Genomic DNA, 110,088 nt, shown 5'->3' on the forward strand with positions numbered 1-110,088 from the left:
TCGGTGGGAGCCGCAGCATCGAGCAAGAGGCGGATCGCTTCGCTTCCTACCTCCTCATGCCGCTGGACGACTTCCGGACGCAGGTGCGTGGCCAGACTATGGATGCCGACCTCCTCCGCCACTGCGGTGATCGTTACGAGGTCTCCCTCACCGCCGCCGCCCTCAAGTGGCTGGAGGCGACGGACGAGTGCGCCGCCTTGGTCGTGGCGACCAACGGCTTCATCAAGTGGTTCAAGCGCAGCGCCGCCGCCGAGAAGGCGAGGCTGTTCTTCCCGCCGGGCACCGAGCTGCACCCGAGCTCAGTCGCGGCGAGCGGCGATCAGGCCAGCGCCTCGACGGGCGTCAACCTGCCAGCGGGGGTCTGGGCCGACCGCGCCGTCCGCGAGGTGGCCATCTTCGCGGACAAGTACGAGATGACAATCTCGCTACTCGTCTTTGAGAAGAGGGACTTCTCTCCGAGCGGCTGGGACGCCGACGACGAGGGCGACGTCCTCGACCGGTTCCGCTCCCGGGGATAGCTCAAGCCTTAGCCGTCGGGTTCTGACCGGTCGGCGGCTAATCTATGTGGATGGCCCGCCACCCCCTCAGCGCTGAACGCAAGGCCGCCTTCGTGGCCGAGTTGGCCCGCCACGGCATCGCCATGCGCGCGGCACGCTCGGCTTCACCGCACTCGACCTCCGGCGCCCTGTCGACCTTTCAGGATGAGCGCCAGCGCGATCCCGACTTTGCAGCAGCGTGGGACGACGCCGTCGAGGCCGCCCGCGCCGACGTCGAACATGAGATCTACAGGCGTTCGACTGAGGGTTATGAGGAGCCGGTCTACGGCGGAAAATACCGTGAGACGGTCGTCGGGACCGTCCGCAAATACAGCGACCGCCTCCTAGAGCTCCGGGCGCGAGCCCTACTGCCGGCTTACCGGGACGCTGCCGCCCTCAACGTAAACAAGCGCGTCACCCACGATGTCGAGCCTGGTCTGCTGGGGAACGCCGTCGCCTCGGTGGCGACCCGGCTGGCACAGTCGTTCCGGCCCGAGCCACTCAGAGTGATCGAGGGGAGGGTCTCGGATGACGCCTGACGCCGCCCTCGACCGCGTCGCCTTCCTCGTCGGGCTCCGCCTCATGGGTCCCGATGCGCGCCGTCGCCTCCGCCTCGCTCTGGTCCGGAGTCCTGACTTCGTCGGGCAGCCCGGCTTCGATGTTGCAGCACTCGACCGGCTGGATGCCCTCATCGACGGCCGCCGTCCGCCGGAGACGAGTCAGGATCATGTTGATCTGGCTCGTGCAGAACAAGAGCGACTGAAGGCTCCCTTCGACGAGGCCTTCTGGTTGGGCCGTGTCTCGGACCTGATCGGCGCGGGCTTCGGTGCTCAGGAGGCCGCCCAACTCGTCCAGACGGTGCGGGCGCAAGTGGACGTCAGGCCCGAACCCATCAGTCAGGAATACCACCATGCTTATCAGCCTTAAGCGCAAGCGCATCATGTCCGAGCGGCGCGAGGCCGTCGGCCAGCGTCACGCTGCCGCCCGCGATCTCGTCGCCGCCCTGAGGGAAGCGGAGGCCGCAGTCGAGGCGCTGAAATCGGCAAACGACCGCTTCTATCGATCCGACGTTCAGGCGGAACAAGCGGGTCTCAGCAGTCTCCGCCGGTCGCGCGAACGGATGTTCGCTTTTCTCACCGCCGGTGAGCTCATCGCCGAGGCCCCCATCCTGAGCCGCATTCTCGGTCTGCGCGTCAGCGTGGCGCGGCCCATGCCCCTTATCGAATGGGTCGACCACACATCAAATCTTGATCTCGGCGACGCCGGGGGAGGAGCCCAAGCATGAACCCAATGAAGCGTCACCGCGTCAGAAACCTCTCGCTGTCTGAGATCAGCAGCGTGGACCTACCCGCCCAACTCGGCGCCCGCGCCGTCCTCATCAAGTCAGCAGGAGAAGCCCCCATGACCGACACCGAAATCCGCAAGAACGCCGCAGCCGTGGCCTCGGGTGCCCAGCCCACCTACTCGGCCAGCACCTTCGAGGACTCCATGCTGCGCCGCGCTGACGAGCTCGCCCTCCGACAGAACGTCACGCCGGAGCAGGCCTTGGCGAAGAACCTGTCCAGTGACCGCGAACTCATGGACCTGGCCCACGCCGCCGAGGTCGCCCGTTGCGCCGCCTACGGAGTCGAGGTCCGCAAGCGTCAGAGCGAGCGAGCCTGATGGGGCAGGGCGCGCTCACGGCCGATGACATCGTCGAGGGCTATGAGGCCCTCTTCGATCCGCTTATGCGGGCGGCCCACAGGGCCTGCTTCGAGCGCGCCAACCTGACACGACCCGAGCGTTGGCCCACGGTGTCTGACTGTCTGGCCTTCGCAAAACTGTATGGAGTCGATGCCGCCGAGCTCGCCGCCTTCTTTGGGCATCTGTGCTGGCGAGAACGTGGTCGGACAGTCTGGGTGGACGCTCTTAGAGGCGACGTGCCGACGTGGTTAGCGCGCCAGCGTTCGACGCGGGGGCAAGCAATCGCCTTCGGCTTCCAGCGTGCGTTCGCCGAGACCGTCCGCTCAGAAAGGCGGCTCCACTGATGCCTAGGGGTGCCTGGTATGGCGGAGACCGACAGTTCAATGACCCGGACGGGCTACCTCGCCCGGTGAAGCGGCGTCCGTGCCTCTGCTGCGCGAAGCAGTTTGATTCCGAGGGCCCGGGCAATCGGCTCTGCGCGCCCTGTCGGATCAAAGTGTCGGACGTGAGCCCATTCGCAATCTGATTTTCGGCAGTTACCCGCTAGATTACCCGGGGCCGGAAAGTAGAAAGGCCGCTCCCGAAGGAGCGGCCTTTTTATTCCATCAGTTCATCTCGTTAGATGGTGCCGCCGGGGGGAATCGAACCCACGACCTCAGCCTTACCAAGGATGCGCTCTACCACTGAGCTACGGCGGCCCCGACTGAGGAAGCGGCCGTATAGCCAAACCCTTCCGGGGAGGGAAGCGGCTTTTTGACGATCTGAAAGAAAGTTTGGACATGGCCCGTGATCACGGCATCATCGCGCCATGACTCGCACGCCGCATGACGCCGATACGCCCTCCGCCGCCGCGCAGGCGACGCCGATCGTCGAATCGGGCCCCGAATTTGAAAAGGCGCGGGCGAAGGCGGAAAAGGCCATGCGGCTGGCCTCGGCGCTCCGGGCCAATCTGCGCCGGCGCAAGGCGCCGGCGCGCACGCCGGCCGCGCCACGCGACAGCAACTGAAAGTCATCGGCTCGCGATCACGCAGCCCTTTGGCAAGCGCCCGCCGGCTTGCTAGAGAACCTTCCCCCCGAGGCGTTGGCATCGGGCGCGCTTAAGGACGTCATGGACAGCATCGCCATTCAGGGCGGCGCCCAGCTTTTCGGGGACATTCCCGTCAGCGGCGCCAAGAACTCCGCCATCAAGCTGATGGCCGCCTCGATCCTGACGGATCAGCCCTTGCTGCTGACCAATATGCCGCGCCTGGCCGACACCCGGTTCCTGGGTCAGTTGCTGCGCCAGTTCGGCATCGAAGTGACCGAGCGGGACGGGGCGGACGGGCAGGAGAGCCTGTTCCATGCCAAGGACCTCACCTCGACCTTCGCCCCCTATGATCTGGTGCGCCAGATGCGGGCCTCGTTCAATGTGCTGGGGCCTTTGCTGGCGCGCACCGGCGAGGCCAAGGTCTCCCTGCCGGGCGGCTGCACCATCGGCGCGCGTCCGGTCGATCTGCACCTGCAGGCGCTGACGGCGCTGGGCGCCGAGATCGAGCTGGACGAAGGCTATGTCACCGCCCGCGCGCCCAAGGGCCTGAAGGGCGCCGAGATCGAGTTCCCCTTCGTTTCAGTCGGCGCCACCGAACACGCGCTTCTGGCCGCCGTGCTGGCTGAGGGCACGACCGTCCTGCGTCGTGCGGCGCGCGAACCCGAGATCGGCGATCTGGCCCACTGTCTGACGGCCATGGGCGCCAGGATCGAGGGAATCGACACCGACGTCCTGACCATCACAGGCGTCTCGTCACTGAACGGGACGACCTGGTCGGTGATTCCCGACCGAATCGAGATGGGCTCCTATGCCGTCGCCGCCGCCATGGCGGGCGGCGAAGTGCGCCTGACCAAGGCGCGGGCCGAATTGATTGGTTCGCTGACCGACAAGATGGTCGAGGCGGGCGTCGAGGTCTCGCCGACCGCCGACGGCGTGCTTATCAAGCGCGACCCGAAGCAGCGACTGAAGGCCGTGGATGTCGAGACGGCCATCTATCCGGGCTTCGCCACCGATCTTCAGGCCCAGTTCATGGCGCTGATGACGACGGCGGAGGGCGTCAGCACGGTTCGCGAGACGATCTTCGAAAACCGCTTCATGCATGTGCCGGAGTTGGCGCGACTGGGCGCCGACATTTCGGTTCATGCCGGCGAGGCGCACGTCACCGGCGTCGAGGTTCTGCACGGCGCCCAGGTAATGGCGACGGATCTCCGGGCCTCGATGTGCCTGGTCATCGCGGGCCTCGTCGCCGAGGGCGAAACGACGGTCGGACGCGTCTATCATCTGGATCGCGGTTTTGAGCGTTTGGAAGAAAAGCTCGGCGCGTGCGGAGCCGACATCCGCCGCATAAAGGGAACAGGTGATGAGCACTGAGATCGACGGCGTCATCCCCGAAGCCAAGGCGCCGGTCGAACCGCTGCGTCTGCTGGCCGAGGACGCCGACGATCTTCAGATCATCTCCGCCGCGCTTCAGGACGCGATCCTGCGCCCCGTCGACATCGTCTGGGAAAAGGCGGCCCGAACCCTGACCATCGCCTTCAGCCGTTTCTGCTGGGAGTGCGGCGGGACGCGGGTGATGTGCGCCATGCAGTTCGGCGACGTGTTGGCGGTCAAGAGCCGCCGCCTGTCGCGCAGCCCGGACGCTTCTCTCGAACTGCTCGCGCTCGACTTCATTCCAACCGAGGACCTGAGCGGGCGCGTCATCCTGATGTTCGCCGGCGGCGGTGATCTGCGAATCGACGTGGAATGTCTGGACGCCGTGGTCACGGACATTTCCGACCGCTGGCCCGCACGGATCGCGCCGACCCATCTGGACACGCCCGAACTGGACGAAGGGACTGCGGCATGAGAGCCGATCATAAGCTGGCCTCGGTCGAACTGGACGCCGCGACCCTGCCGGCGGCGACGGCTGAGATCGAGCACGAGCGCCGCGTCGCCATCTTTGATCTGGTCGAGAAGAACAGCTTCGAGCCCGTCGGCGCCGAGGGCGGACCCTACAGGCTGAAGCTGTCGCTTCAGGACAATCGTCTGGTGTTCGACATCGACGGCGAAAACTTCACGCGCACCTACGCCATCAGCCTGACGCCGCTGAAGGGTGTGATTAAAGACTATCTGATGATCTGCGACAGCTACTACGAGGCTCTGCGCGGATCCTCGGCCAGCCAGATCGAATCGGTCGACATGGGTCGGCGCGGCCTTCACAACGAAGGCGCCGAACAGCTGAAGACGCGACTGGACGGCAAGATCGTTGTCGATCACGAGACGTCGCGGCGCCTGTTTACATTGCTCTGCGCCCTCTACCGTCGCGGCTGACCTCGACTATCTCTGTGTTTTCGGGCATTAGGCCCGTCCATTCCGCCCCTCGCGCCCGCCCGGCGTGGGGTCGAACGCATATTCAACGGGCGTGAGAGGCCGCATGGCTAAGGAAGAACTGCTCGAGTTTCCCGGCACCGTCAGCGAACTGCTGCCGAACGCCACCTTCCGCGTGACGCTCGAGAACGACCACGAGATCATCGCTCACACCGCCGGCAAGATGCGCAAGAACCGCATCCGCGTCCTGGCCGGCGACAAGGTGCTGGTCGAAATGACCCCCTACGACCTGACCAAGGGTCGCATCACCTATCGCTTCAAGTAAGTGGCTGCGGGTCGCCCCGAACTGGTGCTGGCTTCGGCCAGCCCGCGCCGCATCGAACTGCTGGCGCAGGTCGGGATCACGCCCGACCATATCGATCCCGCCGACATCGACGAGACGCCTCTGAAGGGCGAGACCCCGCCGCGTCTGGCCGAACGGCTCGCCACCTCGAAGGCGCAGGTCGTCGCAGAGCGCCGCCCCGACGCGGTCGTCATCGCCGCCGATACGGTTGTCGCTGTCGGACGTCGTTTTCTGGAGAAGGCGGCGGACGAGGCCGAGGCGGCACGCTTTCTGAAACTGCTGTCCGGCCGCAATCACCGCGTCTTCACCGGCGTGGCCGTGTGGCGCGACGGAAAACTATCGTCGCGCGTCAACGAAACCCGCGTGACCTTCAAACCCTTGTCGGACCACGAGATCGCCGCCTACGTCGCCACGGGCGACTGGCGCGGCAAGGCCGGGGGTTATGGCATCCAGGGCCCGGCGGCCGCCTTCATCCAGCGAATCGTCGGCAGCCATCCGTCCGTGATGGGCCTGCCCGTCTATGAGGCCGTCCAGCTCTTGCACGGCGTCGGCTGGCGTTCATGAGCGGCGCAGTCGAGGTCTTCCTCGACGAGACGCCTGGCGAGACGCGTGGCGCGATCATGCGTGACGGTCGCTGTACTCATCTTCTGATCCACCGCGAGGATGATGCGGCGCAGACCCGGCTCGGCGCCCGCTCGGTGGGGCGTGTCATCGAGGTGAACCCCTGCTTGCGCGGAGCCTTCGTCGATATCGCCGCACCGGCCGCCGCCTTTCTGCCCTTCCCGAAAAACGATCTGCTCACGCAAGGCCAGCGGCTGGAAGTCGTCGTCATCGCCGAACCTCGTGCCGGGAAAGGGGCGGTGGTTCGTCGTCTGGGGGTGGGGGAGGGGACGCCTCGCCTGATTCAGCCCGCACCCAGCATCGCCGAACAGTTGCGCGATCTCGCGCCCGGCGCGGAATCAGTCACCGGCATCGCCGCCATCGACGCCGTGGTCGAGGCGGAGGAAGAGGCTCTGGCTCAATCGATCGTTTTCGCCTCGCACGGAATCGATCTCGCCATCGAACGCACCCGCGCCCTGGTGGCTGTGGACATCGACTTCGCCTCCGCGCCCGGTCGTGATCCGAACCAGGCAAGGGCGGCTGCGAATCGCGAGGGGTTGAAGCAGGCGGCGCGGCTGATCGGCCTGCGGAACTGGGGTGGTTTAGTCGTCATCGACCTGGTCGGGGACGGTCAGGACGCCGAGGCGCAGTCCAAGGTCGCGCGGGCCGCGTTCACCCAAGAACCTCAGGCCGTCTTCGGACCCGTCAGTCGATTCGGCCTGTTGCAGATGTCGCTTCCCTGGCGTCGCACGCCGATCGAGGAGATTCTGCTCGACGCCGGAGGGCGCCCCTCGGTTCAGACGCGGGCCATATCTGTCGTGCGCGCTTTGCGACGGCAGCTGCTGGCGGATACCTTGTCGCCACGCATCATCGCGCGCTGCGCGCCGGACGAAGCCCTGATCGCTCATCCGCTGGCGGCTCGTCTGGGACCGCGAGCATTGATCCAGGCCGATGCCGCGATCCCGCCAGGGCGCGGACGAATAGAAGAGGGTTGAGCCGTGGCTTCCTGTCCCATCTGCCGCAAGGCCGACGCCGATCCCAAGTACAAGCCCTTCTGCTCACGCCGCTGTTCCGACGTCGATCTTCAGCGCTGGTTCACCGGCGCCTATGCCATTCCGGTCGCCCTGGACGAGGGTGCGCAAGATGATGACGAAAAGGACGGATTGGGCGCTGGACAGGCGGAAAAGCCTCCCCTATAGACCCGCCTCTCGCGACGCCGCGTCGGCGCCTGGATAGCTCAGCTGGTAGAGCAGCGGATTGAAAATCCGCGTGTCGGTGGTTCGAACCCGCCTCCAGGCACCATCTTTTCCCACACCGTGAAAACCGATTGTTTTGAGCGCATGATCCTGCGCTGCGGCCTTTGCGCCGCCCTTGGGTTTAAGCCGGCTTGCAGCGATCAGCCCTACAATTTGCCATATAGGGAAATGATCGCGCTCAGGATGGCCGTTTTGAACAAACTTGCTTCATCTGACGTCTGATCATCATCAAAATGTCGCGTGGCTGCACTCTAATGCGTCGGTTGATGGAACTTTTCTCCATGTCTCTCGACGGGTTAAAAGCCCCTCTCGTCCCTTGACGCTCCGGTAAGGGTTCGTCAAAGGGTTGAGGCGCCTTCGCAAGAAGACGTTAATGCGGATCGCCGGAGACGTGTCTCCGAAGGTTCGACCAGCGGAGACGAGGCGGGCGACCGGTTCGATCTCCACCGAAGATTTCAGCGGGCTCTGATCCTCGAAAGGACGGGCGCGTTGAAGGAAACATTTCAGGTTGGGGGGCGGTCGCTGACTATGGCCGCACCTTTGGTTCCACGAGTCAGACCAAGCAGGAACTGGCGAATTATGCTGAACAGCAAAAAGACGAATATCCTTCTCGCCATGGCCGGCGCCGCCGCGCTGATGGCGAGCTCGCCGGTCCTGGCCCAGGCCCCGGCCGAGCCCACCCCGGCCGCCTCGACTGCGGCTCCCGCAGCCGCCGCTCCGGCTGCCGGCGAAGCTGATCCCGCAACGGTGAACGACGCCGTCGGCGGCGGTCACGGCGACATCACCCCGATCTCCATGTTCATGGAAGCCACGGTCGTCGTTAAGGTCGTCATGGCCGGCCTGCTGCTGGCCTCGATCCTGTCGTGGACCCTGCTGCTCATCAAGCTGTTCGAGTTCGGCGCTCTGAACCGCAAGACCGACAACTTCCTCGAGAACTTCCGCGGCGCCCGCACCATCGCTGACATGCGCGCTGTCTCGACTCAGGAAGAGTTCGACGGCAACCCGCTGGCCGACATGGCCGCCGCCGCCACCGAGGAAATCGAACTGTCGCGTCAATCGGGTCTGTCGGTCACCGGCGATCACCTGGACTCGGCCCTGGGTCGCGCGCAATCGGCTGTCGCCGCCGTGCAATCCGGTCTGGCCCTGCGCCTGTCGGGCGGCCAGCAGTTTCTGGCGTCGGTCGGCTCGATCGGTCCGTTCGTCGGTCTGTTCGGCACCGTCTACGGCATCATGAACTCCTTCATCGGTATCGCCCAGTCGAACACGACCAACCTGGCCGTCGTGGCTCCCGGTATCGCTGAGGCTCTGCTGGCCACCGGTATCGGTCTGTTCGCCGCTATCCCGGCCGTTGTGTTCTACAACTACTTCAACACCCGCATCGCTGCTTACGGCACGCGCGCCGACGGCTTCGCCGCTGAGCTGCTGAACGGCATCTCGCGTCAGCTCGACAAGGGGGCGTAAGACGGATGGCCGCCAAGATTAAATCGGGCGGCGCTGGCAACCTGCCTCAGGCCAACAGTGATATCAACGTTACGCCGTTCGTTGATATCATGCTGGTTCTGCTCATCATCTTCATGGTGGCGGCTCCGCTAGCCTCCGTGTCGGTTCCTGTTGAGTTGCCAATCGCCGTCGCCAAGGCGGCCCCGAACCCGCCCAAGCCGGTCTATATTTCGATCCAGAATGACGGCGACGTCTATGTGGGCGATTTCCGGACCGACGTCGGAGCCCTGGGTGAAGATCTGAAAAAACAGATCGGATCCCGGAACCCGGCTGATGAGCGGATCTTCATTCGGGGCGACCAGAACACCCGTTACGGCGACTTTATGCAGGTCATGAATGCGCTGCAGGATAACGGCTTCTATAGCGTTGCGCTGGTCGGCGAAGACCAGGCGACGAGTTAGGATGCGGAGATAGTATGACAGACGTCGAATATCATCGCAGTCGCTACGACGTACCCAAGAAGAAGGGTTTCATGGGGGTGTCCTACCCCGTGCTGATCGTCTGCCTGATGGTGGTCAGCATCTTGTTTGCGTTGCTGATCTTCTTTGTTCAGCAGTCCAAGTTCAAGCTGAAGGAGTTCAACTACGTCGACGAGTCCGTCGAGGTCGAGTTGGTCGAGCCGGTTCCGCCGCCTCCGCCGCCTCCGCCCCCGCCGCCTCCGCCGACGGATACGCCTCCGCCGCCGAAGCTTCAGGTGCGCGTGCCGGCTCCGGTCCCGAACATCGTTCCCCCTCCGCCGGTCAACATCACGCCGACGAAGAAGGAAGATCGGGTTGAATACACGGGTCCGCCCGTCAATATTCCTGGACCGCCGCCTCCGCCCGCACCCCCGGCTCCGGCTCGCCCGTCGACCATCACAAACGTCTCGTGGTCACGGCAACCTCGTCCCGAGTTCCCGGCTCGCGCCCAAGAGCGTGGTATCGAGGAGGGAACGGTCGTGTTGCTCTGCTCGGTTCAGGCCAATGGTTCGGCGACGAACTGCAGCGTAGTTTCCGAGACGCCTTCGGGTGCCGGGTTCGGCCGCGAAGCCCTTTCCTCCATGCGTTCCGCGCGCTTTGCGCCTGGCACGGTGGATGGAGTCGCTCAGGGTGGACAAGCGCGTTTTACGGTGCGCTTCCGCCTTCAGTAGGGCCTACTTTGCACTAAGCAGAACGCCCCGGCATCCACCGGGGCGTTTTTGTTTGCCCAGGTCGAACTCTACGCTTGATTGGTTGGTTGGCCCTCGGTAGAGAACGCGCCTCGCGATGCGCGGGCCGCCTTAGCTCAGTTGGTTAGAGCGCCGGTTTGTGGAACCGGAGGTCCTCAGTTCAAGCCTGAGAGGCGGTACCATCGCAAAGCGCGGCCGGGCTTGCAGCCCGCCGTCGCCGCGACCATCTCCTGATCGTCGGCCGTCCTATCTGTTTTTAGGCCGATCCCCACATCGACAGGAGAAGGCCCCCATGAAGACGCGCAAGCTGGGTGCGAACGGCACCGAGGTTTCGGCCATTGGCCTGGGCTGCATGGGCATGAGCGCCTTCTACGGCGGCGCCGACGAGGCCCAGTCCATTTCCGTCATTCATCGCGCGCTCGATCTGGGCATCACCCTGTTCGACACCGCAGAGATGTACGGTCCTCACACCAACGAGGTGCTGGTCGGCAAGGCGCTGAAGGACCGGCGCGACCAGGCGTTCATCGCCACCAAATTCGGCATCAACTACAATGCCGACCGCACCAGGCTGATGACCGACGGCAGCCCGGCCAATGTGCGGCGCGCCATCGAGGGCAGCCTGCAACGCTTGGGCGTCGATCACGTCGATCTCTACTATCTGCACCGCGTCGATCCGGACACGCCGATCGAGGACACGGTCGGTGCGATGGCGGAACTGGTCAAGGAGGGCAAGGTCCGCTTCCTGGGTCTGTCCGAGGCCGCGCCCGACACCCTGCGCAAGGCGCATGCGACCCATCCGATCACGGCGCTGCAGACGGAATACTCGCTGTGGAGCCGCGAGCCGGAGGACGAACTGTTCGCAGTCGTGCGCGAACTGGGCATCGGCTTCGTGCCCTACAGCCCGCTGGGCCGCGGCTTCCTGTCGGGCGACATCACCTCGATCGATGACCTGGACGCAGACGACTTCCGCCGCACCAATCCGCGCTTCATGGGCGAGAACTTCCAGAAGAACCTGGATCTGGTTGAGGCCGTGAAGGCCATTGCGTCGGATAAGGGCATAACCGCCGCTCAACTGGCGCTGGCCTGGGTGCTGGCGCAAGGCGAGGATCTGATCCCGATCCCCGGCACACGTCGGATCGCGACTCTTGAGCAGAATGTGGCGGCCGTGGACGTCGTTCTGACGCCTGACGACCTCGCCCAGATCGAGGCCGTCTTCCCCAAGGGCGCAGCGACAGGGCATCGCTACGCCGAGGCGGCGCGGGCGGCGCTGAACCGTTAATCTAAGGCAGACATGGAAAAAGGCCCGGTCGGATCGCTCCGACCGGGCCTTTCGTATGTGGGGCGTCCCTGATCCTACTGGATGCGGGTCCAGGTCTGGGTTTTGCAGAGCGGAGTCACGATGCAGCCGCGCAGACGCAGGCTGTTGTCGTTCGTCATGATAATGGTGCCGCGATAGGTGCCGCCGTCGGCCGGGTTATAGACCGAGCCGTTGCGCCATTCCGTCGGACCGCCGGTGAAGCCCGTCAGCATCGGCAGATTGCGCAGGGTGCGGTTCCGCAGCGAGGCGTCGCGATTGTTGGCGTCGCGCGCATTGGCGTCGCGGCGAATGTGGTCCGAGGTCACCAACGTGCCGCACAGCGCTTGGCCGCAGCGCGCGATCCGCACCTGACCGCCATTGGTCGGCGTCTGCCACAGGCCGGTCGGGTCGCCCGCCAGGGCGGGAGAGGCGAGGGCGCCCGCCAGGGTCGCCGCGGCCAGCATGATCTTGATCTTCATAGTCGTTCCCTTTCGTCGGGTCGGTCGCACCGCCCGTTGAAGCGGACGTTGATCGCGGTTTCGGTTGAAAACAAGGCCAAAACCCCGGCGATCACCAACGAAAACCGACCCTTAGGTCAACTTCAACCGCCGATCAGCGCCAGCCATTCGTCCTCGGTCAGCACTTGGACGCTATGCTTCTCGGCGTCCTTGAGCTTAGAGCCGGCGCCGGGGCCGGCGACGAGGTAGTCGGTCTTTTTCGACACCGAACCCGACACCTTGGCGCCCAGGCTTTCAGCGCGGGCCTTGGCCTCGTCGCGGGTGAAGCGCTCCAGGGCGCCGGTGAAGACGACGGTCTTGCCCGCGACCGCCGTGTCGGACTTGGGGCGTTCGGCGTCGAGGATCTGGGTCAGTTCGGCTTCCAAAGCTTCTACGACGTTTAGATTGTGCGGCTCGTGGAAGAAGTGGGCCAGGGCCTCCGCCGCGACGGGGCCGACGCCGGTGACGCCGGCGATCTGATTCATGATTTCGGACGGGCCGTCCTCGCGCGCGACTCGGGCCAGTTCGACCAGGCCGGACCAGTCGTGAACCATCGTCGCCAACGACCGGCGGGCGGGGGTGGCCATACCCGGAAAGGCCTGGCTGATCTTCATGTCCATCGTCGCCTCGGGCCAGGGATCGGCGGCGGGGGGCGCGGCCTCGGCCATCAGGGTCAGGACGCGGGGCGATATGGCGTGGGCGGCGGCCAGGGCGGTCCAGGCGTCGGACGGCACACCCGAAGCGGCTTGGAGGCAGGCGGCCTTCAGTGCGGGCCAGGTCTCGAAGGCGCGGGCCAGGACAATGGACGTCTGCTCGCCGATGTCGCGGATTCCCAGACCGAACAGAAACCGGTCCAGCGAAATGACGCGACGGGCGTCGATGCCGGCGACCAGGTTGCGGATGCTGGTCTCGCCATAACCGTCGTCTCGCTCCAGTTCCTTCAGCCGCGCCTCGTCGCGCGCCAGGCGGAAGATGTCGGCGGGCTCCTTGATCCAGCCCCGCGCATGGAAGGCGACCAGCTGCTTTTCGCCCAATCCCTCGATGTCAAAGGCGCGACGGCCGACGAAATGCTTCAGCCGTTCGACGATCTGGGCGTCGCAGATCAGGCCGCCGGTGCAGCGGCGCTTGACCTCGTCGCCCTCGCGCACGGCTTCCGAGCCGCAGACGGGGCAGTGTTCAGGGAAGATATAAGGCACGGCGTCGGCGGGACGTAACTCCGGGACCACGCCCAGGATCTGGGGGATGACGTCGCCGGCGCGTTGCAGGCGGACGGTGTCGCCGATACGGACATTCAGACGCTCGATCTCGTCTTCATTGTGCAGGGTGGCGTTGCGCACCACCACGCCACCGACGGTGACGGGATGCAGCCGGGCGACGGGGGTCAGGGAGCCGGTTCGGCCGACCTGGATGTCGATGCCCTCCAGCACAGTGGTGGCCTGCTGGGCCGGAAATTTGTGAGCGATGGCCCACCGGGGGCTGCGGGCGACGAAGCCCAGCCGGCGTTGCCAGTCGATGCGATCCACCTTGTAGACCACGCCGTCGATGTCGTAGCCCAGGGTCGCGCGGTCGCGTTCCAGTTCGCGATAGGCGGCGATCAGGCCCTCGGCCCCCTCGACCCGGCGCGAGCGGGCGTTGACGGGAAACCCCCAGGCCTTGAGCTTTTGCAGAGCGTCCCACTGGGTCTCGGCGAAGTCGCTGGAGTGTTCGCCCCAGGCGTAGGCGAAGAAGTTCAGCGGACGTTTGGCGGTGATCCGGGCGTCCTTCTGGCGCAGGGAGCCGGCGGCGAAGTTGCGAGGGTTGGCGTAGGTGCGGCGGCCTTCGGCCTCGGCGGCCGCGTTAAAGGCGGCGAAGGCGTCGTTTGGCGCATAGACTTCGCCACGCACCTCGATCCGGTCGGGCCAGTCGTCGCCGGCCAAAGTCTGTTGCACATCGGCGATGGTGTTCAGATTGGCGGTGACGTCCTCGCCCGCGCGGCCATCACCCCGCGTGGCGCCGATCATCAGCTTGCCGTCGACATACAGGAGATTGGCGGACAGGCCGTCGATCTTGGGCTCTGCGACAAAGGCGATCGGTTCGTCGGCGGGCAGTTTCAGGAAGCGGGCGATCCGGGCGACGAAGTCGCGCACCTCGCCCTCGTCGAAGGCGTTGTCCAGCGACAGCATGGGCACGCCGTGGCGCACCTCGGCGAACTGGGTTGAGGCGGCGGCTCCAACCTTGTTCGACGGCGAGTCGGGGCGGACCAGATCAGGGAAGGCGGTTTCGATCGCCAGGTTGCGCGCACGCAAGGCGTCGTATTCGGCGTCGGAAATCTCGGGCGTCGCCTCGTTGTACAGCGCGTCGTGACGGGCCATTTCAGCGGCCAGCCAAGCCAGGGCCTCGGCGGCCGTCTCGGCGGTGAGATCTTCGACGGGGACTTCGAGAGGAATCGCGTTGGCCATGGCCGTCGTCATATCATCTGACGCGCCGCTCGTGCATCGCGCAAAGCCGATGATGACAGAACCGTAGGCTGACGCGCCGTCCGCTCTTCGCTAGGTTCGCGCGTCCTTATCGGAGCCTGTATGACTCGTTCGACCCTCTGCCTCTTCGTCGCTGGCGCCGCCCTGATCGTCAGCGGTTGCACCGCCGTTCCCCCGGCAGCGCCGAATGCGCCGAGCGCCGTCGCGCCGGTTTCCAGCCAACTGCTGGAGGACGTTCGCATCCTGTCCGCCGACGACATGCAGGGCCGCGACACCGGCTCGGAAGGCGGCGAGCGGGCGCGCGCCTACATCGTCTCGCGATTGGAAGCTTTGGGCGTTCTGCCGCCGCCGTTCGGGCGTTTGCAGCGGTTCCAGACGCCGGGCCGTACGCGCGAGGGCGTGAAGACCTTCAGCGGCGTCAACATCGTCGGCCTGATCCCCGGAACGCGCGTCGCCGACCGCTATATCGTGGTGACGGCCCACTACGACCATGTCGGCGTCAATGACGGTCAGATCTTCCATGGCGCCGACGACAACGCCTCGGGCGTAGCGACGATGCTGGAACTGGCGGCGCGGCTCAAGGCCCAACCGCCGGAACACAGCGTGCTGATCGTTGCGCTGGACGGCGAGGAGCGGGGGCTGTTGGGCGCTCGCGAGTTCGTCAAGGCGCCTCCGGTGCCCCTGTCGTCACTGAGCCTCAACCTGAACTTCGACATGACGGCGCGGGCGGAAACGGACGGCCATCTGTGGGTCACCGGGACCTACCAGCACCCCAATCTGCGCCCCGTGCTGGAAGCCGTGGCGCCGAACGGGGCCGTGTCCTTCGCCTTCGGCAAGGACACCCCGCAGGATACGGGTGAGAACAACTGGGTCGACGCTTCCGATCATGGCGCCTTCCACGAGGCGGGCGTGCCCTTCCTGTACATGGGCGTCGACTATCACCCCGACTATCATCGACCGAGCGACACCTTCGACCGGATCACGCCGTCGATCTTCACCAGCGCGACCGAGATCGCCATCGCCGGGTTCCGCGCCTTGGACCGGGCGCTTGATCGATGAAGTCTTCATGGGGGGTCGTTGCGGTCGCGGGCTTGTTGAGCCTGGCGGCATGCGAGCGGCGCGACGCTGCGACACCGACGTCGACGCCTGAAGCGACGTTCCAGCATCGTCTGAGCAATGATATCTCGGGCGACTATCGCCCGACAGGTGACGAATCCATTCAGCCCGTCGCATCGCTGTTCATCGGGCAGGATGAGGCCTTCGCCGCCTGGGAAGGTGGCTCTCGCGCTTCGCCGCCGCTGATCCTGTCGCTGACCGGGCCGCAGGGCGAGGCAAGGGTTCTGCCGGACGTCTATGTCGTCACCGACGATCGGATCCAAATGCGCGGCTCCGCGCCCGGCATGGGCCCGGTGGAGTTGTCGGCGCGGATTGATCAGGGCGCATTGGCGACAGCGCGGCGCAATCTCGGAGATCAGACGCCTGTCGTCACCGGGACGGTTTCGGTCAACGGTCGTCGCACGCCGTTCACACTAAGCTGGTGGGGCGGCGACTGATCTGAGCAATCTGTGCTGACGACGCGCCAACATTGCCAATCTCGCAATCCCAGGTCATGGTGACGCTTGGGGGCGCTGAATGTCGACATCGGAATTGGCCGGCTGCGATGTGACGTCGACACGCGGCGTCGGTGCGTCTCGGCGCCGTGTTCGTCTCGACTCGACCCGCGCCATGGATGTCGTCTTCGCCCTGACAGGTCTGCTGCTGACCTGGCCGCTCTTCGTTGTCATCGCTCTGGGCGTCAGGGCGCAGGACGGCGGTTTCGCGATCTTTCGTCAGCAGCGGATCGGGCGCGACGGCCGACTATTCGACTGTCTCAAGTTTCGCTCCATGAGGATGGAGGCTGAGCAAGCCTTGCCGTCAACCTCTGATCCGGAATGGCAGGCGATGCGAAAGCTGACACACGATCCGCGCGTCACGTCGTTGGGCCGCCTGTTGCGACGGTTCAGCCTGGATGAACTGCCGCAGCTGATCAATGTGTTGAGAGGCGAGATGTCGTTGGTCGGCCCCCGACCGATCGTGATCGACGAGGCGACGCGATACGGGCGGCGACTGGCCGACTACTGCGCGGTCCGCCCGGGCCTGACGGGGCTGTGGCAGGTCTCGGGGCGCAACGCTGTGCCCTATCCACGCCGGGTTGCGATGGATGTCTGGCTGGTCAGAAACCGGAGCATCGGCGTCTATCTGGCGATCCTGGCGCGCACGGTTCCTGCGGTGCTGAGCCGCCGGGGCGTGTCCTAGGGAAGACGCTCCTCAAAGCCGTCGTCCGTGCCGATGATGGCGAGGTCCGCCAGGTCCAGGAACAGCCCGTGCTCCACCACGCCGGTGATCAGTTTCAGATCGTCGGCCAAGCGCACCGGATCGTGGATCGCCTTGCAGCCCGCGTCATAGATCAGATTGCCGCCGTCGGTGCGGACCAGGCCGCGATCCGCCTGGCGCACGCGCGCCGGCTGGTTGATGTCGTGGTCGATCAGGACATCGGCGATGCGGTTGGCCGTCGTCTTGTGACCAAAGGCGACGACCTCGATCGGTAGGGGGAAGGTTCCCAGCACAGGCACCACCTTGGCCGCGTCGGCGATGACGATGCAGCGGGCCGAGGCCTCCCACACCAGCTTCTCGCGCAGCAGGGCCGCGCCGCCGCCCTTGATCAGCGCCAGGCCCGGCCCGATCTCGTCGGCGCCGTCCACGGTCAGGTCAATGCGCGGCGTGTCCTCCAGCGTCGACAACGTCAGCCCAAGTTCACGCGCGAGATCTGCAGTCTTCTCCGAGGTCGGCACGCAGCGCAGGTCGGGCAGGTTGCGCGCCGCCAGCGCCTTGACGAACCAGGCGGCCGTCGAGCCCGTGCCCAGGCCGACGATCATGCCCGCCTCGACGTGGGCGGCGGCGGCCTGGCCGGCGTTCTTCTTCTGGAGGTCGCTCATTTGGATTTCGCAGCCTTCTTCGCCTTGGCTTCGACACGGAAAGCCGCGGCCGCTTCGGGTTTGACAGTCTGGCGCGCGCGGCCGAAAGCCATGGCCTCGGCGGGCACGTCCTCGGTGATGACAGAGCCTGAAGCGATCAGGGCGCCGTCGCCGATGACGACAGGCGCCACCAGGCTGGAGTTCGATCCGACGAAGGCGCCGGCGCCGACCTGGGTCTGCGCCTTGTTGAAGCCGTCGTAGTTGCAGAAGATGGTCCCTGCGCCGACGTTGGCGCCCGCGCCGACCGACCCGTCGCCCAGATAGGCCAGGTGATTGGCCTTGGCGCCTTCCGCCATCTTCACGTTCTTGACCTCGACGAAGTTGCCGACCTTGACCCCGGTCGCCAGGTCCGCGCCGGAACGCAGGCGCGCGTAAGGACCGACTTCGGCCCCGGCCGCGACCCGCGCCCCCTCGACATGGCTGAAGCTGCGAATGCGCGCGCCGCCCTCGATGACCGCACCAGGGCCGAAGACGACGAAGGGTTCGACGACAGTCCCGCCGCCGATCCGGGTGTCCCAGGCGAAATGAACGGTGTCGGGCGCCGCCATCGTCACGCCGGCCGCCAGGAAGGTGTCGCGCTGCACGCTCTGGAACAGGGCTTCGGCCTGAGCCAGTTCGGCCTGGGAGTTGACGCCCATCACCGCGTCCTCTGCGGCGAACACGGCGCGGGTCGGGTGGCCGCCCTTCCGCGCCAGAGCGACGACATCCGTCAGATAGTATTCGCCCTTGGCGTTTTCGTTCTTCACCTCGGCCAGGAGCGAGAAGAGCAGGGCCGCAGGCGCGGCCATGACGCCGGAGTTGCAGGCGGTGATGGCGAGAACGTCTGGCGACGCCTCCTTGGCCTCGGTGATGGCGGTCAGGGTGTCGCCTTCGACGATCAGACGGCCATAGGCGCCCGGATCGCGCGCCTCGAACCCGATGACGGTCACGCCGTCGGCATTGAACACAGGCTCGATGTCGGCGGCTTTCAGCAGGGGCACGTCGCCATAGGTGACGACCACCTCGCCGTCGAAGCCGGCCAGCGCCTGTTCGGCGGCGCGCACCGCGTGGCCGGTGCCGAGCGGCGGGTCCTGGACCGCAATGGCGGCCTCGCCCAGCCGTTTGACCACATGGGCCCGGACCTCCGGCGAGTGATTTCCGACCACGACGACGATGCGCTGGCAGCCCAGGCCTTCCGCCGCATCGATGGCGTGGTCCAGCATGGCGCGGTGGGCGACGGGGTGCAGCACCTTGGGCAGCGGCGACTTCATCCGCGTACCCTGGCCGGCGGCGAGAATGATGGCGGCGCGGGCGCGCGTCTGGCTGGTCATGAATCGTCTCGCAGTCTAGTCGTCCTGCGATCTAGCCCATCATGCGGGCCAGCGGGAGATGTGGATGAGCGATCGCGACCTGGAAGGCTGGACCATCGCCTTCGACCTGGATGGCACGCTGGTCGATTCCGCCCCGGACCTGATCGGCACGCTGAACCGGATGCTGGTCGAGGAGGGGTTGCCGCCCGTGCCGATGGAGTCCGCCTCGACCCTGATCGGATCGGGCGCGCGGGCGCTGCTGGTGCACGGCTTCGAAGCCGCCGGCGCGCCGGTCGAGCGGGCCAAGTCCGACGAATTGTTCGAGCGGTTCCTGGTCGATTACGCCGCCCACATCGCCGACGGCTCGCAGCCCTTCGAGGGCGTGGTCGAGACGCTGGAGCGGCTCAGCCAGCGGGGCGCAATCCTGGTCGTGGCCACCAACAAGCGTTCGGACCTGTCGGAGCTGCTGTTGGGCAAGCTGGACCTGACCCGATATTTCGCCGCGATCGTCGGCCCGGATCGGGTCAGCGCGCGCAAGCCCTCGGGCGCCCATCTGAAGGAGGCCGTCGCCATCGCGGGCGGCGATCCCGAACGGGCCATCATGGTGGGGGACGCCGCGCCGGACGCGGATGCCGCCAGAGACGCCGGCATGCCCTGCATTCTGACGACCTTCGGCTTTACCCCGACGCCCGTCGAAGACCAGGGCGGGGATGTGCTGATCGATGCCTTCGAGGACGTCGAAGAGGCGATCGACGGCATCCTTTCTGACTTCTACGTGCGGCGGGCGCTGAAATTCTGAAGCCGGCCGACAGGAAATCTGTCGGCTGAATGATCGCTGCTGCGGTTGCGGATCGGCATGGCGATGGACAGATTGGCGCACCCCTGTTGAAAGTGCCGTCATGCTCGCTCGCTTTTTCAAGATCCCGCTGTGGCAGCGGACCGCCGCCGGCTTCATCCTCGGCATCATCGCCGGGCTGATCCTGCGCGAGCGGGCCGAGACCTGGCTTCAGCCGATCGGCGACGTCTATCTGAACCTGATCCGCATGGTGGTGGCGCCGCTGGTGCTGTTCACCATCGCCAGTTCCATCGCCAAGCTGGGGGAAGGGGCGGGGGCCGTGCGGCTGGGGGTGCGGACCATCCTTTGGTTCGCCATCACGTCGCTGCTTGCTGTGCTGGTCGGTTTCGCCTTCGGTCACATCATCAATCCGGGCGTCGGCCTGTCCAACCTGCCGCTGGGCGAGGTTAAAGAGCGCGTAATCCCGACGCCGTTGGAAGTCTTGATCGGCGTCGTGCCGACCAATCCGTTCGCCGCCCTGGCCGAAGGCAAGGTGTTGCAGATCATCTTCTTCTCGGCCCTGGTCGGCATGGCCCTGGTGGCGCTGGGCGACCGGGCGCAGGGCGTTCGGCGTCTGGTGGATGAGGGTGCGGCCATCATCTTCCGCATCACCCGCTGGGTGATCCAACTGACGCCTATCGGCGTGTTCGGCCTGATCGGATCGGTCGTCGGCGGTTACGGCTGGGAGGCGCTGCTGCCTCTGGTGAAGTTCATCCTGGCCATCTACGCCGCCTGCCTGTTCCACATCCTGATCGTCTATTCGGGCCTGCTGAAGGTGCATGGCCTGAAGGTGACCAGCTTCTTCCGCGGCGCCTTCGCGGCCCAGCAGACCGCATTTGCGACCTCATCCTCGCTGGGGACGTTGCCGATCACTCTTCGCCAGACGGTCGAACGGCTGGGCGTGCCCCAGGCCTACGCCGCCTTCGCCGTGCCCCTGGGGGCCAATGTGAAGATGGACGGGTGCGGGGCCATCTATCCGGCCATCGCCTCGATCTTCATCGCCCAGTATTTCAAGATCGATCTGACGCTGACCCAGTACATTCTGATCGGCCTGACGGCGGTGCTCGGCTCTCTGGGGACGGCCGGCGTGCCGGGGACCAGCATCGTCATGCTGACCCTGACCCTGTCGACCGCCGGCCTGCCGCTGGAAGGCATCGGCTATATCGTCGCCATCGACCGGATCATCGACATGATGCGCACCGCGACCAACGTCACCGGACAGATGCTGGTGCCGGTGCTGGTGGCCAAGGAAGAGGGCATCCTCAACCAGGACATCTACAACGGTCACGTCGCCTGGCTGCCGGGCGACCCGGAAGCCGATACGCCCGAAGGCGTTCGCGCCGCCGGAATCTGAAACAGGCGCTTGCGCGGGGACGGCGACCGGGCTATGTCGCCGCCTCCGCAAGGCAAGGACGCGTAGCTCAGCGGGAGAGCACCTCGTTCACACCGAGGGGGTCACAGGTTCAATCCCTGTCGCGTCCACCATCTCCACTTCAATCTAATCCCGGCCTTGCGTGCCCCAGTCCTTTGGCCACGCGCCCGTGACGGAACGGTAGGCGAGGGCCAATGCGCCGATCAGGCCGGCGGACACGCCCGCGCTCGGCGCCGCGATGTAGGTCTTCATATCCAGACCCCGCAGGCTGGCGTCGTAGCCGCCGAGCTGTCGCACCAGAGCCTGTCTGACCAGATCGTACATGTGCGGCTGCATCACGCCGCCGCCGATGATGATTCGCTCTGGCCGCAGCGTGTAGGTCAGGTTGGTGCACAGACCGGCGATATACTCCGCCGCCATCGGCCAGGCCGTATGATCGTCAGAAAACGTCTCGGCGGCCGCGCCCCAGCGCGCCTTCAGCGCCGGCCCGCTCGCCAGGCCTTCCAGGCAGTCACCATGGAAGGGACAGACGCCCGAGAACGTCTCGTCGCCCTTGGCGCGGGGCAGCCGGATATGACCGGCTTCGGGATGGTTCGCCCCGCCATGCGGCGCGCCGTCGATCATCACCCCGACCCCCACGCCCGTGCCGACCGTGACGTAGCAGAAGCTCTCCAGCCCTTGGCCGCTGCCGAACAGGCGTTCGCCGACGGCCGCGCCGTTCACATCGGTGTCCAGCGTCATTGGCACATCGAGGCGGCGGCGCAGACGGGCCAACAGGTTGACGTCGCTCCAGCCGGGCTTGGGCGTTGTGGTGATGGCGCCGAAATCCGGCGCGTCGGGCTTCAACGACAGGGGGCCGAAACTGACGATCGCCAGAGCAGAAAGCTGGCCGTGCCTCGACTGAGCGTCGACGAAGAAGGCCGTGACCGCATCCAGCGTCTCGTCGGGCGAGGTCGTCGGGATACGGATCTGGTCGATGATCACGCCGTCGGCGGCGGCGACGCCGCAAACAAACTTGGTGCCGCCGGCTTCGACACCGCCGAGGAGGATGGATTCGGTCGACATGGGCGCCTGCCTTTCGGGTGCGACGAAGGTTCGCGGGACTGAACATCGAATAGGGCCGAGCGTTTAGAGCCCATGACCCTTCTAGCCCGCCTGTTCATCGCCTTCGACGCCGCCGCCAAGATTTTGACGCGCAAGGAAAGACTACTGTGAGCCGCTATTGCAGGGTTGCTGGATTTGGCGATTGCGTCCGGCTCCCTGCATCGCCACCTTCACCGCCAGAACACGAGATGAGACGAGGACGCCGATGGCTCGCAAACCCAACTATAGCTTCGAGCGCCAGGAACGCGAGCGCGCCGCAGCGCTGAAGGCGGCCGAAAAGGCGGCGGCGAAGGCTGAACGCAAGGCTGAAGCTGCGGCGGAAAAGTCGCCTTCTTCGGAAGACTGACATTTCGCGGCAAAATCCGCCTGGCTTTTCGTTGTTTGAATAGGCGCGAAGTCCTATTCTTGCGCGATGACACGCTGGACCCCCGAAAGCTGGAGAACCAAGACCGCCCTGCATATGCCGGCGGACTATCCGGATCCAACCGCCCTCGCGCGGGTGGAAGACGAGCTGCGCGCCTTGCCGCCGCTGGTCTTCGCCGGCGAAGCGCGGCGCCTGACGTCGAAGCTGGCGCAGGTTGAGCGGGGTGACGCCTTCCTGCTTCAGGGCGGCGACTGCGCCGAGAGCTTCAAGGAGTTCTCGACCGACAATATCCGCGACACCTTCCGCCTGATCCTTCAGATGGCGGTCGTCCTGACCTTCGCCGGACGTAAGCCGGTGGTGAAGGTGGGGCGGATCGCGGGACAGTTCGCCAAGCCTCGCTCGTCGCCGCTGGAGGAGATCGACGGCGTCGAACTGCCCAGCTATCGCGGCGACATCATCAACGGCATGGGCTTCACGCCGGAGGAGCGTGCGCCCGATCCGCAGCGTCTGATCCGCGCCTATAACCAGTCGGCCTCGACGCTGAACCTGCTGCGCGCCTTCGCCGGCGGCGGCTATGCCGACCTGTACAACATCCATCGCTGGACCCTGGGGTTCGCGGGCGACAACGCCGCCGGCGCCCAGTACCGCGAGCTGGCCGACAAGATCACCGAGGCCCTGGCCTTCATGGAGGCGGTCGGCGTTACGCCAGAGACCCACCCTGATCTGAGCCGGGTCGAGGTCTTCACCAGCCACGAGGCCCTGCTGCTGAACGTCGAAAGCGCCCTGACGCGTCTGGATGGCGGTTCGGGCGAATGGTTCGACACCTCGGCCCACATGCTGTGGATCGGCGAGCGTACCCGTCAGCTGGACGGCGCCCACGTCGAGTTCATGAAGGGGATTAAGAACCCCATCGGCGTGAAGTGCGGGCCGACCATGACCGCCGACGACCTGCTGCCGCTGATCGACGCCTTGAACCCGGACAATGTCTCGGGTCGTCTGACGCTGATCGGACGCTTCGGTCACGATAAGGTGGGCGAGCGCCTGCCCAAGCTGATGCGCGAAGTGAAGGCCTCGGGCCGCAAGGTCATCTGGTCCATCGACCCGATGCACGGCAATACGCTGAAGGCCGGCAACGGCTACAAGACCCGGCCGTTCGACCGTATCCTGGGCGAAGTCCGGACCTTCATCGATGTGGCCGAGGCGGAAGGCGTCCACCCCGGCGGCGTCCATCTGGAAATGACCGGCCAGAACGTCACCGAATGCATCGGCGGCGCCCAGGCAGTGACGGAGGACGATCTGTCCAACCGCTATCACACCCACTGCGACCCGCGCCTGAACGCCGACCAGGCGCTGGAACTGGCCTTCCTGGTCGCGGAGCGGCTGAAGGCCGGACGGGTGGCGCAGTCGGCGGCGGCCTAGCCGTCGTCAGCGCCCCAAATGCGGGCCGATCCGGTCATGGTGACGCCACCGAGGCAGCGCCAGATCGATCTGAGACCGAGGGAGTGATCGATGCAAGTAGCGGCTCCAACTGAGGAAAAGCCCGGCCGGGTCGCCTATCAGGGCGCGCCCGGATCGTTCAGCCATGAGGCTTGTCTGGCCCTGCGTCCGTGGGACGAGGCTGTGGCGTTCGAAACCTTCGCCCAGGCCCTGGATGCGCTGCGCGCCGGCGACTGCGGTTGCGCCCTGATCCCTGTCGAGAACTCGACCATCGGCGTGGTCGAGCCGGCGGCGACGCTGGTCGGTGCGCTTAGCGTGGAGCCGGTCGCTCAGGTCTGGCGGCCGATCCGTCATGCGCTGATGGCGATCGACGGCGCGCGTCTGTCCGATATCCGAACGGTGGAAAGCCACCCGATCGCCTTGGCTCAGTGCAAGGACACGCTGGCTGGTTTGAATGTCGAGGTTGTCGAGCATTTCGATACCGCAGGCGCGGCGCGCGACGTCGCTGAAGCGGGTGATCCGACACGGGCGGCCATCGCCCCGGTCGGCGCCGCCGAGGTGTACGGCCTGTCGATCCTGCGCAACGACTTGCAGGATTCCGGCGATAATCAGACGCGTTTTGTCCTGTTGAGCTTCCCTGAGGGTTGACGGCGCACGGTCTTTGCGTCCTTAAGACATCCACGGGTCGCAACACGATCCGCATAACCCGGAACCGGACCATGTCCCGCCTGCGCGCTCTTTCTGTTTCTTTCGGCCGTTCGCGCGCGGTTTCCGGCCTCTATTTCGGCTACGGCTTTTACGGCTTTCGATACGCCGGCTGAGGCGTCGGGCGCACTCCGTCCCTGACCGTCTCACCGGCGACCGCTCTGGATCAGAGCGGCTGTTCGCTCCTGCACATATCGAATCTCAGAATGCCGAAAGCCCTTTTCCATGCCCCATTCCAATCTTCAGCAAGTCTGGCCTGACATGGCCGACCTGACCCCCGAACAGCAGGCGCTGGCCGCCCTGCGCGCCGAAATCGACGGCATCGACGACCAGATCCTGGCGCTGTTCGAGCAACGCCTGGCCATCGCCGCCACCGTCGGCCGGGCCAAGGACGCGCCCACCGGCCCGCACACCAAGCTGCGTCCCGATCGCGAGCAGACCGTCCTCTCGCGCATGCTTAAGCAGGCCAAGCCCGAGAACGCCGAGGCGGTCGAACATCTGTGGCGCGAGATCGTCGGATGGGGCCTGGCGCGCCAGGGCCGGCTTCAGGTCCAGGTCTGGGCCCCGATCGAACCGACCCGCGCCTATGACGGCGCGCGCCTGCGTTTCGGGGCCGCCGCCGACATCAAGATGGTGCGCGATCCGCAGAAGGCTCTGGCCTTCGCCGCCGAAGGCCACGGGATCGCCGTGCTGGCGATCAACACAGAAGACGCCTGGTGGATGGGCCTGCGGCGCGAGTGGTCGATGCTGAGCGTCTTCGACGGTTACGGCGGCGAGACCCCGACATCGCTGGCTGTCGGCAAGATCGATCCGCCGGCTCTGCCCAAGGGCCGACGCGTGGTGGTCACCGCGGGCGGCGATGCGGGCGACGGCGGCGGCGCGCGGCGCTGGGGCCTGAACACCCATCACGGCTGGACCATCGCCCTGACCGACGCCGATCTGGCGCCGGGCGACGCAGAAGGTTGTGTCGGCGCGATCGGTTAGCCCCGTCCGCGTTTGAGGCAAACCCGAGTTCTTGACTGGCGGCTGCTATGCAATCGCCGCCAGCCATGCATTTCGTCTGAGCGAAATCGCATCTTTTCAACGGCTTGATGGACGGTATCGGCTTCTTCCTGAGCCCGACGTCAAACGCGGTTATGATGCCGGCTCGGTCTTTGACAGCGCCATCCCTCGACGACACTCCGGCTCGTTCGACTGTTTTCCCGAGTCCAGCTTTCAGGCCCGAACTGCACTTCGTTGCACTGTGCAATTCGGGCTCTGCTGTTTTCCTCAACGAAAACAACGATGCGCCGCGTCATATTGCACGCCATTGCACCACTTTTCACACGTGCAATTCGCCGGCCTATGCCCAGAAACGGATGCGGCCCTTCTTTTCAGACCGCCATATTGTCGATCAGTCGCGTCTTGCCCAGCCAGGCGGCGGCCAGGATGCGGGCGGGGGCGTCGACAATGTCGTTGCGGAACGGCGTCAGGTCCTCGGCGTGGCGAATGGCGACGTAATCGACCCGATCAAACCCGGCTTTCAGCAGGGCGGCATAGGCTTCACGCTCGACGCCGGGCAGGGGGCGGCCGCTCGAGGCATGGACGCCGGCCTCCGCCAGAATGCCGTTCAACCGGCGGGCGGTCTCAACCTCAGCCTCCGACAGATAGGCGTTGCGTGACGACAGGGCCAGGCCCCAGCCGTCCCGCTCCGTCGGCGCGCCGACGATCTCGACCGGCAGGTCCAGATCGCGCACGAACCGACGTACGACCATCAGCTGTTGATAGTCCTTCTCGCCAAAGACCGCGACATCAGGCTGCACCTGGTTGAACAGCTTGGTGACGACCAGGGCGACCCCGCCGAACATCTGAGGCCGGAAATCACCCTCGAGACCCAACGCCGGGCCGGCGACGGCGACACTGGTCGCAAAGCCTTCGGGATACATCGCGTCGGCTGAGGGCGCGAACATCAGGTGGCAGCCGGCGCCGGCCAGCAGACGGGCGTCTTCTTCCTGCTGGCGAGGGTATTTGCCCAGATCCTCATGCGCCGCGAACTGGGTCGGATTGACGAAGTTGGAGGCGACGACGCGGTCGGCGCGGCGCGCGGCCTCGCGCACCAGGGTCAGGTGGCCCTCATGCAGGGCGCCCATGGTCGGAACCATGCCGACGCTCAGGCCTTGACGTTTCCAGTCCCGGACGATCGCCCGCAGGTCGGCGACGGCGCGGACGACGGCCAAAGAAGGGAACGGGGGGGCGGCGTCTATCATGATGAAGCGATTAACCTTTCCGCTTAAGCCTGTTGATGCACCAGACCGCAAATTCTGGGCTCTAGGGTCGTGTTTATGACGCCCGCAGAAGCGACCCGTCCAGTTCTGATCGCCCTGGCCTTCGCCAGCAGCCTCGCCGTCGCCGGCTGCGGCGCGGTGGACAGCGATCCCCATCGATTCAGCGCGATGGCCGAGAACGTCGCGGCGATCGACATTCCGCTCTCGGCGCGCGATCGCGAAACCCGGCATGCCGTTGCTGAAAAGGCCGGACTGCGGCCCGTGCGCTTCACGCCGGTCAAGGTGGCGGTCATGGATCCCCACGCCATGTGGGACGCCCGAGACGTCCAGGCAGGCCGTCGCCCCGTCGGTGAAGATGCAGGCCTGCGGGACGCAATCGTACGGGCTGCCTCGCCCGCCGTTGTCAAAGCCGTGGCGGATGAGGCGATCTCGCGGGTGCAGGCCCCCGTCTTGCGTCCCGCCAGTCTCACGGCGGCGCCGGTAACCGGGCGAACGATCCAACTGGGCGCCTATTCCAGTGCGGCCGGCGCGCGTCAGGCCTGGGATCGGATGAAGGCCACGTCAGACCTGTCGGGATTGTCGCCGATCTATCAAGAGGTCGAGGTGGGCGGCCGTCGGCTGACGCGGCTGAAGGTCGGGCCGGTATCCACCGAAACCGCCGCTGCGGTCTGCCGCTCCGCCGCTGTCGGCGACGCCTGGTGCGCGCGTAACAGCTGACCGACCCCGGTTCGCCGTCCACAGGTCTGCGTTAAGGTTCCGTTGACGTTTGGCGCTTTGAGGCCGAGTCTCGGTGGACCTAGGACCGCGCAGTCTGAGTCGCGCGGTCGGCACAGAGGATTCCCTCGAATGACGCAGCCGCATGTGATCGTCCTCGGCAACGAAAAGGGCGGGGCGGGTAAGTCCACCCTGGCCATCCACATCGTCACCGGCCTGCTGCACGCCGGGCGCTCGGTGGCGATCATCGATCTGGACCTGCGCCAGCGCTCGATGCAGCGCTTCTTCCAGAACCGCGCCGCCTGGCTGGCCGCGAACGGTCATGAGCTTCCCCAACCCTTCGTGCCCGACATGGGCGACGGCAAGGCCCTGGCCAAGGCGGATGTCGCCGATCAGATCGCCACCTTCGAGCGCGCCTTCGACGAGGCGGCGGCGCGGGGCGTCGATTGCATCCTGATCGACACGCCCGGGGGGGACACGGCCGTTTCGAGCGCCGCCCACGCCCGCGCTGATCAGATCGTGACGCCGATGAACGACAGCTTCGTCGATTTCGACCTGCTGGGCGACGTCGATCCGGTCACCCTGGAGCTGCTGAAACCCTCGATCTATTCCGAGAGCGTCTGGGAGGCGCGCAAGCAGCGCGCCATCGCCCAGGGCCGTCACGCGACGATCGACTGGCTGGTGGTCACCAACCGCCTCGCCGTCGCGGAGGCCCGCAACCGCAAGCGTCTGGAAGAACGGATGACCAAGCTGGCCAAACGCGTCGGCTTCCGCGTCGGTCCCGGCCTGCGCGACCGGGTCATCTATCGCGAGCTGTTTCCGTTCGGCCTGACGGTGGCGGACCTGTCGAACGACATTCGGCCGGTCGCGGTGTCCCTGGCCCACGTCGCTGCGCGTCAGGAAATGCGCAATCTGATGATGGCCATGGGTCTGGAGCAGGTTCTCAGCCCTTTGGACGTGGCGGCCTGATCGCCTGATGGGTTTGATCTGGCTGGCCCTGGCGGCGATCGCCGTTTGGGCGCTGGTGCGGCTGGGCCGACAGACCGAGCGACGCGGGCGCGCTCACTGGCGCGTGACGGCGACCCTGCTGGGTGCGGTTCTGTTGGCCGGCGGCGCGCTGGCGGCGTTTCGTGGGTCGTGGCTGACGGCGACGGCGCTGGCCGGGGCAGGGCTCTATCTGGCCTGGTCGTCCCGGCAGCGACCGATCATCCGATCCGAACCCATCAGCGAAGCGGACGCCCGCGCCGTGCTGGGCGTCGGGCCAGCCGCGACCGAGGCCGAAATCCGCGCAGCCTGGAAACGCGCCATGGCCCGCGCCCATCCCGATCAGGGCGGCACGGAGGGGCTGGCGACGCGCGTCAACGCCGCGCGCGATCGACTGCTCGCAAAATACCGGCGCCGCTAAGCGCTCTCAGGGCAGCATCACTGCGGTCGTGGAGTTGGTCCGACACACAAGCACCCACCACCTCCGCTTGCCCTCGGGTAAGTCTGGGCTTACGGGTCCGCGCTCTTGATCAATGATTCAGGGAGCGGTCGATGACCCTCGCACTTCTGTTTCCGGGACAGGGCAGCCAGGCCGTCGGCATGGGCGCACAACTGGCCGACGCCTTCCAATCCGCCCGCGACGTCTTCGCCGAGGTGGACGAGGCGCTGGGCCAGAAGCTGTCGGTGCTGATGCGCGAAGGCCCCGAGGACCAGCTGACCCTGACCGAGAACGCCCAGCCCGCCCTGATGGCGGTGTCCGTGGCGGCGATCCGGGCGTTGAAGGCCGAGTTCGGCTTTGACGCGGCGAACGCGGCCTATGTCGCCGGTCACTCGCTGGGCGAATATTCGGCGCTGGCGGCGGCGGGCGCGATCTCGCTGTCGGATACGGCGCGGCTGCTGAAGCTGCGCGGCCAGGCCATGCAGCGCGCCGTGCCGGTGGGGCAGGGGGCGATGGCCTCGCTGATCGGACCCAAGACGGATCTCGCGCTGGCGGAAGCGGCCGCAGCGGCCGGGTCGGAGGTCGGCGTCTGTGTGGTCGCCAATGACAACAACAACGGCAATATCGTCATCTCGGGCGAGAAGGCCGCTGTGGACCGGGCCATCGAGAAGGCCAAGGAACTGGGCGCGCGGGCGATCCCGCTGAACGTCTCGGCGCCCTTCCACTGTCCGCTTATGCAGCCGGCGGCGGACGAGATGGCGGCGGCCCTGGCCGAGGCGAAGATCGTCGCGCCGGTGGTTCCGGTGGTCGCCAACGTCCTGGCGCGGCCCGAGAGCGATCCGGAAGTCATCCGCCGCCTGCTGGTCGAGCAAGTTACCGGCCGGGTGCGCTGGCGTGAGAGCATGGAGTGGATGGCGACCGAAGGCGGCGTGACCCGCTTCGTCGAGATCGGCTCGGGCAAGGTGCTGACCGGCATGGCCAAGCGAATCGCGCCAGACGCGGAGGCCCTGCCTCTGAACACGCCGGAAGAGCTGGAAGCGTTCGCCAAGGGGTGACGCGGGGCGCGTGGCGACGGCTTCGTCACGGCTTTGCTTTTCCTAGCCACTCGACACTAATCACTCGCCACTTCGGAGAGACATAAATGTTCAATCTTGCAGGCAAGACCGCGCTGGTGACCGGCGCGACGGGCGGGATCGGCGGGGCGGTGGCGCGGGCGCTGCACGCCCAGGGCGCGACCGTGGTGCTGTCAGGCACGCGCGAGGCGGTGCTGGCGGATCTGGCCAAGGAACTGGGAGAGCGGGCGCATTTCGCCACGGCGAACCTGTCGGACCCCGAGTCGGTCGATAATCTGGTGAACGCGGCCGAGACGGCGGCGGGCTCGGCCCTCGACATCCTGGTCGCCAACGCCGGTATCACCAAGGACGGCCTGCTGATGCGGATGAAGGACGAGGACTTTCAGTCCGTCCTGACCGTCAATCTGGAAAGCTATTTCCGCCTGACCCGCGCGGCGGTGAAGGGCATGATGAAGCGCCGGTCGGGGCGAATCATCGGCGTCACCTCGGTCGTCGGCGTGACCGGCAATCCGGGCCAGACCAACTATTCGGCGTCCAAGGCCGGGATGATCGGCTTTTCCAAATCGCTGGCGCAGGAGGTCGGGTCGCGCGGCATCACCGTCAACTGCATCGCGCCGGGCTTCATCGCCTCGCCCATGACCGACGTGCTGAACGATCAGCAGCGCGAGACCATTCTGACCAGGATTCCGGCGGGCCGGCTGGGTTCGGGCGACGAGATCGCCGCCGCCGCCGTCTATCTGTCGTCCGATGAAGCCGCCTATGTGACGGGCCAGACCCTGCACGTGAACGGCGGCATGGCGATGATCTGATCGTCGTCACGTCACGCAACAGACTATTTCCTGCCCGAAAGGCTGTGCTAAAGGGCAGGGATGCGTTGTCGATCACAGCCTTCGGGCTTGCGTCGCCAACGCTGCCGTGAGACGGCGATTTCTGAGCTACCCCCGCCTCTACGGCGATTTCAAACAGGCAGAGAGACACTCATGTCCGACACCCTCGAGCGCGTTCGCAAGATCGTCATCGACCATCTGGACGCCGATCCGGACAAGGTCACCGAAAAGGCCAGCTTCATCGACGACCTGGGCGCCGACTCGCTCGACAACGTCGAGCTGGTGATGGCCTTCGAAGAAGAATTCGACATCGAGATCCCGGATGACGCCGCCGAGCACATCCAGACGGTCGGCGATGCGGTCAAGTTCATCGACGAAAAGTCGGCCGGCTGATCTCAGTCGCCGATATCGGCCGAACAGGCTGACGGTTCACAGGGCCGCCCGGCGCTCCTAGCGGAGACGCCCGGCGGCCTTTACTGTTTCTGACCCACGCGAATCCGCGATGATTCCGAGGGTCGGGCTGGAGATAAGGGAGCACGCACCATGCGCCGCGTCGTCGTTACGGGCATCGGTCTGCTGACCCCCCTGGGTTGGGGCGTCGAGAAGAGCTGGAAGGGCATCGTCGAGGGACGCTCGGGCATCGGCCCGATCACGTCGTTCGACACCACGGGCTATGGCTGCACCATCGCCGGCGAAGTGCCGAGCGTGGATGGACGCGGCGGCGGCGGCGAAGGCGATTTCGATCCCGAGAAGATCATGTCCGCCAAGGACAGGAAGCGCGTCGACGACTTCATCCTGTACGCCATCGCGGCGGCGGATGAGGCGCTGGCCGACGCCAACTGGAAGCCCGAAACGGACGAGGACAAGGAGCGCACCGGCGTGATGGTCGGCTCCGGCATCGGCGGCCTGGGCCCCATCGCCGAGACGGCGATCGTCCTGAAGGAACAGGGCGTGCGTCGCGTCAGCCCCTTCTTCATCCCCAGCGCCCTGATCAACCTCGCCGGAGGGCAGATTTCGATCCGCCACGGCCTGAAGGGGCCGAACCATGCGGTCGTGACCGCCTGCGCCACCGGCGCACACGCCATCGGCGACGCGGCGCGGATGATCGCGCTGGACGACGCGGACGTGATGGTGGCGGGCGGGGCGGAGAGCTCGGTCGTGCCGATCGGCATCGCGGGCTTCCTGGCCTGCAAGGCGCTGTGCACGGCCTATAATGACACGCCTGAAAAGGCGTCGCGTCCCTATGATCGTGGTCATGCGGGCTTCGTCATGGGCGAGGGCGCCGGCATTCTGGTGCTGGAAGAATACGAACACGCCAAGGCGCGCGGGGCCAAGATCTATGCGGAGGTCGTGGGCTACGGCATGAGCGGCGACGCCTATCACATCACCGCCCCGTCCGAGGACGGCGAAGGCGGCGTGCGAGCCATGAAGGCGGCGCTGAAGCGGGCCGGTCTGCAGCCGTCGGACCTGGACTACGTCAACGCCCACGGCACCTCGACCATGGCCGACTGGATCGAGTTGAAGGGGATCGAGGGGTTGGTCGGCGATCATGCGCAGAACCTGACCGTCTCTTCGACCAAGTCGATGACCGGACACCTGCTGGGCGCGGCCGGCGCCATCGAGGCGGCCTTCTGCGTGCTGGCGATCCGCGATCAGATCGCGCCGCCGACGATCAATCTGGACGACCCGGAGATGGAGACGCCCATCGACCTGGTCCCGAACAAGGCCAAGCCGATGAAGATCGATGTCGCCATGTCCAACAGCTTCGGCTTCGGGGGCACCAACGCCTCGGTGATCTTCAAGAAGGTCGACTGAGATGTTCGGGCGGGGACGGGTCGAGAAATCCAGCGGGCGGTCGGGGTTTACGGTCTCGCTGTTGACCGCGTCCGCGACCTTCGGCCTGTTCCTGCTGGTGGCGCTGATCGCCGTCTGGGCGGTCTATTATGCGCCGGGACCGTCCGCGCGGCAGGGTCAGACGACGGTCGTCACCCTGCCCAGCGGGTCCGGCGTCTCGGCCATTGCGGCGCGGATGAGGGCGGCGGGGGTGATCCGTTCGACCGATCTGTTTCGTGCGGCGGCGACCCTCACGGGCGCGGATCGGCGGTTGAGGGCCGGCGAGTACGAGGTGCCGTCGGGCACGTCCCTGGCCGGGGTGCTGAACCTGCTGGTCGAGGGGCGGGTGGTACGCCATTTCGTGACCCTGCCGGAGGGCTGGTCGTCGTTGCAGGCGGTGGACATCCTGAACAAGGAGGCCGTTCTGACCGGGACGGTCACCGAAACGCCTGAGGAAGGCAGCCTGTGGCCTGATACCTATGAGGTTTCGCGCGGGGACACGCGCCAGTCGGTGATCGACCGGATGCAGCGCGCGGCGACCGAGAATCTGCGTCTGCTGTGGAGCCAGAGGTCGCCCGCGACCGTGGCGCGCACGCCGGAGGAGGCGGTGATCCTGGCCTCCATCGTGGAGAAGGAGACCGCGCTGGCGGCGGAGCGGCCGCGTGTGGCGGCGGTGTTCTCCAATCGTCTGCGGGCGGGGATGCGGCTGGAGAGCGATCCGACCATCGTCTACGGCGTGACCAAGGGACGGCCGCTGGGACGCGGCATCCGGCGCTCCGAACTGCTGGCGCCCACGCCGTGGAATACCTATCAGATCAACGGGCTGCCGCCGACGCCGATCGCCAATCCGGGCAAGGAGGCGGTCAAGGCGGTGTTGAACCCGCCGGCCGATCCGGCCCTGTTCTTCGTGGCCGATGGGTCCGGCGGACACGCCTTCGCCCTGACCTATGACGAGCATCTGCAAAACGTCGCGCGGTGGCGTCAGATCGAGCGCCAGAAGGCGGGCTTGCCGCCGGAAGCGACGCCGCCCGTTACGCCGGGAACCAGTGCGGCGCCGATGACGAGCGAGCCGGCCGCCGCGTCGGTCGAGAACGGTCAGGCGACGATCACCCTTCCGGCCGGCGCGACGCAGGGGCCCCGATGAGCACCCTATCTGGCATGACCGGTTTCGGCCGGGCCGACGGGGCCGGCGAAGGCTGGACCTGGTCGGTCGAGGCGCGTTCGGTCAACGGGCGCAATCTGGAGGTCCGGTTTCGGGGACCAAACGGTTTCGATGGGCTGGAGCGCGCGGCCAAGGCGGCGGGCCAGGCGCGGTTCGCGCGGGGGCAGGTCACCATCGGCGTTCAGGCCAAGCGAGCCGAAGCCGGCGAGGCGGCGGTCACGATTAACGCCGCCGTGCTGGCGCGCTATCTGACGCTGGCGAACGAACTGGCCGAAGACGGCGCAACGCCGCCGTCCGCCGACGGCCTTCTGGCCCTGCGCGGCGTGATCGAGGCGCCCGAAGAGGCGGACGATCCCGAGGCGCGGGCGGCGGTCGAGGCGGCGATGACCCGCACGGTCGAAGAGGCGCTGGATGCGCTGAAGGCGTCACGTCAGAACGAGGGTGCGCAACTGAGGCCGGTGCTGGACGAATTCATCGCTCGGATCGAGGCGCTGGTCGGCCAGGCTGAAGGCGAGGCGGCTGCGCAGGTCGAGGCTATTCGTGATCGCTTCACCCGCCGAATCTCCGAACTGGCGCCCGATGCGCCGGGGCTTGAGGACCGAATCTTCCTGGAAGCGGCCGCTCTGACGACCAAGGCCGACGTGCGCGAGGAACTGGATCGGTTGACCGCCCATGTCGCCTCGGCGCGTCAGCTTGTGGCCTCGGCGCCCGCCGGGCGGAAACTCGACTTTCTGATGCAAGAATTCATGCGTGAGGCCAACACGCTGTGCTCGAAATCCGCTACGACCGCGCTCACCGGAATCGGCCTGGAGCTCAAGGCCGTCATCGAACAGTTGCGTGAGCAGGTCCAGAATGTCGAATGAACGCAGTCCCCGCCGGGGCGTCCTCCTGATCGTCGCCAGTCCCTCGGGCGCCGGCAAGACCTCGCTGTGCCGGCGGTTGATGGCCGATCATGGCGGGCTGGAGCTGTCCGTCTCCATGACCACGCGCGGCATCCGGCCGGGCGAGGTGGATGGGCGCGACTACAACTTCGTCGGCCATGACGAGTTTCAGCGCCTGATCGACGAGGACGCCTTCCTGGAATGGGCGGACGTTCACGGCAATCGCTACGGCAGCCCGCGCGGGCCGGTGGACAAGGCGCTGGCCGAGGGACGAGACGTGCTGTTCGACATCGACTGGCAGGGCGCGCGCGATGTCGCTGAGAAATGCCCGGAGGACGCCGTGCGCGTCTTCATCCTGCCGCCCAGCCTGGAAGAGCTGCGGCGTCGTCTCGTCACTCGCTCACAGGACGCCGACGACGTGATCGAGCGCCGCGTGGCCAACGCCAAGGGCGAGATCGAACACTGCGACGCCTTCGACTATGTGCTGGTGAACGAGGACTTCGATCGGTCCTACGCCGAACTGGCCCACATCTATCACGCCGAGCGTTCGCGTCGGTTCAGGAACCTTTGGGTCGGCGACTACAAGGCCGCCCTGCTGAACGAAGCCGTCTGAAAAAACAGCGCCACAGGCCGTGGGGACCTGCGGCGCTGTGGGTACTCAACGCTACGCTACTGACGCTGTTTTGCCGCCCAGATGATTTCGGACGGTAAACGCGGCCATAGGGAATGTTCCGTAGCGGCTCGATATCGCAGGTTTACGACCTGTTCGCCCTCTTGACCTAACGTCAGGCGGTGAACGGGGGTATCATGGGCTTTCTTCATTCGATCGCGCCTCTTCTGGCCAGCAGCGCCAGAGAAAGGGTCAAGCAGGTCCCCGTCAGGCTTTTGCTGGCCGCCTTGGTCGGCTGGGCGATGACCGAAGCCGGGATGATGCGATGGGTCCCGCTGTGGCTGGCGGTCGCGATTCTGGTTCAGGCGTTCGAACTGTGGGCTATGGCGCCGTTCAGGCGCGCCGAGCCGTCACAAAGCCCGCTGTCCGTGTTCGTCGCCCTGGCGTCCACCACCTTGATGGCGACGACCTATGCCGTCATCGCCTTGGTGATCTGGTCCACCAATCACCCGGCGCTTGTCACGCTCGCCGCCCTGACGATGGCGGGCGGTCTGTTGACCAACGTCGCATCCGGCATCGCTTCACGAACGATTTTCTTCATCGGCGGCAGTCCCTATCTGGCGGCGCTGGCCCTGATGCCGGCGATCAAGGTGATCCAGGGCGATACCCGTGGGGTCGTGGTCATGACCCTGTCCGCCATCCTGTTCGTCGGCATGGTGCTGAACATCTACTGGCGGGTGCACGGATCGCGCGAAGCCGAGGTAAAATCGCGGGCGGAGGCGGAAACACGGTTGGAACAGGCGCAGGCGGCCATGGCCGACCGCGCGGCGATGGCGGCGATCGTCAGCCACGAACTACGCACGCCCGTCAGCGCCATCCTGGCCGGTGCCCATGTCATCCGAGATGGAAAGTCGCCGGAGCACCGCCAGGAGACGGCCGACCTGATCATCGACGCCGGGCAGTTGATGACCGGCATGCTGAACGACCTGCTGGACCATTCGAAGATGGAAGCGGGCGCGATGACGATGGAAGGTCGCGACTTCGAGCTGGGCGATCTGATGCGCGATACGGCGCGATTCTGGGCGGCGCCGGCGGCGGACAAAGGACTGACGCTGGACATGTCGGGCGTGGACGATGAGGCGGTGTGGCTGCGCGGAGACCCCTATCGTCTGCGCCAGATCATCAACAACCTTGTATCCAACGCGATCAAGTTCACGCCGACGGGCGCGATCCGGCTCGAAGCCTCGGCGCCGCGTGGCGATGGAAAACATTGTCTGACCCTCACCGTCACTGACCAGGGGGCCGGCATCGCGCCGGAGGCGATGAGTCGGCTGTTCACCCCCTTCGCCCAGGGGTCCGCCGAGGTGGCGCGCACCTATGGCGGGACAGGCCTGGGCCTGACCGTCAGTCGGGAACTGGCGCGGTTGATGGGTGGCGATCTGACAGTCGAGAGCACGCCGGGGCAGGGCGCCGCCTTTACCCTTTGCGTCGATCTGCCAGCGGGTCAGCCGACGCAAGCCTTGGACGGACACGAGTCGGAGGCGCCCGTGCTGGCCCGGCGGCTTCGCGTCCTGGCCGTGGACGATCATGAGATCAATCGCCGCACGATCTCGCTTGTGCTTCAGCCGCTGGATGTCGATCTAACCACGGCCTCGGACGGCCATCTGGCGCTGGCGCTGTTGTCGGAAAAGGCGTTCGACGTGGTGCTGATGGATGTGAACATGCCCGGCATCGACGGCAATGAGACGACACGCCGCTTGCGCGCATCGGACGGGCCCAATGCGGACGCTCCTGTGATCGGGTTCAGCGCGGGCACGGAAGCCGAACAGGTGCAGGCCTGCTATGCGGCCGGCATGACGGACTGGCTGGCCAAGCCGCTGGAGCCGAAGAAGCTCTACGACGCCTTGCACCGCGTGACATCGACGGCGGCGCAGGTGAAGGCCGCTTAAGCCAGGGCTGCGAACCACGGACGCAGGCGGCTCAAGGCGTCTTCGATCTCGGGGGTCGAGACGGCGAAGCTGAAACGGATGAAATGGCAGCCTTCGACAGGGTCGAAGTCGACGCCGGGCGCGGTGGCGACGCCGGTGTCGCGCAACAACTGCTCGCAGAAGGCCACGCTGTCGTTCGTCAGATGGCCTATGTCGGCCCAGATGTAGAAGGCGCCGTCCGGGGGCGCGATCTTGCGCAGACCGAGCGCGGGCAGGGCCTCCAGCATCAGCTTGCGGTTGCGGGCATAGGTCTGGATATGGCCTTCCAGCTCATCGATCGCGTCCATGGCGACCAGACCGGCATGCTGGCTGAGGCTGGGCGGGGTCAGGAACATGTTGCCGATATAGGCGCGGGCGGCGTCAATCCGGTCCTCCGGGACCAGCAGCCAGCCGAGGCGCCAGCCCGCCATGCTCCAGTATTTGGAGAAGCTGTTGATGACCACGGCGTCGGGCGCAAACTGCAGCATCGAGGGCGTCGGGCCGACGTAGCTGAGGCCGTGGTAGATTTCGTCCGACACGATGGCGATGTCGCGTGCGCGGCAGACCTCGGTGATGGCGGCCAGCTCGGCGTCCGGGATGATGGTGCCGGTCGGATTGGCCGGGCTGGCGATGATGACGCCGGCAGGGGCAGGATCCAGCACCTGAAGCTGGACGGCGGTGAGCTGGAACCGGGTCTCGGGACCGCAGGCGATCTCCACCGGCTCAAGATGCAGGGCGCGCAGGGTGTTGCGATAGGCGACATAGCCGGGCCGGGCCAGGGCGATCCGGTCGCCGGGCTTGAACAGGGTGCTGAGCGCCAGTACCAGGGCCGGCGAGGCGCCGCAGGTCAGCAGGATGCGGTTGGGATCGACGGCGACGCCGTACCGCTCGTCGTACAGGCGCGCGATGCGGGCGCGCAGATCGGGACTTTCCCAGTAGCCCATGGCGTCGGCGTCCAGCACCTGATGCGCTCGCGCGATGGCGGCGGCGGGCGCGCCGGTCGAGGGTTGGCCGAACTCCATATGGATGATCGAACGACCCTCGCTCTTGAGCTGATGCGCCAGGCGGCTGACGGAGATGGCGCGGAACGGTTCGACGGTCATTGAAGGGCATCCGCCAGTCGCAGGAAGCCGGCGACATCGATGGTTTCGGCTCGGGCGTCGGGCTCAATGCCGGCGGCCTCGCACAGGGCGGCGCCGCCCAGCTGTTTCAGACTAGACCGCAGCATCTTTCGGCGCTGGCCGAAGGCGGCGGCGGTGACGCGTTCCAGCTTCTTCAGGCGTTCCGGCGACGGCCGCTCATTCAGCGGAACCAGATGGACGACAGCCGAGGCCACCTTGGGCGGCGGGGTGAAGGCGGCGGCGGGCAGATGCATGACGATGCGGGCGGTGCAGACGGCCTGGGCGATGACGGCCAGACGGCCGTAGGCGTCCTCGCCTGGCCCTGCGGCGACGCGCTCGGCGACCTCCTTCTGGAACATCAGGGTCAGGCTGTGGGGCAGCCACGGACCCGTCAGCCATTTGATCAGCAGGGCGGTGCCGACGTTATAGGGCAGGTTGGACACCAGATGGGTCGGGCCGGAGACCAGATCGGCCTCCTTCACCTTCAGCGCATCGGCTTGGACGATAGTTGGGCGGCCGGAGCCGTCGTCCAGTTCGGTCAGCAAGGGAATGAAGCGCGGATCCTTCTCCACCAGGACCACGGGGCCGGCGTCGGATTCCAGCAGGGCGCGCGTCAGGCCGCCAGGACCGGGGCCGACCTCGATCACCGCGCGGCCCTCGAACGGACCGGCCAGACGCACGATCTTGCGGGTGACGTTCAGGTCCAGCAGGAAATGCTGGCCAAAGCTCTTCTTGGCCGAAAGGCCGTGGGCGTCGAGGGTTTCGCGGAGAGAGGGAAGGTCGGTCACACGCCCTGTTAGCGCGCGGCGCGGGCCGCCGCCATCTCCGATGCCAGGCGAATGGCGGCGATCAGGCTGTCGGGACGTGCGACGCCCTTGCCGGCGATGTCGAAGCCGGTGCCGTGATCGGGCGAGGTGCGTATGATCGGCAGGCCGAGGGAGACGTTGACCCCGCCCCAGAAGTCCAGCGTCTTTACCGGGATCAGGGCCTGGTCGTGATACATGCAGATGGCGGCGTCGTAGGTCGCGCGCGCCTCGTCATGGAACATCGTATCGGCGGGTCTGGGATCGGTGATGTCGATCCCCTCGGCGCGAAGCTGTTCGGCGACCGGGATCAGGATGTCGCGTTCCTGCAGACCCAGAGCGCCGCCTTCGCCCGCGTGGGGGTTCAGGGCCGCCATGGCCAGGCGCGGTCGGGCGATGGCGAAGTCGCGTTTCAGGCTTTCGTGGACGACGCGGGCGGTGCGGGCGACGCGCTCGGCCGTGACCAGTTCCGGCACTTGGTCCAGGGCGACGTGAATGGTGACGAGGCAGGCGCGCAGGTCTTGGGCCGTCAGCATCATCACCGGCCCGCGCGTGCCGGCATAGGGCGCATCGGCAGTCAGTTCGGCGATGAATTCGGTATGGCCGGGAAAGCGAAAGCCCGAGGCATACATCGGCGCCTTGGCGATCGGGGCGGTGACGACGCCGGACGCCTCGCCGGACAGGGCGAAGCTGACCGCCTCTTCGATGCCGTCCGCGACGGCCGAGGCATTGGCCGGATCGGGCGATCCGACCAGGACCGGCGCGGGCAGGGGGCGATGAAGGACGGAAAGGGCGGAGCCGAACAGGTCGCCGGCGTCGCCGGGAACCCCGACCTCGGCCACGGGAACACCCTGCGCACGAATCAGCGCCGCGTCGCCGATGACCGCGAAGGGCGTCTGCTCGGCGCGCAACGCTTTCCAGGCGGCGGCCACGATCTCCGGCCCGACGCCGGCGGGTTCGCCCAGCGTCAGAACCAAAGGCGCGACCGCTGGGGTCATTTGAACTCGATCAGGGCGTCGCTGCGCAGATCGCGCAGATACCGGCGCTCCAGCACGGCCAGGTTCTGGGCGCGCAGACGGTTTTCGACCTGCTGACGGTTCGGCGCTTCCGGCCCGCCGACGCGACGCCCGCAGACGGCGACCAGGTGCAGACCCAGCGGGGTGCGGATCGGCGTCGAGACCGAACCGATTTCACCGGTGCGGGCGAACTGCTGGAACTGGGGCGCCAGGTTGGCGACATCCGATTCGCCAAGGTCGGCGCCCAGGACGCCCTGCGTCGCGCGGGCCTGGGAGATGATGTTGTCGCACGTCAGGCCGTTGCGCAGGCCTTCCAGCTTGGCGGTCGCGGCGGCCACGTCAGCTTCCGACGCCGTCTCAGGCAGTTCGACCATGACCTGCTTCAGCGAAACCAGGCTGGTGGAGGCGCCGTCACGCTTGTCGCGCAGGTAGAGGATATAGACGCCGCCATCGACGACGATGGGGTTGGACAGCTGTCCCGGCTGGAGCTGTTCCAGGACCGATTGCACCGCCGGCTGAAGCGAATCCTTGACCACCCAGCCCGCATCGCCCGGCACGCGGGCGCTAGCCGAGGGGGCGGCTGAGAACTGCTGGGCGACGGCCTGGAACGGCGCGCCCTGGATGATTTGCTGCACCAACTGACGGGCGCCGTTCAGGGCCGCCTGCGCGCCGCCGACGCGAGCGGCGTCGATGTAGATTTCGCCGAGCAGGAACTGGGGCTTGGAGGCCGCCTCGTTCAGACGGCGGACTTCCTGATCGACCTGAAGAGTGCTGGCGCGGGCGCGGCTGTTGAAGCGGCCCGGGATCAGCTGGCTCCAGCCGATCTGGGTGCGCAGGTTGTCGCGGAAGGCGGCGGGCTGGATGCCGCCCTGCTGCAGGAACTGCATATAGGCCTGCGGCGTCGTGCCGGCAGCGCGGGCCATTTCGGCGATCTCGCCGTCGACTTCCTCGTCCGTGACCTTCAGGCTTTCGAACTTGGCCATCTCCTGATCCTTGAGGCGATCCTCGATCAGGGCGTTCAGGGCGGCTTGCTGAATGGCGGGCAGGTTCTGCTCGGTCGGCTGAACCTGAGACGAGGCGATCAGCATCAGCATACGCTGACGCAGATCAAAGCCGGTGATGATCTTGTCATTGACCGTGGCGACGATGCCGTCGGCCATTTCGAACTGAGGCTCGGCGCGCGCCGTCGTCGGCGCCTCTTCAGCCGCAGGATTCGGCGCGCCGGCCGCAGGACCTTGCGCGGGCGTGGGGGTCTGTGCCGGAGCGGGCGCCGTCTGGGCATAGGCCGAACCGGCGAGGAGGACTGCCGCGAGCGCAGCCCCCGTCGAATAACGCATCAAACCCATTGGTCGTCCTGATTCCTCACAGCGGTCCGCCAGCCAGGCCGGCAGGCGGTCGCGCCCCGTAAAGCGTCATGCTCAACGCATATCGCCCTGTCCATAACCTGAACCTCCGAAAGTGGCGAGGTTTAGGCGCACATAGATGCCTTCCGAAGGGCCGCCGGGCCGGGCGCGGGTGTTGTCGCGCCGATAACCCAGTTCGAACCGCAGGCAGTCGTCGTCGAACAGCACGCCGACTTCGGATCGCGTGATCTCGTTCTGGTCCAGATCGGCGATGCCGGCGACGGTGAAACCCCAGTTCTGGAAGACGAACTGCTGACCCGCCAGCTGGACGAACTCGTAGTTGCGGTTCAGCGGCCCGTCGATGGGGTTCGACTGATCCAGAATGTAGCTGAGGGTCGCGAGGTTGCGGCGACCCCAGCGACCGTCCAGCGCCGCTTCGGCGCGGCGCACTTCGCCCGAACCGTCCACCGTGGCGTGGAACCAGCTGCGGATGCGATCCGATGGCGAGAAGTCGCCCTGGACCACCCAGTCGGAGGTCTCTGAGGCCAGGCCCGTAGGGTCATAGAGACGCGCGGGATCATCGGGAATCGACGTCTTGAAGTCGTCCTGCTGGTCGAAGCGATAGCTGCGTCCCACGAACAGGCTGGCCTTGCGACCTTCAGCCCAGCGGATCGTGGCGCGACCGCCCGCCGTCACGCGCGCTCCGCCTTCCAGCAGATCGTAGCCGGAGAAGCGATCCATGCGGAACAAGGACGACTCGTCCAGTTCCAGGACCTGGGAGTCCTCGATGGGGATGCGGCGGTCCAGGCTGACCTTGTTGGAGACCGAGACCTGACCCACCGGCTCCAGGATGATGTCGGCGTCTGCGATACGCTTGATCAACGGATAGGTGACGTCCACGCCCGCGCTGAACCTGGACCGACTGACCGTCTCGTCGGTGTCGACGCCCATCATCGGCGGCAGGTCGGACATGGAATAGAGATCGACGCGCGTATCGACGAACGGCTCCACCCGCATGCCGACAGGAAGGATGATCGCCGGTCGCCATTCCACCTGGCCCGTAATGCGGCGGCTGTCGACGCCGGCTAGACCTGTCGTGACGGGCGGGACGATCTCCGGGTTCAGGATCGGCGCGCCGACGAAAGCGTCGCGGTAGAGAGACACGGCCGAACCCTTCAACCGCAGCCGGCCGCCGAAGACCAATTCTCGCGGCTCCCAGCGGGCGTCGATCAGCGGAGCGACCAAGGGCAGGGTGTCGTCGTCCTCGAACACCTTGAAGCCGTTGGCGTCGCGGAAGTCCGTCGCGGCGAAGGCCGGGTTCAGGCGCAGGCTCTGGATCGAGAAGGCTGCGACCGAAACATAGGACCGATCGGTCTGATGTTCGGCGTAGATCTGGCTGATCAGACGACGACGGTCGCCGTAGTAGAGGCCGTTGTCCTGATAAGGAGAGCGCACGTCATAGCGGTCGAACAGCGTCTTGTCCGAGGTGCGCTCGGCCGTGAAGCCGAACCGCCATGGGCCATCCGGATCGAACTCGCCGTGCGACAACAGATAGCTGCGATGTTCGCGATCGCCGAACTTGACGTTGTTGTCGAAGTCGCCGTCGCCGTTCAGGTCGAAGTCGCCGAACTCGCGCTCGTAGGTATAGCCGCCGCGCGCCACGATCATGCCGTTTGCGAACCGTCGCCTCCATTGCAGGTTCAGCAGCGGCGCGACCCTGGTGTTGATCTGCGGGCTGATCAGCCAGTCCTCGGACGGCGACACGACGTGCAGATAGGGAACCTCGACGGAGACGCCGCGACCCTCGTCATAGTTGACGATCGGCACCAGGAAGCCCGAGGCCCGCTCCACCGAGGGATCGGGGTGGGCGAAGAAGGGCGTGTAGAAGACGGGCACCGGCCCGATGTAGAAGACGGCGTTGCGATACAGGATCGCGCGCAACTGCTCGTCCTGCGTCACCTTTTCCGCCTGGATGGAGATGGTCGGCGTCTTGGGACCGCCATCGTCGCAGATCGGGCATGGGGTGAAGCGGGCGTAGTTCAGTTCGCTGACGTTCTCGCTGCGACGCACAGCCGTTGCGGCCATCAGACTGGCGCCGTTGGCCAGACGCGTGGCGAAATCCACGGCGACGCCGGTCTCCAGGTTTTTGTCCAGCTCAAGACGGCTGGCGTAGACCACCGTGCCGTCGGGCGCGATGGCCTCGACGCGGCCTTCGGCCGTCGCCGAACCGGCGTTCAGATCATAGGACAGGTTCTCGCCGCGCAGCACATGGCCGCGCGTGCGGACATAGGCGCGGTTCTCGGGCGTGCCGCTGACGATGATGTTGTCGCCTTCGCGACGCGCATTGTCGGCGTCGACATAGACCGCTTCGGGCGGCAGGCCGTCGGAAGGCGCGGCTGCGGCTGGCGGGGTGGTTTGCGCCCATGCGGGCGTCGCCAAGGGCGCGCAGGCGACCAGGGCCGCACCGGCGAGAAGCCTTGCTTTGAAAGCGTCGAAGCGCCGATCACCCTGCATAGGCCATCCGTAGTCTGAGAAGCGAGCGCCCGATTAGCCGTCTTCGGTATAGAACAGCAAGGTCAAGGCTGCGAGCGCCGTAAGAACAGGCGGCAGCCAGGCGGCGACGAACGGCGCCACGACCTCGGCCGATCCCATCGCCGACGAAAACTGGTTCAGGAAGAAGAAGGCGAAGCCCAGCACCACGGCCGCCACGCTCATGCGCGCCAGATCGCCCAAACGCATCAGCCGCAACGAGAAGGCGGCGGCCAGGATGGACATGGCGGCGAACACGAGCGGCGTGGCCAGAAGTTGCTGGAAGCGCAGGCGATAGGCGGTCGAGGTGAAGCCGGCGTTCTCGATTCGGCTGATCTGGTTGGGCAGCGACCAGAAGGGCGTGGCCTGCGGTCGGGCGAAACGATCGAAGGCCTCGTCGTCCGCCAGGCTGGAGACCAGGGTCAGGCTGGAATAGGTGACGGCGCGCTGGCCGATCTGGGCGCCGACGGCGTCCGTCAGGCGCCAGCTGCCGGCGTTCAGAGAGGCCGACTTGGCGTCGATCCGCTCGGAGAAGGTGCGACCACCGCCGGGGGCGGTCGTGTAGATGAAGAAGCTGACGTTCAGCAGTCGGGCGTTGGCGCGGTCCTGCTGGCCGGCGCGGATGATCATCTGGCGCTGATCGTCGCCCTCTCGCAGCCAGATCGCCTCCTTGGGGTCGCCGCCGGGCGCCGTGCCGGAAATCCGCGCGCGCTCGCGTTGCCACAGACCGTCGCCGGCCGAGGCCATCGGACCCAAGACCGTGACGGTCAGAACGCCCAGCACGAAGGCCATGCCGGCCGCCGGCAGGACGAAACGCCAGGCGGAGACGCCCGCCGCGCGCATGGCGATCAGTTCGCTGCGGCGGTTCAGGCTGATGAAGGCCGACAGGGTGCCGAACAGGAAAACGAACGGCATCAACTGCACGATGACCGACGGCGACTTCAGCAGCACCAGGCCGAAGATGCGGACAGCCGACAGATCTTGGGCCGAGCCGACGCCCCGCGAGACCTCGACAAAGTCGATCAGCATGACGAGGGCCGAGATTACGGCCAGGGCCACGCCCAGCGACTTCAGCTGCTGGACCAGCACATAGCGTTCGATCCCACCCAGACGGGGGATATGCGGCGAACGACGGGCGGAGGCGGCGACGGCGGTCATGCGAACTTGGCCTTCAGATCGCGCAGGGCGGCGGTGGTCCGGCTGCGACGCGGCTTCAGCGCGCGGAACAGAACCCGCAGGGCGACGACAATGGCCACGATCGGCACGACGTACTGGAGCACGTTCATCCAGCCGTTCCAGGCGCTGGCGGCGACAAGGCCATAGCCGATGACGCGGAGGACCAGGAACAGGCCCGCCGCCTTGGCGATGCGCAAGGTATAGCCGGTGCGGCTGAAGGCGCCGCCCAGGATGGCCGAAAGCGCCAGGGCCATGGCGACCATGGCGTAGAGGGGCGAGGCCAGCCGCGAATGCGCCTCGGCCAGCAGCTCGCCGCGCGAGCCGGCGACCTCAAGCACCTTGGCCGTCGGGTTCAGCAGCTGGCGCAGATAGAGGTCGGTCGGCTTGTAGCGAATGGTGTCGGTCACCCCGACGAAGGGCGCGAGAGAGAAATCGTACCGACCGAACGACAGCGTCTCGAGCACGCCGCCCGACGAATAGCGTTGGGCCGAGCCGTCGATCATGGTCAGGATCGGAATGCCGCCGGCGTCGCGGCTGAAGCGCGCCTCGGACGCGTTCCAGGTCGTGACCTTGTCCTTGTCGTCCAGATACACGAACAGGTTCTTCAACAGACCGTTCTGCTCGATCTGCTGCACATATACGGTCAGGCCGTCAGGCCCCTGAACGAACTGGCCTTCCTCGACCAGCAGGGCGGCGAGGTCGGTACGGATGTCGAACGCCTGACGCCGCGCCTCCTGCTGCGCCCAAGGCAGAATGAAGACATTGACCAGCAGCGTGACCAGGGCGACCAGCACGGCGATACGGGCGGCCGGCGATATGACCTGCCACCGGGTCATGCCGCCCGCGAAGGCCGCCGTCAGCTCCTGCTCGCGTTGCAGACGCGTCAGGGCGATCAGGGCGCCGACGAAAAGACCGATCGGCAGAATCACCGAAAGCAGTTGCGGCAGGGCGAGCAGGGTCAGCTTGACCATGATCCACACGCTCTGGCCCCGCTCCACGATGACCTGGAGTTGGTCGAGGCTCTGGCTTAGAATCCCGATTCCCGCCAGCGCTGCGCACGCGGCGATCACAGGGAACAGGATCTGGCGAAAAAGGTATCTTTGAATCAGGGTCATGGGCGGATGGACTTCGCCCGGTTGCAGGCGGCGACATTGAGGCGCATCTAGTAGCACATCAGGGCGCGTCCGCGACAAGCAGACGCGCCGTTGTCATTTTGCTGTTTGCAGACGCCGGGTGGGGCCTGGCTGGAGTTGATTGAATGAAGATCGAATTCGTCGCCGCCGTGGACGCCGCTGAAATCCTGGCCGTTCCGGTTTTTGAAGATCGCACCTTCACCGCCGCCGGGACCGCGCTGGACGGCAAGGCCAACGGCGCCCTGACCAAGGCGGCGGGCAAGGGTCGTTTCACCGGCAAGGCCGGGCAGAGCCTGAGCATCGCCGCGCCAGCGGGCATCGAGGCAGACGCCGTGCTGCTGGTCGGCGCAGGCGCCAAGGACAAGCTGGACGATCTGGCGGTCGAGGCCCTCGGCGGCAACGCCTATGCGGCGGTCAAGCTGTCGGGCGCCGAGGTGCTGACGATCGACGCCTCGGATCTGTCGCCTGAGCAGGCCGCCCGCGTCGGTTTCGCCGCGCGTCTGGCCGCCTATCGCTTCGACAAGTATCGCACGACGCAAAAGGCCGACAAGATTCCGTCGATCACCACCATCCGCGTGGTCACGACCGACCTGCGGGGCGCCGAAGCCGCGCTGGAGCCGCTGTCGGCGGTGGCCGACGGCGTGATCTTTGCGCGCGATCTGGTGTCCGAGCCTGCCAACGTCCTGTATCCGGCCGAGTTCGCCAAGCGGGTGAAGGCGCTGGAGAGCCTGGGCCTTGAAGTCGAAATCCTCGGCGAGGCCGAGATGGAGAAGCTGGGCATGCGCACCCTGTTGGGCGTGGGCCAGGGCAGCCGTCGCGAAAGCCAGCTGGCGATCATGAAGTGGAACGGCGGCGAAGCCGGCGCTCAGCCCCTGGCCTTCGTCGGCAAGGGCGTCTGCTTCGACACCGGCGGCATCTCGATCAAGCCGGCGGACGGCATGGAAGACATGAAGTGGGACATGGGCGGCGCGGCCGCCGTGACCGGAACCATGATCGCCCTGGCCAGCCGCAAGGCCAAGGCCAATGTCATCGGGGTGCTGGGCCTGGTCGAGAACATGCCGGACGGCAACGCCCAGCGTCCGGGCGATGTGGTCGTGTCCATGTCGGGTCAGACGGTGGAGGTCATCAACACCGACGCCGAAGGTCGCCTCGTTCTGGCCGACGCCCTCTGGTATACGCAGGAGCGCTTCAAGCCGAAGTTCATGATCGATCTGGCCACCCTGACGGGCGCCATGATCGTGGCCCTTGGCCTGGATTACGCGGGCGTCTTCTCGAACTCCGACGATGTCGCCGATCCGATCCTGGCAGCGGCCAAGAAGGTCGGCGAGAACTTCTGGCGCATGCCGATCCCGGCCATTTACGAGCAGCACATCGATTCCAAGATCGCCGATGTGAAGAACACCGGCAATGGTCGCGCCGGTGGCTCGATCACCGCCGCCCTGTTCCTGCAACGCTTCACCAACGGCGTGCCGTGGGCGCACTTGGACATCGCCCCGACGGCCTGGGCCAACAAGAGCCCCAGCCCCACCGTGCCGGAAGGCGGCGTCGGCTTCGCCGTGCGGACGCTGGACCGGATGGTCGCGGATTCCTACGAAGGCTGATCGGGCGGGAGGTAGAGCCGGGTGAGCGACAAGCCCGAAATCTGGTTCTATCACCTGGAGCGTTCATCGCTGGATCAGGTGCTGCCGACCCTGCTCGAAAAGACGATCGAGCGGGGCTGGCGGGCCATGATCAAATCGTCGCATTCGCATCGTCTGGACGAGGTCGACGAGACGCTGTGGACGTTTCGCGATGACAGTTTTTTGCCGCACGGCCGGGCCGACCAGCCCCATGCCGAGCGCCAGCCTGTGCTGTTGAGCGAGACGGGCGAGAACCTGAACGGCGCTCAGGCGCTGTTCATAGTCGACGACGCAGAACTGGGCGGGACGGAAGGGTTCGAACGATGCTTCATTATTTTCGACGGTCGCGACGAGCCGGCTTTGCAACACGTGCGGGGACGTTGGAAGGCGCTGAAGGGGCAGGGCGCGAACCTGGCCTATTGGCGTCAAACGGACGAAGGGCGCTGGGAAAAGGCGGCCTGATCGGACTGGTTCTGCTGGCCGGTTGTTCGACGCCGGTTTCCGAGGCGCCTGCGCCGCGTGCGGTCGAGCAGGCTCAGCTCAACCCGCCCGTCGGCAGCCGAATGCCGACCGCCCAGACCGAGGACGTCTGCAAGGCCGGCGAGATGCAGTATCTGGTCGGCAAGTCCCGGACCGAAATCCCGGTGCCGGTGGACGTCGTCAATCGGCGCGTGACCTGCACCACCTGCCCGGTGACGCAGGACTTCTCCGCCTATCGTCTGAACATCTTCTACGACGAACAGACCGGCATCATCGAACAGGTCCGGTGCGGCTGAGCCCGACGCAAGGAGACGACCATGAAGACCATCGTGAGCACCCTGTTGGCCGCCGGCGCCTTGGCCGCGTCGGCCTGCGCGCCGGTCGAGACCGCCGAGCCTGCGCCCGGATCGGACACCGCCTTCAAGGCGTGCAAGGTTTCGGACTATCAGAGCTATGTCGGCCGCAACCGTTCGGCCATCCCGACCGCGCCGGCCGGCCAGACCTTCCGTGTGCTGTGCACCACCTGTGCAGCGACCATGGATTATCGCGAGAACCGGGTGAACTTCGTCTATGACGAGGCGACGAACATCGTGCGCGAAGTGAAGTGCGGCTGAGCATTACCGCCCGACCGTATCACCCGGCCACAGCGGTCCGCTGAACTTCGCCGCCAGATAGTCCATGAAGGCCGAGACCCTGGCCGGGCGCGGTCCGCCGCTGGGCGCCACCAGATGCAGGGCGATGGGCGGCAGCCGCCAGTCGGTCATCACCGTCTCGAGATGGCCGTCGGCGACGTCCTTCCAGTAGATGAAGTCCGGCTGGGGAAAGAGCCCCAGACCCGCGCACAACGACGCCGTCAGGGCGTCGGAGTTGTTGGCCCGCAGCGGCCCGCGCGGATGCACGACCACTTCTTCGCCCGCCGCATTGCTGAACCGCCAGGTGTCCGGGCTGGGCATGTAGGCGTAGCCGAGACAGGCATGACGGGCCAGATCGTCGGGATGGGTGGGGCGACCCCGCTGACCCAGATAGGACGGCGAGGCCACCAGGGCGCGGGCCACAGGCCGCAGCTTGCGCGCCGTCAGCGAGGAATCGGCCAGGGCGGCGATCCTCAGCGCGCAATCGAAGCCGCCGCCGACCAGATCGATGACCTCGTCCGACAGGTGCAGATCGACCGACACGTCCGGGTGAGTGGCGAGGAACTCGGGCAGGGCCGGGGCCACATAGGCCATGCCGAACGACATGGGCGCCGCCAGTCGCACCAAGCCGCGCGGCGTGACGGACATATCCAGAGCCTCCGACACAGCACCCTCGGCCTCGGCCAGCATGTGGGCGGCGCGGGCGGCCAGGGTTCGGCCTGCATCGGTCAGGGCGAAGCGCCGTGAGGTGCGGTGGAGCAATGTGGTCTTCAGCTGCTGTTCCAGCCGCGTGACCGCCTTGGACACGGTCGCCTTGGACAGGCCCAGCGTCTCGGCGGCACCGGAGAAGGACTGGCTGTCGGCGACCTTGGCGAAGATGGCCAGTGCTTCCAAATCGGGCAGGCGGGACATGGGCGGCCTTGGGTCCTGAAACGATGAGTTTCGGTTGTTTCTATTTCTGATCGGTCGCCGATCTCTATCTTGGCGTCAAGCAAAGGCGTCGGACGGTTTCGACGCGAAAGGACGAGTGCGATGATCGAGCGCAGACCATTTGAATCCCTCGGCGGCGCCAACCACGGCTGGCTGAACGCCAAACACCATTTTTCCTTCGCCAACTACTATGATCCCAAGCGGATGAGCTGGGGCAATCTGCGGGTCTGGAACGACGACGAGATCGCCGCCGGCACGGGCTTCCCGCCGCATCCCCACGCCGACATGGAAATCATCACCTATGTCCGCGACGGGGCCATCACCCATGAGGACAGTCTGGGCAACAAGGGCCGCACCGTTGCTGGCGATGTCCAGGTGATGAGCGCCGGAACCGGCATCCGTCACGCTGAATACAACGCCGAGCCGGACCTGACACGGATCTTCCAGATCTGGATCGAGCCGACCCGGCGCGGGGATGCGCCGAGTTGGGGCACCAAGCCCTTCCCCAAGGGCGAGCGGTCAGGCCAGTTCGTGGTCCTGGCCTCGGGCTTCGAGGGCGATACTCTTGAAAGCGGTGGGGACGCCCTGCCGATCCGCACCGATGCGCGGATCGTGGCGGCGACGCTGAAGGCGGGCGACAGCGCCGACTATCCGCTGGGCGGCGCGCGGCGGGCCTATCTGGTCCCGGCGAAGGGCGAGGTCGAGGTCAATGGCGTCCGACTGAACGCCCGTGACGGCGCGGCCATCGCCCAGGAGGATGTCGTGACGGTCAAGGCGCTGTCGGACGCCGAGATCGTGCTGGTGGACGCCGCCTGATTTTCGGAACAAGCTTCACGGTCGGACCCGATCCGACCGTGAACAACCGCATCAAAAAGGCGAGGAAAGAGAATGTTCAATCAAGCGAATGGCTGGTCTTCCCGCGCCCTGGCGGCGCTCAGGATCGTCGCCGGTCTGTTGTTCCTGGCGCATGGCGTTATCAAGGTCTTCGGCTTTCCGGCCGGGGCCGAACCCGGTCAGCAGGAGTTGCTGTCGCTGTTCGGCATCGGCGGGGTGATCGAGCTGATCACGGGCCTGTTGCTGATCCTTGGCCTGTTCACGCGTCCGGCCGCCTTCATCGCCTCGGGCCAGATGGCGGTCGCCTACTGGATGTTCCACTTCCCCAGCAGCCCGTATCCGGCCGTGAACGGCGGCGACGCGGCCATCCTGTACTGCTTCATCTTCCTGTACATCTTCACCGCCGGTCCGGGCGCGTGGAGCATCGACAATCGAACCGCAAAACGGTTCTGATTTGTGGAAATGGAAAGGCCGCCGCGCTGTCCTGCGCGGCGGCTTTTCATGCCTTAAGGCTTGCAGCCCAGTCGGCGGCGCGGACCAGGCTATCGACGATGCCGGGTTCCGACGAGGCGTGGCCAGCGTCGCCGACGATGTCCAGATGGGCCTCGGGCCAGGCGCGGTGCAACGCCCAGGCGCCAGAAATCGGCGTCACCACGTCGAACCGGCCCTGCGCGATCCAGCACGGGATATGCCGCATCCGGTTCACATTCTTCAGCAGCCAGCCGTCCTCCTCGAAGAAGCCGGCGTTGGTGAAGAACCAGTTCTCGATCCGGGCGAAGGCGACGGCGAAGTCGGGCTCGGCGAACTTGTCCGGCCGGGCGTTGGGGCCCTCGACGCTGACGGTCTCGCCTTCCCAACTGGACCAGGCGACGGCGCAGCGTTCGCGCTCGGCGACGTCATCGCCGATCAGCCGCTTGTAATAGGCGGACATCAGGTCGCCGCGCTCGGCCTCGGGAATTGGGGCGATGAAGCGTTCCCAGGCGTCCGGGAAGATCATCGAGGCGCCGTCCTGATAGAACCAGTGCAACTCCTTCTTCGTTAGCAGGAAGATGCCGCGTAGCAGCAGCGCGATGACCCGCTCAGGATGGGTGATGGCGTAGGCCATCGACAGGGTCGAACCCCAAGAGCCGCCGAACACCACCCATTTGTCGATGCCGCACAGCGCGCGCAGACGCTCGATATCGTCGATCAAAGTCCAGGTCGTGTTGTCTTCCAGCGAGGCGTGCGGCCGCGACTGACCGCAGCCGCGCTGGTCGAACATGATGATGCGATAGACGGCGGGATCGAAGAAGCGGCGCATGCCCGGATTGACCGCGCCGCCAGGTCCCCCGTGTAGAACCAGGACCGGCAGGCCGTGCGGATTGCCGGATTCCTCGTAATAGATTTCATGCACGCCTTCGGTCGGCATCCAACCCGAGGCATAGGCCTCGATCTCGGGGTGAAGCACACGACGCGGCTCGGCGGGCGTGGGGAAGGCCATGGATGCTTGGTCTTTCTAAGAGGAAATCAGGGGCGAGAACGCAAGGCCGCAAACGCCAGGCAGAGCCAGCCGGCGATCATCAGAAGGCCGCCGATCGGTGCTACGGCGCCGAACGCCGGCACGCCGAGAAACGCGATCGCCGCCAGGGCGAGGCAGAAGATCAGGCCGCCGATCGATCCGAGCCAGCCCGCAAGGCGCGCCAGCCCGCCGCCCCCTGTCCATTGGGCGCAGGCGAAGGCGAAGACGGCGTGGACGATTTGATACTGGGCGCCGGTGGTCAGCAGGGTCTTGATCTGCGGCCCCGCGCCATGCGCGGCGAAGGCGCCCAGCGCCACGGCCAGGGCGCCGTTCAGGCCGGCGAAGAAGATCAGGTTGCGACTCACTGTCATTTGGAAACCCTAGACCGCCAGTTCGCCGATGTCTGCGACCCAGGAAGGTTAACCGACACGCGGCAGCGGCGTCAGGTGGCTGGCCATGGCGGAGGCGGCGGCCTTGACGCCCTTGCGCACCGCCGCCTCATTGGCGGGGGCGGGCGCCCTCAGCAGGCCGATCGACGGCGTCAGAGGGCCATCCGGCAGGTCCGAGAGCACGCGGTAGAGAATATAGGAGCCGGCGTCTTCCTCGATGTCGGACGAGGCGTCGGCCTGCAGACCGGCGGCGGTCAGGGCGCGAACCATGTCGGCGACGGGCGCCGTGGTGCGGGCCACGCCCGGCCCGGTGCTGGACAGGCGGTGCTTGTAGTCGAGAGTGCGGTTTTCAGCGCGCATCTGTACCCGGAAGCCTGCGCCCTTTTGCGTGCGTCCGACCAGAAGGACGGCCCGGCATTCCCCGCTCCCGAGACGGGCGGCCAGGGTCGAGGCGAGTTCGTCGGGATCGGCGGCGGCGATGGGCACGGCGCGGGCCCCGCTGGGACTCCAGATTTCGCCCGACAGATCCTCAACCAGATCCCACCCGTCATCGTCGCCGTCATAGGCGCAGATGATGATGCCAGGGCGGCGATCGCCGCTCGTCCGACTGTCGATTTCGTTCATCGTGCCAGCCATAGCCCCATCCATGACAGTTCGGTGACGTGCAAGTGGCTGTAACTTCCCGGCGCCGTCAAGTCCGCAAAAGTCTTAGCCCAGGTCGCCGACCGCCGCATCCAGCAACATGAAGGCGCGACCGCTGTCGGACGCCAGGCTGGACTGCACCGCCGCGCTGTCTCCGGCGCGAGCCGAAGCGTTCAGCATGAGCGCGAAGTTGCGGACATAGCGTTCGGCATCAGCGCGCAGTTCGGCGTCGCTGAGGACGCGGCGAGACACGCTGCGGACGGCGGCCGGGGCGACGCGACGCACGATCTGACGCGCGGCGTCGGGGTCGCCGTTGCTGAAGGCGCGCGCGGCCTCTTCGACGCGCGAGCGGGGCAGGAGGGCGTTGGGATCGACTCCCATGCGCCGGATGGCGGCGGCGACCCTGTCGGACAGGGCTTCGGCCTCGGCAGGCGAAGGGGAGGGCGTGTCCAGCTCCAGCGGGGCCTCGTTGTCGTCGTCGCCGTCGATCAGATCGCTCCAGTCCAGGCCCTTGTCGGTGGACGGCGGCGGCGTCTCTGCGGGCTCGAGGCGCAGGCGGCTGCGCAGGCCGAACCGGCGCTCTTCGGCGGGCGGCGAGGCGGGAGGCGTGGGGCGATCGATCCGGCGCTCCGTACGAGGTTCGGGCCGGGCTTCTATCTCTGCGGCCGGCTCGCGACGACGCGCCGGCGTCGTATCGCCCGACACCACGCCCATCAGACGCACGGCCTCGGTCAGCATGTCGTAGTTTCGGCGCACGCGATCCTGGAACCCGACATCCAGGGCCTCGGTGTCTTCCGCCGCCTTGCGCGAAGCGGCGGAAAGGGAGGCCAGGCCTTCCTCGACCGTGGCGCGCACGGCGTCAGCCCGTGAGCGGGCTTCTTGAGGCAGGCGCGCGGCGCGTTCGTCGATGTCGGCGACGGCGGTGTCGATTTCCGACAAGGCGCTGTTGAGACGTGCAACCAGGGTTTCCAGGCGGCTGACCATCCGTTCGCCGGTTTCTTCGACCAAGCCGGACGTTTCGGTGACGATGCGGCGGGCGTCGGCGATGCGAGCGTCGGCGGCCGTGTCGGCCTTCTGGGCGGCTTCAAACAGGGATTCACCCAGTCGGTCGGTGCGGAGACGGGCCTGTTCGGCGGCGTCGGCGGCGGCGGCGCGGGAATCCTCGGCCGTGGCGCGCATCTGCTCCAGGGCTCGGCGCGTCTCTTCCATCAGAGCGTCGCGCGCCTCGGCCGCCAAGGCTTCGAAGCGGTCCAAGGCGACCTTGGTGGCGGAATCGAAGCCGTCGGCCTCGCGTTGCGACATGTCGACGAGAGCGCGGAACTGGTCGGTGGCGGCCTCGACCAGATCGCGCATGGACTCGACCGAGGTCTGGGTGGTGCGATCCAGATCGCCCGCGGCGCTGCGCGTGGCGGACAGATGTTCGATCAACTGGGCGCGCTGGCTTTCGACCTGGGCGGAGAAGTCCTCCTGATCGGTGCGCAGGGCGTAGGCGGCGGTGACCAGGGCCGCGCGTTGCTGGCTGAGGCCTTCCTCGACGGATTGGATCTGCTCGGCGACGCCCGAACCGGCGTTCTCAAGTCGAATGGTCTGGCGCGCCAGATCGTCGGAGGCCACGCGTGCGGCGTCTTGGGCTTCACCAGCGGCGGCGGCGAGGTCGGCGGCGCGCGCGGCGAGGGCGGCCTCGGCCTCACGCAGTTGCGCCTGAGCCAGATCGGAGGCGTCCGCGACCATGCGCGACTGCCGCTCGACCGCGTCGATGACGCCCGACGCCTGCGTATCCAGGTGGATGCCCAGGGTCTGCATCTGGTCGCGCTCGCGGCCCAGGTTTTCTGTGAGACGTCGTGCGGTGCGGCCGGCGTTCTCGGCCGCCTCGTTCAGGCGCGTTGTCTCTTGGGCCAACGCCTCTCGGAGCAGGGCCATGTCGTTGCGGGCGCGTTCCGCCGCCAGGGTGGCGTGATCGATGTCGGAACGCAGCGACTGAAGCACCTCGCCGGTTTGCTGGGCGGCCAGGGCGGTCGGGGCCACCAGGGCCTCGGCCAGCTGCCGGGCGCGGCGCGTCTCTGCGGCCAGACCGGCGCCCTGTCGGACGGCATGGGCCAGCATGATGGCCAAACCCGCAGGGGCCAGGGCGATCAGGGCGTAGATGGCGATCCGCAGCGGGTCCAGTTCTGCCCCGCCGGCGCCGAACTCGTAAGCGGCCCAGGAGGCGACACCGCCGATCCACAGTGCGGAGGCAACGCCTGCGATCACATAGGCGTGGCGCCCGGACGGCTCGCCCTGGGGCTTGGCTTGAACGGTTTTCACAGCCGGCGGTTTGGACAGTTCGAACGGCGCGGGCGGCTGACCGGCGGTGACCGCCATATCGACAGGAGTCTCTGGCGTCGCTTCCGCATTGACAGGGGCGACGCCGCTTTCGGCGGCAAGGGCGCGTTCGTCGGCCTGCCGCTGCTCTTCCAGCAGGCGACGGCGGCGGCGCTCGGACATTGGCGGCTCGAACGTCGGCTGCACGATCTCGAAATCAGGCTCGGGAATCGGGTCGAGCGACGGTGTCGCCTCCTGGACCGGCATTTCATCGGAGGCCGAAAGATCAACCCGCGCGACGGCCTCGTCGTCGGTCAGCTTCAGCGGCGGCCGTTTGGGAGACTTCATAAGCTCAAAAACTCGATCTCTACGCGGGCGTCCGACAGCGCCGAGGAAACCCTAGAGCATGATCGATGCGGACGAAACCGACTCAAGCCTGCAACCTGTCGATGAACCGCGTCATGCAGCGCGCAAAGCGCCGCAGCGTTCAGCAGTCGCGCTTGGATTCGGACAGCAGCGTGGCGTTGGAGCCGGTTTCACGGCACTCCACCACACGACGCACTTCGCGGTCGCCGTGGTTGGGGTTGTGGATGTCGACGCCGAACTGTGTCAGGACGGCGGCGGCCAGCAGGGCGATGAAGCCAGCGATCAGTTCGACAAGCGCCTGCATTCTACCCTCCCTCGCAGCCTGTATGGCTACGCTCCTTATGCGCCAAATCGGCGAACGTCACAATCCCGCCCTGAAAGATTGACCGAAGGACACGCGCGTGGAACGGAGGATGCAGGCGCTTCGACACCATGTCACGCGAATCAGACAGATAGGTCGCATGACTTTAGCCGGCGACAGTTACGAAGGCAGTCTGCTGGAGCCGGGGCCAGCCCTGTGGACGTCCGCCGTCGCGCACCGCTTTTCGGTGCTGATGGAGAACGAGGCCTATTTCGACGCCCTGTCGTCCGCAATTCATAAGGCTCAACGCTCCATCGTGCTGCTGGGATGGCAGTTCGATCCACGCACCCACCTGGATCCGGAAACGCGGCCCGGCGACAAGTCGGCGGAGATCGGTCGCCAGCTGCGGATGCTGGTCAAGAAGAAGCCGGATTTGGATGTGCGACTGCTCATCTGGAAATCGCCGCTGCTGATCGCCGCGTCGCAGGGCTTCTATCCGCATAAGGCGCAGCGCTGGTTCCGTAAGCGGATGGTGGAGTTCCGGCTCGATTCCCCCGGTCCTATCGGCGCCTGCCACCACCAGAAGGTGGTGGTCATCGACGACAAGGTGGCCTTCTGCGGCGGCGGCGACATCTCGACCGATCGCTGGGATTCCGATGAACATCTGGACGGCGACCCGCGCCGCGCCCTGCCGAGCGGCCTGATCTGCAAGGCGCGTCACGAGGTGATGAGCGTGATGGACGGCCCTGCGGCGCGGGCGCTGGGCGATCTGGCGCGCGAACGCTGGTTCAAGGCGACGTGGGAGCGCACTATCCCGGATGAGGTCGAGGACGATCCCTGGCCCGACGGCGTGCCGGTGCAGATGACCGACGTGCCCGTCGGCATCGCCCGCACAGAGCCGAAATGGTCGGGGCGCCACGAGGTGCGCGAGAGCGAAGCCTTGCACCTGGAATCAATCCGGCGCGCCAAGCGACTGATCTATATCGAAAACCAGTATTTCACCTCGCCGGTCATCGCCGCCGCGCTGGCCGAACGACTTGCCGAGGTGGAGGGGCCGCAGGTCATCGTCATCTCGACCGCCAAGAGCCCGAGTTGGTTCGACAGCATGACCATGGACACGGCCCGGGCCGAGGTGCTGCACCGGCTGGAGCAGGCTGACAAATACAACCGCTTCTTCGCCTTCGCCCCGCTGACCGCCGACGGCGACCGGATCATCGTCCACGCCAAGGTGACGATCATTGATGATCGGCTGCTCAGGATCGGGTCCACCAATCTGAACAACCGGTCGATGGGCCTGGATACCGAATGCGACATCGCCGCCGAGCCTGTCGATGCGGCGGGTCGGGCCTTCATTACGGCGCATCGTCACCGAACGATCGCCCATTGGCTGGGCGTTGCGACGGAGGACTATGCGGCGGTCGAGGGCGTATTCGGCTCGGTGGGGCAGGCGATCTGCAACTTCGAAACCGATCGGCTGAAGCCGCTGGGCTCAGAACCGCCGACGCGTATTCAACGGATGTTCGCCGAGTGGCAGTTGGGCGACCCGACGTCGTCCAGCGATGCCTGGCGGCCGTGGAAGCGGCTGAACCGTTCGCAGCGCACCCGCCCCGCGTCCGAGGGCGGTCACGCGCCGGGCTGAATGACCTCGAAATCGACGATCAGCGGCAGGTGGTCCGAGGCCACGCGCGCTAGGGGCGAGAAGGCGGATTGCACCGCGCGGATGCGGATATGCGGGCTGACGAAACAGTGGTCGATCCGAATGGCGGGGAAGGCGGACGGGAAGGTCTTCACGCTGGGCTTCTGGCCCAACTGACGCTGGCAGTCCTGTAGGCTGCGGCACAGGGTCTGATAGGGGCGGGTGATCGAAGTGGCGTTGAAATCGCCGGCCAGCAGGATCGGTCCCTCGCATGCGCCGACCCAGCCGGACCCGGCAAGAGCGGCGGCCTGAAGCCGCTGCTCGCGTGGGACCAGACCCAGGTGGGTGTTCATGACGTTCACGGCCGTCCCGTCGATCTCGATTTCCGACCAGATCGCCCCGCGCGGTTCCAGGCCCGGAATGCCGCTCACGGTCGGCAGGGCGCCGGCGCGGATCAGCCGTTCGGGATGCGGGGTCAGGATGGCGTCGCCGTACTGTTCAGCCTCGACCCGCATCGCCGGGTGAAAGCGTGAGGTCATAGCCAGACCGTCGGCGATCGCCTCGGCCTGATCGACCCCGCCTGTGCGCGCGCGGCCCACGTCCAGTTCCTGCAGGCAGACGATGTCCGGCTCGAACTCGGCGATGACGGCGACGATCCGGCCGACATCCAGGCGACGATCCGTGCCGACGCAGCGGTGGACGTTGTAGGTGAGAAGGCGAGGCATGAACTGGCGACTGGTTGAACGTTGACCGTGGGCTAGGCCTTCTGGCGCGCGAATGCGACCCCGATGCGACGATCAGAGCAGGATCAGATGATCGGGCAACTCGTTGCGATTGTCGGCGCGCGGCGGAAAGTGGCGGGCCAGAACCTCGCCGCACAGACCGATGGCGGCGGCGAAGCCATCGACGGGGCGATCGGCGCGCAGTTCGCGGGTCAGGACGGCGACGGCCTGAGCCCAGGCGTTCTCATCGACCTTTTCGTAGATGCCTTCATCGGCGATCAGTTCGACTTGATGTTCGTCCATGGCGGCGAAGATCAGAACGCCCGTGCGTTCCCGCGTGACATGGACGCCTTGGGCCAGGAACTGCTGCAAGGCCGCCTCCCTGACGCGGCCGCGCCTGACGCCGGCGGGCGTCACGAGACGGCGCACGGCGGGGATACGGGTCATCAGAAAGGCGCCGACGAAGACGACGGCCTGCGATAGCGCGTAAAGGCCCAGAGCCTGCGCCGTCGTGGCGTCCTGCGCGGCCTGGTGCGCCGCCTCCCAGCCATCGCTGGGCCAGCTTAGATCCAGCACGAACGGAACGAAGACGATCGGGGCCAAAAGCGCCATCGCCGCCGCCCAGGCCAGGCTGACGTCCAGATAGGTCGAGACCCGACGCGCGACGACGCAGAAGATTTCACCCGATGTCTGACGCTCGGCCGCCGCTATGGCTTCGGCGATGCGGGTGCGGTCGTTGTCCGTGATCTGCATCACCATCCCCCCGAGGCGCCGCCGCCGCCGAAACTGCCGCCTCCGCCGCCGAACCCGCCACCGCCGAAGCCGCCGCCGCCGCCCCAACCGCCGCCGCCTCTGCCGGAGTTCCGCAGCGCCTCTGACGCCGCCCACAGCAGAACCGAGCTGACATTGCTGCGTCGTCCGCGCCCGGACCGCATGGCGATCAAGAAGATGAAGAGGAAAAGTCCGGCGATGATGACCAGCGGAATGATCGAGTCGCCCTTGGTGTCGGCTTGTTCGGCCGCGGCGGCCTGGGCTCGCGCCTGCGCCTCCGCCGGGTCGAGCGAAAGCTGGGCGATCAGGGCATCCACGCCCTTGATCACGCCCGCCTGGTAATCGCCGTCTCGAAATGACGGGAGGATGTCGTTGCGGATGACCTGGGACGAGAAGGCGTCGGTCAGAATGGGCTCCAGCCCATAGCCGACCTCGACGCGGACCTTGCGTTCATTCGGCGCGACGATCAGCAGGGCGCCGTTGTCGTTTTCCTTCTGGCCGATGCCCCAGGCGCGACCCAACTGATAGCCGTAGTCCTCGATCTCTTGATCCTGAAGGCTGTTGACCGTCACGACGACCAACTGGTCGGTCGAACTGGCTTCAAGCGCCGCGAGCTTCTCGGTCAGGGCCTGTTCCGTCGCCGGGTCGAGCAGATTGGCCTGATCGACCACGCGGCCGGTCAGGGGCGGGAAGTCGATCTTGCTCTGAGCCGCCGCCGGCAGGACCAGCAGCAAGGCGATGACAAGGCTGAAAAGGAGGGCAGCGACGCCCGGCGAACGCCGCGCCGCCGCTTGAAGGTTTGTCACTGGGCGGGCGGGGTCGCGCCCGGCGCCACGGCCGGTGCGCCGCCGCCGGGCGCCGAGGCGTTGGTGGGCGGGGCGTTCAGGTTGAAGTTGACTTGCGGCGCGGACTGGGCGGCGGCGGTGGCGGTGAACAGCTGCATCGGCTGCGACCCGCCGTGCAGGGTCTTGGCCCAGATCACCTGCGGGAAGGTGCGCAGGGTGGTGTTGTAGTCGCGGACGGCCTCATTGTAGTCGCGGCGCGCGATCTGGATGCGGTTTTCGGTGCCTTCCAGTTGGGACTGCAGGGTCAGGAAGTTCTGGTTGGCCTGAAGTTGCGGATAGGCTTCGACCGTCACCAGCAGGCGCGACAGGGCGCCGGACAGCTGGCCCTGGGCTTCCTGATACTGCTGGAAGGCCTGCGGATTATCGAGGTCGTCGGCCGAGACGTTGACCGAGGTGGCGCGGGCGCGCGCGTTGATGACGTCCGTAAGAGTGGTGCGTTCCTGGATTGCGGCGCCTTGAACCGTCGCGACCAGATTGGGGATCAGGTCGGCGCGGCGCTGATACTGGCTCTGCACATCGGCCCAGGCCGCCTCAGCGCGTTCCTGCTTGGTTGGAATGGTGTTGTAGCCGCAGCCCGCCACGGCGGGGACGATCATCAGAGCACCGGTCAGAGCGACGGCGCGAGCGTTGAAGCGGACCATGACATCTCCCGTTCGGCGATAGCGCCGTTGAGCGGGACTATTCACCGGCCCAATAAATGCATCAAGCGTCCAATGGCTCCGGTTGGAGATTGTTGAGGCGGCAGGCGGCCGAATAGGTGTTGGCCAGCAGACAGGCGATGGTCATCGGCCCGACGCCCCCCGGCACCGGGGTGATGCGACCTGCGACCTCGACCGCCTCCTTGAAAGCGACATCGCCGACGACGCGGGTCTTGCCCTCTGCGGCCTTGACGGGATCGGCCGAGGGCACGCGGTTGATGCCAACGTCGATGACGGTCGCGCCCGGCTTGATCCAGTCGCCCTTGATCATCTCGGGCCGACCGACGGCGGCGACCAGAATGTCGGCGCGGCGGCAGACCTCGGGCAGATCCCGCGTGCGCGAATGGGCGACGGTGACCGTGCAGCTTTCACCGAGCAGCAACTGCGCCATCGGCTTGCCGACGATGTTGGAGCGGCCGACGATGACGGCGTTCAAACCTGACAGATCGCCGAGTTGATGCTTCAGCAGCATCAGACAGCCCAAGGGCGTGCAGGGGACCAGACCCGGCAGGCCGACGGCCAGACGACCGGCGTTCACGACATGAAAGCCGTCCACATCCTTGCCCGGCGAAATGGCGTCCAGAACCACCGTCGCGTCGATGTGGGCGGGCAGGGGCAGTTGCACCAGGATGCCGTGGATGCCGGCATCCGCATTCAACTTGGCGATCAGGGCCAGCAGTTCGTCTTGGCGGGTCGATTCGGCCAGGCGGTGGGTGTCGGAGCGCATGCCGGCGCGCAGCGTCGTCTCGCCCTTGTTGCGGACGTAGATCTGGCTGGCCGGATCCTCGCCGACGATGACGACGGCCAGACCGGGTTTGACGCCGTGGCCGGCTTCCAGGCGGGCGACGGCAGCCCCGACGCGTTCCACCAGGGCGGCCGAGAAGGCCTTGCCGTCGATCAGGGTCGCAGGCGTGGATTGGGCCGACATGGCAGCTCCGTCTGGCGGGAAATCAGGATGGCGGCGATTTACAGCCGTCACGGTTCGGCGTCTATGATCCGCAGCCTATGCTGGAGGAATTCATGAACCGTCCGTCGCTCGCCGCCGCTGTCAGCACCCTGGCCCTCTTGTGGGCGGTCGCGCCGGCCGTGGCCCAAGACGCGCAGCCGTTGCGCATCGGGGCCAATGTGAACGGCGCCCTGACGGACGGCGACGCCAAGGCGGCGGATGACGAATATCGCTATGACGACTATCGGTTCGAGGCGCGGGCGGGACAGCGGCTGGAAGCCACGCTGAGATCGGACGCTTTCGACGCCTATCTGGAAGTCTACGCCGACGGCGCAGCGGGCGAGCCGCTGGCGTCCGATGACGACGGACTGGGTGACGGCACCAATGCGCGGCTGCGGTTCACGCCTGAACAGGCGGGGACCTATATTCTGAGGGCCCGGACGCTGAGCGGACTGGACGGCGGCGACTATCGTGTGTCGTTGCAGGAACGCCCGGCGCCGCCGCGTGCGCCGCGACCCGGCGGCATTCGTGTGGGGGCGACCCAGAACGGCGAACTGACGGCTCGCGATCCTGAGCAGGAAGACGGCGGCCGCTATGACGCCTACGCCTTCCGCGCCAACGCCGGCGATCGGTTTGTCGTGACGCTGAACTCCGAGGCCTTCGATCCCCTGGTTCGGGTGGGGCGAATGAACGGTCCCGATTTCGTCGAGATCAGTTCCAACGACGATGCACCCGGCGGCGGGCTGAATTCGCGGCTGACCTTCACGGCGCCGACCGCAGGCGAATATGTGATCCGCGCCACGTCGCTGGAAGACGGGCTGGGTCGCTATGAACTGGGCCTGGCCGAGGCGCCGCCCGCGCCGCCGTCAAAGCCCATCGCGATCGGTGACGAGATCAAGGGTGAGCTGGGCTCGGACAGCGCCACGAACGACGGCGGCCAGCGCGCGGAGACTTATCGCTTCACCGGGACGAACGGCCAGCGCGTCGCCATCGAGATGAAGTCGAGTGACTTCGACGCCTATCTGGCGCTTCGCCGTGCTTCGGACGATACCGTCCTGGCAGAGGACGATGACGGCGCCGGTTCGGGCACCGACGCCCGCATCGCGCGCACCCTGGACGCCGACGGCGACTACATCATCGAGGCGCGCGGATTCAGCGACGAGGCCGAGGGCGACTATACGCTGAAGCTGACCGAAACCGCGCCGCCGCCGCCGCCGACCACGGCGACTTTGGGTCAAACCGTGGAGGGCGAGATCACCGACGAGGACCCCCAAGGCGACGATGGCAAACGCTATGACGCCTATGTCTTTGCTGGAACGGAAGGCCAGCGCGTTCAGGCGATCCTGCGGTCCGGCGACTTCGACGCCTATCTGGAGATCGGCAAGGCCGACGGTGAGTTCGAGGCGCTGGCCAGCGATGACGACGGCCTGGCCGAGGGCACGGATTCGCGGCTGAACTTCACCCTGCCGTCGGACGGTAGTTATGTGGTCCGCGCCATGCCGCTGGATGCGGAAAGCAAGGGCCTCTATTCACTGGAGCTGCTGGATCGCGGGCCAGAGCCCAAGCCCGGCAGTCTGCTGATCGGGTCGACCGTGCGCGGAACCCTGTCGAACAGCGCCGCGCTCAGCGACGAAGGCGCCTTTTTCGACGCCTACCGCTTCCAGGCCAAGAAGGACGAGAAGCTGCGTCTGACGATGGTGTCGAACGCCTTCGACTCCTTCATCGACCTGGGCAAGCAGGATGAGGACGGCGATTTCACCAGCCTGGCCACCGACGACGACAGCCTGTCCGACGCGCACGCCAAGCTGGATTGGACCGCGCCGGATGACGGCTGGTACGTCGTGCGCGCTCGCGCCTACGGGCCCAATCAGATGGGCGCCTATGCCCTGACGGTCGAGCGCCAACCGGCCGGCGCATCGACCTCGGCGCGCGATGATGCGCCCGTCGTCATGGCGCCCAAGTCGGGCACCTGATCGACCTGTGAGGTTGCCAAGCGCAGGAAGCGGCGTGTAGAGAGCCGCCTCCTGTTGGGGAGTAGCTTCCGGCGTTCGTCGTCGGGATCGCGTCAACATACTCGCGCTTCGGCGCGTGGCGCGATCAGCGGAACCACCGCCTAGCGAGACCAGCGTGTCCTGACGCCGCGACCGGCCGGTGCAGGACCGCTGTCACGCGTCCGGTCGAGTTCTGTTTCATGACCCCAGGCGCCATCGCCATTCTCTCGCTCAGCATGTCCACGGACGCCTTTGCAGCCGCCGTCGGACGCGGGGCGTCGCATCGACCCGCCGTCAAGGACGCCGTAAAGGCCGGATTGGTCTTCGGCGTCATCGAGGCGATCACGCCCCTGATCGGCTGGGGATTGGGCATCATCGCCGCCGGCCTGGTCGAAAAGGTGGATCACTGGATCGCCTTCACCCTGCTGCTGATCGTCGGCGGCAAGATGATCTGGGAAGGCGTTCAACCGCGGGGCACGGACGAGGATGAGGCGCCGCGCCGGTCCGGCCCCTGGGCGCTGGTTGCGACGGCGGTCGGAACCAGCATCGACGCCGCGGCCGTGGGCGTGGGGCTGGCCTTCATCGGTGCCAATATCTGGGTGATCGCCGCCTCGATCGGTTTCACCACCTTTATCCTGACTACGATCGGCATGCTGATCGGCAAGGCCGTGGGCACGCGCTTCGGCAAGACGGCCGAGATCATCGGCGGCATCGCCCTGATCGGTCTGGGCACCGCCATCCTGCTGGAACACCTGGGTGTTCTCGGCGGCTGAGCCGGATCAGGCCGAGGGCAGCAGGTCCGCCGCGAAGGTTCGGTAACGACCCGCGCGTACGGCGTCGGTCGCGCGAGCGATGTCCGGGGCGAAATAGTGGTCGCTAGCATAGGGAGCGGCGGCTTCTCGCACGATGGCGAAGACCTGTTCCAGCGCCGGCGAGCTGGTGAGCGGCCGATGGAATTCCAGCCCCTGCGCCGCCGCCAGAAGCTCGATGCCGACCACCGTCGCCGTGTTCTCGGCCATATCCAGCAAACGGCGGGCGCCGTGGGTGGCCATGCTCACGTGATCTTCCTGATTGGCGCTGGTCGGCACGGTGTCCACGCTGCATGGATGTGCGACCATTCGATTCTCGGCGATCAGGGCGGCGGCCGTCACCTGGGCGATCATGAAGCCGGAGTTCAGACCGCTTTCCTTGACCAGGAAGGCCGGCAGTTCGCTCATCTTGGGATCGACCAGGATCGAGGTGCGGCGTTCGGAGATATTGCCGATCTCGCAAAGCGCCATGGCGATCTGATCGGCAGCGAAAGCAACGGGTTCGGCGTGGAAGTTGCCGCCCGAAATGACGTCGCCATCCTCGATGAAGACCAGCGGATTGTCGGTCACGGCGTTGGCCTCGCGCGCCAGCGCAGCGGCGGCGCTGGTCAGCACATCGAGGACTGCGCCCATGACCTGGGGCTGACAGCGCAGGGAGTAGGGGTCCTGGACCTTTGAGCAGTCGTCGCGGTGACTGTCGCGGATGGCGGAGCCCGCCATCAGCGCGCGCAGGCGCGCGGCGACAGCGATTTGGCCGGGCTGGCCGCGCAGGGCGTGTATGCGATGATCGAATGGCGTGTCGGACCCCTTCAAGGCATCGACCGACAGAGCCCCGGCGGCGATGCCTGCCGCGAACACCGCCTCCGCCGCGAACAAGCCGGCCAGGGCCAGGGCCGTCGAACACTGGGTGCCGTTTAGCAGGGCCAGGCCTTCCTTCGGGCCCAGCGTCAGAGGCGTCAGGCCAGCCTTCGCCAGAGCCACTTCGGCCTCCAGGGTCTCGCCGTTCAGCCGCGCCTCGCCCACGCCGATCAGGACGCAGGACATATGGGCCAGGGGCGCCAGGTCGCCCGATGCGCCGACCGATCCCTTGGACGGAATGCAGGGCAAGATGTCCGCATTAACCAGGGCGATCAGGGCCTCCAGCGTTTCGCGCCGAACACCCGAGGCGCCGCGCGACAGACTGGCGATCTTCAGCACCATCAAAAGACGGGTCACCGCATCCGGCAGCAGTGGGCCGACCCCGCAGGCGTGGCTGAGAACCAGATTACGCTGCAGCGTCTCCAGATCTTCCGGCGCGATGGAGGTGTTGGCCAGCAGGCCGAAGCCCGTGTTGACGCCATAGACGGTGCGCCCCTCGGCGACGATGGCGGCGATGGTCGCTGCGCCCCTGTCCACATCGGCCCAGGCGGCTGGCGTCAATGAGACGGTAGCAGGGCCCTCCAGCACCGCACGAAGCTGCGCCAGGGTGAGAGGCGATTGGCCGAGGGTGATCGCGGTCATGGCTCAGGCCTTCAGGCTCGAAAGGTTCAGTTCGTGCTCGCGCGCGGCCGCGCGGGCGATCTCATAGCCGGCGTCGGCGTGACGCATGACGCCCGTGGCGGGATCGTTCCACAACACCCGCTCAAGCCGTTGGGCGGCCTCCGGCGTCCCGTCCGCGACGATGACGACGCCTGAGTGCTGGGAATAGCCCATGCCGACGCCGCCACCGTGGTGCAGCGACACCCAACTGGCGCCAGAGGCCGTGTTCAGCAGGGCGTTCAGCAGAGGCCAGTCGGAGACGGCGTCCGATCCGTCCACCATGGCCTCGGTCTCGCGGTTCGGGCTGGCGACCGAGCCGCTGTCCAGATGATCGCGGCCGATGACGATCGGCCCCGACAGTTCGCCCGACGCCACCATGTCGTTGAACATCAGGCCGGCGCGGTGGCGATCACCCAATCCGATCCAGCAGATGCGGGCAGGAAGTCCCTGAAAAGCAATGCGCTCGCCGGCCATGTCGAGCCAGCGACGCAGGCCCGCATTGTCGGGGAACAGTCGCTTCATCGCCGCGTCCGTCTTTCTGATATCTTCCGGATCGCCGGTCAGGGCCGCCCAGCGGAACGGACCGATGCCCCGACAGAATAGCGGGCGGATGTAGGCGGGCACGAAGCCGGGGACGTCGAAAGCATTCGTCACGCCCGCGTCGAAGGCGACCTGACGGATGTTGTTGCCGTAGTCGGTGGTCGGCACGCCCATCGCCTGGAAGTCCAGCATGGCCTTCACATGAGCGACGATGGAGGTGCGCGCGGCGGCGGCGACGCTGTTCGGATCACTGACGCGCTTGTCTTCCCACTCCGCGACCGTCCAACCCGAGGGGAGATAGCCGTTGATCAGGTCGTGCGCGCTGGTCTGGTCGGTGACCAGATCGGGCCGCACACCGCGCCGAACCATCTCAGGCAACAGATCGGCTGCATTGCCCAACAGGCCGATCGACAAGGGTTTCTTGTCGCGGAACGATTGCTCCAGCAGCGCCAAGGCCTCGTCCAGAGTTTCGGCCATGACATCGACGTAGCGTGTCCGCAGTCGGAACTCGATGCGGCTGCGTTGGCATTCTATCGTGATGCAGGATGCGCCCGCCATGGTCGCGGCGAGAGGCTGTGCCCCGCCCATGCCGCCCAGGCCCGCGGTCAGGATCCACTTCCCCGACCAGTCGCCGCCATAGTGCTGGCGGCCCGCCTCCATGAAGGTCTCATAGGTGCCTTGGACGATGCCCTGAGTGCCGATGTAGATCCACGACCCGGCGGTCATCTGGCCGTACATGGCCAGGCCCTTGCGATCCAGTTCGTTGAAATGCTCCCAGGTCGCCCAGTTCGGCACCAGATTGGAGTTGGCGATCAGCACGCGCGGGGCGTCGGCGTGGGTGCGGAAGACGCCGACCGGCTTACCGGATTGCACCAGCAGGGTCTCGTCGGCCTCCAGCGTTTGCAGGGTTTCCACGATCCTGTCGAAGGCCACCCAATCCCGCGCCGCCTTGCCGATGCCGCCATAGACGACGAGGTCCTGGGGGCGCTCGGCCACCTCGGGATCCAAGTTGTTCATCAGCATGCGCATGGCCGCCTCGGCGGCCCAGGTCTTGGCGGTCTTTTCGGGTCCGCGCGGGCTGCGGACGATCCGGGCGTTGGGCGTGTTCATCGTTGGCTCTCGGCGAAGGCGATGCAGGCGGTCAGGACGCGGCGCAGATGGCCGCGCATCGGCTCGGCGCGGTCCGGTTCATAGGGGCTGGGCCAGTTGTCGGGCGACACCGGGCCGGTGGGATCAAGGATGTAGCCCCGGTCCGCCAGCTCCATCTGGATGGCGTGAAGGCCTGCGTCAGTTTGGCCGTAATGGCGCGTGGTCCAGCCGCCCTTGAAGCGGCCGTTGATGACGACGCTGTCGCCGCTGACCGCACAGGCTTTTTCGACAGCCTGCGTCAGCTCACCGGCGCAGGTGGCGCCGTCGTTGTCACCGATGTTGAACTGAGGCAGTTCGCCCTCGAACAGGCGCGGCACGACAGACCGGATCGAATGGGCGTCGTAGAGGACGACCGGACCTCGGCTGCGCAGTCGATCCAACTGGTCCTGCAGGGCGGCGTGATACGTGTCAAACCAGACCGTGCGTCGCTCGCCGATTTCGGCCGCGTCGGGCTCCTGGCCTGCGCGATATAACGGCTCTCCGTCGAAGGTTTCTGTCGGGCACAGGCCGGTCGTGGTCATGCCGGGGTAGAGAGAGACGCCCGACGGATCGCGATTCACGTCGATGACGCTGCGAGACACGCCCGTTCGCACCAAGGTGGCGCCCATATCGATCGCGAAGTCGTACAACCGATCCACCCACCAGTCCGCGTCCTTGCGGGCCAGCCAGGATGAAGTCATCCGCGCCTCGATGGCGGCCGGAATGTCGGTGCCTGTGTGCGGCAGGCCGATCACCATCGGCGCCGAACCTTCGTGGATGGTCAGCCAGTCCTGCATCCGTTCGGCCTCCCTCGCCAAATCGATCCATCGTGGTATGTCTAGACATATTGATCGGAACGACACGGACCTGTCCAGTGACCCTTCAGCCGCAGCCTGTGGATCGCACCCTCTGGTTCGAAGCGGCCCTATTGCCGGACGGCTGGGCGCGCGACGTCCGCATCGGCATCGCGGGCGGGCGGATTGTCAGCCTGGAAACCGGCGTGGCGCGTAGCCCGGCGGACTTAGGGGGCGGTGTTGCCTTGCCGGGCGTCGCCAATGTCCACAGCCACGCCTTTCAGCGCGCCATGGCGGGCCTGACCGAGGCGCGGGGGCCTTCGGACGACGACTTCTGGACGTGGCGCGAGCTGATGTACCGCTTCCTGGATCGGGGCGGGCCGGAAGAGATCGAGGCCATCACCGCCCTGGCCTTCATGGAAATGCTGGAGGGCGGCTTCACCCGCGTCGCCGAGTTCCATTATCTGCACAACGACCCGTCGGGAGTGGTCTATTCGGACCGGGCCGAGATCGCCGCGCGGATCGTGACGGCGGCGCAGGCGACGGGCATCGCCCTGACCCTGCTGCCGGTCTTCTACGCCCATGCCGGGTTTGGGGGACAGCCGTCGGCGCATGGACAGCGGCGCTTCATCAACGACCTGGACGGTTTCGCCGATCTGGTCACGCGATGCCGGGCCCTGGCCGCCGATCTGCCCGACGCCGTGGTCGGGGGTGCGCCGCACAGCCTGCGCGCCGTCAGCCCTGATGAACTGACGGCCATACCTGCGCTGGCGGGCGACGGTCCGATCCATATCCATGTCGCCGAACAGACCAAGGAGGTCGCGGACTGCCTAGCTTGGTCTGGCGCGCGGCCGGTCGAATGGCTCCTGGCCAACGCGCCGGTCGATTCTCGCTGGTGCCTGATCCACTCCACCCATGTGACTGAAGCCGAGTGGCGCGGCGTCGTGGCGCGCGGCGCCGTCGTCGGCCTGTGCCCGATCACGGAGGCTAATCTGGGCGACGGCGTCTTCCCGGCGGTCGATTTCACGCGCGCCGGCGGGCGGTTCGGCATCGGAACCGATTCCAACGTGCAGATCGGCGTCGCAGAGGAACTGCAAATGCTGGAATACAGTCAGCGGCTGGCGCTTCGCGGTCGCGCGGTGATGGCGGACTCTGAACGCTCGACTGGCCGCGCCTTGTTCGATCGCGCGCTGGCTGGCGGCGTCCAGGCGACGGGCGCGGCGTCGGGTCTGAGCGTCGGGGCGTCGGCGGACATCGTGTCGCTGGATACGAGCGGCGTCGCCTTTGGGGGACGGTCGGGCGATGCGGTGCTCGACAGTTGGATCTTCGGCGCGCCGACGGGCTCGATCCGTTCGGTGTGGCGCGCGGGGCGGGAGGTCGTGAAAGACGGCCGCCACATCGCGCGGGACGGCATAGAGGCGCGCTATCGCAAGGCCTTGTCGGCGGTGCTGGGGTGAGCCTACATCGCCGCATCTATGCTGATCTGGAAGGGCTTATCCTGTCCGGCGAGCTATCGCCCGGGGATCGCATTCCGTTCGAGCATGAGCTAACCGAACGCTACGGCTGTTCACGCATGACGGTGTCCAAGGCCATTTCGGAACTGGCGGGGCGGGGGCTGGTGACGCGCCGACGTCGCGCCGGCACCTTCGTCGCCCAGCCCAAGGCCCACGCCGCCGTCCTGGCTATTCCCGACCTGCGGGCAGAGGTGATCGAGCGCGGGCAGGCTTACGGCTACGTCCTGCTGGAGCGGATCGAACGCGAGCCAGATGGTGAGGACGAAATCGAACTGGCGTCGGGTGGTCTTCTGCTGGATCTGACCTGTCTGCACAGCGCCGACGGCGCAGCCCTGGCCTTGGAACATCGGCTGATTGCGCTCGGCGCCGCGCCTCAAGCCATAGACGTGGACTTTCATGTGATTCCACCGGGAAGCTGGCTGCTGGACTCGGCGCCCTGGACCGAGGCTGAGAACCGCATTTCAGCGATCGCGGCGGACGCCCGCGCTGCCCGCCTACTGGAACTCAAGCCGGGCGCCGCCTGTCTATGCGTCGAGCGGCGGACATGGCGGGACGGGCAGGGGGTGACGCGGGTGTGGCAGACCTTCCCCGGCGACCGCTACGATTTGGTGGCGCGCTTCTCGTCAGCCCATTCACCCGTCTTGGCAAAGGAGCCTCGCCGATGAAAGCCGACCGTCTGCTGATCGACTGCCATGTCGCCACCATGGTCAAGGGACCGGTCCCTTATGGCGCGATTCAGAACGCCGCCTTGGTTGTCGCCGATGGCCGCATCGCCTGGGTGGGACCGCGCGCTGACCTGCCGGCCGTAGAGGCGGCTGAAACCCAGGGGCTGGACGGGCGTTGGATCACGCCTGGCCTGATCGATTGCCACACCCACCTCGTGTTCGGCGGAGACCGTGCGGCCGAGTTCGAACAGCGGCTGGGCGGCGCGACCTATGAGGAGATCGCGCGGGCCGGCGGCGGCATCGTCTCGTCCGTGAGGGCCACGCGCGCCGCGTCGGAGGATGACCTGTTCGCCTCCGCCATGACGCGGTTAGCGGGGCTGAAGGCCACCGGGGTCACCACCGTCGAGATCAAGTCCGGCTATGGTCTGGACCTTGAGACCGAGCTGAAGATGCTGCGGGTTGCGCGTCGGATCGGGCGCGAGGGCGGGGTGCGTGTCCGCACCAGCTATCTGGGCCTGCATGCCGTGCCGCCTGAATATCGCGACGACAGGGCGGCCTATGTTGATTTGGCCATCGAAGACATCCTGCCCGCCGCCCATGCCGAAGGTCTGATCGATGCGGTCGACGCCTATTGCGAGCCCATCGCCTTCTCGACCGCAGAAGTGTCGCGCCTGTTCGACAAGGCGCGCGCGCTGGGGCTACCGGTCAAACTGCACGCTGATCAATTGTCGAACGGCGGCGGTGCGGCGCTGGCGGCGCGTTACGAAGCCCTGTCCGCCGATCACATCGAACATGCGACCGAGCAAGGCGTCGCCGCCATGGCCGCAGCCGGCGTGGTCGCCGTCTTGTTGCCCGGCGCCTATTTGATGCTGCGCGAGACCCAGCCGCCGCCCATCGATCTCTTGCGCCGCCACGGCGTTCGGATGGCCGTCGCCACCGACTGCAACCCCGGCACCTCGCCCGTCGCTTCCATGACCGCCGCGCTGAACCTCGCCTGCGTTCAGTTCCGTCTGACGCCGGAAGAGGCCCTGGCCGGCGCGACCCGAGAGGCTGCGCGGGCGCTTGGCTTTTCAGACGAAGTCGGAATTCTGGAAATCGGCAAGGCCGCTGACTTGGCCATCTGGGACATCTCAGGGCCAGCTGAACTTGGTTATTGGCTCGGCAAGCCGCTGCTTCATAAAAGATTTTGCTTAGTAAACTAAGCCTCGGCGACGCCCATGGCCTTCATTAGGGCGTCGCGGATGGCGGCTTCGGTGAAAGGCTTCTGGATCGTGGGTTGGCCGCGCCATTCGTCGGGCAAACCGCCTTCGCCGTAGCCGGTCGAAAAAACGAACGGCACGCCGCGTTCCTTCAGCGCCTCGGCGACGGGAAAGACCTGACGACCGGCGACGTTCACGTCCAGCAGGGCGGCGTCGAGATTGTCCGTCTCTCGAGCCAGTTTTTGGCCGTCGTCCACATTGGAGGCGGGACCGATCGGCACGCATTCCATGTCTTCCAGAATGGTTTCCAGAAGCATGGCTACGAGAGATTCGTCCTCGACCACGAGGACACGGCGGCCGGTCAGGGGTTGAGTCATTATGCGGCCGTCCTGTCCAGTGGAACCGTCAGTTCCGCGATCAATCCATCGGGGGCGTAGACCAGATCGATCTCGCCCGCCAGATCATGTCGAATGTTTCGTTCAATCAAACGGCTACCGAAGCCTCTTCTGTCCGGAACCGTAACTTGGGGGCCGCCAATTTCGCGCCAGCTCAGCTTCAGTTTCCGGTCACGCTGATCCGCCACGCCCCAGTCGATGAGGATGCGACCGTCCGGGGCATGAAGCGCGCCATATTTGGCGGCGTTCGTCGCAAGCTCATGAAAGATCATGCCCAAAGACAGGACGACGGCCGGCTCCAGCGCCACCGGCGGTCCATTCAGGCTTATGCGGGTCGGCCCGTAAGCTTCAGTTTCATGTTCCAGGATGGCGCGCAGGTCGGCGCCCTCCCAATGGCTTTGCGTCAGCAAATTGTGGGTGTGCGACAGCGCCATGATCCGCGACTGGAAGGTCTCGGCGAAGCTGGCCGGGTCGGTGTTGGAACGGGCCGTCTGGATCGCGATGGATTGGACCGTGGCGAGGGTGTTCTTCACGCGGTGATTCAATTCGTCGATCATCAGCTTCTGACGCTGGGCGGCCAGGACGTTTTCAGTGATGTCGTGGCCCTGAACGAAGATGCCCACGACCGCGCCCGCGTCGTCTCGGATCGGTTGATAGATGAAGTTGAGATAGACGGTTTCGAGCAGCCCGTCGGGCTTGCGCTGCAGTTGGGCCGCGCTTTCGCGGCCTTCATAGGGTTCGCCTGTGGCGAAGACGCTATCGAGAAACTCGTAGAAGCCTTGGCCTTCCAGTTCCGGCAGAGCCTGCCTGACGGGCTTTCCGGCGATATCCCTGTGGCCGATGAGCTGGCTGTAGGCGTCGTTATGCATCTGGAACCGGTGATCCGGCCCGGACAGGATGGCGACGAAGCCGGGCGCCTGCATGAACATTTCAACGAGACGATTGCGCTCTGTCTCGAGGCGACGATTGTCCTCCTGCACCGACTGGGCGCGACGCAGGACCGAGCCGCCGACGATGGCGTCCAGCGCGGTGGTCGGCTCATCCGGGCGGATGACGGGCGCCAGGTCTGTCACATCCGTGGTGTGCTGAAGCAGCATGACCACTTCGCCGTCGGCGTTCAGGATGGGCGTATGGGTGGCGCTCCACAGACGTTCCTCAAAACCCTCGGTGCCGTCAGCTAGCACTCGAGGCATCGAAAAGCGCACCACGGCGAGATGATCGCGTTGTCGTGTGTCTCGCGCCTTTTCAAGCGAGGCGCGGACCTGTCGAACATTCTCAGGGGCATCAGATCCGGGGCCGGAGTCAAAGGCGGCAAAGAGAGGCTGACCCAGCACATCACTGCGCTTGGCTCCGGTTACATCCATATAGGCCTGGTTAACCTCGGCGATGCGCAGGTCAGGCGTGATCAACACGTACGGGTTGGGCGAAGCCTCAAAGGCCGCGCCCAGATCGACGGTCAGGTCGCTTGATTTCACTGTTTCGTTCAACGCCTACCCCGCACAGCTTGGCGATAACGCACCACATCGAAATCGGTTCTCTGGTCGCGTGTCGTGAACTGTGATCGCAAGTTTATTGGCGGGCCGCCGGAATTTGCTAATCAGCGCGCATGACAATCGCCGGCGTTTTCGCCACCCTCTCGCTCATGATGGCGCCCGCAGCCGACCAGCCCACCGTCCGCATTTCGCAGGGCGTCCTGAACGGACGCGCGGATGCCGATGTGGCGGCGTTTAAGAACATTCCCTACGCCGCGCCGCCGACGGCCGAGCGGCGTTGGCGACCGCCCGGTCCCGCGCCGACCTGGCAGGGCCAGCGGGACGCCTCGGCCTATGGTCCGCTGTGCATCCAGGCGCCCCCGAACGGCGACCCCGGCGTCGGTCCCCTGCCGATGAGCGAGGATTGCCTGAACCTGAACGTCTGGCGGCCCATCAGCGCGGCTCAGCCCGCGCCGGTCATGGTCTGGATCCACGGCGGCGGGCTGGTGAATGGGTCGGGAACCGCGCCGCTGTATGACGGAACGAACCTGGCCAAGCGCGGCATGGTCGTGGTGACGCTGAACTATCGACTGGGGCGGCTGGGCTTCTTCGACCATCCGGCGCTGGCGGCCGAGCGGCCGGCGGGGGAGGCGGCGGGCAACTACGGTCTGATGGACGTGACGGCCGCGCTGAAATGGGTGCGGGCCAATATCGCCGCCTTTGGCGGCGACCCCAAGAACGTGACCATCTTCGGTGAATCGGCGGGCGGGGCGATCGTCACGCGGCTGATGATCTCGCCGCCGGCGCGTGGTCTGTTCGACCGGGCGATCGTTCAATCCGGCCTGGGCCGGGAGTTGCAGACGCCACTGGACCGCAAAGGCGCCTATGGCGCGCCTTCAGCGCGGGAGCGCGGCGAGGTCTGGGCCTATGGCGCGGGATTGCGAACGGCGGCGGATCTGCGTGCGGCGCCGGCCGATCTGTTCCTGACGCCGCCGCCGGTCTTCGCCAACGGCGACCTGACGCTGATCGACGGGCGTGTCGTGCCGTCCACGGTGGAGGCGGCGTTCAAGGCGGGGCGGCAAGCGCCAGTGCCCTTCATCATCGGCAGCAACAGCGCTGAGTTCTGGTGGATGCGGCCGACGGATCGCAACGGCTATGGTCAGATCGACGACGACATGACCTGGCTCGAGCGCGCCGACGCCGTTCAGGCCTATGGCGGGCTGGAGGCGTTCGACAAGCTGGCGATCACGGATCTGGTGTTTTCAGAGCCGGCCCGGATGCTGGCGCGGCTGCATGCCAAGGCGGGCCATCCGGCCTGGCTGTATCGGTTCGATATCTCGTCGCCGCAGAACCCGGAGCCGCATGGCGGCGCGACCCATGCGATCGAGCGGCCCTATGTTTTCGGCACCTTGAGCACCCTGCCGTATCCGGTCGAGGATCGGGACCGGAAGGCGTCGGAGGCCATGATGGGCTATTGGACCGCCTTCGCGCGCTCGGGCGATCCGAACGGCGTTGGGCGGCCCCGCTGGCCCACGACGACGCTGAGGGACACCCGGCTGATGAACTTCGTCAATCCGGGACCGACCGTGACGCCCGTGCCGTTCAGCGCCCGGCTGGACCTGTTGGAACGGTTCCGCGAGCGGCCGAGGCCCTGAGCGCAAGCGTCAGCCGGCGGAGGTCGCGCCCGACTGCTTCTCCTTCAGCGTGACCAGCTCTTCGGCCATGGTGGGGTGAACGGCGCAGGTGGCGTCCCACTGCGCCTTGGTCAGGCCAGCCTTCACCGCGATGGCGGCCAGCTGGATCATCTCCGGGCTGTCGGGTCCGACGATGTGAACGCCGACCACGCGCTGGCTGTCTGCATCGACCACCAGCTTCATCAGCACCCGCTCGTCCGAGCCGGTGAAGGCGTATTTCATCGGCCGGAACCGGGTGACGTAGACATCGACGCCGTTCGAGCAGGAGCGGCGGGCCTCCGCCTCGCTGAGGCCCACGACCCCGACCGGCGGCTGGCTGAAGACGGCGGTGGCCACGGCCTCGTAGTCGAAGTGCTGGGGATTGTCGCGATAGACAGTCTGATGGAAGGCGACGGCCTCGCGGATGGCGACGGGCGTCAGGTTCATCCGATCGGTGACGTCGCCGATGGCCCAGATGTTGTCTGCCGTCGTCCTTGAATAGGGATCGACCTTGATGGCGCCCGCTTCATTCAGCTCCACGCCTGCGCTCTCCAGGCCCAAATCCTTGACGTAAGGGATGCGGCCGGTGGCGAACATGACCACGTCCGTCTCCAGCTTCATCCCGTTTTCGAGGTGATTGACCAGGCCGGCATCGGTCTTCTCGATCTTCTCGTGCTGGCAGCCCAGAATGACCTTGATGCCGCGCTTTTCGATCTCTCCGGCCAGGTGTGCACGCACATCGTCGTCGAAGCCGCGCAGGATGTTGGGGCCGCGATAGATCAGGGTCGTCTCGACGCCCAGGCCCGCGAAGATGCCGGCGAACTCCACCGCGATATAGCCGCCGCCCGCGATCAGGATGCGCTTGGGCAGTTCCGGAAGGTGGAAGGCTTCTTCGGACGTAATGGCGTGCTCGATCCCCGGCAGTTCGTCCGGCTTCCAGGGGCGGCCGCCCGTGGCGATCAGGATTTTCTCGGCGGTGATGGTGCGATCCTTGCCGACAATCTCGACCGTGTGGGCGTCTTTCAGGACCGCCCGCCCGTGGACCAGTTCGACCCCGGCCTTGCCCAGGTTGGCGGCGTAGATGCCGGACAGGCGCGCGATCTCGACGTCCTTGGCTTCAAGGAAGGTGGGCCAGTCGAAGCTGGCGTTGTCGAACGACCAGCCGTAGCCCTCGGCGATCTCGAGCGCGTGGCTGACCTCGGAGGCCATGACCATGAACTTCTTGGGCACGCAGCCACGGATGACGCAGGTGCCGCCGACCCGATATTCCTCGGCGACCGCGACCTTCTTGCCATCCAGCGCCGTCAGCCGCGCCGCCCGCACCCCGCCCGAACCGGCGCCGATGACGAAAAGGTCGTAGTCGTAGTCGGCCATAGGTCGGATTCCGTTCAGCGGCAGGCATCGGCATTTAAGCCGCGCCGCGCGAAATCCAAGAGCCCAACGGTCTGTCCAGACCTAATCAGATCGTCGCGTCGAGTGGTTCAGTTGATCGGCGGCGCCTTGCAGTTGGCGGCGATGAAGGCCTCGTGGGTCGGCATTCGCGCCACGCCCTGCTGGATCATCGCCTTCATCTTCTGCAACCATTGCTGGACCTGCTCCAGAGGAATGGTCTCCGTGATCGGATCGTGCCGCTCGGGAATGACGCCCTGACCGAGCAGAACGGCGATCCAGCTCGTCTCCTGAAACAGCTCGTCCTCGTAGCGGAAGATGCGGCCCCGGCTGCGGAACTGATCCATCTTCTGCTTTAGCGTCTCGGGAATCGGCATGGTCCGCACGTGGCGCCACAGAGGCGAGTCATCGCGCGCCGTGGCGTGATAGTGCAAGATGATGAAGTCGCGGATGCGCTCGGTCTCCAGCCGCATCATGCGGTTGTAGTTGTCGATATCGGCCTGGGCGAAGCCGGTGTCGGGGAAGTGCAGCAGCAGTTTGGATATGCCCGACTGCACCAGATGGATGCTGGTCGACTCCAGCGGTTCCAGGAAGCCTGACGCCAGGCCCAGGGCCAGACAGTTCTTGTTCCAGGTCTTCTTGCGGCGACCGGTGGTGAAGCGCAGGAAGTTGGGTTCCGCCATCGCCTCGCCGTCCAGCGAGGCCCGCAGCTTGGCCTGGGCCTCGTCGTCCGAGATGAAGGGACTGCAATAGACATAGCCGTTGCCGGTGCGGTGCTGCAGCGGAATGCGCCAGCGCCACCCCGCTTCAAGGGCCGTCGATTGGGTATAGGGCGTCGGATCGCCGACCCGGGTGCAGGGCATGGCCACAGCACGATCCGCTGGCAGCCAGTGGGTCCAATCCTCGTAGCCCGTCTTCAGCGCCCCTTCGATCAGCAGGCCGCGGAAGCCCGAACAGTCGATGAAGAAGTCCGCCTCCAGCTCGCGTCGGTCGTCCAACCGCACCGACTGAATGAAGCCGTCGCCGTCGCGCAGGCGCACGTCGGCGATCTTGCCCTCATGACGCACGACGCCTTGCGACTCGGCGCGTTGGCGGAGGAACCTGGCGTACAGGCCGGCGTCGAAATGGAAGGAGGAGGTCATCTGCGAGCCGGCGCCGCGCGGGTCGGTGTCAGGCCGGGTGAACCGGCCCATGCGCGCCGCCATCGTCGTGACGGAATAGGCGTCCAGGTCGTCGTCCAGGCCCGCCTTGTTCAGCCTCAGCCAATATTGGTGGAAGGAGGCGGCGTCGATGCGCGTGCCATAGGTTCCGAACGGATGGAAATAGCTCTGGCCCTTCTGGAACCAGTCGTTGAACTGGATGCCTAGCTTGTAGGTGGCCTGGGTGGCGCGAATGAATACGTTCTCGTCGATGCCCAGCAACTGGTTGAACAGCAGGATCGGCGGAATGGTGGCCTCGCCGACGCCGACCGTTCCGATGACCTCGGATTCGACCAGTTCGATTTTCACCGTGCCGCGCGTGACGTGCGCCAGCGCGGCGGCGGCCATCCAGCCGGCCGTGCCGCCCCCGACGATCAGAATACGCTTCAGTGGGGCAGGGATCATTGGGCGTAACTGGTGAAGATGCGAAGTGATCGGGCCAGGGCGGCGCCTTGTGCGATCAGTCGCGCGAACTGGCCGAGTTGTCGATCCTCGTTTTATCAGGCCTCGAAACCAATGCTCGGGACTGCAAACTAGCCCGCCAAAATGCGTGACGGTTGAGTGCCTGTTTCTTTGAGAAGCGACGATGGTGGGTGATCACAGGTTCGAACTGTGGACCCGCTGATTAAGAGACGCTGTAAGTACATTGAAATGAAAGAAGAAAGCCTCCAAACAGGATCAAGCTGATACGAGCAAATTCAATGGGTTACAGCGGGTTTTCCAAATGGAATTCGCGTTGCTGCCGGTTTGATAACTCATTGAAACCATTCAGTTTGGTCATGCTCATTCGCAGCCGACGCCGTCACCATCTCGATCTAAGTGCCGTCCATAACCGGGATCGCCCCTACGCACGGGAGCCGCACCTGCCGCACGGGCCGCAGTGCAGTTCGCAAACGCGCCGCTAGACGGGGGAGACGACCTCAAGCCCCGTGGACGAGAGGGCGACGAAGAGCCTCCGCCCGCACGATGGCAGTGGTAACCGCCTCGCTTGCGATCGTTGTGGCACCCCTCTGCGTTCAGTCCGCCGGAATGCGCAGCTACAGCTATCGGTACCGCCGAGGCCGCAATGATGACGAACGCAATAATGAACTTCATGTCGGTGCCCCGTGCCAGGGCTTCATAGCTCGCAACTTTTGCGCGCGTCCAGCTCGCGTGGTTCGGTCACCGGCTAGGAAAAGCTTCGTCGAGACTATCGATTGCCATTTGAAGCGAAGCTTTAAGGCGCATCAGCGCCACGGCAGGTAGGAGCTGATCTCGTCGCGAAGCTCGTAGCACCGCTGATAAAACGGCGTCTGAGTGCTGGATCAGGCGCACCAGATTTTCGCCGCTGGGCCCGTTACGGCCATCAAACCAGTTTCGCACAGCACGTTCATTTGCATTGGTGATGAGGCCGACCGCCTTGCGCGCAGAGGGACTCTCGCCCCATTCCTCGCGAAGTGCTCCAGCAATCATCTGCGGGAAGGCCTGCATCGACGCCTCCTGATGGAGAAGTTTTCCGATTTTGGGCTGAAGTTTTCAGACCATCTTTTGAAACGACATCCGGTCGGACTGCCGCTACCGCTCGATTCTCACCGCCATTCGGACGGGTGTAACTGGCGTGCATTATGGACCCAATGGGCGTTCAGCACGAGATGGGGGCCGCGAAATCAGTGCGGGCGGCTCAGTACGTCCGTATGTCGACGGAGCACCAAAAGTACTCAACCGAAAACCAGTCTGAGGCGATCGCGGCCTACGCGGCTCGACGTGGGTTTGATGTCGTTCGGACCTACACAGACGCGGGAAAGAGCGGACTGAGGCTTGATGGGCGAGCGGCTTTACAGGAGCTGATCGCCGACGTTCGCAACGGCGCTCCGGGATTTGAGGCTATCCTCGTTTATGATGTGAGCCGTTGGGGTCGTTTCCAGGATGCTGACGAGAGCGCTTATTACGAGTTCATCTGCCGTGAGGCTGGGCTGTCGGTGCATTACTGTGCTGAGCAGTTTGAGAACGACGGGAGCCTAAGCGCGACAATCATAAAGAGCATGAAGCGCGCGATGGCGGGGGAGTATAGTCGCGAGCTCTCGGCCAAGGTCTTTGCTGGTCAGTGTCGCCTCATCACGCTGGGTTTTCGGCAAGGTGGCGCGGCTGGATATGGTCTGCGTCGGCAACTGGTTGATGAGCATTTGTCGCCGAAAGGTCTGCTTGAGCGAGGCGAGCAAAAGAGCATTCAAACCGATCGTGTGGTGCTCACCCCCGGGCCGCCCGAGGAAGTCGAAGTCGTTCGACGTCTCTATCGGATGTTCGTCGTTCAGCGTCGCTCAGAAAGCGAAATTGCTACGGTGCTGAACGGGGAGGGCCGGCTTACGGATTTGGGACGTCCCTGGACCCGCGGCACGGTCCACCAGGTTCTTACGAACGAAAAGTACATCGGCAACAATGTGTACAATCGCTCTTCCTTCAAGTTGAAGGCAAAGCGCGTGGTGAACGATCCAGACAACTGGGTGCGTCGCGACGGTGCGTTCGAAGGGATCGTTGAACCGGACTTTTTCGAGGCTGCACAGCGCATCATCCAGGCCAGGTGCGTGCGATACAGTGACGAAGAGCTGCTGGCTCGGTTGTCTGACCTGCTGGCGAAAAAGGGATGGCTATCGGGGCTCGTGATCGACGAAGTCGATGACATGCCGTCAAGCTCGGCATTTCGCCACCGGTTCGGGAGCCTCGTTCGTGCTTACCAACTGATCGGCTATTCGCCAGCTCGCGACTATCGCTACATCGAAATCAATCAGGCTCTCCGGGCGATACATCCGGATGTCGTCGCCCAGGTCGTTGGTGGAATCGAGCGGGGCGGAGCGGTTGTTTCAGAAGACCCGTGCAACGGACTGCTGACCATCAATGACGAGTTCACTGCATCGGTCGTGATCGTACGCTGCCTAGAAACGCCGGCGGGCGGATTGCGGTGGAAAATTCGGCTAGATCAGGGTCTGCGCCCCGACATCACCATCGCAGTGCGGATGGAGGTCGGGAACGCTGAAATCCGCGACTACTACCTGCTCCCCTGGTTCGAGTGTGGCGCGGATCCAAGCATGAGGTTGGCGCCCGACAATGGCGTGCTGCTGGACTCGTTTCGCTTCGACACACTCGACGCGTTCTTCGATCTCACGCAGCGGGTGGAGGTCCATGCAGCATGACCGACGTCGCTGAAATTCGTCTCATCCCGGTCAATGACATCACGGTGCTGAACCCTCGCGCTCGAAACAAGAGAGTGTTTCAAGAGCTGGTGACCAGCATCGAGCATCTCGGGCTGAAAAAGCCGATCACCGTCAGTCAGCGGCCCGGTCGATCGCGATACGATCTGGTCTGCGGTCAAGGGCGGCTAGAGGCGTTCATCGCGCTTGGGCAAGAGCAGATCCCGGCGGTGTTGATCGATGCCGCCGAGGAAGACTGTTTTGTGATGAGCTTGGTCGAAAACCTCGCTCGTCGACAGCACACACCGCTCGAGCTGGTTCGAGCCATCGGATCGCTTCGAGAGCGTGGGTACAGCCATAGCGAAATCGCTGCGAAGGTTGACTACAGTACGGAATATGTTGGGGCGATCTGCCATCTTTTGGAGAACGGCGAAGAAAAACTGATCTCAGCGGTCGAGCGCGGCGTGATCCCTCACACTGTCGCTATGGAGATCGCGCATTCCAAGGAAGGGGAGGTGCAGCGTGCTCTGGCTCAGGCCTTCGAAGAAAAGGCCATTCCGGGCAATCAGGTTTTGGCCATTCGCCACATTATCGAGCAACGCAGCACAAGCGGCAAAGGGATCCACAATCGCAATCGTGGCGTCCGCAATCAAAAACCGATCACGGCCGACACGCTTGTTCGGTCGCTACAACGCGAGACGGAACGTCGCGAGACCTTTGTCAGACGGGCCTCTCTGACGCGCACGCGTCTCGTTTTTGTCGTCAACGCACTGAAGCATCTGCTTGCCGATGATCATTTCGCTGCGCTTATGCGCGCTGAAGGGATCACCAATCTTCCGTCCGCGCTCGCGGCGCGCGTCGGTTTGGAGCATCCGTGATGGCCTCCGTCAAAATCGCCTTCCAGCAACGCGTTCGATCTATCTCTTTCGACCGCATTCTGCCCTCCAAGATGCTGTCGGCGGCGGTCACCGAAAGCGCAAAGTACAAGCGCATCGCCGCATCGATCTTAGAAGTGGGTTTGGTCGAGCCGCTGATCCTCGCCCAAGCCCGGTCAGGCGATGCCTTCACTCTTCTCGACGGCCACGTGCGATTGGCCGTGTTGAAGGAGCAGGGCGCAGTGGAAGCGCGATGCATCGTCGCTAAGGACGATGAGGCCTTTACCTACAACAAGCGCGTCAATCGGCTTCAACCGATTCAAGAGCACTACATGATTGTTCGCGCCATTGAGCGAGGGGTATCCGAAGCCAAACTCGCGCGGGCGCTCAATGTCGATGTCGGCTCAATTCGAGCCAGACGTCACATGCTCAACGGGATTCATGACGACGTCGCTGAGCTGCTCAAGGACAAGCCCGTCGGCATCAATGCCTTTCAGAAGCTGCGCAAGATGAAAGCTATGCGTCAGCTCGAAGTTGCGGAGCTGATGATCTCGGCAAACAACTACAGCGCCACATATGCGAGGGCGCTTCTGGTCACGACCAAACCCGCCGATCTCGTGAAGCCCGAAGCGAAGGCGATACGCGGCGTCAGCCCGGAACAGATCGAGCGGCTTGAGCGGGAGCTCGCTGCGGTGTCTGAAGACTTTCACGAGTTGGAGACAGCGTTTGGCGACGACACGCTGCTGCTGGTCATCGCGGCAGGCTTTTTGGAGCGGTTGCTCACCAAACGGTCGATCGAAACCTTTCTCGCAAACTCGCATCGCGAGATGCTGGAGACCTTCCGATCCGTTGTCGCAGCAACCTCGTTAGACCCTCCCGCCCAAGCGGCTTGAGCACGCCTAAGGGGACCGGGACCCTTCAAGCGCCGGGACCACCGGAGAAGCCGTCGGCGGAGGCGGATCAAGGGTGGTGGCGGGGATGACGGCGATCCCGTTCGGAGCCCGCTAGGATGGGCGTCATCTGCCCATCTAGGGTCGGTCCGGCGGGACGACCCGCCGTTGGGATCGTGCGCCAAGCTCGACGACCGCTGCGCTCGACTAAGATCGATTTGGCGTCTCAGTGTGCATTCAAAAAACCGCACTGATCGCGGAAACCAATATGATGAGACTGGATCGAGGGGGACCAGGATGACGCAACTCGCTGGCGGATGGACGCTCGAAAAGCTCGAGGCCAAGACACCTGAAGAGCGCTTCAATGTGTGGTCGAACGCGCGGGCCAAGGGTACACTCGAGGCGGACGAGCTCGCGCAGTTTATCGAGAGGTCTGGGTTGAACTATGCGCCGACCGGCGGCATCAGCATGTCTGATCTTCGCGTGCTCGAGATGCGCCGTCATCGAGTCACCTGAGGGACAGGCAGCCTGTCTGAAGGCCACAGCCGACGGGTTGCCGGCACTCGCTGGGGTCGAGCCGATGATCGTTGAGCGGATGGGCAGCAGGTACGGTCAGATCAGCATGACGACAGTCACAGCAGGCTCGATCGTCGGCGAGCTCATGCTGAGCAAGGGCTTTAAAATCGGAAGTCAGAAGAAGATGCCCGAAGTGTCGGTGGCGCAGACTGCGGCGTTCTGGGTGGTGACGTGCCCCTGAGAATTTCCTCCACGCGGAGCTAGAGTCCGGCCCTTGAAAGGACGGACGGAATGAAACGAGCGAGATTCACGGAAGAGCAGATCATCGGGATCCTGCGGGAGAACGAGGCCGGCGCCAAAGCGGGCGAGCTGGCGCGCAAGCACGGCGTGTCGGAGGGCACGATCTACGCCTGGAAGGCCAAGTTCGGCGGGATGAGCGTGTCGGACGCCCAGCGCCTCCGGGCCCTGGAAGACGAGAACGGAAAGCTGAAGCGCCTGCTGGCCGACGCCATGCTCGACAAAGCCGCGTTGAACGATCTGCTGTCAAAAAAGTGGTAGGGCCCGCGGCGCTGCGCCAGGCCGTCGCCCATCTGAAGGCGGCGTTCGGCGTCAGCGAGCGACGGGCCTGCTCCATCATCAAGGCGGACCGTAAGTCGGTGCGCTATCGCTCCTGCCGACAGCCGGACACGGCGCTGCGGGAGCGGCTGCGCGCCCTGGCTGTCGAGCGGCGACGGTTCGGCTATCGGCGGCTGTTCGTGCTGCTGCGGCGTGAGGGAGAACCCTCGGGCAAGAACCGGATCTACCGGCTCTATCGCGAGGAAGGCCTGACGGTGCGCAAGCGCCGCTCACGTCGTCGCGCCATGGGCACGCGCGCGCCGATCCTGGTCGAGGCCAGGCCGAACGCCCGCTGGTCGCTGGACTTTGTGCACGACCAGTTCGCCACGGGCCGCCGCTTCCGCATTCTCAACGTGGTCGACGACGTCACCCGCGAGTGCCTGGCGGCGATCCCCGACACCTCGATCTCGGGACGCCGCGTCGCGCGAGAGCTGACAGCGCTGATCGCTCGGCGGGGCCGTCCCGCCATGATCGTCAGCGACAACGGCACGGAGTTCACGTCCACCGCCATCCTGGCCTGGGCGCAGGATCATGGCGTCGACTGGCACTACATCGCGCCGGGCAAGCCGACCCAGAACGGGTTTGTGGAATCCTTCAACGGCCGGATGCGCGACGAACTGCTCAACGAGAGCCTGTTCTTCAGCCTGGATCACGCCCGCCAGAAGGTCGCCGCCTGGGCGCTGGACTACAACACCCGCCGGCCGCACTCGTCGATCGGCTACCTCACCCCGGAGGCTTTTGCCGCCAGTCTGACCGCAACAGGCCGACCCGCTGCGCAGGATGAAAGCTGCGCGGCCCGGCCTGTTGCTCACCCCACGCTGCGAGGCGTAACTAACCCAAGGACTCTGGTCGCCGCTGGATGAAAACTCAGGGGCACGTCAGTGGCGCGGTAAGTTCGCAGCGCAGAGGGCTCAACAGAGCTGAGTTTAGATCGCGACAAACGCAGGGGGGCGGAAGCCGCGTTCTCGTCGCTTAGGGACGATAGCACAAAGACACTGACGCGTGTCGCGCTCGGACCTACGCCAACCCGCTCAATCGCTTTCCTGCAGCCAAACAAGCTTCGACCTCCGAGCGGTCCGCCGTGGTCATCAGTTTGAAACGGCTAAGGTGAGGCAGGGCAAGCACCACGCGACCATCGGGCGCTTGATAGAGTTCGGCGAACTGCCGATTCCAGCCGACGTTCAAACGTCGCGGCGTGCCGGCTTCCAAGATCGCGGCGAGCTCTCGACCTGCCTGCTTACCGAGCGAGATCCAAAGCCTGATCGTCGGCGACTTCTTCGCGACCTCTTGCCACAACGGTCTCACCGCTGCGAGGGCGACGCCAGGGGTTGGCAGCTTGGACCAGCTCCGGCTCCTAAATGGAACAAGCTGAGCGGCGAATACGTCCCTGCTGTCGACCTCAAGCGTTTCGAGCATTCGAACGATCTGCTGCTGAAGCGGATTGTGTGAGTCCGCGGGCCCCCACTTTTGGTCGGTGTAGGCCATGCCGCCCTTAGGCCAGTCCCAATCGGCTTGCTGCGTTTGCGTGTCGCTATCTTCGCGATCCGCACCCGGGTTGAGACCGATGATGCCGACTTTGGCAGTGCTCAAGCGGTCCTCTCGGCAGTACATAAATGTCCAGCCCATCGCGGTCTCAGGCGCGTCTTTAAAGTGGTTGGCGTAAAGCTCAGCGATGGCGGCTTTCGAGAAGGGCGTGTTGGAGCTCATGAACCTAATTCGCGATCTGGTCAGAGAGGACCGGAGAGATATGGGCCGGTAGATTGGTTAGCGCGGATTGCAACAGCACGAGCGCGTCGGGCGCAAGCGTTGCATTGCGTCGACCGGCGGCCTCGGTGATCTCCCAACCGAGATTGGAGACACGCTCCATCTCAACCACGCCAACCTCGCCGAGTTGGTAATAGTAGGAGAACCCCATCCTGACTTGGCTGACGCGACTCCCGAGACAGTTTCGGAACAGGCGTCCAGCGACCTCCATTTTCGCCTCCGTATCGAGCGGCGTGAGGTGTTCGTTGCCGGGCCAAGGCGGCGACGGCAATGGCAGGCCAGCGTACGTGTCGCCGTCGGCTTCAGAAATGACCGACGCGACGAAGTCACGCTCGAAAACAGCAGCTGCAGCGGTGTCTAACTGACCTAAGCGATCCAAGCGCCATTGCTGTCTGCGCAGCAAGATCGCGGTGACGCGCCGATTGCTTTTGAGGCGTTGCACCTTCTTGGGCGAGCAGGCGTGGTCAGGTATTGCGGCGAGCAAATCGATCACGCGCTCGTCGATCGCGTCGAGATGTCGAAGGACCTTCGCTGGTCCGCGACCAGCCTCCAACACGTCCGCGAGCTTGAGGTATGAGCTCGTGCACTTCAGAGCCTTCCAGCCCAGTCGCTTCAGAGCGCGCTCGAAACCTGCCGCCTGCTTGAATCCCGACAGCGCGATCAGCGATCTTAACGAGGATGCTCTGAACCGTTCGCGCCAAAGATCGACGTCGGTCGGACAATCCACGCGATCAGCACGCGCAGACATTTGGGCCCAGATTGCGCACCAAAGTTGTCGTCGCTCAGCTGAGATCAACGCGAGCTCAGCTTCGGCACGACCACCGAAGAATGCGACCGCCCAACCCTCGCAGGGACCTGCGATCGCCGACAACAGACTGCGCTCCATCATGTCGGGATACCGCGCGCGAGGTACGTCACAATCGGTCGTAGGTCACACCACTTGGTTGATCATTAGAAACTTCTCGCTTGCTCAAGTGAATCAATACGGTTGAATGAGCTGGGGGAGTAGCGATGGATCACAACGAAAACGAGCATCTGGCGGACTTCGTCGAGGACGCCGCCAGGCGGCACGATCCAGACGACCACTATGTGATGCAGCAGGTAGCGAGCGGTCAGGTTGCGATCAGTGACGACGACGAGCATTTTAGGTCAGCCAAGCACTTCGTCGGCCGGTTCTGGGTCGTCGAGCCGAGGAATGGCAATCCTGAGCTTGCTAGCTACCGACGTAGGTTTCAGGATGCGGAAATCGAAGACGACACGTTTATCGATTTGCATCACTCATTGACCTTCGAGCGGTGCTGGTCAGGTCTCGGCGAGAACGACCAACACCTTACTCCGCATCAGCGCCTCTCAGTGGAGGGAAGAGAGAGCAGCGACTGGCCGCGAGGGCATGTCGTTTACGCGCCTTGGGACCGGATGTGGCTCGTCACAATCGCTGAAACTCTGGCGGCCGATGACGCAACGCTGCTCGCCGTTCGGCAGCGCTTCGTCATCGACAAAACAAGCTGTCGCGTGGTTGGCGACGCGCGATTTAATGCAGACCTTCCGACGCCGGGATCCGAATGACGACGACTGACAAACTCTTCTGCCGGGGACTCACCTCGAAGCAAATGAACGCCCTCGCAGTTGCTGCGGTCGTAAGCGATCATTGGTGGCGTGACCTGCTGTCGCTTTGGAAACCGAGTGGAGTGAGTAGCGGGGAATACGGGCTGCGCTTGGCGGTCCGGCACGGCTACCTTAACTTCTATCGACACGGCCAATCGGTGGCTAAAGTCAGCTTCGACGGATCGCATCGGCCGACGCTTTCGGTCCACGCCAAATACATCTGCAACGACGATGAGCGCGGGGTGGTCGGCCAGGTCTATGCCCGCCTCGACGACCGCGGGATCAGTTGCAAAGGCCTGACATCGCGCGCCTACGAAGGGCTTGCGACGGTGAAGGCTTGGATTGACGTCGTGAACCGGCACTACGCCAAGGTCGGCGGTGAAAAACCGCTCATCGATCAGCTGCTCGACAACCCTGCGAACGACGGCGTGATCGATCTGGAGATGGGTCTTCCCGCTTGGGGCTCGCGAAGAACCGCGCCACGCATGGATGTCGTCGCGGTCGAGGAGGTCGAGGGGACGCTGACGGTTATCTTCGGCGAGGTGAAGCGCATCGACGACGGTCGAGTTCGCTCCTCGAAAGCAGAGCCTGAGGTCGTCAATCAGCTCAAGAAATACGAGAACTATCTCACCGACCCGACAAACCGCGATGCCATTGCCAACGCGTACTCACAGACAGCGATAAGTCTCCTGGAGCTGGCTGGCATGACGCGAAGTGTCGGCGCGGAAATCACGCTGTCGGACACGATTCGTCGAGCGGCGACGACGGTGCCCCTCAACGTTGCTAGGCAAGCCGTTCTGGTCATCCTAAGACCCGGTGATCGCGGCGAAGGGAACTGGGAAGATCTACATCGGCCCGCGTTGAACGGCGCCGTCAAGTTTGTCGAAGTCCGACCGGGCGAGGCCATGAATCTTGGGGTCGTCGTTTGACGGTGAATCTCACCGTCCATCGCGCGACCGATCAGATCGGCGGGAACTGCATCGAGCTTTCTAGCGACGCCGGCAGGATCCTACTCGACGTCGGCCGACCTCTTGATGCGCCGAATGATGCGGTAGGTTTGCTGCCAACTACGCTCGATCGAGACCGACCTCTCGACGGAGTGCTGATCTCACACCCTCACCAAGACCACTACGGCCTTCTCGAGGAAATACCGGCGCACTGGCCGATCTACAGCGGCAAGGCGACCGAGCGACTCATACAGCTGACCGCGATCATTTTCGGTCAACCGATGCAGCGGGAATTCCGGCCGTGGGACGTGGGCAAGGCGAACCAGATCGGACCGTTCACGGTCACACCTTACCTGACGGACCACTCGGCGTTCGATGCGCACATGCTGCTCATCGAAGTGGAAGGTCGGCGTATTCTCTACTCGGGCGACTTCAGGACACACGGGCGCAAGTCGAAGCTCGTCGAGCGCATGATGGCGTCGCCGCCGGCCGATATAGACGTGCTGCTGATGGAGGGGACCAACCTCGGCAGCGACAAACCTTGCATGACAGAGACCGACCTTGAGGCGGACTATGTCGAGCTGTTTCGGGCGACTAAGGGGCGGGTGTTTGTGGCGTGGTCTGCGCAAAACATCGACCGTACCGTCACGCTCTATCGCGCGTGTCTGAAAACCAAGCGCACGCTTGTGATCGACCTCTATACGGCAGAGGTGCTCGACGTGTTGGCGGAGCACGGTCGCATACCTCAACCAGACTGGTCGTCGATTAAGGTGGTCATCACCAGCGCGTTTTCGCGGATGTACAAGCGCAAGGGCGACGAGGCGTTCGTGACGCGCATGGCGGCGAACGGCATCTCGGCCAAGGCGCTCGTAAACTCACCTGAGAGGTGGGTGATCATGGTGCGGCCGTCTCTGATCAAGGACTACTCGCCGGCTGGGGTCACGCCGACCGCAGACGACGCGTGGAGCTACGCGATGTGGAGCGGCTATCTCAAAAACGAGGATGGCCAACGACTGCAGAACTGGTTCGGCGAGGGCCGTGCCAGGGCAAAACATCTGCACACCAGCGGGCATGCGTCGCCGTCAGATCTTCGAGCGTTCGCCAACGCGATGAAACCAAAGACGATGGTGCCGATACACGGGGTGGCGTGGGATCTCGACCGAGAGGGGTTTCCGCCGATTACGCGTCTCGTCGACGGGCAACCGTTGGTTCTGTGAGCTGCAGAACAGGCCTCAGTGTACATTCGGAAAATCGCACTGAGCGCGAAAAAGATGCCGGACTTTCTCTGGCGAAGCCTGCCGAGTGCTGGCGGGCGCGGTGGGGATTTTCATCTCTTTCGCCGGCCTCTTTTAAGCTACCTGAAGCCCAATCTGAGGTGGTAGAACGGCACAGTGCAATGGGGGCAAACTTGAAAAAATTGATGCTTGCGGCTTCGATTGCCGCGTCTTTTCTGAGCGCTTGCGGCGACAAAGCCCCGACACCCCCAGCCGGAACGGACGAGGAAATTTCTGCCGTTGCTTTACAGCCGAATGCTCGGTGTATTGCTCCTGAGACTGTTGAGCAGCTCAAAACGATGGCATTCGATGCAGCCCGACGTCTGTCGACCGCCGATCCCGTTCGGATGAACGATCTCCAACGGCAGTCAGTCGCCAAGCTAGAGATGCCGCTTTTGAACGCGCACGATAAGACGTTGGATCGAACAACCTGTTCGGGCCGTCTTCGCATTGAAGTGCCCGTAGGCGCCCGCAGTCTGTTCGGTCCTGATGACCTCGTCGCCGACGTGACCTACTCAATGCAACCGGCTGCGGATGGAACCGGGCTTGTCTACCAAGTGGATCAGTTTGGGCGCATTCCAGGTCTGATTGGCTATGCCGATCTGAGTCAGTTCAACCAAAGCCGCTCCGGAAGTTCTGCGCCGGCGACCGCGCCATCACTCGTTGTCCAGCAACCCTCATCTGTCGGAACCGCCAGCTTCGATTGCCGCCGCGCTCGCACATCGGTCGAGCAGATGATCTGCGCAGACCCTGGTTTAGGCGAACTCGATCGTCAAATGGCAGCCGCCTATGCGCGCCGGCGCCAAGCTCAGCCGGGATCTGGAAGTGAGCAGACTGCGTGGATCGCGATACGCAACACGTGCTCGGATACTGGCTGCCTATACAAAGTGTATGAAGAACGGATCGGTCAACTCAGCGACTGACATGGTTCTCGCCTTTGAGCCTCAGACCTTCGAGTGCATTTGGAGATTAGCGTGAAACCAATCCCCTTCATCGCGCTCGGTTGCCTTCTGCTGGTCGGCTGCGACCTATCGCCTAAATCGGAAGCGCCCGCGAACCCCATTGCCTCTAAAGCTGCACCAGTAGCCGCGGTCGTCAAACCGACAGCGGATCCGCTTACTCCTGATCAGCTCACCGCGCTGGCGTTCAGAACCGCGTGGGGCGGGCCGCCCCCGATCGAGCGTGAGGAAGGGACAGGTAACCAGACCGACACGCGGACCTATCGGTCCGGCAAGCTGATTGCGCTTGAGGGGGGCCGATACGCTCTCATCTCTGACGGGCAGGGCGGGGAGGGACATGTCAATTCGGGGTCGCTCTCCATCCACTATTTGCAGCGTACCGGAGACAGTTTCACGCGCATCGGCAGCTGGCCTGGATTTCTCGTTTCGGGGACGTGGGGAGCCCCGCCAGAATGGAAGATCCGGACTGATCTTACCCCGTCACCGGCCCTGGTCGCAGAGGCTGGCGGCACATGGCAGGGCTACACCTGCACCTGGGCACACGTGATCGAGCTAACCCCGGACAAACCTATCGTGCGGATCGATCAGATCCCGACCTCCTATAGCGACGGCGGGGCGCGCGAAGAGGGGGAGACCAAGAGCATGGAGGGGGTCTTGATCCCCGGTCAGAAGGGCAAGTCGATGCGGGTTCGCTACACGGGCGACGTGGATGCGACGGTCGTCTACGCCAAGGTTGGAGAGAGCTATGACCCGGTCAATCTGCCCGAGCTGCTGACCTGCTGAGCGGCCGAACTGCTGTCTCAGGGTAGATGTGGACAAATGCACTGAGCGGGCAGGGCGCGGACGGCGAATGTCTCAGTCTGACTCAAAGCGGCGGTTGGTGACGTCCGCTTTCGGTCAGGGAAATTATGAAAACATCGGTGGCGTCCTCAGCACTGTTTGCCCAGGTGTGGCTTGCAGCTATGGACGGGCGGAATGAACTTTTCGGGTTGGAGAGCGAGCTTGGCTCAGACGCAGCATGGCGTTGGACGCATTCGATCGAAGGTCGAAATTTGGGTCGGAGTGGGCGTCGTGCTCGTTCTCGCCTTCTTCCTGATTAGCGGCGTCGTCGCCTACCTCAACGTCCAGGGCCTGCGCGCCAATAGTCAGAAGGTGGTTGGAACCCATACGACACTGGTGGCCATAGACCAGGTCCTGTCGACCGTGCAGGACGCTGAAACGGGACAGCGCGGTTACCTTCTCACGGGCCAAGACCGTTATCTTGAGCCCTACGAAGACGCCGTGGCCGCAATGGACCGTGACCTTGCGATCCTCACCGAAGTGACCTCGCGCGACCCAGCGCAGCAGGCCAACCTCAAAGAGGTCAAGCGCCATGTCGGCGTCAAGATGGAGCAGTTGACCCGGGGAATCGAAGCGCGGCGTACGGGCGGCCTCGCGGCGGCCGTCGCGATGATCGAAACCGACCGCGGCAGGACGGCGATGAATGCGATCCGGGAACGCTTGGCCATCATGCGCGCCGACGTCGCGCAGCAGCGGCGACAGTGGCTGTCTGAGATGGAGGTCGCTTACCGGACCGCCCTGCTGACCGGAATCCTGTCCGCCCTGCTCGGCGCCGCCCTCACCGTCGGGGTGTTCCTGCTCATCCGCAACAGCACGCGGGAACGCGCCCGGCGGGAGTGGCTTCAGGCCGGACAGGTTGGGCTCGCCGAAGCAATGAGCGGCGACAAGACCATCGAGGCGCTGGCCGACAGCATCTTGGGCTTCCTGGCTCGATATGTCGACTTTCAAGCCGCAGCGATCTTCAAGGGCGAAGGCGGCGTTTTCCGCCGCGCCGCCACCCTGGGCGTTCCATCAGACGCGCCCGTGCCTATGGAGTTCCGACTTAAGGAGGGCCTTCTGGGCCAGGTCGCCGCTGATGGGGCGTCAGTGCTGCTGACGGATGTCCCTCAAGGCTATCTGACTATTGGATCCGCGCTGGGACGGGATGACCCGCGTCATCTCGTCATCGCCCCTGCGAACGCCGATGGCGTCATCAACGCCGTGATCGAGTTGGGCTTTATCCATGCCCCGGGACCGCAGGTCCTTCGGCTGCTGGACGAAAGTGCGGCTGCGATAGGCGTCGCCCTCAGGTCGGCGCGCTATCGTCTGGATCTTCAGAACGCCCTCGAAGAGACCCAGCGCCAGTCCGAGGAACTACAGGTGCAGAGCGAAGAGCTTCGGGTTTCCAACGAGGAGTTGGAGGAGCAGGGGCGCGCGCTCAAGGAATCCCAGGTGCGGCTGGAGCAGCAGCAGGTGGAGCTTGAACAGACCAACAGCCAGCTGGAAGAGCAAGCACAGGTTCTGGAGGGACAGCGCGACGACCTGGAACGGACCGGCGCCGATCTGGCCCTCAAGGCCCGGGAGCTCGAAGCGGCCAGCCAGTACAAGTCCGACTTCCTCGCCAACATGTCCCACGAACTCCGGACGCCTCTTAACTCCCTGCTGATCCTGTCGAAGCTTCTCGGCGACAACAGCGACGGAAACCTGTCCGAAGAGCAGGTTCGCTACGCCCGGACCATTCAGTCCTCGGGCGACGATCTGTTGACGTTGATCAACGACATTCTCGACCTCTCCAAGATCGAGGCCGGGCACGTCCAGATCCGTCCCGAAGCTGTTTCGGTCCAGAGACTGGCCGGCGACTTGCGCCAGCTGTTCGATCCGATTGCAGACCAGCGGGGGCTGAACTTCACGATCGACGTCGCCAAGGGGACGCCCGATCTGGTTGAGACGGACCGTCAACGTCTGGAACAGATCCTTAAGAACCTGCTTTCGAACGCCTTCAAGTTCACAGAGAAGGGGAGCGTAAAGCTGAGGATCGCGCCCGGCGACCGGGGCTTGGATTTTTCGGTGAAAGACACCGGAATCGGTATTTCGCGCGAACAGCAGAACAGCATCTTCGAAGCCTTCCAGCAGGCCGACGGCACGATCAGCCGCAAGTACGGCGGGACGGGGCTCGGACTTTCGATCTCCAGGGAACTGGCTCGGTTGCTCGGAGGCGCGATCACTCTGGAAAGCAAGCCCGGCAAAGGCAGCACCTTCACCCTCAGCGCGCCCCTCGCCTACGACGCCGCTCAGGTTGCGTCGCGCGCGCCCTTTGCTCCGCAACCCGCGGCGTCCTCAGTCACGCAGGCCGCCCCGAAATCGTCGCCCGCTGTCCTGCCCCGCGCGATTGAGGATGATCGGGACGCGCTGGCCGTGAACCGGCGCACGTTGCTGGTCGTTGAAGACGACGATCGTTTCGCCGCCATCGTCCGGGACCTGTCGCGCGAAATGGCGTTCCAGTGTCTTGTGGCCAGTAATGGCGAGGACGCGATCAAGCTCGCCAAACAGTACCGGCCGAGCGCCATCGTCCTTGACGTCGGCCTTCCTGACCAGTCCGGTCTGACGGTCCTGGACACGCTGAAGCGCGACGACCAGACCCGCCATATACCGATCCATGTGGTGTCCGCTGGAGACCATGCCACGACCGCGCGCGCGCTTGGCGCGATGGGGTATCTCACCAAGCCGGTCAAACGTGAGGCGCTGGCGGATGTCCTTCGGGCCCTGGAGGAGGACCTCACCCGGACCGTTCGACGAGTCCTGATCGTGGAGGATGACGCCGTCCAGCGCGAGGCCATGAGAGCCCTTCTGTCGAGCGGCGGGGTCGAGACGGTCGGGGTGGGCACGGCGGCGGAATGCCTTCAAACCCTCGAACAGCAGACCTTCGACTGCATGGTTGTGGACCTGTCCCTGCCCGACGCCTCCGGCTTCTCGCTGCTGGAGAAGCTCAGTCTGGACGGTCAGCAGGCCTATCCGCCGGTGATCGTCTATACCGGCCAGGATCTGACGGCGGACCACGAGCAACAACTGCGCCGCTACTCCAGCTCAATCATCATCAAGGGCGCCAAGTCGCCGGAACGCCTGCTGGATGAGGTCTCGCTGTTCCTCCACCAGGTGGTCGCCGACATGCCGCCCGAACAGCAGCGCATGATCCAGAAGGCGCGAAATCGAGACGCCGTGCTGGAAGGCCGGCGCATCCTCGTCGTCGAGGATGATGTCCGAAACATCTATTCCCTCACCAGCGTGCTCGAACCTCGCGGCGCCGTCGTGCAGATCGCGCGCAACGGGCAGGAAGCGCTCGACGCGCTCGATGCGTCCGCCGCCTCTGCACCCGCCATAGACCTCGTTCTGATGGATGTGATGATGCCGGTCATGGACGGGCTCACCGCGACACAGCGCATCCGGAGCGATGGACGCTGGGGCGGCCTGCCGATCCTGATGCTGACCGCCAAAGCCATGCCGGACGACCAGGAACGCTGTCTCGCAGCAGGGGCCAACGACTACATGGCCAAGCCCCTGGATGTCGATAAGTTGCTCTCTCTGGTCCGCGTGTGGATGCCGCGCTGATCCATGGCCGACGCTCTCGAAGACCTCGAAATCCAACTGCTGCTGGAGGCGCTGTTCCAGCGCTATCATTTCGACTTCCGTCACTATGCCCGTGCGTCGATCAAGCGGAGGCTAGTGCAGGCCCGCGACCAGATGGGCTATCCGACGCTGACCGCGCTGCAGAACGCTGTCCTGCACGACCCGACGATGCTGCCTCGGCTGCTGGGCTATCTGACGGTGCAGGTCAGCGAAATGTTCCGCGACCCGACCTATTTCAAAGCCTTGCGCGAGACGGTGCTTCCCCATTTGCGCACCTATCCGTCGCTCAAGGTTTGGATTGCGGGGTGCAGCACTGGCGAGGAAGTCTACTCCCTAGCCATCCTGTTCCGGGAGGAAGGGCTGTATGATCGCACCCTCTTCTATGCCACCGACATCAATCCCGATGCGCTCCGCGCAGCAGAAGCCGGGGTCTACGCCCTCGATCGGCTGCGCAAATTCACCGAGAACCACCAGAAGTCGGGCGGACGTTCGTCCCTGTCCGACTACTATACGGCCGACTACGGGCGGGCCGTCTTCGACCGTAGCCTCAGCGCCCGGGTCGTCTTCTCCGATCACAGCCTCGTCACGGACGCGGCGTTCGCCGAGATGCAACTGATCTCCTGCCGCAATGTCATGATCTATTTTGATCGCGCCCTGCAGGATCGCGCCATTGGCCTGTTCAAGGACTCCCTACCACGCGGAGGCTTCCTCGGCCTCGGCTCCAAGGAAAGTTTGAGGTTTTCGGCCCACGCCGGCGAATTTTCTGAGTTCGTCCCCCAGGAAAAGCTCTACCGAAGGCTAGGCGCATGAGTGTCCCATCACAACGCGCGGTGGTGATCGGCGCTTCCGCCGGCGCCGTCCAGGCGCTTTTAGCCATCCTTCCCATCCTCCCAGCGGACTATCCCTTGCCCATTCTGATCGCGGTCCATGTCCCCCCGGATCGAGGCAATGGTCTCGTGCCGCTGCTTCAAGCGAGCTGCGCCCTTGCGGTGCTTGAAGCCGAGGACAAGGAAAGGGTCCTTCCTGGAACCGTCTATTTTGCGCCCCCCGATTATCACCTTCTGGTCGAGCGAGATGGCGGGCTGGCCCTGTCCTCGGATGAGCCGGTCAACTATTCTCGCCCATCGATTGACGTTCTCTTCGAAAGCGCCGCCGACGCCTATGGAGCCGGCCTGATCGGTGTCGTGCTGACGGGCGCCAACAACGACGGGGCCGCCGGCCTGAGAGCCGTTATGGAAAGGGGTGGCGAGGCCTTCGTCGAACGCCCGTCAGAGGCCTATGCGTCAGCGATGCCAGAAGCCGCTCTCGCGGCCTGCGCGGGCGCAACGGCCATGAGTCTGGCGGACATCGCAAACTATCTGGTGGAACTCGAAGCCGCATGACGACCCTCGACACCCCGATAAAGGTTCTTCTTGTCGATGATCTCGAGGAAAATCTCCTCGCGCTTGAGGCTTTGCTCCAGCGCGAAGGTCTCCACCTGCTCAAGGCGAAGTCCGGAGATCAGGCGCTGGAGCTGCTCCTTGCCGAAGACGTCGCTCTCGCCCTCCTAGACGTGCAGATGCCTGGCATGGACGGCTTCCAACTGGCCGAATTCATGCGCGGCAACGCCCGGGTCCGTCATGTCCCCATCATCTTCGTCACGGCGGGCAGCGCAGAACAGCAGCGCCGGTTTCGCGGCTATGAGGCCGGCGCGGTCGATTTTATCCAGAAGCCGATCGAGCCTAATATCCTGCGAATGAAGACGGAGATCTTCATTGAACTCTATCAGCAGCGTGAGCGGATACGCCTGCAACGAGACGAATTGGACGTGCATGCGACGGCCTTGAGCGCCGCAGATCAACGCAAGAACGAGTTCCTGGCGGTCTTGGGTCATGAGCTACGCAATCCCCTCATGGCCCTGAACGCAGGGCTGAAGTTGCTCGATCGCGCCGGCGAGCCAGATCAAGCCGCCGTCATCCGGGAGCGGATGGCGACCCAAGTGTTTCACCTCTCGCGGCTTGTCGAGGATCTGCTTGACGTTTCGAGGATAGATCAGGGCAAGATCGCCCTGCGCCTCGAACGGGTGCAGTTAAAGACCGTGCTGGACTCCGCGATCGATACAAGCCGTCCCAAGATCGACGCGGGTGGGCATGCCTTCACGTTTGACCTACCGACGGAAGCCGTATGGGTCACAGCCGACTTCACCCGCCTATCGCAGATCGTCAGCAATCTGCTGACCAACGCAGCCAAATACACCCCGTCGGGCGGGACGATCCAGCTCCGGGCGAACGCCGGGCCCGACTACGTCGAAGTCGCCGTCTCCGACACTGGCGTCGGCATTTCCAAGGATATGCAAGCTCGGGTCTTTGAGCTGTACACGCAGTTGAAGGGGCCCGACGATCGATCCAGCGAAGGCCTTGGCATCGGTCTCGCCCTGGTCCGCCAACTGGTCGATCTGCATAAGGGCGACATCCGCGTGGAAAGCGACGGTCCGGGCGCCGGCAGCTGTTTCACCATACGGTTGCCGCGTTCAGCATAGCATCGACCGTCGGAGTAGGCGCGGCTATTGCCAAACAATGCGGCAGTGAATGTCTGGGACTGGCGCCCAGAAGTTCATTATCTGGAAGCAGGCGTCACGACAGGCAGGCGACCTCAGAGGAGGGGGCATGCGACAGTCTGACCTGTTCCTACAACCGAAGCCCTCAGGGAACGCGCCGTCTAATCGGCCCCAAGGCGCCGCTTAAGCCCAAGCTCATCTGGTCCATCCGACAACAGTTGAGTGTGGCTAGGAGATTTCGCGACCTCGCCGTGTTCAACTGCGCGTTGGATTCGAAACTACGCGCCTGCGACCTGGTCCGACTTCGCGTGAGCGATGCGGCGAGAGGCGGTGTTCTCCGTCAGCGGTCGGTCGTCATCCAACAGAAGACCGGGAGACCTGTGCCCGTTGAGATCACCGAGCCTGCGCGTGATGCGATCGCTGCTCGCCTGAGTGTGCCGCGCCAGCCTGAAGACGACTGGCCGTTCCCAAGCCGGAGCCGGTGCGGCCAGCACATCGGCGCCAGGCCGTATGCTGGGCTGATAGACCGATGGCGCCGTTGATTGACCTAGAGCCCTAAGGGTACGGCGCTCACAGCCTTAGACGCACTAAGGTCTCGCTCATTCACAAGAATGACAGGCAATCTTCGCGCATGCCAGCTCCTGATCGGCCACAGGAGATTGGAGAGCATAGTCAGATATCTCGGTATCGAGGTGGATGACGCCTGGGAGATGTCAGAGCAAATCGACTTGTGACCCTAAGCCGGGCCCTGAAGCAAGCCCGGCGATGGTCAGCTTTGGGTGGGAAGCGGATGTTAGTGGGCAGGCGCCGAGAGGCCGTACCCTCCTGCGGGCGCCGTCTCGGCCACCCTCGACATTCCCGCGATCATCGGTCGCCCTCTCGAGATCGCATCGCGGACCGCCGGAAGCGTGAGTGACGCGCCGTGCGCTTCCTTGCTCTGCCATGCCTCTGTGATCCAAATCACCTCCGGCTCTAGCGGGTCCAAAGCAACGATGTAGCTCAAACAGCCCGGCAGTCCGCTTACACCCTCGATGAGGACTCTGACCAGCTCGTCGCGATGACCTGGCTGCGCTGTCATTTTGCCGATCAAGCCGTACATCGATGAACTTTCCATGTCCGCAGCAGACGCGCGAAGCGGTGAAGTGACGGCCAAGCCCACGCCAGCAACGACGATTCTGCGGCTGATTTCCATCGCAATACGTTAGCTGGCCGATGGATCGAGACAAGCGGATAGTTCCGCAACGGGTCGATTTCGGTCCTGGGCTTTGGCGCCGAACGCGGATGTTGGCCGTTAGGCCGGAAAGCAGTCGCCCTTGACGCCAAATCGGGGTGATTAGTGGACGTTCCTCATCGAAACAACGGGGCGTGGAACCATAGCCTCTAGAAACGACCGGTAACCGGACGGGCGTTGCCGCATTAAGGGAACGACGCCTTGTCGATCCTCCGGAGAGCCATGCCCGATTCCTATATCCTCATGCTGTTTGTGGTGGGGGCGCTGGTCGCGCTGGTGGCGTGGCTGCCGCTGGTGTTCCGGCGCGCGCCGCTTTCGCTGCCGATCGTCTGCGTCGGGCTTGGGGCCGCGCTGTTCAGCCTGCCGCAGGTGGGGTTCGATCCGCTGCCGCAGACCTATCCCGAGATCACCGAGCGGCTGACCGAGTTCGTGGTGATCATCGCCCTGATGGGGGCAGGGCTGAAGATCGACCGGATCTTCAATCCGAGGCGATGGGGCGTGACCTGGCGGTTGCTGGGCGTCACCATGATGCTGTCGATCGTGGCGATCGCGCTGCTGGGATGGACGGTCCTGGGGCTGGGCCTGGCGGGGGCGATCCTGCTGGCCGGCACGCTGGCGCCGACCGATCCTGTGCTGGCGTCGGACATCCAGGTGGCGGCGCCGGGCGAAGGGCGTGAAGACGAGGTGCGGTTCGGCCTGACGTCCGAGGCGGGGCTGAACGACGGGTTGGCGTTCCCGTTCGTGAACCTGGCCATCGCCCTGGCCCTGGTGGCGGCGGGCCAGAAGGACGACTGGTTCGTAGAGTGGCTGACCGTCAGCGTGCTGTGGGAAATCGGCGCCGGGCTGGGCATCGGCTGGGCGATCGGCTGGCTGTTCGGCTGGCTAACCTTCACCATTCCGGCCAGCACGCGACTGGCCGCGACGCGCGACGGGTTCATCGCCCTGGCGGCGACCTTCATCTCATACTCGGTGACGGAGATGCTGCACTGCTACGGCTTTCTGGCGGTGTTCATCACGGCGCTGGCGTTCCGGCACGCCGACCGGGACCACGATTTCCAAGTCGAGATGCACGACTTCATCGAGCAGATCGAGCGTATGGCGATGATGGTGGTGCTGGTGCTGTTCGGCGGGGGGCTGGCGTCGGGCCTGCTGGCGCCGCTGCGGCCGCTGGATGCGATGGTGGCGTTGGCGATTGTGCTGGTGGTGCGGCCTCTGACCGGGATGATCGGCTTCATCGGCTGGAGGCGGCCGATGCGCGAGAAGCTGATTCTGGCCTTCTTCGGGATCCGGGGCGTGGGCTCCTTCTACTATCTGGCCTATGGGCTGAACGCCGCGCCGTTCGAGAGCGACGACCGGCTGTGGGCCATCGTGGGGCTGATCTGCCTGATGTCGATCCTGCTGCACGGGATCACGGTCACGCCGGTGATGCGATGGTTTGACCGCAGCGAAGGCCGCGATCCGGATGCAGAGGCGGATGGGGTGCAGGCCGAAACGTCGGGGCGAGGAACGTCAGCCTGACTTTGTGACCAAGGCCGATTGGATCAGGCACCTCAAATGTCCGCTACGGGTGGTTAGCGGTCATCGACTGGCGGTAGCCTTCGCTTAGCTTACGAGATGAGCCACTCCACGACTTCAAGGGGGATGCTTCCGTTATCAAACGTCGCCAAGGTCATCTGACCGTTTGCGTCAGCGTAGAAAACCTCTGCCAAGAGCGCGTGTTCGATCACCCCATCCGACAGTTCGAGGAACATGCCGTCACGCTGGACATCACTGCCCATGGTCAGTTGAACGATCCAGCAGGCGACTTTGACATGCGAATACCCCAGATCGCACTAGCCTAATCGGCTGGGCCGATGTCCGCCTCGGGTGGGAAGCGGACATCGTCCCAACTTTCAATCAATGAGCTCGGTAATGCATAGCGACCGCGCCGTTACTGAAAGGCTTGGTCGAGAGCAGTTCTAGTCTGCGTGTTGCGGACAAGCCGGCGTGATAAAGGGTCGGACCGTGCCCTGCGATCCTTGGATGAACGACGAGCTTGTATTCGTCGATCAGATTCAACCGATCTAGTTCCGTCGCCAGCTTGTCGCTGCCGAGGAGCACGCCAGCCGGCGTAGCGTCCTTCAGCGCTTGCACCGCCGCATGTAAGTCGCTGCCAAGATGGTGGCTGTTTGTCCACGGGAACGTCGTACGCGTCGTTGACGCCACATACTTTGGTTTGTCTTCCAGCTTGACCGCCCACTCGCGGATCGCCGCAGGTGCATCCACCTCGCCACTAGCGACGGTAGGCCAGTATCTCTCCATCATCTCGTAGGTCACACGACCCCAGAGCATCGCGCCGTTCTCGTCCATCAAGCGGGTAAAAAAGGCGTGCGTCTCGTCGTCGGCGATGCCTTCCTGATGGTCGACGCAGCCATCTAGAGTGAGGTTGATGCTGAAGGTCAGAAGTCCCATGAGGCTAGCCTATGCGATCTTGGCTCGAGCTCAACGTCCGCAACGGGTTGGTTTGCGAAGCAGCCATCGCCCCCTAAAGAGGACCTCTGATCCACGCACGGAATGTCGTCTTTCCGGCATGGTCCGCATGACCGCTCCTGGCGCAACGCAGTCGTGGCGTGGGCGGTAAAACAAAGCCCCCGGGCGGATGGCCGGGGGCTTCACAAGGTCTAACGACGTGGGTCAGGCTGCAGTCTTCCAGGTGGGCTCGAGGGCGATGTGGGGCGGGCAGGGCGCCACCGCCGGGACCGGCAGGCCGCCGAGCTCGTTGGCGTAGCCGTGGTTGACGTCGCGGTGGTGGGCTTCGTCGGCCCGGACGACCAGCACCACATCACGCAGGGTGGCGTCCTCGAGCAGGCCCCAATAGGCCTTGGCGATCGCCGGAGCGGGGACGTTGGGGCTGCGGCCCTCGTCGATCTCGGCCAGGTAGTGGGTGTAGCTGATCACCGCCTCTTCCTCGAAATAGCCGACCACGCGGTGCGCCGTCTTGGAGGAGACCAGGTAGAGGGCGAAGAAGAACAGGTAGAAGACCCACTGCACCGAGACGATGACGAACCGCTCGAACAGGGTCGGCTTGGCCACCTCGATGAAGGTCATCAGGTGCATGCGCTCGTTCTCGGCCTCGTCCATCAACGTCTTGATCCACCCCTTGTCGTCGCACATGCGGCGCAGGCAGCTGAGGTGGTTGATGGTGGCGCCGACCATCCCGGGCACGGCCGCGACCGTCTCCAGAACGACGGCGCGGTGGCCGTAGCGCTTGGCGAAGAAGGTGTCGGCGCACCAGCGCAGCAGCTTGGTGAAGCCGAATGCGACGCGGTCCGACAGCCCCTTGGGCTGGTGGTGGATGGAGAGATCGACGAGGGGGGCGCTCATGGCCTGTATCCTTGGGATGTCCGCCGGTCCATCCGGCGTCTGGCGATGACGGCGGTGTAGAACCACTCCCTGCATCCCGGTATTTGGGTCTTGACCCTAGGGGGAATTGCGGAGGCGCGGAGCGGTGGCCGGAAAGGGTAGGGAAGGATCGATGCGCGTCTTCCGATCGCCGATCACCTCGCCGTCGGCCCTGATCCGACCGCACTCGCCGTGGATCGCTGCGGGGGCTTCGCTGCTCGTCGCCGGCCTGGCGGCCCTGGTGCGGCTGCAACTGCCGGACCCGTTGGACGCGCAGGCGTCCTTCCTGATCTTCGTGCCGGCCGTCGTGGTCGGCGCGGCGCTCGGGGGCGCCGGGCCAGGCGTCTTCGCGACGCTGCTGGGGCTGTTCGGCGGTCTGGCACTGGCGCGGACCACGGACCCGTCCTGGCTGGAGACCCTGCTGTTCCTCATCGTCGCCGCCGCCGTAACGCTGGGCGGAGAGTGGTTTCAGCGCGCGCACCGCGAGCTTTCGGGCCGCGAGACCCATCTGCGCCTGATCCTCAACACTGTGCCGGAGGCCATGATCCTGATCGACGACAAGGGGGTCATGCGGGCCTTCAGCCCCGCGGCGGAACGTCTGTTCGGCTGGACGGCGGACGAGGCGGTCGGCCGGAACGTCAGCGTCCTGATGCCGTCGCCCCACCGCGAGGCGCACGACGGCTATCTGGAGCGGTACTATCGCACCGGTGAGCGGCGGATCATCGGCCTGGGCCGGGTGGTCGTGGGCGAGCGCCGGGACGGCTCGACCTTTCCGATGGAGCTGTCTGTCGGCGAGATGCGCACCGCCGAAGGACGCTTCTTCACCGGATTCGTTCGCGACCTGACCGAGCGGCAGCAGGCGGAGGCGCGCCTGCAGGAGCTCCAGGCCGACCTGGTGCGCGTCTCGCGCCTGACCGCGCTTGGCGAAATGGCGTCGGCCCTGGCGCACGAACTGAACCAGCCGCTTACGGCCATCGCCAACTATCTGAAGGGCTCGCGGCGTCTGCTGGCGGCCGAGACGGTCCCGCTCGAGCGGGTGGCGGACGCCGTCGATCGCGCCGCTGAGCAGGCCCTGCGCGCCGGCGTCATCATCCGCCGTCTGCGTGATTTCGTTGCGCGGGGAGAGACCGAGCGGCGCATCGAGGACCTGCCCAAGCTGGTGGAGGAGGCCAGCGCCCTGGCGCTGGTCGGCGCGCGCGAGCACGGCGTCCGCGTTCGCTTCGATGTCGATCCCGCCGCCGACCGGGTGGCAGCCGACAAGGTTCAGGTGCAGCAGGTGCTACTGAACCTGATCCGCAACGCCGTCGATGTGATGGAGGATGCGCCGGTCAGGGACCTCGGGATCACGGTCGCCACGATCGACGACGAGCATGTGCGCATCACGGTCTCCGACACCGGGGCGGGGATTTTACCTGAGGTGGCGGACCAGCTGTTCCAGCCGTTCGTGACGACCAAGCGCACCGGCATGGGCGTCGGCCTGTCGATCTCGCGCACGATCATCGAGGCCCACGGCGGCCGAATCTGGTTTGAAGCCAACGACGCGGGCGGGACCGATTTCCACTTCACCCTGCAGCGCGCCCACCTTGAAGAGGAGCCGGTCGATGGCGAATGAAACCGTCGTCCATGTGATCGATGACGACGCCGCCGTGCGGGACTCGATCGCCTTCCTGCTGGAGACCGCCGATCTGACGGTCCGCACCCATGAGTCCGCTGTCGCCTTTCTCGCCGCGTCCGATCGATCGCCCGGCTGCATCGTCACCGACGTTCGCATGCCCGAGATGACCGGCATCGAACTGGCGCGGCGCTTGCGTGACGGCGGATCACGCGAGCCGGTGATCATCATCACCGGTCATGCCGACGTGCCCCTGGCGATCGAGGCGATGCACGCCGGGGTAGCCGATTTCATCGAGAAGCCGTTCGACGACGACCTGCTGCTGGCGGCGATCCGGCGCGTCGTCGATAAGGCCGGCGAAGCGGCGTCGGCGGAGGCCGAGCGCCGGGAGATCGCCGCCCGCTTCGACAGCCTGTCCGGCCGGGAGCGGGATGTGCTGAAGGGGCTCGTCGAGGGGCACGCCAACAAGGTCATCGCCTACGACCTCGACATCAGCCCGCGCACCGTCGAGGTCTATCGCGCCAACCTGATGTCAAAAATGCAGGCGGGAAGCCTGTCCGAACTGGTGCGGATGGTCCTGACCCTGCAGCCGTTCACGAACGACAGCTCAGTTATCTGAATGTCGCGTTTTCGGACCTTGGGCGGTTTCCGCTCCTGGCGCAAAAGGGCCGTTCCGGTCGCTCAGGGTAGATCGGGAAAAATCCACTGAGCGAGCGGGCCCCTTGGCGTAGCGGGCCAAACGCGGTGAGCGGGTAGGGACCAAAGACGGCTTCTGACGCCAAGGCGACCTAAGGGATGTCAGCTTCTAGGCAACTAACTTCCAACAGCGACCGCTCGATAACGAGGATAGGGTTAGACCGTTGGCTGATATCGCAACGCCAGTTGCTGGACGTAACGGCTGCGCTTGAGTTAGTTATGCTTGCTGACGTCGGGGTGAAGCTATGGGTAGAGCTTGGATCGGCTGGGTTGCTGTGGGCATTTTGGCCGGATCAGCGCCGAACGCCCTTGCGGCGGTCTCCCAAGTTCAGGCCGCGCCCCAAGAGGCGGCCCAGGGCGACGCTACAGTCGCTCTGACCTATGCGGCCGCTCAACAACGTGTTCGCTCCAACTCCAGTCTCGGTCGCGCTGCGGGCTATGGGATGCAGGCCGCCAGGGCTCAGGCGGATGTGGCTGCCGGGCTGAATCGGCCGACCGTAGCGCTCGATGCTCAGTTGATCCGTTATCGCAAGACATTCGATCTCTCGCTGGGCGACACGCTGGACCGCGCACAGGCCGAGCTCGGCGCCGCCATTCCTGGGCTCATCTCGGATTTGCCGGGTGTGCCGGGTGACGTGTTGCAGAGTATCGGCCAGCGGCTGGAAGCGGCGCTTCCCGAAATTTTCGCCGCCTTGCCGCAAGACGTCCGATTGCAGGTCGACGACACGACCTTTCGCCCCACGGTGACCGCGCTTCAACCGATCTACACCGGCGGCGCGATTCCAGCTCTCCGGCGAGCGGCGGCGGCCAATGTGGAGCTGGCGCAGGCGAAGCAGCAGGAAGCGGTCAGTCTGGAGGACGTCAATCTGGCGCGGGCGTACTTTGGCCAGGTGCTGGCCGCCGAAGCGCTGAAGATCGCACGCGAGACCCGTGACGGCTTCGATCTGCATTTGCGCAACGCTCGACTGTTGGAATCGCAAGGCGTGCTCAGCCACGCCCAGACGCTTCAGGTCGAAGTCGCCCGCGATGCGGCTCAGCGGCAGGTCAACAGGGCCGAACTGGAGCACGACAACGCCGTGGCGTCCCTCGCCAGGATTGTTGACACCAATGGCGCCGTCGTTCCGACCACGCCCCTGTTCGTAAACCGTGACCCAATCGGTCCAGCCGGCGTGTTTCTTGACCAGGCAAGCCAGGCGAACGCTCGCCTTGCGCAGGCTCAAGCCGGGCGCGATCTGGCCGAGGCGGGCGCCGATCTCGCGGCGTCACGAATGAAGCCGTCCGTCTATGCATTCGGAACCTACAACCTGAACCCAGACGACGCTCTGCCGACCGAGCCGGATTGGGCGGTTGGGATCGGCGCCCGTTACACTCTGATTTCGACGGTGGATCGACGACGCATGCTGGGCGCAGCGCGCGCTCAGGCCTCGGCTGCTGCAGAGGTGGAACGACAGGCCCGAGACGACGCCCGATTGCTGGTCACGCGAGCGTATAATCAGGCGGAGTTGGCGCGTCGTCAGTTTCTGAGCATGGACAGCAGCCTAGAGGCCGCCAGCGAGAATCTTAGAGTTCAGGAGGTTGGGTTCCGTGAAGGCGAGGCCACAGCCGCCTCGGTCGTGGACGCCCGCAATCTTCTGGGGGCCGCGCGTTTGCAACGCGCAGCAGCAGCTTACGAATATGATCTCAGCCTGGCCGCCTTGCTGGCGGCGTCGGGAAGCGATCTGACCTTGAACGACTATCTGCAACGCGAAGACCGGCTAAGCGCGCCATGAGCGAGACGCCTCCCTTTGCCGATGCCCCGACAAACGGTGCGCCGACGATCGCGGCCAGTCGTACGTCTGCACGGCGACGTATTCTGCCTGTGATCGTGGGCGTCGGCCTCGTACTGCTGATCGGTTTCATCGTCGTGGGCCTCTTCCTGGCGGCCCGTCCGGGTACGTGCCTGACTTCGTCAATCTATACTGGCAGAAATGGTGGCGGAGTATTTGTTTCGCCTGACAATCTGGCCTCGGCAGCTGTTGTGTTTGCGGTCCGCCGCCTCATCAAACCGACATGGCTCAACGACCGAGACCAGTTCCTACAACCCACTCAGCCGCTGTCCGATGAGTTCAAATCCGACTGTCTCGTTTGGATGTTGTTCAACGGCGGCAACTTGACTGCCGGGGCCGACGGCCTTCACTGGAACGATCAGGACTGGTCGCTGACAAATCACTTCATCCCCTTCACCGAGGCACAAGTCGGGGTTGCGGGTCGTTTTGAGTCCGATTTCATGGTCCGGCGGCTGCAGAATACAGCCCTCTCGGCTGAGGCGCAGGCTGTTCTTGATGAAGGACTCAAACTGTGGCGGCGCTTTCACGCCATCCAGTTCCCTCGCAAGATCCGCGAAGAGCTTAAACTCGGTCGTCCTGATGCGGGTTGGTATCAAATTCGCCGTGCCCTCGACGCCTACGGCGATGCTGAGTTGACAGACTTTGAGCCGTTCAAACGCGCATACGCAGCACTGTCGGCCAAGCTACGCCCGATGGTTTTCGAGTTAGGTTTCCTTCCGAAGTAGGTGGCCGGCCGAACAACGATCCGGTGCCGCAACTCACTTACCCTCGTCGCCCTACTGGACGCCTATGAGTCTTCATCAGACTTCCGCAGTCTCGCCGAACGTACGCGCACAGATTACAAAAAGCATCTTCGAGCGATCGCCAGCGAGTTCGGCGACTTCCCTATCGCAGCGCTGAGCGACAAGCGCGTGCGGGGCGACTTCTTATCCTGGCGCGACCGCTTAGCGTTAGGCTCGCGACGTACAGCTGACTACCGGTTCACCGTCTTCGCGCGCGCTCTGTCTTGGTCCGTTGACCGGGGGCTTGCCCCTTTCAATCCATTGGAGCGACAAGGGCGCGTCTATCGTGCGACGCGACGGGATAATGTCTGGACCGACCATGATGAAGCGACCTTCCTGGCGCAGGCCCCTCGCCATCTTCAACTAGCGTTGCTTCTCGCGTTATGGACCGGGCAACGGCAGGGGGATCTGCTGCGGCTGAGCTGGAGCGACTATGATGGCGATGTCATTCGGCTCAAGCAGCGCAAAACAAGAGCGCGAGTGGCGATCCCTGTCGGCGCCCCTCTGAGGGCGGCCCTCGAGACGCTCGCCATCCATACGGGCGACAGCGAGACGATTTTGACCACCGAAGCGGGACGGGCTTGGACCGAATCTGGTTTCCGCGCTTCGTGGAGAAAGGCCTGCGCCAAAGCTGGGATCGCCGACGTCACGTTCCACGATCTGCGCGGAACGGCGGTCACCCGTCTAGCTATGGCGGGTTGCAACGAAGCTGAGATCGCTACGATCACGGGCCATAGCCTGCGAGACGTCGGTGCGATCCTCGATGGCCACTATCTCAAGCGCGATCATTCGCTCGCTGTGTCTGCGATCAAGAAGCTCGAAGCGAGAGCGGGCTTTCCAACTTTTTTCCCAACTAAGGCTGAGCGCACATAGTCGCTTCCCAATGGTGGGGGATTTTCTCTAGCAAAAACAAGGGGGACGATGGTGGGTGATGTAGGGTTCGAACCTACGACCCGCTGATTAAGAGTCAGCTGCTCTACCGACTGAGCTAATCACCCACACCGATCGTCGTGTCTTCGGCGGGGCCAACGCCATCGCCGAAGGGCGCTCCTACTACCCAGCGGTTCTGGGGTTGGCAAGCGCTTTCGCAAACTTTCTGCGACGGAGTATGGTCCGCGTGGAATCAGCCGCGGCAAGCGGCGGGGGAGCGAACAGCATGGCCTTCTGGAACCGGCGTCGATCGATCGACGCGATGATGGCGCCGCACGACGGACCGCGGCTGAAGCCGACGTTGAGCTGGCCGCACCTGCTGGCCCTGGGCGTTGGGGCCATCGTCGGCACCGGCATCCTTACGCTGATCGGGGTGGGGGCTGGATTGGCAGGCCCGGCGGTGTTGATCAGCTTTGGCCTTGCGGGACTGGTCTGCGCCTGCGCGGCTTTGGCCTATGCCGAGCTGTCGACCATGATGCCGACGGCGGGCAGCGCCTACACCTATTCCTATGCCGTGCTGGGCGAGCTGATCGCCTGGATCGTGGGTTGGAGCCTGATCCTTGAATATTCGCTGGTCGTCAGCGCCGTGGCGGTGGGCTGGTCCGGCTATGCGGTCGGTTTCCTGAGCGGGCTGGGGATCGATCTGCCGACGGCGCTGATCGCCGGGCCGCATGCCGGGGGGATCATCAACCTGCCGGCCGTGGCCATCATCGGAGTGGTGACGGGCCTGCTTCTGCTGGGCACCAAGGAGAGCGCGACGCTGAACGCGGTGCTGGTCCTGATCAAGATCGCGGCGCTGGTGGTATTCGTCGCCATCGCCCTGCCGGCGTTCAAGCCCGAGCATTTCACGCCCTTCATGCCCAACGGCTTCGGCGCGCCCTTCGTCCAGACCGGGGTGATGGCGGCGGCGGCGATCATCTTCTTCGCCTTCTACGGGTTCGACGCCATTTCGACGGCGGCGGAGGAGACCAAGAAGCCCGAGCGTGACCTGGCCATCGGCATCGTCGGCTCCATGCTGGTCTGCACGGCATTGTATCTGGTGGTCGCGGCCGCAGCCATCGGCGCGCGGCCGGTCGCGACCTTCGCCAGCAGCCCCGAGCCTCTGGCCCTGATTCTGCGTCAGATGGGGCAGGGGACGGCGGCCCAGTGGATCGCCGCTGCGGCGGTGATCGCGCTTCCGACCGTCCTGCTGGCCTTCCTGTTCGGCCAGAGCCGCATCTTCCTGGGCATGGCGCGCGACGGCCTGTTGCCGCGCCGCCTCGCCAAGGTGTCCAGCCGAGGCGTGCCGGCGGTGGTGACGGTGTTCACCGCCATCGTCGTGGCGATTCTGGCAGGGCTGTTGCCGCTGGACGAGTTGGCGTCTCTGGCCAACGCCGGGACGCTGGCGGCCTTCTGCTCGGTCGGTGTTTGCCTGATTGTGTTGCGCATCCGCGAGCCCGGTCGCAAGCGGGTGTTCAAGGCGCCGCTATGGCCGGTCGTTGGAGCGGTCAGCGTGATCGGCT

112 protein-coding genes, 5 tRNA genes, 1 pseudogene and 1 riboswitch (2 of these 119 running past the window's edge) are annotated in these 110,088 nt (G+C 65.2%); of the genes and pseudogenes, 77 read left to right on the forward strand and 41 right to left on the reverse strand.

What is annotated here, in order from left to right; all coding sequences use genetic code 11:
* From Q9R14_RS04145 to Q9R14_RS04170, 6 genes are all read left to right on the forward strand, one after another.
* On the forward strand, nt 1-518 hold the 3' portion of the coding sequence (locus Q9R14_RS04145; RefSeq protein ID WP_306003587.1) for an ImmA/IrrE family metallo-endopeptidase. 178 nt of this gene lie to the left of the window's left edge; the window shows 518 of its 696 coding nt (coding positions 179-696); its start codon lies off the left edge, out of view; its stop codon occupies nt 516-518.
* A 92-nt stretch (nt 519-610) separates the two neighbouring features.
* On the forward strand, nt 611-1,075 hold the full coding sequence (locus Q9R14_RS04150; RefSeq protein ID WP_306003588.1) for a hypothetical protein: 465 nt from the start codon (nt 611-613) through the stop codon (nt 1,073-1,075).
* Complete coding sequence (locus tag Q9R14_RS04155) at nt 1,065-1,463, forward strand: hypothetical protein (protein ID WP_306003589.1); 399 nt, start codon at nt 1,065-1,067, stop codon at nt 1,461-1,463. The genes Q9R14_RS04150 and Q9R14_RS04155 overlap by 11 nt, the downstream gene beginning before the upstream one ends.
* Nucleotides 1,464-1,476: 13 nt before the next feature.
* Nucleotides 1,477-1,821 (forward strand): hypothetical protein, encoded by a 345-nt coding sequence (locus Q9R14_RS04160; RefSeq protein ID WP_306003590.1) that lies wholly within the window; start codon nt 1,477-1,479, stop codon nt 1,819-1,821.
* Between the two features lie 116 nt (nt 1,822-1,937).
* A complete protein-coding gene (locus Q9R14_RS04165; protein WP_306003591.1) occupies nt 1,938-2,198 on the forward strand; it encodes a hypothetical protein in 261 nt (86 codons plus the stop codon).
* Entirely contained in the window at nt 2,198-2,563 is a 366-nt protein-coding gene (locus tag Q9R14_RS04170) for a hypothetical protein (protein WP_306003592.1), read from the forward strand. The genes Q9R14_RS04165 and Q9R14_RS04170 overlap by 1 nt, the downstream gene beginning before the upstream one ends.
* Nucleotides 2,564-2,842: 279 nt before the next feature.
* Here Q9R14_RS04170 and Q9R14_RS04175 read toward each other — a convergent pair.
* Nucleotides 2,843-2,917, reverse strand: a tRNA-Thr gene (locus tag Q9R14_RS04175).
* A gap of 110 nt (nt 2,918-3,027) precedes the next feature.
* Between Q9R14_RS04175 and Q9R14_RS04180 the strand changes: the two genes are divergently transcribed.
* From Q9R14_RS04180 to Q9R14_RS04245, 14 genes are all read left to right on the forward strand, one after another.
* The gene (locus Q9R14_RS04180) at nt 3,028-3,225 is read left to right on the forward strand and encodes a hypothetical protein (protein ID WP_055754875.1); all 198 of its coding nucleotides are present in this window, start codon (nt 3,028-3,030) and stop codon (nt 3,223-3,225) included.
* A 102-nt stretch (nt 3,226-3,327) separates the two neighbouring features.
* Nucleotides 3,328-4,617: a UDP-N-acetylglucosamine 1-carboxyvinyltransferase gene (gene murA / locus Q9R14_RS04185; protein WP_039247350.1), complete on the forward strand. Its 1,290-nt coding sequence runs from the start codon at nt 3,328-3,330 to the stop codon at nt 4,615-4,617.
* Entirely contained in the window at nt 4,607-5,092 is a 486-nt protein-coding gene (locus Q9R14_RS04190) for a DUF2948 family protein (protein WP_066551770.1), read from the forward strand. The genes murA and Q9R14_RS04190 overlap by 11 nt, the downstream gene beginning before the upstream one ends.
* Nucleotides 5,089-5,556 (forward strand): UPF0262 family protein, encoded by a 468-nt coding sequence (locus Q9R14_RS04195; protein ID WP_306003593.1) that lies wholly within the window; start codon nt 5,089-5,091, stop codon nt 5,554-5,556. The genes Q9R14_RS04190 and Q9R14_RS04195 overlap by 4 nt, the downstream gene beginning before the upstream one ends.
* Nucleotides 5,557-5,659: 103 nt before the next feature.
* Nucleotides 5,660-5,878, forward strand: coding sequence for a translation initiation factor IF-1 (gene infA / locus Q9R14_RS04200; protein WP_008261544.1), 219 nt, complete (start codon nt 5,660-5,662; stop codon nt 5,876-5,878).
* Nucleotides 5,879-6,460: a Maf family protein gene (locus Q9R14_RS04205; RefSeq protein WP_306003594.1), complete on the forward strand. Its 582-nt coding sequence runs from the start codon at nt 5,879-5,881 to the stop codon at nt 6,458-6,460.
* Nucleotides 6,457-7,491, forward strand: coding sequence for a ribonuclease E/G (locus tag Q9R14_RS04210; protein WP_306003595.1), 1,035 nt, complete (start codon nt 6,457-6,459; stop codon nt 7,489-7,491). The genes Q9R14_RS04205 and Q9R14_RS04210 overlap by 4 nt, the downstream gene beginning before the upstream one ends.
* A gap of 3 nt (nt 7,492-7,494) precedes the next feature.
* Nucleotides 7,495-7,695, forward strand: a complete 201-nt coding sequence (locus Q9R14_RS04215; protein WP_137721478.1) for a DNA gyrase inhibitor YacG — start codon at nt 7,495-7,497, stop codon at nt 7,693-7,695.
* 27 nt (nt 7,696-7,722) lie between these two features.
* A tRNA-Phe gene (locus Q9R14_RS04220) sits at nt 7,723-7,798 on the forward strand.
* Nucleotides 7,799-8,331: 533 nt separating this feature from the next.
* Nucleotides 8,332-9,213, forward strand: coding sequence for a MotA/TolQ/ExbB proton channel family protein (locus tag Q9R14_RS04225; protein ID WP_242076232.1), 882 nt, complete (start codon nt 8,332-8,334; stop codon nt 9,211-9,213).
* Between the two features lie 5 nt (nt 9,214-9,218).
* Nucleotides 9,219-9,653 (forward strand): biopolymer transporter ExbD, encoded by a 435-nt coding sequence (locus Q9R14_RS04230; protein ID WP_017505196.1) that lies wholly within the window; start codon nt 9,219-9,221, stop codon nt 9,651-9,653.
* Nucleotides 9,654-9,667: 14 nt separating this feature from the next.
* Nucleotides 9,668-10,381 (forward strand): energy transducer TonB, encoded by a 714-nt coding sequence (locus Q9R14_RS04235; RefSeq protein ID WP_066622824.1) that lies wholly within the window; start codon nt 9,668-9,670, stop codon nt 10,379-10,381.
* Nucleotides 10,382-10,504: 123 nt separating this feature from the next.
* Nucleotides 10,505-10,581, forward strand: a tRNA-His gene (locus Q9R14_RS04240).
* Nucleotides 10,582-10,691: 110 nt separating this feature from the next.
* On the forward strand, nt 10,692-11,678 hold the full coding sequence (locus Q9R14_RS04245) for an aldo/keto reductase (protein WP_306003596.1): 987 nt from the start codon (nt 10,692-10,694) through the stop codon (nt 11,676-11,678).
* A 74-nt stretch (nt 11,679-11,752) separates the two neighbouring features.
* On the opposite strand, the gene Q9R14_RS04250 is transcribed toward Q9R14_RS04245, so the two are convergent.
* A complete protein-coding gene (locus Q9R14_RS04250) occupies nt 11,753-12,175 on the reverse strand; it encodes a DUF2147 domain-containing protein (RefSeq protein ID WP_306003597.1) in 423 nt (140 codons plus the stop codon).
* 122 nt (nt 12,176-12,297) lie between these two features.
* The gene (ligA, locus tag Q9R14_RS04255; protein ID WP_306003598.1) at nt 12,298-14,631 is read right to left on the reverse strand and encodes an NAD-dependent DNA ligase LigA; all 2,334 of its coding nucleotides are present in this window, start codon (nt 14,629-14,631) and stop codon (nt 12,298-12,300) included.
* Nucleotides 14,632-14,751: 120 nt separating this feature from the next.
* Here ligA and Q9R14_RS04260 point away from each other — a divergent pair, with 120 nt between their 5' ends.
* From Q9R14_RS04260 to Q9R14_RS04270, 3 genes are all read left to right on the forward strand, one after another.
* Nucleotides 14,752-15,708, forward strand: coding sequence for a M28 family peptidase (locus Q9R14_RS04260; RefSeq protein ID WP_306003599.1), 957 nt, complete (start codon nt 14,752-14,754; stop codon nt 15,706-15,708).
* On the forward strand, nt 15,705-16,202 hold the full coding sequence (locus tag Q9R14_RS04265; RefSeq protein ID WP_242076237.1) for a hypothetical protein: 498 nt from the start codon (nt 15,705-15,707) through the stop codon (nt 16,200-16,202). The genes Q9R14_RS04260 and Q9R14_RS04265 overlap by 4 nt, the downstream gene beginning before the upstream one ends.
* Before the next feature lie 79 nt (nt 16,203-16,281).
* Nucleotides 16,282-16,944, forward strand: coding sequence for a sugar transferase (locus tag Q9R14_RS04270; RefSeq protein WP_306003600.1), 663 nt, complete (start codon nt 16,282-16,284; stop codon nt 16,942-16,944).
* Here Q9R14_RS04270 and rpiA read toward each other — a convergent pair.
* Nucleotides 16,941-17,624, reverse strand: coding sequence for a ribose-5-phosphate isomerase RpiA (gene rpiA, locus Q9R14_RS04275; protein WP_306003601.1), 684 nt, complete (start codon nt 17,622-17,624; stop codon nt 16,941-16,943). The two genes, Q9R14_RS04270 and rpiA, sit on opposite strands and share 4 nt — an antisense overlap.
* Complete coding sequence (glmU, locus tag Q9R14_RS04280) at nt 17,621-18,973, reverse strand: bifunctional UDP-N-acetylglucosamine diphosphorylase/glucosamine-1-phosphate N-acetyltransferase GlmU (protein ID WP_306003602.1); 1,353 nt, start codon at nt 18,971-18,973, stop codon at nt 17,621-17,623. Before glmU ends, rpiA begins: the two co-directional genes overlap by 4 nt.
* A 58-nt stretch (nt 18,974-19,031) precedes the next feature.
* Here glmU and Q9R14_RS04285 point away from each other — a divergent pair, with 58 nt between their 5' ends.
* The 3 genes from Q9R14_RS04285 to Q9R14_RS04295 all read left to right on the forward strand — a co-directional run bounded on the left by Q9R14_RS04285 (nt 19,032) and on the right by Q9R14_RS04295 (nt 21,272).
* A complete protein-coding gene (locus Q9R14_RS04285) occupies nt 19,032-19,751 on the forward strand; it encodes an HAD-IA family hydrolase (protein ID WP_371929760.1) in 720 nt (239 codons plus the stop codon).
* 100 nt (nt 19,752-19,851) lie between these two features.
* Nucleotides 19,852-21,141 carry a dicarboxylate/amino acid:cation symporter gene (locus Q9R14_RS04290; protein ID WP_306003604.1) on the forward strand — a complete coding sequence of 430 codons (1,290 nt, stop codon included), beginning with the start codon at nt 19,852-19,854 and terminating at the stop codon, nt 21,139-21,141.
* A 56-nt stretch (nt 21,142-21,197) separates the two neighbouring features.
* Nucleotides 21,198-21,272 (forward strand) — tRNA-Val (locus tag Q9R14_RS04295).
* Between the two features lie 13 nt (nt 21,273-21,285).
* On the opposite strand, the gene Q9R14_RS04300 is transcribed toward Q9R14_RS04295, so the two are convergent.
* Entirely contained in the window at nt 21,286-22,224 is a 939-nt protein-coding gene (locus Q9R14_RS04300) for an ROK family protein (RefSeq protein ID WP_306003605.1), read from the reverse strand.
* A 244-nt stretch (nt 22,225-22,468) separates the two neighbouring features.
* Between Q9R14_RS04300 and Q9R14_RS04305 the strand changes: the two genes are divergently transcribed.
* The 4 genes from Q9R14_RS04305 (at nt 22,469) to Q9R14_RS04320 (ending at nt 25,753) form a co-directional block, all read left to right on the forward strand.
* Entirely contained in the window at nt 22,469-22,609 is a 141-nt protein-coding gene (locus Q9R14_RS04305) for a hypothetical protein (RefSeq protein WP_165116349.1), read from the forward strand.
* A 66-nt stretch (nt 22,610-22,675) separates the two neighbouring features.
* Nucleotides 22,676-24,046, forward strand: coding sequence for a class II 3-deoxy-7-phosphoheptulonate synthase (locus Q9R14_RS04310; protein WP_306003606.1), 1,371 nt, complete (start codon nt 22,676-22,678; stop codon nt 24,044-24,046).
* Between the two features lie 90 nt (nt 24,047-24,136).
* A complete protein-coding gene (locus Q9R14_RS04315; RefSeq protein ID WP_306003607.1) occupies nt 24,137-24,712 on the forward strand; it encodes a prephenate dehydratase domain-containing protein in 576 nt (191 codons plus the stop codon).
* A gap of 318 nt (nt 24,713-25,030) precedes the next feature.
* Complete coding sequence (locus tag Q9R14_RS04320; RefSeq protein WP_231868790.1) at nt 25,031-25,753, forward strand: chorismate mutase; 723 nt, start codon at nt 25,031-25,033, stop codon at nt 25,751-25,753.
* Between the two features lie 389 nt (nt 25,754-26,142).
* Here the strand turns inward: Q9R14_RS04320 and panC are convergent, their stop codons facing one another.
* Nucleotides 26,143-27,015 (reverse strand): pantoate--beta-alanine ligase, encoded by an 873-nt coding sequence (panC, locus tag Q9R14_RS04325; protein ID WP_306003608.1) that lies wholly within the window; start codon nt 27,013-27,015, stop codon nt 26,143-26,145.
* Between the two features lie 75 nt (nt 27,016-27,090).
* Here panC and Q9R14_RS04330 point away from each other — a divergent pair, with 75 nt between their 5' ends.
* The 11 genes from Q9R14_RS04330 (at nt 27,091) to Q9R14_RS04380 (ending at nt 37,505) form a co-directional block, all read left to right on the forward strand.
* Entirely contained in the window at nt 27,091-27,750 is a 660-nt protein-coding gene (locus Q9R14_RS04330) for an SPOR domain-containing protein (protein ID WP_306003609.1), read from the forward strand.
* 129 nt (nt 27,751-27,879) lie between these two features.
* On the forward strand, nt 27,880-28,716 hold the full coding sequence (locus Q9R14_RS04335) for a division plane positioning ATPase MipZ (RefSeq protein WP_295170923.1): 837 nt from the start codon (nt 27,880-27,882) through the stop codon (nt 28,714-28,716).
* A 7-nt stretch (nt 28,717-28,723) separates the two neighbouring features.
* Nucleotides 28,724-29,152 (forward strand): molecular chaperone DnaJ, encoded by a 429-nt coding sequence (locus Q9R14_RS04340; protein ID WP_306003610.1) that lies wholly within the window; start codon nt 28,724-28,726, stop codon nt 29,150-29,152.
* A 131-nt stretch (nt 29,153-29,283) separates the two neighbouring features.
* A complete protein-coding gene (gene fabD, locus Q9R14_RS04345; RefSeq protein ID WP_306003611.1) occupies nt 29,284-30,225 on the forward strand; it encodes an ACP S-malonyltransferase in 942 nt (313 codons plus the stop codon).
* Nucleotides 30,226-30,311: 86 nt separating this feature from the next.
* Nucleotides 30,312-31,052 carry a 3-oxoacyl-[acyl-carrier-protein] reductase gene (gene fabG, locus Q9R14_RS04350; protein WP_306003612.1) on the forward strand — a complete coding sequence of 247 codons (741 nt, stop codon included), beginning with the start codon at nt 30,312-30,314 and terminating at the stop codon, nt 31,050-31,052.
* Between the two features lie 171 nt (nt 31,053-31,223).
* On the forward strand, nt 31,224-31,463 hold the full coding sequence (locus tag Q9R14_RS04355; protein WP_008264317.1) for an acyl carrier protein: 240 nt from the start codon (nt 31,224-31,226) through the stop codon (nt 31,461-31,463).
* A gap of 150 nt (nt 31,464-31,613) precedes the next feature.
* On the forward strand, nt 31,614-32,885 hold the full coding sequence (gene fabF, locus Q9R14_RS04360) for a beta-ketoacyl-ACP synthase II (RefSeq protein ID WP_306003613.1): 1,272 nt from the start codon (nt 31,614-31,616) through the stop codon (nt 32,883-32,885).
* Between the two features lies 1 nt (nt 32,886).
* On the forward strand, nt 32,887-34,047 hold the full coding sequence (mltG, locus tag Q9R14_RS04365; protein ID WP_371929761.1) for an endolytic transglycosylase MltG: 1,161 nt from the start codon (nt 32,887-32,889) through the stop codon (nt 34,045-34,047).
* Nucleotides 34,044-34,928 carry a YicC/YloC family endoribonuclease gene (locus Q9R14_RS04370; protein ID WP_306003615.1) on the forward strand — a complete coding sequence of 295 codons (885 nt, stop codon included), beginning with the start codon at nt 34,044-34,046 and terminating at the stop codon, nt 34,926-34,928. The genes mltG and Q9R14_RS04370 overlap by 4 nt, the downstream gene beginning before the upstream one ends.
* A complete protein-coding gene (gene gmk / locus Q9R14_RS04375) occupies nt 34,918-35,559 on the forward strand; it encodes a guanylate kinase (protein ID WP_055808657.1) in 642 nt (213 codons plus the stop codon). The genes Q9R14_RS04370 and gmk overlap by 11 nt, the downstream gene beginning before the upstream one ends.
* 194 nt (nt 35,560-35,753) lie before the next feature.
* Nucleotides 35,754-37,505 carry an ATP-binding protein gene (locus Q9R14_RS04380; RefSeq protein WP_306003616.1) on the forward strand — a complete coding sequence of 584 codons (1,752 nt, stop codon included), beginning with the start codon at nt 35,754-35,756 and terminating at the stop codon, nt 37,503-37,505.
* Here the strand turns inward: Q9R14_RS04380 and Q9R14_RS04385 are convergent.
* The 7 genes from Q9R14_RS04385 to Q9R14_RS04415 form a co-directional block, all read right to left on the reverse strand.
* Complete coding sequence (locus Q9R14_RS04385; protein ID WP_306003617.1) at nt 37,502-38,626, reverse strand: pyridoxal phosphate-dependent aminotransferase; 1,125 nt, start codon at nt 38,624-38,626, stop codon at nt 37,502-37,504. The genes Q9R14_RS04380 and Q9R14_RS04385 overlap by 4 nt on opposite strands.
* The gene (gene rsmA / locus Q9R14_RS04390) at nt 38,623-39,432 is read right to left on the reverse strand and encodes a 16S rRNA (adenine(1518)-N(6)/adenine(1519)-N(6))-dimethyltransferase RsmA (protein ID WP_306003618.1); all 810 of its coding nucleotides are present in this window, start codon (nt 39,430-39,432) and stop codon (nt 38,623-38,625) included. Before rsmA ends, Q9R14_RS04385 begins: the two co-directional genes overlap by 4 nt.
* An 8-nt stretch (nt 39,433-39,440) precedes the next feature.
* Nucleotides 39,441-40,445 (reverse strand): 4-hydroxythreonine-4-phosphate dehydrogenase PdxA, encoded by a 1,005-nt coding sequence (gene pdxA, locus Q9R14_RS04395; RefSeq protein ID WP_306003619.1) that lies wholly within the window; start codon nt 40,443-40,445, stop codon nt 39,441-39,443.
* Complete coding sequence (locus Q9R14_RS04400) at nt 40,442-41,809, reverse strand: peptidylprolyl isomerase (protein ID WP_240484707.1); 1,368 nt, start codon at nt 41,807-41,809, stop codon at nt 40,442-40,444. Before Q9R14_RS04400 ends, pdxA begins: the two co-directional genes overlap by 4 nt.
* A 72-nt stretch (nt 41,810-41,881) precedes the next feature.
* The gene (locus Q9R14_RS04405; RefSeq protein WP_306003620.1) at nt 41,882-44,320 is read right to left on the reverse strand and encodes an LPS-assembly protein LptD; all 2,439 of its coding nucleotides are present in this window, start codon (nt 44,318-44,320) and stop codon (nt 41,882-41,884) included.
* Nucleotides 44,321-44,353: 33 nt separating this feature from the next.
* Entirely contained in the window at nt 44,354-45,493 is a 1,140-nt protein-coding gene (lptG, locus tag Q9R14_RS04410; RefSeq protein WP_066551676.1) for an LPS export ABC transporter permease LptG, read from the reverse strand.
* Complete coding sequence (locus Q9R14_RS04415; protein ID WP_066551675.1) at nt 45,490-46,626, reverse strand: LptF/LptG family permease; 1,137 nt, start codon at nt 46,624-46,626, stop codon at nt 45,490-45,492. The genes lptG and Q9R14_RS04415 overlap by 4 nt, the downstream gene beginning before the upstream one ends.
* 143 nt (nt 46,627-46,769) lie before the next feature.
* Between Q9R14_RS04415 and Q9R14_RS04420 the strand changes: the two genes are divergently transcribed.
* The 4 genes from Q9R14_RS04420 (at nt 46,770) to Q9R14_RS04435 (ending at nt 49,357) form a co-directional block, all read left to right on the forward strand.
* Nucleotides 46,770-48,245: a leucyl aminopeptidase gene (locus tag Q9R14_RS04420; protein WP_306003621.1), complete on the forward strand. Its 1,476-nt coding sequence runs from the start codon at nt 46,770-46,772 to the stop codon at nt 48,243-48,245.
* Between the two features lie 21 nt (nt 48,246-48,266).
* The gene (locus Q9R14_RS04425) at nt 48,267-48,725 is read left to right on the forward strand and encodes a DNA polymerase III subunit chi (protein WP_306003622.1); all 459 of its coding nucleotides are present in this window, start codon (nt 48,267-48,269) and stop codon (nt 48,723-48,725) included.
* Nucleotides 48,726-48,826: 101 nt separating this feature from the next.
* Nucleotides 48,827-49,039: a hypothetical protein gene (locus tag Q9R14_RS04430; protein ID WP_306003623.1), complete on the forward strand. Its 213-nt coding sequence runs from the start codon at nt 48,827-48,829 to the stop codon at nt 49,037-49,039.
* 21 nt (nt 49,040-49,060) lie between these two features.
* Nucleotides 49,061-49,357 carry a hemolysin gene (locus Q9R14_RS04435; protein ID WP_306003624.1) on the forward strand — a complete coding sequence of 99 codons (297 nt, stop codon included), beginning with the start codon at nt 49,061-49,063 and terminating at the stop codon, nt 49,355-49,357.
* Between the two features lie 3 nt (nt 49,358-49,360).
* Here the strand turns inward: Q9R14_RS04435 and Q9R14_RS04440 are convergent, their stop codons facing one another.
* Nucleotides 49,361-50,287 (reverse strand): LysR family transcriptional regulator, encoded by a 927-nt coding sequence (locus tag Q9R14_RS04440; protein ID WP_306003625.1) that lies wholly within the window; start codon nt 50,285-50,287, stop codon nt 49,361-49,363.
* Nucleotides 50,288-50,407: 120 nt separating this feature from the next.
* On the opposite strand from Q9R14_RS04440, the gene Q9R14_RS04445 reads away from it, so the two are divergent.
* The gene (locus Q9R14_RS04445; protein ID WP_055808681.1) at nt 50,408-51,121 is read left to right on the forward strand and encodes a pirin family protein; all 714 of its coding nucleotides are present in this window, start codon (nt 50,408-50,410) and stop codon (nt 51,119-51,121) included.
* 72 nt (nt 51,122-51,193) lie between these two features.
* Nucleotides 51,194-51,592, forward strand: a complete 399-nt coding sequence (locus tag Q9R14_RS04450; protein ID WP_039247985.1) for a DoxX family protein — start codon at nt 51,194-51,196, stop codon at nt 51,590-51,592.
* A gap of 46 nt (nt 51,593-51,638) precedes the next feature.
* On the opposite strand, the gene pip is transcribed toward Q9R14_RS04450, so the two are convergent.
* The 5 genes from pip to Q9R14_RS04475 all read right to left on the reverse strand — a co-directional run bounded on the left by pip (nt 51,639) and on the right by Q9R14_RS04475 (nt 56,639).
* Nucleotides 51,639-52,619 (reverse strand): prolyl aminopeptidase, encoded by a 981-nt coding sequence (pip, locus tag Q9R14_RS04455; RefSeq protein WP_306003626.1) that lies wholly within the window; start codon nt 52,617-52,619, stop codon nt 51,639-51,641.
* A gap of 26 nt (nt 52,620-52,645) precedes the next feature.
* Nucleotides 52,646-53,008: a DUF423 domain-containing protein gene (locus Q9R14_RS04460; protein WP_306003627.1), complete on the reverse strand. Its 363-nt coding sequence runs from the start codon at nt 53,006-53,008 to the stop codon at nt 52,646-52,648.
* A gap of 48 nt (nt 53,009-53,056) precedes the next feature.
* A complete protein-coding gene (locus tag Q9R14_RS04465) occupies nt 53,057-53,662 on the reverse strand; it encodes a hypothetical protein (RefSeq protein WP_295170986.1) in 606 nt (201 codons plus the stop codon).
* Between the two features lie 72 nt (nt 53,663-53,734).
* Complete coding sequence (locus Q9R14_RS04470) at nt 53,735-56,317, reverse strand: tipN (RefSeq protein WP_306003628.1); 2,583 nt, start codon at nt 56,315-56,317, stop codon at nt 53,735-53,737.
* Between the two features lie 139 nt (nt 56,318-56,456).
* The gene (locus tag Q9R14_RS04475; RefSeq protein ID WP_306003629.1) at nt 56,457-56,639 is read right to left on the reverse strand and encodes a hypothetical protein; all 183 of its coding nucleotides are present in this window, start codon (nt 56,637-56,639) and stop codon (nt 56,457-56,459) included.
* 157 nt (nt 56,640-56,796) lie between these two features.
* Between Q9R14_RS04475 and Q9R14_RS04480 the strand changes: the two genes are divergently transcribed.
* Complete coding sequence (locus tag Q9R14_RS04480) at nt 56,797-58,275, forward strand: phospholipase D-like domain-containing protein (RefSeq protein WP_306003630.1); 1,479 nt, start codon at nt 56,797-56,799, stop codon at nt 58,273-58,275.
* Here the strand turns inward: Q9R14_RS04480 and Q9R14_RS04485 are convergent.
* The 5 genes from Q9R14_RS04485 to Q9R14_RS04505 form a co-directional block, all read right to left on the reverse strand.
* Nucleotides 58,260-58,997 carry an endonuclease/exonuclease/phosphatase family protein gene (locus Q9R14_RS04485; protein WP_306003631.1) on the reverse strand — a complete coding sequence of 246 codons (738 nt, stop codon included), beginning with the start codon at nt 58,995-58,997 and terminating at the stop codon, nt 58,260-58,262. The two genes, Q9R14_RS04480 and Q9R14_RS04485, sit on opposite strands and share 16 nt — an antisense overlap.
* A gap of 72 nt (nt 58,998-59,069) precedes the next feature.
* Nucleotides 59,070-59,747, reverse strand: coding sequence for a TPM domain-containing protein (locus Q9R14_RS04490; protein ID WP_306003632.1), 678 nt, complete (start codon nt 59,745-59,747; stop codon nt 59,070-59,072).
* Entirely contained in the window at nt 59,747-60,571 is an 825-nt protein-coding gene (locus Q9R14_RS04495; protein ID WP_306003633.1) for a YgcG family protein, read from the reverse strand. Before Q9R14_RS04495 ends, Q9R14_RS04490 begins: the two co-directional genes overlap by 1 nt.
* Nucleotides 60,568-61,251: a LemA family protein gene (locus Q9R14_RS04500; protein WP_306003634.1), complete on the reverse strand. Its 684-nt coding sequence runs from the start codon at nt 61,249-61,251 to the stop codon at nt 60,568-60,570. The genes Q9R14_RS04495 and Q9R14_RS04500 overlap by 4 nt, the downstream gene beginning before the upstream one ends.
* A 61-nt stretch (nt 61,252-61,312) precedes the next feature.
* Entirely contained in the window at nt 61,313-62,236 is a 924-nt protein-coding gene (locus Q9R14_RS04505) for a bifunctional methylenetetrahydrofolate dehydrogenase/methenyltetrahydrofolate cyclohydrolase (protein WP_306003635.1), read from the reverse strand.
* 92 nt (nt 62,237-62,328) lie between these two features.
* Between Q9R14_RS04505 and Q9R14_RS04510 the strand changes: the two genes are divergently transcribed.
* Both Q9R14_RS04510 and Q9R14_RS04515 read left to right on the forward strand, forming a co-directional pair.
* The gene (locus Q9R14_RS04510; RefSeq protein WP_156356068.1) at nt 62,329-64,227 is read left to right on the forward strand and encodes a PPC domain-containing protein; all 1,899 of its coding nucleotides are present in this window, start codon (nt 62,329-62,331) and stop codon (nt 64,225-64,227) included.
* Between the two features lie 47 nt (nt 64,228-64,274).
* Nucleotides 64,275-64,443, forward strand: a riboswitch (yybP-ykoY riboswitch).
* Between the two features lie 2 nt (nt 64,444-64,445).
* Complete coding sequence (locus Q9R14_RS04515) at nt 64,446-65,018, forward strand: manganese efflux pump MntP family protein (protein WP_306003636.1); 573 nt, start codon at nt 64,446-64,448, stop codon at nt 65,016-65,018.
* 6 nt (nt 65,019-65,024) lie between these two features.
* On the opposite strand, the gene hutH is transcribed toward Q9R14_RS04515, so the two are convergent.
* From hutH to hutG, 3 genes are read right to left on the reverse strand one after another with little or no spacing between them, the layout of a single operon-like run.
* Nucleotides 65,025-66,554, reverse strand: coding sequence for a histidine ammonia-lyase (hutH, locus tag Q9R14_RS04520; RefSeq protein ID WP_306003637.1), 1,530 nt, complete (start codon nt 66,552-66,554; stop codon nt 65,025-65,027).
* A gap of 3 nt (nt 66,555-66,557) precedes the next feature.
* Nucleotides 66,558-68,222 carry a urocanate hydratase gene (gene hutU / locus Q9R14_RS04525; protein WP_306003638.1) on the reverse strand — a complete coding sequence of 555 codons (1,665 nt, stop codon included), beginning with the start codon at nt 68,220-68,222 and terminating at the stop codon, nt 66,558-66,560.
* Entirely contained in the window at nt 68,219-69,037 is an 819-nt protein-coding gene (hutG, locus tag Q9R14_RS04530) for an N-formylglutamate deformylase (RefSeq protein ID WP_306003639.1), read from the reverse strand. Before hutG ends, hutU begins: the two co-directional genes overlap by 4 nt.
* Nucleotides 69,038-69,114: 77 nt before the next feature.
* Between hutG and Q9R14_RS04535 the strand changes: the two genes are divergently transcribed.
* The 3 genes from Q9R14_RS04535 to hutI are packed head-to-tail and all read left to right on the forward strand — an operon-like array spanning nt 69,115 to nt 72,415.
* Nucleotides 69,115-70,491, forward strand: coding sequence for a formimidoylglutamate deiminase (locus tag Q9R14_RS04535; RefSeq protein WP_306003640.1), 1,377 nt, complete (start codon nt 69,115-69,117; stop codon nt 70,489-70,491).
* Nucleotides 70,488-71,213, forward strand: a complete 726-nt coding sequence (hutC, locus tag Q9R14_RS04540; RefSeq protein WP_306003641.1) for a histidine utilization repressor — start codon at nt 70,488-70,490, stop codon at nt 71,211-71,213. Before Q9R14_RS04535 ends, hutC begins: the two co-directional genes overlap by 4 nt.
* Nucleotides 71,210-72,415: an imidazolonepropionase gene (gene hutI / locus Q9R14_RS04545; protein ID WP_306003642.1), complete on the forward strand. Its 1,206-nt coding sequence runs from the start codon at nt 71,210-71,212 to the stop codon at nt 72,413-72,415. Before hutC ends, hutI begins: the two co-directional genes overlap by 4 nt.
* Here hutI and Q9R14_RS04550 read toward each other — a convergent pair.
* Nucleotides 72,412-72,789 (reverse strand): response regulator, encoded by a 378-nt coding sequence (locus Q9R14_RS04550; RefSeq protein WP_045811250.1) that lies wholly within the window; start codon nt 72,787-72,789, stop codon nt 72,412-72,414. The genes hutI and Q9R14_RS04550 overlap by 4 nt on opposite strands.
* A complete protein-coding gene (locus Q9R14_RS04555; protein WP_306003643.1) occupies nt 72,789-74,282 on the reverse strand; it encodes a sensor histidine kinase in 1,494 nt (497 codons plus the stop codon). The genes Q9R14_RS04550 and Q9R14_RS04555 overlap by 1 nt, the downstream gene beginning before the upstream one ends.
* Nucleotides 74,283-74,413: 131 nt before the next feature.
* Between Q9R14_RS04555 and Q9R14_RS04560 the strand changes: the two genes are divergently transcribed.
* Nucleotides 74,414-75,934, forward strand: coding sequence for a carboxylesterase/lipase family protein (locus Q9R14_RS04560; protein ID WP_306003644.1), 1,521 nt, complete (start codon nt 74,414-74,416; stop codon nt 75,932-75,934).
* 9 nt (nt 75,935-75,943) lie between these two features.
* Here the strand turns inward: Q9R14_RS04560 and gor are convergent, their stop codons facing one another.
* The 4 genes from gor to Q9R14_RS04575 form a co-directional block, all read right to left on the reverse strand.
* Nucleotides 75,944-77,326: a glutathione-disulfide reductase gene (gor, locus tag Q9R14_RS04565; RefSeq protein ID WP_306003645.1), complete on the reverse strand. Its 1,383-nt coding sequence runs from the start codon at nt 77,324-77,326 to the stop codon at nt 75,944-75,946.
* A 107-nt stretch (nt 77,327-77,433) separates the two neighbouring features.
* Nucleotides 77,434-78,945, reverse strand: coding sequence for a tryptophan 7-halogenase (locus Q9R14_RS04570; protein ID WP_306003646.1), 1,512 nt, complete (start codon nt 78,943-78,945; stop codon nt 77,434-77,436).
* 378 nt (nt 78,946-79,323) lie between these two features.
* The gene (locus tag Q9R14_RS16365; protein ID WP_165116450.1) at nt 79,324-79,635 is read right to left on the reverse strand and encodes an excalibur calcium-binding domain-containing protein; all 312 of its coding nucleotides are present in this window, start codon (nt 79,633-79,635) and stop codon (nt 79,324-79,326) included.
* Nucleotides 79,636-79,701: 66 nt separating this feature from the next.
* The gene (locus Q9R14_RS04575; RefSeq protein WP_165113659.1) at nt 79,702-80,010 is read right to left on the reverse strand and encodes a hypothetical protein; all 309 of its coding nucleotides are present in this window, start codon (nt 80,008-80,010) and stop codon (nt 79,702-79,704) included.
* Nucleotides 80,011-80,171: 161 nt separating this feature from the next.
* On the opposite strand from Q9R14_RS04575, the gene Q9R14_RS04580 reads away from it, so the two are divergent.
* The 7 genes and pseudogenes from Q9R14_RS04580 to Q9R14_RS04610 all read left to right on the forward strand — a co-directional run.
* Nucleotides 80,172-81,707, forward strand: coding sequence for a recombinase family protein (locus Q9R14_RS04580; protein WP_255491279.1), 1,536 nt, complete (start codon nt 80,172-80,174; stop codon nt 81,705-81,707).
* Nucleotides 81,704-82,582: a plasmid partitioning protein RepB C-terminal domain-containing protein gene (locus Q9R14_RS04585; protein WP_165116454.1), complete on the forward strand. Its 879-nt coding sequence runs from the start codon at nt 81,704-81,706 to the stop codon at nt 82,580-82,582. The genes Q9R14_RS04580 and Q9R14_RS04585 overlap by 4 nt, the downstream gene beginning before the upstream one ends.
* Entirely contained in the window at nt 82,582-83,472 is an 891-nt protein-coding gene (locus Q9R14_RS04590) for a plasmid partitioning protein RepB C-terminal domain-containing protein (protein WP_240893505.1), read from the forward strand. The genes Q9R14_RS04585 and Q9R14_RS04590 overlap by 1 nt, the downstream gene beginning before the upstream one ends.
* Before the next feature lie 294 nt (nt 83,473-83,766).
* Complete coding sequence (locus tag Q9R14_RS04595) at nt 83,767-83,985, forward strand: hypothetical protein (RefSeq protein ID WP_088582792.1); 219 nt, start codon at nt 83,767-83,769, stop codon at nt 83,983-83,985.
* Between the two features lie 64 nt (nt 83,986-84,049).
* Nucleotides 84,050-84,226: a hypothetical protein gene (locus tag Q9R14_RS04600; protein WP_306003647.1), complete on the forward strand. Its 177-nt coding sequence runs from the start codon at nt 84,050-84,052 to the stop codon at nt 84,224-84,226.
* Nucleotides 84,227-84,276: 50 nt separating this feature from the next.
* Entirely contained in the window at nt 84,277-84,543 is a 267-nt protein-coding gene (locus tag Q9R14_RS04605) for an IS3 family transposase (protein ID WP_003170335.1), read from the forward strand.
* Nucleotides 84,528-85,463 (forward strand): annotated as a pseudogene (locus Q9R14_RS04610) (IS3 family transposase); the annotation flags it as partial. The gene Q9R14_RS04605 and the pseudogene Q9R14_RS04610, both read left to right, overlap by 16 nt.
* Nucleotides 85,464-85,617: 154 nt before the next feature.
* Here the strand turns inward: Q9R14_RS04610 and Q9R14_RS04615 are convergent.
* Together Q9R14_RS04615 and Q9R14_RS04620 are read right to left on the reverse strand one after the other, a co-directional pair.
* On the reverse strand, nt 85,618-86,307 hold the full coding sequence (locus Q9R14_RS04615; protein ID WP_165116460.1) for a uracil-DNA glycosylase family protein: 690 nt from the start codon (nt 86,305-86,307) through the stop codon (nt 85,618-85,620).
* A gap of 4 nt (nt 86,308-86,311) precedes the next feature.
* A complete protein-coding gene (locus tag Q9R14_RS04620) occupies nt 86,312-87,253 on the reverse strand; it encodes a hypothetical protein (RefSeq protein WP_306003648.1) in 942 nt (313 codons plus the stop codon).
* A gap of 122 nt (nt 87,254-87,375) precedes the next feature.
* On the opposite strand from Q9R14_RS04620, the gene Q9R14_RS04625 reads away from it, so the two are divergent.
* The 9 genes from Q9R14_RS04625 (at nt 87,376) to Q9R14_RS04665 (ending at nt 98,110) form a co-directional block, all read left to right on the forward strand.
* Complete coding sequence (locus Q9R14_RS04625) at nt 87,376-87,930, forward strand: hypothetical protein (protein ID WP_165116464.1); 555 nt, start codon at nt 87,376-87,378, stop codon at nt 87,928-87,930.
* Nucleotides 87,927-88,898, forward strand: coding sequence for a hypothetical protein (locus Q9R14_RS04630; protein ID WP_165116466.1), 972 nt, complete (start codon nt 87,927-87,929; stop codon nt 88,896-88,898). The genes Q9R14_RS04625 and Q9R14_RS04630 overlap by 4 nt, the downstream gene beginning before the upstream one ends.
* A 2-nt stretch (nt 88,899-88,900) precedes the next feature.
* A complete protein-coding gene (locus Q9R14_RS04635) occupies nt 88,901-90,133 on the forward strand; it encodes an MBL fold metallo-hydrolase (RefSeq protein ID WP_240612185.1) in 1,233 nt (410 codons plus the stop codon).
* Between the two features lie 191 nt (nt 90,134-90,324).
* A complete protein-coding gene (locus Q9R14_RS04640; RefSeq protein ID WP_165116468.1) occupies nt 90,325-91,113 on the forward strand; it encodes a hypothetical protein in 789 nt (262 codons plus the stop codon).
* Between the two features lie 51 nt (nt 91,114-91,164).
* The gene (locus Q9R14_RS04645) at nt 91,165-91,932 is read left to right on the forward strand and encodes a hypothetical protein (protein WP_165116470.1); all 768 of its coding nucleotides are present in this window, start codon (nt 91,165-91,167) and stop codon (nt 91,930-91,932) included.
* A 279-nt stretch (nt 91,933-92,211) separates the two neighbouring features.
* Complete coding sequence (locus tag Q9R14_RS04650) at nt 92,212-95,574, forward strand: response regulator (RefSeq protein WP_371929762.1); 3,363 nt, start codon at nt 92,212-92,214, stop codon at nt 95,572-95,574.
* 3 nt (nt 95,575-95,577) lie between these two features.
* The gene (locus tag Q9R14_RS04655; protein WP_165116474.1) at nt 95,578-96,402 is read left to right on the forward strand and encodes a protein-glutamate O-methyltransferase CheR; all 825 of its coding nucleotides are present in this window, start codon (nt 95,578-95,580) and stop codon (nt 96,400-96,402) included.
* A gap of 20 nt (nt 96,403-96,422) precedes the next feature.
* Nucleotides 96,423-96,974: a chemotaxis protein CheB gene (locus Q9R14_RS04660; protein WP_240893507.1), complete on the forward strand. Its 552-nt coding sequence runs from the start codon at nt 96,423-96,425 to the stop codon at nt 96,972-96,974.
* Nucleotides 96,971-98,110, forward strand: a complete 1,140-nt coding sequence (locus tag Q9R14_RS04665) for a hybrid sensor histidine kinase/response regulator (protein ID WP_165116478.1) — start codon at nt 96,971-96,973, stop codon at nt 98,108-98,110. Before Q9R14_RS04660 ends, Q9R14_RS04665 begins: the two co-directional genes overlap by 4 nt.
* Before the next feature lie 811 nt (nt 98,111-98,921).
* Here Q9R14_RS04665 and Q9R14_RS04670 read toward each other — a convergent pair.
* The gene (locus Q9R14_RS04670) at nt 98,922-99,320 is read right to left on the reverse strand and encodes a putative quinol monooxygenase (RefSeq protein ID WP_165116481.1); all 399 of its coding nucleotides are present in this window, start codon (nt 99,318-99,320) and stop codon (nt 98,922-98,924) included.
* A 261-nt stretch (nt 99,321-99,581) separates the two neighbouring features.
* On the opposite strand from Q9R14_RS04670, the gene Q9R14_RS04675 reads away from it, so the two are divergent.
* Entirely contained in the window at nt 99,582-100,877 is a 1,296-nt protein-coding gene (locus tag Q9R14_RS04675; RefSeq protein ID WP_165116483.1) for a sodium:proton antiporter, read from the forward strand.
* Nucleotides 100,878-100,966: 89 nt separating this feature from the next.
* On the opposite strand, the gene Q9R14_RS04680 is transcribed toward Q9R14_RS04675, so the two are convergent.
* The 3 genes from Q9R14_RS04680 to Q9R14_RS04690 form a co-directional block, all read right to left on the reverse strand.
* On the reverse strand, nt 100,967-101,110 hold the full coding sequence (locus tag Q9R14_RS04680; RefSeq protein WP_174086714.1) for a hypothetical protein: 144 nt from the start codon (nt 101,108-101,110) through the stop codon (nt 100,967-100,969).
* Between the two features lie 145 nt (nt 101,111-101,255).
* Nucleotides 101,256-101,810 (reverse strand): dihydrofolate reductase family protein, encoded by a 555-nt coding sequence (locus Q9R14_RS04685; RefSeq protein WP_165116485.1) that lies wholly within the window; start codon nt 101,808-101,810, stop codon nt 101,256-101,258.
* Nucleotides 101,811-102,032: 222 nt separating this feature from the next.
* Nucleotides 102,033-102,722, reverse strand: coding sequence for an alternative oxidase (locus Q9R14_RS04690; protein ID WP_165116487.1), 690 nt, complete (start codon nt 102,720-102,722; stop codon nt 102,033-102,035).
* Between the two features lie 151 nt (nt 102,723-102,873).
* Here Q9R14_RS04690 and Q9R14_RS04695 point away from each other — a divergent pair, with 151 nt between their 5' ends.
* The 5 genes from Q9R14_RS04695 to Q9R14_RS04715 all read left to right on the forward strand — a co-directional run bounded on the left by Q9R14_RS04695 (nt 102,874) and on the right by Q9R14_RS04715 (nt 108,529).
* Nucleotides 102,874-104,352 (forward strand): sensor histidine kinase, encoded by a 1,479-nt coding sequence (locus Q9R14_RS04695; protein ID WP_174085750.1) that lies wholly within the window; start codon nt 102,874-102,876, stop codon nt 104,350-104,352.
* Entirely contained in the window at nt 104,342-104,971 is a 630-nt protein-coding gene (gene fixJ / locus Q9R14_RS04700) for a response regulator FixJ (protein WP_165116491.1), read from the forward strand. Before Q9R14_RS04695 ends, fixJ begins: the two co-directional genes overlap by 11 nt.
* 322 nt (nt 104,972-105,293) lie before the next feature.
* Entirely contained in the window at nt 105,294-106,817 is a 1,524-nt protein-coding gene (locus Q9R14_RS04705) for a TolC family protein (protein WP_306003649.1), read from the forward strand.
* A complete protein-coding gene (locus Q9R14_RS04710; RefSeq protein ID WP_306003650.1) occupies nt 106,814-107,599 on the forward strand; it encodes a hypothetical protein in 786 nt (261 codons plus the stop codon). Before Q9R14_RS04705 ends, Q9R14_RS04710 begins: the two co-directional genes overlap by 4 nt.
* Nucleotides 107,600-108,529 carry a tyrosine-type recombinase/integrase gene (locus Q9R14_RS04715; RefSeq protein ID WP_306003651.1) on the forward strand — a complete coding sequence of 310 codons (930 nt, stop codon included), beginning with the start codon at nt 107,600-107,602 and terminating at the stop codon, nt 108,527-108,529.
* Between the two features lie 49 nt (nt 108,530-108,578).
* On the opposite strand, the gene Q9R14_RS04720 is transcribed toward Q9R14_RS04715, so the two are convergent.
* A tRNA-Lys gene (locus Q9R14_RS04720) sits at nt 108,579-108,654 on the reverse strand.
* Nucleotides 108,655-108,812: 158 nt separating this feature from the next.
* Between Q9R14_RS04720 and Q9R14_RS04725 the strand changes: the two genes are divergently transcribed.
* On the forward strand, nt 108,813-110,088 hold the 5' portion of the coding sequence (locus tag Q9R14_RS04725; RefSeq protein ID WP_306003652.1) for an amino acid permease. The gene runs 137 nt beyond the window's last position; only the first 1,276 of its 1,413 coding nucleotides appear in the window; its start codon is at nt 108,813-108,815; the stop codon falls past the right edge of the window.

The organism is Brevundimonas sp. C43 (genome assembly GCF_030732185.1).
GTDB classification, from domain to species: Bacteria; Pseudomonadota; Alphaproteobacteria; order Caulobacterales; family Caulobacteraceae; genus Brevundimonas; species Brevundimonas diminuta_C.

What these genes read in the sequence shown, in the direction of transcription:
- Q9R14_RS04155 (WP_306003589.1), top strand. Translation starts at nt 1,065, where the DNA reads ATGACGCCTGACGCCGCCCTCGACCGCGTCGCCTTCCTCGTCGGGCTC.
- Q9R14_RS04160 (WP_306003590.1), top strand. Translation starts at nt 1,477, where the DNA reads ATGTCCGAGCGGCGCGAGGCCGTCGGCCAGCGTCACGCTGCCGCCCGC.
- Q9R14_RS04165 (WP_306003591.1), top strand. Translation starts at nt 1,938, where the DNA reads ATGACCGACACCGAAATCCGCAAGAACGCCGCAGCCGTGGCCTCGGGT.
- Q9R14_RS04170 (WP_306003592.1), top strand. Translation starts at nt 2,198, where the DNA reads ATGGGGCAGGGCGCGCTCACGGCCGATGACATCGTCGAGGGCTATGAG.
- Q9R14_RS04180 (WP_055754875.1), top strand. Translation starts at nt 3,028, where the DNA reads ATGACTCGCACGCCGCATGACGCCGATACGCCCTCCGCCGCCGCGCAG.
- murA (WP_039247350.1), top strand. Translation starts at nt 3,328, where the DNA reads ATGGACAGCATCGCCATTCAGGGCGGCGCCCAGCTTTTCGGGGACATT.
- Q9R14_RS04190 (WP_066551770.1), top strand. Translation starts at nt 4,607, where the DNA reads ATGAGCACTGAGATCGACGGCGTCATCCCCGAAGCCAAGGCGCCGGTC.
- Q9R14_RS04195 (WP_306003593.1), top strand. Translation starts at nt 5,089, where the DNA reads ATGAGAGCCGATCATAAGCTGGCCTCGGTCGAACTGGACGCCGCGACC.
- infA (WP_008261544.1), top strand. Translation starts at nt 5,660, where the DNA reads ATGGCTAAGGAAGAACTGCTCGAGTTTCCCGGCACCGTCAGCGAACTG.
- Q9R14_RS04210 (WP_306003595.1), top strand. Translation starts at nt 6,457, where the DNA reads ATGAGCGGCGCAGTCGAGGTCTTCCTCGACGAGACGCCTGGCGAGACG.
- Q9R14_RS04225 (WP_242076232.1), top strand. Translation starts at nt 8,332, where the DNA reads ATGCTGAACAGCAAAAAGACGAATATCCTTCTCGCCATGGCCGGCGCC.
- Q9R14_RS04230 (WP_017505196.1), top strand. Translation starts at nt 9,219, where the DNA reads ATGGCCGCCAAGATTAAATCGGGCGGCGCTGGCAACCTGCCTCAGGCC.
- Q9R14_RS04235 (WP_066622824.1), top strand. Translation starts at nt 9,668, where the DNA reads ATGACAGACGTCGAATATCATCGCAGTCGCTACGACGTACCCAAGAAG.
- Q9R14_RS04245 (WP_306003596.1), top strand. Translation starts at nt 10,692, where the DNA reads ATGAAGACGCGCAAGCTGGGTGCGAACGGCACCGAGGTTTCGGCCATT.
- Q9R14_RS04250 (WP_306003597.1), bottom strand. Translation starts at nt 12,175, where the DNA reads ATGAAGATCAAGATCATGCTGGCCGCGGCGACCCTGGCGGGCGCCCTC.
- ligA (WP_306003598.1), bottom strand. Translation starts at nt 14,631, where the DNA reads ATGGCCAACGCGATTCCTCTCGAAGTCCCCGTCGAAGATCTCACCGCC.
- Q9R14_RS04260 (WP_306003599.1), top strand. Translation starts at nt 14,752, where the DNA reads ATGACTCGTTCGACCCTCTGCCTCTTCGTCGCTGGCGCCGCCCTGATC.
- Q9R14_RS04265 (WP_242076237.1), top strand. Translation starts at nt 15,705, where the DNA reads ATGAAGTCTTCATGGGGGGTCGTTGCGGTCGCGGGCTTGTTGAGCCTG.
- Q9R14_RS04270 (WP_306003600.1), top strand. Translation starts at nt 16,282, where the DNA reads ATGTCGACATCGGAATTGGCCGGCTGCGATGTGACGTCGACACGCGGC.
- rpiA (WP_306003601.1), bottom strand. Translation starts at nt 17,624, where the DNA reads ATGAGCGACCTCCAGAAGAAGAACGCCGGCCAGGCCGCCGCCGCCCAC.
- glmU (WP_306003602.1), bottom strand. Translation starts at nt 18,973, where the DNA reads ATGACCAGCCAGACGCGCGCCCGCGCCGCCATCATTCTCGCCGCCGGC.
- Q9R14_RS04285 (WP_371929760.1), top strand. Translation starts at nt 19,032, where the DNA reads ATGTGGATGAGCGATCGCGACCTGGAAGGCTGGACCATCGCCTTCGAC.
- Q9R14_RS04290 (WP_306003604.1), top strand. Translation starts at nt 19,852, where the DNA reads ATGCTCGCTCGCTTTTTCAAGATCCCGCTGTGGCAGCGGACCGCCGCC.
- Q9R14_RS04300 (WP_306003605.1), bottom strand. Translation starts at nt 22,224, where the DNA reads ATGTCGACCGAATCCATCCTCCTCGGCGGTGTCGAAGCCGGCGGCACC.
- Q9R14_RS04305 (WP_165116349.1), top strand. Translation starts at nt 22,469, where the DNA reads ATGGCTCGCAAACCCAACTATAGCTTCGAGCGCCAGGAACGCGAGCGC.
- Q9R14_RS04310 (WP_306003606.1), top strand. Translation starts at nt 22,676, where the DNA reads ATGACACGCTGGACCCCCGAAAGCTGGAGAACCAAGACCGCCCTGCAT.
- Q9R14_RS04315 (WP_306003607.1), top strand. Translation starts at nt 24,137, where the DNA reads ATGCAAGTAGCGGCTCCAACTGAGGAAAAGCCCGGCCGGGTCGCCTAT.
- Q9R14_RS04320 (WP_231868790.1), top strand. Translation starts at nt 25,031, where the DNA reads ATGGCCGACCTGACCCCCGAACAGCAGGCGCTGGCCGCCCTGCGCGCC.
- panC (WP_306003608.1), bottom strand. Translation starts at nt 27,015, where the DNA reads ATGATAGACGCCGCCCCCCCGTTCCCTTCTTTGGCCGTCGTCCGCGCC.
- Q9R14_RS04330 (WP_306003609.1), top strand. Translation starts at nt 27,091, where the DNA reads ATGACGCCCGCAGAAGCGACCCGTCCAGTTCTGATCGCCCTGGCCTTC.
- Q9R14_RS04335 (WP_295170923.1), top strand. Translation starts at nt 27,880, where the DNA reads ATGACGCAGCCGCATGTGATCGTCCTCGGCAACGAAAAGGGCGGGGCG.
- Q9R14_RS04340 (WP_306003610.1), top strand. Translation starts at nt 28,724, where the DNA reads ATGGGTTTGATCTGGCTGGCCCTGGCGGCGATCGCCGTTTGGGCGCTG.
- fabD (WP_306003611.1), top strand. Translation starts at nt 29,284, where the DNA reads ATGACCCTCGCACTTCTGTTTCCGGGACAGGGCAGCCAGGCCGTCGGC.
- fabG (WP_306003612.1), top strand. Translation starts at nt 30,312, where the DNA reads ATGTTCAATCTTGCAGGCAAGACCGCGCTGGTGACCGGCGCGACGGGC.
- Q9R14_RS04355 (WP_008264317.1), top strand. Translation starts at nt 31,224, where the DNA reads ATGTCCGACACCCTCGAGCGCGTTCGCAAGATCGTCATCGACCATCTG.
- fabF (WP_306003613.1), top strand. Translation starts at nt 31,614, where the DNA reads ATGCGCCGCGTCGTCGTTACGGGCATCGGTCTGCTGACCCCCCTGGGT.
- mltG (WP_371929761.1), top strand. Translation starts at nt 32,887, where the DNA reads ATGTTCGGGCGGGGACGGGTCGAGAAATCCAGCGGGCGGTCGGGGTTT.
- Q9R14_RS04370 (WP_306003615.1), top strand. Translation starts at nt 34,044, where the DNA reads ATGAGCACCCTATCTGGCATGACCGGTTTCGGCCGGGCCGACGGGGCC.
- gmk (WP_055808657.1), top strand. Translation starts at nt 34,918, where the DNA reads ATGTCGAATGAACGCAGTCCCCGCCGGGGCGTCCTCCTGATCGTCGCC.
- Q9R14_RS04380 (WP_306003616.1), top strand. Translation starts at nt 35,754, where the DNA reads ATGGGCTTTCTTCATTCGATCGCGCCTCTTCTGGCCAGCAGCGCCAGA.
- Q9R14_RS04385 (WP_306003617.1), bottom strand. Translation starts at nt 38,626, where the DNA reads ATGACCGTCGAACCGTTCCGCGCCATCTCCGTCAGCCGCCTGGCGCAT.
- pdxA (WP_306003619.1), bottom strand. Translation starts at nt 40,445, where the DNA reads ATGACCCCAGCGGTCGCGCCTTTGGTTCTGACGCTGGGCGAACCCGCC.
- Q9R14_RS04400 (WP_240484707.1), bottom strand. Translation starts at nt 41,809, where the DNA reads ATGGGTTTGATGCGTTATTCGACGGGGGCTGCGCTCGCGGCAGTCCTC.
- Q9R14_RS04405 (WP_306003620.1), bottom strand. Translation starts at nt 44,320, where the DNA reads ATGCAGGGTGATCGGCGCTTCGACGCTTTCAAAGCAAGGCTTCTCGCC.
- lptG (WP_066551676.1), bottom strand. Translation starts at nt 45,493, where the DNA reads ATGACCGCCGTCGCCGCCTCCGCCCGTCGTTCGCCGCATATCCCCCGT.
- Q9R14_RS04415 (WP_066551675.1), bottom strand. Translation starts at nt 46,626, where the DNA reads ATGACCCTGATTCAAAGATACCTTTTTCGCCAGATCCTGTTCCCTGTG.
- Q9R14_RS04420 (WP_306003621.1), top strand. Translation starts at nt 46,770, where the DNA reads ATGAAGATCGAATTCGTCGCCGCCGTGGACGCCGCTGAAATCCTGGCC.
- Q9R14_RS04430 (WP_306003623.1), top strand. Translation starts at nt 48,827, where the DNA reads ATGCCGACCGCCCAGACCGAGGACGTCTGCAAGGCCGGCGAGATGCAG.
- Q9R14_RS04435 (WP_306003624.1), top strand. Translation starts at nt 49,061, where the DNA reads ATGAAGACCATCGTGAGCACCCTGTTGGCCGCCGGCGCCTTGGCCGCG.
- Q9R14_RS04440 (WP_306003625.1), bottom strand. Translation starts at nt 50,287, where the DNA reads ATGTCCCGCCTGCCCGATTTGGAAGCACTGGCCATCTTCGCCAAGGTC.
- Q9R14_RS04445 (WP_055808681.1), top strand. Translation starts at nt 50,408, where the DNA reads ATGATCGAGCGCAGACCATTTGAATCCCTCGGCGGCGCCAACCACGGC.
- Q9R14_RS04450 (WP_039247985.1), top strand. Translation starts at nt 51,194, where the DNA reads ATGTTCAATCAAGCGAATGGCTGGTCTTCCCGCGCCCTGGCGGCGCTC.
- pip (WP_306003626.1), bottom strand. Translation starts at nt 52,619, where the DNA reads ATGGCCTTCCCCACGCCCGCCGAGCCGCGTCGTGTGCTTCACCCCGAG.
- Q9R14_RS04460 (WP_306003627.1), bottom strand. Translation starts at nt 53,008, where the DNA reads ATGACAGTGAGTCGCAACCTGATCTTCTTCGCCGGCCTGAACGGCGCC.
- Q9R14_RS04465 (WP_295170986.1), bottom strand. Translation starts at nt 53,662, where the DNA reads ATGGCTGGCACGATGAACGAAATCGACAGTCGGACGAGCGGCGATCGC.
- Q9R14_RS04470 (WP_306003628.1), bottom strand. Translation starts at nt 56,317, where the DNA reads ATGAAGTCTCCCAAACGGCCGCCGCTGAAGCTGACCGACGACGAGGCC.
- Q9R14_RS04475 (WP_306003629.1), bottom strand. Translation starts at nt 56,639, where the DNA reads ATGCAGGCGCTTGTCGAACTGATCGCTGGCTTCATCGCCCTGCTGGCC.
- Q9R14_RS04480 (WP_306003630.1), top strand. Translation starts at nt 56,797, where the DNA reads ATGACTTTAGCCGGCGACAGTTACGAAGGCAGTCTGCTGGAGCCGGGG.
- Q9R14_RS04485 (WP_306003631.1), bottom strand. Translation starts at nt 58,997, where the DNA reads ATGCCTCGCCTTCTCACCTACAACGTCCACCGCTGCGTCGGCACGGAT.
- Q9R14_RS04490 (WP_306003632.1), bottom strand. Translation starts at nt 59,747, where the DNA reads ATGCAGATCACGGACAACGACCGCACCCGCATCGCCGAAGCCATAGCG.
- Q9R14_RS04500 (WP_306003634.1), bottom strand. Translation starts at nt 61,251, where the DNA reads ATGGTCCGCTTCAACGCTCGCGCCGTCGCTCTGACCGGTGCTCTGATG.
- Q9R14_RS04505 (WP_306003635.1), bottom strand. Translation starts at nt 62,236, where the DNA reads ATGTCGGCCCAATCCACGCCTGCGACCCTGATCGACGGCAAGGCCTTC.
- Q9R14_RS04510 (WP_156356068.1), top strand. Translation starts at nt 62,329, where the DNA reads ATGAACCGTCCGTCGCTCGCCGCCGCTGTCAGCACCCTGGCCCTCTTG.
- Q9R14_RS04515 (WP_306003636.1), top strand. Translation starts at nt 64,446, where the DNA reads ATGACCCCAGGCGCCATCGCCATTCTCTCGCTCAGCATGTCCACGGAC.
- hutH (WP_306003637.1), bottom strand. Translation starts at nt 66,554, where the DNA reads ATGACCGCGATCACCCTCGGCCAATCGCCTCTCACCCTGGCGCAGCTT.
- hutU (WP_306003638.1), bottom strand. Translation starts at nt 68,222, where the DNA reads ATGAACACGCCCAACGCCCGGATCGTCCGCAGCCCGCGCGGACCCGAA.
- hutG (WP_306003639.1), bottom strand. Translation starts at nt 69,037, where the DNA reads ATGCAGGACTGGCTGACCATCCACGAAGGTTCGGCGCCGATGGTGATC.
- hutI (WP_306003642.1), top strand. Translation starts at nt 71,210, where the DNA reads ATGAAAGCCGACCGTCTGCTGATCGACTGCCATGTCGCCACCATGGTC.
- Q9R14_RS04550 (WP_045811250.1), bottom strand. Translation starts at nt 72,789, where the DNA reads ATGACTCAACCCCTGACCGGCCGCCGTGTCCTCGTGGTCGAGGACGAA.
- Q9R14_RS04560 (WP_306003644.1), top strand. Translation starts at nt 74,414, where the DNA reads ATGACAATCGCCGGCGTTTTCGCCACCCTCTCGCTCATGATGGCGCCC.
- gor (WP_306003645.1), bottom strand. Translation starts at nt 77,326, where the DNA reads ATGGCCGACTACGACTACGACCTTTTCGTCATCGGCGCCGGTTCGGGC.
- Q9R14_RS04570 (WP_306003646.1), bottom strand. Translation starts at nt 78,945, where the DNA reads ATGATCCCTGCCCCACTGAAGCGTATTCTGATCGTCGGGGGCGGCACG.
- Q9R14_RS16365 (WP_165116450.1), bottom strand. Translation starts at nt 79,635, where the DNA reads ATGAAGTTCATTATTGCGTTCGTCATCATTGCGGCCTCGGCGGTACCG.
- Q9R14_RS04575 (WP_165113659.1), bottom strand. Translation starts at nt 80,010, where the DNA reads ATGCAGGCCTTCCCGCAGATGATTGCTGGAGCACTTCGCGAGGAATGG.
- Q9R14_RS04580 (WP_255491279.1), top strand. Translation starts at nt 80,172, where the DNA reads ATGGGGGCCGCGAAATCAGTGCGGGCGGCTCAGTACGTCCGTATGTCG.
- Q9R14_RS04585 (WP_165116454.1), top strand. Translation starts at nt 81,704, where the DNA reads ATGACCGACGTCGCTGAAATTCGTCTCATCCCGGTCAATGACATCACG.
- Q9R14_RS04590 (WP_240893505.1), top strand. Translation starts at nt 82,582, where the DNA reads ATGGCCTCCGTCAAAATCGCCTTCCAGCAACGCGTTCGATCTATCTCT.
- Q9R14_RS04595 (WP_088582792.1), top strand. Translation starts at nt 83,767, where the DNA reads ATGACGCAACTCGCTGGCGGATGGACGCTCGAAAAGCTCGAGGCCAAG.
- Q9R14_RS04600 (WP_306003647.1), top strand. Translation starts at nt 84,050, where the DNA reads ATGATCGTTGAGCGGATGGGCAGCAGGTACGGTCAGATCAGCATGACG.
- Q9R14_RS04605 (WP_003170335.1), top strand. Translation starts at nt 84,277, where the DNA reads ATGAAACGAGCGAGATTCACGGAAGAGCAGATCATCGGGATCCTGCGG.
- Q9R14_RS04615 (WP_165116460.1), bottom strand. Translation starts at nt 86,307, where the DNA reads ATGAGCTCCAACACGCCCTTCTCGAAAGCCGCCATCGCTGAGCTTTAC.
- Q9R14_RS04620 (WP_306003648.1), bottom strand. Translation starts at nt 87,253, where the DNA reads ATGATGGAGCGCAGTCTGTTGTCGGCGATCGCAGGTCCCTGCGAGGGT.
- Q9R14_RS04625 (WP_165116464.1), top strand. Translation starts at nt 87,376, where the DNA reads ATGGATCACAACGAAAACGAGCATCTGGCGGACTTCGTCGAGGACGCC.
- Q9R14_RS04630 (WP_165116466.1), top strand. Translation starts at nt 87,927, where the DNA reads ATGACGACGACTGACAAACTCTTCTGCCGGGGACTCACCTCGAAGCAA.
- Q9R14_RS04655 (WP_165116474.1), top strand. Translation starts at nt 95,578, where the DNA reads ATGGCCGACGCTCTCGAAGACCTCGAAATCCAACTGCTGCTGGAGGCG.
- Q9R14_RS04665 (WP_165116478.1), top strand. Translation starts at nt 96,971, where the DNA reads ATGACGACCCTCGACACCCCGATAAAGGTTCTTCTTGTCGATGATCTC.
- Q9R14_RS04670 (WP_165116481.1), bottom strand. Translation starts at nt 99,320, where the DNA reads ATGGAAATCAGCCGCAGAATCGTCGTTGCTGGCGTGGGCTTGGCCGTC.
- Q9R14_RS04675 (WP_165116483.1), top strand. Translation starts at nt 99,582, where the DNA reads ATGCCCGATTCCTATATCCTCATGCTGTTTGTGGTGGGGGCGCTGGTC.
- Q9R14_RS04680 (WP_174086714.1), bottom strand. Translation starts at nt 101,110, where the DNA reads ATGTTCCTCGAACTGTCGGATGGGGTGATCGAACACGCGCTCTTGGCA.
- Q9R14_RS04685 (WP_165116485.1), bottom strand. Translation starts at nt 101,810, where the DNA reads ATGGGACTTCTGACCTTCAGCATCAACCTCACTCTAGATGGCTGCGTC.
- Q9R14_RS04690 (WP_165116487.1), bottom strand. Translation starts at nt 102,722, where the DNA reads ATGAGCGCCCCCCTCGTCGATCTCTCCATCCACCACCAGCCCAAGGGG.
- Q9R14_RS04695 (WP_174085750.1), top strand. Translation starts at nt 102,874, where the DNA reads ATGCGCGTCTTCCGATCGCCGATCACCTCGCCGTCGGCCCTGATCCGA.
- fixJ (WP_165116491.1), top strand. Translation starts at nt 104,342, where the DNA reads ATGGCGAATGAAACCGTCGTCCATGTGATCGATGACGACGCCGCCGTG.
- Q9R14_RS04705 (WP_306003649.1), top strand. Translation starts at nt 105,294, where the DNA reads ATGGGTAGAGCTTGGATCGGCTGGGTTGCTGTGGGCATTTTGGCCGGA.
- Q9R14_RS04710 (WP_306003650.1), top strand. Translation starts at nt 106,814, where the DNA reads ATGAGCGAGACGCCTCCCTTTGCCGATGCCCCGACAAACGGTGCGCCG.